Here is a 111,352-nt window from a genome sequence, read left to right on the forward strand (position 1 = left end):
ACTGCAGGGGGGACCCTGTGGGAGAGTAGGACGCCGCCGAACTCCTTTTGGATGGGAAACCCCCGCACCTTATGGTGCGGGGGTTTTCTGCGTTCTGGAGTTCCCGCGCATTAGGGTCGGGATATGCGATACGAACTGGTCATCTTCGACAACGACGGCGTCCTCGTCGACAGTGAGCCTCTTTCCAACACGGTCCTGGCCGCCTACCTGACCGAACTCGGGCACCCCACCTCGTACGAGGAGTCCCTGCGCGACTACATGGGCGGCGCCGTCCACCGCGTACACGATCTGATCCTTGAGCGGAGTGGGCAGCGGCTTCCCGACGACTTCGACGACGTTTTCCACGGGCGGGTCTTCGCTGCTTTCGAGCGGGAGCTGCAGCCTGTGGAGGGTGCCGTGGACGTGCTGGAGAAGCTGGCCGGGGACGGGGTGCCCTACTGCCTGGCCTCGTCCGGGAGCCATGAGCGGATTCGGGTCGGGCACCGGAAGGCCGGGCTCGACAAGTGGTTCGACGAGGGCCGGATCTTCAGCTCCCAGGACGTGGGGCGGGGAAAGCCGGCACCCGATCTCTTTCTTCATGCCGCCGAACGCATGGGCGTGGCGCCCGAGAAGTGTGTCGTCGTGGAGGACAGCCCGCTGGGGGTGCAGGCCGCGGTCGCCGCTGGGATGGATGTCCTCGGGTTCACCGCCATGACGCCGGCCGAGCGGCTTACGGGTGCCACCAAACTCTTCGGGGACATGCGGGAGTTGGTGGACCTCCTCGCGTGATGAGGAGCTGAGATTGGGCTCGTGATCCATCTACCCACTGGTAGACCGGGGGCCTACGCTCTGCAGCCATGACCGAAGTGCTGCGGCGCGGCAGGGCCTCGCTGGCGTTCGCCTTCCTGGTGCAGGGAGTTACGTTCGCCCTGCTCGTGACGCGGATTCCGGCGATCCAGGATCGCTACGGGATATCCGACGGGCTGCTGCCCGTCTTCCTCGCGGCGGTGCCGATCCTGGCCGGAGTCGGCAGCCTCGGCACCGAGCGGCTGGTGAAGAAGGTGCCGCCGAGCGCGGTGCTGAGATGGTCGCAGCCCGCGGTGCTGCTGGCGCTGCTCGGAGTGGGCGCGGGTGACGCGATGTGGCACGTGGCCGTGGCGCTCGGGGCGTTCGGGCTCGCGGTGGGGGCGCTCGACGCGGCCATGAACATGCTCGGAGTGAGTCTGCAACAGGCGTACGGGCGCAGCATCATGCTCGGGTTCCACGCCGCGTACAGCCTGGGCGGGATCGTGGGGGCGTCGCTCGCCTGGGCCGGGGCGCACTGGGACCTCTCGCTCTTCGTCTCCTACCTGCCGGCCGTGGCGGTGCTGCTGCCGGCCGCGCTGATCGGGAGCCGGTGGTACGTCGATGCGGCGCCGGTGAAGGGGGCGTCGGGGGAGAGGGAAGGCGGAGGCGTCGTCTTCAAGTTGCTGCTTCCGCTCTGTCTCGTGATGACGTTCGCGTACATCGGCGACTCGACGGTCTCCAACTGGAGCGCCAAGTATCTGCAGGACGTGCTGGGGAGCTCGGAGGAGGTCTCGACCGTTCCGTACAACGTCTACATGGTCATGACGCTGGTGGGGCGCGGGCTCGGGGATGTGGGGGTGCGGCGGTTCGGGGCCGTGGCGGTGGTGCGGGGCGGATCGGTGGTGGCCGCGCTGGGGTTCGCGGTCGTGGCGGTGGCCCCCGGGGCGTGGACCGGGATCGCCGGGTTCACCGTGCTCGGGCTGGGGTTGTGCGTGATCGTTCCGCAGACGTTCGCCGCGGCGGGGAAATTGTTCCCGGGGGCTTCGGATGCGGCCGTGGCGCGACTGAATGTCTTCAACTATGTGGGGTTTTTGATCGGTTCGCCGCTGGTGGGCGGGCTCGGGGATGTCTGGAACTACCGCGGGGCCATGGTCGTTCCTCTGGTGTTGGTGCTCCTGACCTTGCTGTACGCCCGTTCCTTCGCCCCGGGACCGGACCGGTACGGTGACGGGCATGAGTGGCCGCGCGCAGCTGATGTGGGACGAGGCAGTAACGGGCTATGACTTCGGCCCGGGTCACCCGATGGACCCGGTCAGGCTCGGGCTGACCCGAAGTCTGGTCGACGCCTTCGGGCTCGACCAGGAGCTGGACGTCGTCGCGGCCAAGCGCGCCGGTGACTCGACGCTGCGGCTCGTGCACCGCGGGGACTACGTGGACGCGGTCAAGGCCGCTTCCGCCGACCCCGCGTCCGCCCGCGGGGAGTACGGGCTCGGCACGGAGGACGACCCGGCCTTCGCCGGGATGCACGACGTGTCGGCGCTGATCGCCGGGCAGTCCGTGGGCGCGGCCGAAGCGGTGTGGCGCGGGGACGCGCTGCACGCGGTGAACTTCGCGGGTGGGCTGCACCACGCGATGCCAGGGGCCGCCTCCGGCTTCTGCATCTACAACGACGCGGCGCTGGCCATCGCCCGGCTCCTGGAACTGGGTGCCGAGCGCGTCGCGTACGTGGACGTGGACGTGCATCACGGCGACGGGGTGCAGGCCGCCTTCTGGGAGGACCCGCGGGTTCTGACGATCTCGCTGCACGAGCATCCGCGGACGCTGTTCCCGCAGACCGGGTGGCCCGAGGAGACCGGCGCGGACGGCCCGGCGGAAGGCACCGCGGCCAACGTCGCGCTGCCGGCCGGAACCGGTGACGCCGGGTGGGTGCGGGCCTTCCACGCCGTGGTGCCCGAGCTGCTCGCCGAGTTCCGGCCACAGGTCCTCGTGACGCAGCACGGCGCCGACACGCACTTCGAGGACCCCCTGGCGCACCTCGCGGTGTCGCTGGACGCGCAGCGGGCCGTGCAGGTCGCCTGCCACGAGCTGGCCCACGAGCACGCCGACGGGCGGTGGGTCGCCCTGGGCGGCGGGGGGTACGCCGTGGTGGACGTGGTGCCGCGGTCCTGGACCCATCTCGTGGCCATCGCGGCGGGGCGGCCCGTCGAGCCCACCGCGGAGACCCCGGAGGCATGGCGGCACGAAGTGTTCGCGCGGACCCGGCAGTTGGCGCCCGGGCGGATGACGGACGGCCGGTGGCCGGTGGACTGGAAGGGCTGGGAGTCGGGGTACGACCCCGCCGACCGGCTCGACCAGGCCGTGCTCGCCGCACGGAAGGCCGTGTTCCCGTTGCGGGGACTGCTGGCGTAGAGGGCTCTCGGCGTAGAAGGCTGGCGCGGCGTAGAGAGCGCGCGGCGAGGCCGCCGGATTATGCCCGCGTTAGCCCAACTGTGGGGGCTTTCCGGGGTTTTGAGCCACCGTGGGCACCGGTGCGCCAGCATCGGACCGTGTTGAGCACCGGCGCGCTGCGTGCGCATCTGTTGGCGGCTCGGTTGGCCGGGCCCGTGGCCACCTCGCGGGAGCAGAGCCTGCGGAGTTATCGGCTGTTCGCGGCCAGGGACCCACGGATACTGCTGGGGCTCGACCCCGAATGGAGCTGGGGCGCCGGCGACCTGTTGCGCCTGATGTCCGACAAGTGCGGTGTGTCCGCCGACCCGGGGTGCACCACGGGCACCGACGTCATCGATCCGGAACGGACGCTCACGGCGCTCGACGCCTTCGCGGAACGGCTCGCGGCGGCGGCGCGACGGCGGCTCCCGGTGCTCCTCGGGACCGGTCACCCGCACCGACTGCTCGGGTTCTACGCCGCGTTGGCGGACGCTTTGTCGGCGGCCGGATGCACTGTCCTCACCCCTGCGCAGGGCAGCAGTGTCGACATAACGACCCGGTTCGGCCTACGCACGTACAACCTTGACTACGTACAAGGAGTCGCGCTGGTGCGCGAACCCGGCGCGCGTCCCACCGGGAGTGAGACCGGCGCACACACCCACTCACCCCTCCCGATTCGGGCCGCTCTGGACGGTGCCGCGGAGGCCGGGGGACCGCTTCCCGGGTTGGTCATCGGGGACCACGGATGGGTCTGCGGAGCAGGTCAGCTGGGGTTTGAGGCGATCGGTCTGGCGGATACGGACGATCCCGCGCTGTTCGTCGGAGAGGCCGAGGGGCAGGTGTCCGTCGTCGTTCCGCTTGATGACGCTGTGCGGTCTGATTACTACCGACCGCTTACTCGCTATGTACTCAATCGAGCGTGTCTGTCACAGTAGGCGGCCGATCGCGGCTCCTCTTCCCCACTCGCATCATCCGCCCCTAGTCTGGGGAGTGAGCGCGCAGAGACGAAGAGTCACCGGAAGGGGAAGCCGGTGCCCGTCATGTGCGGAAGGTTCAGGTGGGGTGTCATGGCTGCAGAGCAGAGGCCGCTGAACGAGGTCGCGTTCCTGACCGTGGCGGAAGTCGCCGCGGTGATGCGAGTGTCCAAGATGACCGTGTACCGCTTGGTGCACAGCGGTCATCTGCCCGCCATCCGGGTCGGGAGGTCCTTCCGGGTCCCGGAGCAGGCGGTTCACGAGTACCTCCGCGAGTCTTATGTGGGGGTTGAGGCTGGTTGAGTCACGGGTCCCCGGGCCCGTGGCGCAGGGGTCATGGCTCCTCGATTACGTCCCTCACGCGGGGACAGGTAGGCTAGGCCGACGTAGGTCGTGTGGGCCCAGTCTGCTGCCCCGCACCGAGTGAAGAGAAGTGAGCGAGGGTAGTCGTGGGCTCTGTTATCAAGAAGCGGCGTAAGCGGATGGCCAAGAAGAAGCACCGCAAGCTGCTGAAGCGCACTCGCGTTCAGCGTCGCAACAAGAAGTAAGCGACAGCTGCACAGCGTGTACCGAAGCCCTCCCGTCATCCGACGGGAGGGCTTCGGTGTTTTCGGCCGTCTCTGGGTGCGCGGTCGTCACAGCGCCACGTCCACCCGCTAGCGTGGTCCGCAGCAGCCGACAGTGGTGCGGCGACGGTGGTGGGGCGAGGGTCGGGGAAAGGCAGGCGCTGATCTTGGGCAAGGTCGTGCTCGTGACCGGAGTGGCCCGGCAGCTGGGCGGACGGTTCGTCCGGCGGGTCCAGCGCGATCCCGAAGTCGACCGGGTGATCGCCGTCGACGTCGTCCCGCCCGAGCACCATCTCGGCGGCGCGGACTTCGTCCGGGCCGACATCCGGCAGCCGACGATCGCCAGGGTGCTCGCGGAGCACGGTGTGGACACGGTCGTCCACATGGACGTCAGTGCCACCGCGCTCGGCGGCCGCGACGGCAGGGGCGGCCGCGGCTCGGTCAAGGAAGCCAACGTCATCGGCACGATGCAGCTGCTCGGCGCCTGCCAGAAGTCGCCGACGGTGAAGCGGCTCGTGGTGAAGTCGAGCACCAGCGTGTACGGGGCGGCGCCCAGGGACCCCGCGGTCTTCACGGAGACCACGCCGCCCAAGTCGCTGCCCAGCGGAGGCTTCGCCAAGGACATCGTCGAGGTCGAGGGCTATGTGCGCGGCTTCGCGCGGCGCCGCCCCGACGTCGCCGTGTGCGTGCTGCGCTTCGCGAACATCCTGGGGCCCGCCGCGGACTCCCCGCTCGCCGAGTACTTCTCGCTGCCGGTCCTGCCGACCGTGTTCGGCTACGACCCGCGCCTGCAGTTCGTCCACGAGGACGACGCGGTCGAGGTGCTGCGGCTCGCCTCGCACGAGCCGCAGCGCGGCACGCTCAACAGCGGCACGTTCAACATCGCCGGCGACGGCCAGCTGCTCCTGTCCCAGTGCTCGCGGCGGCTCGGCCGGCCCACCGTGCCCCTTTTCCTGCCGGCCGTCACCTGGGTCGGTTCGGCGCTGCGCACGGTCGGCATGACGGACTTCTCGCCCGAGCAGATCAGACTGCTCACCCACGGCAGGGTCGTGGCCACCCGGCAGATGCGCGAGACACTGGGGTTCGGGCCGAAGTACACGACCGCGGAGACCTTCGCGGACTTCGTGCGCAGCCGGGGCCCCGGGCTGCTGCCACCGGGTGCCCTCGCGGGAGCAGTCGACCGGATCGCCGCCCTGCCCCTCGCGGGTGGCCACCAGAGCGCCAACTGAGGAGAGCGTCAACCATGGCGGACGCCAAGGTCATTCCGTTCGACGACGACCGGTCGCGCGGGAGTGCGCAGCGCACCTCGCGCCGGAGGTCCGTGCCCCGGCGCCAGGGTGATCCCGTGGCCGGGGTCAAGGCGCTGCCCGGGCAGCAGGACGGGGCCCAGCAGGGCGGCGACCCGGGGGTGGCGCCCCCGGAGCCTTCAGGACAGGGGCAGGGGCACCGTCAGGGGCCCCGGAGCGGTGGCGGGTGGGACCGGCGCGTCGCGGGCGGCCTGGCCTTCCTGCGGCGGCGGCTGACCGGGGAGTACGAGGTCGACGACTTCGGTTACGACGAGGAGCTCACCGACCAGGTCCTGATGTCGATGCTCCGCCCGTTCTACGAGAAGTACTTCCGGGTGGAGGTGAAGGGCGTCGAGAACATCCCCGCCGACGGCGGGGCGCTGATCGTCGCCAACCACTCCGGGACGCTGCCGCTGGACGGCCTGATGATGCAGGTCGCGGTGCACGACAACCACCCGCACGGCCGGCATCTGCGGCTCCTCGCCGCCGACCTCGTCTTCATGCTGCCGGTCATCAACGAACTGGCCCGCAAGGCGGGACACACGCTGGCCTGCGCGGAGGACGCCGAGCGGCTGCTTGAGCGGGGCGAGCTGGTCGGCGTGATGCCGGAGGGCTTCAAGGGCATCGGAAAGCCGTTCAGCGAGCGGTACAAGCTGCAGCGGTTCGGCCGCGGCGGCTTCGTGTCGACGGCGCTGCGGACGGGCTCGCCGATCGTGCCGTGCTCGATCGTCGGGGCGGAGGAGATCTACCCCATGATCGGCAACGCGAAGACGTTGGCCCGCGTGCTGGGTGTCCCGTACTTCCCGATCACGCCGACGTTCCCTTGGTTGGGGCCGTTGGGGGCGGTGCCGTTGCCGACGAAGTGGACGATTCAGTTCGGGGAGCCGATCCCGACGGATGGGTATCCGCCGGAGGCGGCGGAGGACCCGATGCTGATGTTCAACCTGACGGACCAGGTCCGGGAGCAGATCCAGCATTCGCTGTACAAGCTGTTGGTGCAGCGGCGGTCGGTGTTCTTTTAGGCCTTGCGGTTCTTTTGGGTCTTACGGTTCTTTTGGGTCTTACGCGTAAGGGGGCGCCCTCCTGGTGGAGGGCGCCCCCTTTTCGCGTGCTGGTGGGGCTACTTCGTGTCCTCGCCCTTGATTCCCAGCTCCGGGAGTTGGAGGCCGGGGAGGAGCGGGGGCAGTGTGACGTCCGGTTTCGGTGGGGTGGTGTGCTGGCCGGGCTTGCTCTTGCCGTCCGAGGGGGCCGGGCTCGACTTCTTCTCGTCCGGCGGGTCGAGGAGGCCGCCGGTGGTGCCGCCGAGGATGCCGTCGTCCTCGCGGTCCGACGTGGAGGGCCTGGGCTTGCTGTCGCTGCCCGCCCCGCCGCCGTGCGAGCTGCCGCGGCCCGAGGGGTGGGTGGTGCGCCCCTCGGAGCTGTCGGAGCCGCTGGGGCTCTGGGACGTCCGGCCCGTCGTGCCGCCCTTCTCCGGAGGGCGGGGCAGCAGGGACCGCAGCGGCTCGACCTCTTCGTCTATGGCGTCGAAGACGGAGTTCACCTGCTCGCCCACGTCGCCCAGCTGGACGGGGAGGCGGCCCTGGAGGTCGGTCCACGCCTCGCGGTGCGACCGGGAGAACGCGGACAGCGCCTGGATGGGGCCGAGGGAGCCGTCGCGCTCGTACGCCTCAAGGAGGAGGCGGTGGCCTTCCGTGGCGTCGTGCCGCATGCCGGAGAGGGCTCGCCTGACCTCGCCGAGCGACTCGTGGTCGAGGGCGCCGGAGCGGCCCCGCTCCATCAGCCTGCGGGCCTCGCTCAGCCGTGTGGAGGCCTGGTCGAGATAGATCCGGCCGCGGTCGCTGTCCCCGTCGGCCAGGCCCCGCTTGAAGTCCTCCATGCCGCGCTTGAGGCCGTACAGCGAGTCGCCCGGGAGGGCGTCGGAGCTGGCGGCGGCGATACCGCCGAACGCGCCCGCGGCGACGCCGACGGTGAGGCCGCCGGCCGCGATGCCCTTGGACAGGCGGGAGCGCGGACGCAGTTTCTGCAGGGCGCCCGCTCGGTGGGCGCCCTTGCGGGACCGCTGCTGTGGCACCGACGGCGCGCCGCCCTCCAGGAGCATGGCTTCCATCGCGGCCACGAGCTGGGCGCGCTGGACGACCTTGACCTCGGGGTCGAGGGCGGGTTTGGGCAGCGCGTCGAGACCGTCCGCCAGAGCCATCAGGTGGCTCTGCTCGGTCGGCTCGGCGCGGGCCGTGGTGGTTTCGGTGGACTCCACGGGTGCGGCCGCGGGCGCGGACGTGAGCGCGGAGTCCTCGGACTGCTCGGCTGCCGGGCCCTGGTCGGAACGCTCCTCCAGGGCCTGGGCGAAGGCGTTCGCCCGCCGGTGGGCCGATACGTTCGCGATCACTGGCGGCACCTCCTCTCGTCATGACGGTCGACTCCCCAGGGGGTCCTGAGGGTTGCATGTCCTGACCATTTCCACACGATCGAGTGAGCGGAGCCAGCCAGGTAGCGACCACAGGGAGCCTGCATCCCGCACAACGAGCGGCGCGGCACTTGGGTTACGGACGGCGGATGATCGGACCGCGAGAATTCCGTGGCGACCATCTGGCCGCCACGGAAGGGGAGTTGGGCATGACGGGCCGCTAGCGGGCGTCGTCGGGCAGCAGACGGGCGAGGGTGCGCACCGCGCGGTACTGAAGGGTTTTGATCGCGCCTTCGTTCTTTCCCATGACCCGCGCGGTCTCGGCGACGGAGAGGCCCTGGAGGAAGCGCAGGGTCACGCATTCCTGCTGCTGGGGGTTGAGGCGGCGGACGGCTTCGAGGAGGGCGGCGTTCGAGAGGGACTCCAGGACGGAGTCCTCGGGGCTGCGCTCGACTTCGTTGGCGTCGAGCATTTCGCCGGTGGTCACTTCGAGGCGGAAACGGCTCGATTTGAAGTGGTCGGCGACGAGGTTGCGGGCGATCGTGACCAGCCAGGCGCCGAAGTCACGGCCCTGCCAGGTGAAGGTGCCGATGCGGCGGAGGGCGCGCAGAAAGGTCTCACTGGTGAGGTCCTCGGCGGTCGCCTTGCCGCCGACGCGGTAGTAGATGTAGCGGTAGACCGTGTCGCTGTACTGGTCGTAGAGGCGGCCGAAGGCGTCGGACTCGCCGGCTTGGGCGCGCTCGACGAGTTCCATCATGCGGGCGCTGTCGCTGTCCGCGGCGGGACGGCGGGGGGCGGGGGCCGAGGTGGCGGCAGCGGCGGAGCGGCCCCGTCTGCTGACTGCCGCACCGCCGTTCGCCAGGGCATAGCACGGCCCGGCGGGTGCGGGGACGGCGAGGGCGGGGACGGCGGGGACGGCGTACGCGGTGGGGACGAAGCCGCGCAAGCGGTCGATGACCGATGCGCGCAGCGTAGCCAGGCCCGAGGTGTCAACCCCGACGTGTGGGTACACGGGACTCCCAGAGGCAGAGCTTCCATCACGTGCAGTGCGGGACCGTTCACCCGTCGTAGCGACGTGTGGGGTCCCTTATGCGTCTGAGGAGAATAACGCTTCGTACAGGCAGCACTACACCCAGTTGCTCAAATCATCGATTACGTCGCTTCTGTAACCGATTGACGCCCGTTCAAGTGCCGCAGAGTGAGCACTTGTTGATCGAATGAGTTCACATTCCGTGTCGGCCTGAGGCGTGTTGTGGCCGAGTGCTACCGCCGTGACTGACGGGAGACGGGGCGGGGTAGGACCGACGGATTGCTCGCCGGCGGCGGCGACGCTCAGTGGCGGCGGCGGTGCAGCGCCACGGCGGCGGCCGCGCCGCCCGCGAGCGCGCCGACACCCGCGGCGGCCGGGATGCCGACCTTCGCGGCCTTGCGGCCGGTGCGGTAGTCCCGCAGTCGCCAGTCCCGGGCGCGGGCGTGCTTGCGCAGTTTGGCGTCGGGGTTGATCGCGTACGGATGTCCGACGAGCGAGAGCATCGGGATGTCGTTGTGCGAGTCGCTGTACGCGGCGCAGCGGCCCAGGTCGAGGCCCTCGGCGGCGGCCAGGGCGCGGACCGCCTCGGCCTTCGCGGGGCCGTGCAGGGGCTCGCCGACGAGCTTGCCGGTGTAGACGCCGCCGATGGACTCGGCGACGGTGCCGAGGGCGCCGGTCAGGCCGAGGCGGCGGGCGATGACCGTGGCGATCTCCACCGGGGCCGCGGTGACCAGCCAGACCTTCTGGCCCGCGTCGAGGTGGGCCTGGGCGAGGGCGCGGGTGCCCGGCCAGATCCGCTCGGCCATGTACTCGTCGTAGATCTCCTCGCCGATGGACATCAGCTCGGCGACGCGGTGGCCCTTGACGATGGAGAGGGCGCTGTCGCGGGCGTCCTGCATGTGCTCGGGGTCCTCGACGCCGGCGAGCCTGAACCACGCCTGCTGCCAGGCGAACCTGACCAGTTCCTGGCGTTCGAAGAACTTCCGCTTGTAGAGGCCGCGGCCGAAGTGGAAGATCGCGGCGCCCTGCATCACGGTGTTGTCGAGGTCGAAGAAGGCGGCGGCCTTGTCGTCGCCGACGACGGGGAACTCCGGCTCCCGCGACGCTTCGTCGGGCGCGGTCCGCGCGGCGAGGGCGTCCAGTTCCTCCAGTTCCTGCGAGGACTTGCGCGCTGCCTCGGCCGAGGCCTCGCCTGCCAACACGCTCCGCGCCGTGGCGGAGCGCCTACGGGGGGTGAGCCATCCGAGAGCGGCCATGTCGTGAGCATAGCCAGTCTGTTCGGTGGTCCCGGAGTCGGGAGGATTCGGGCCTGTGAACTCTCCGCGACCGGGCCGTTAATCGGGCCGCGCCCGGCGTGTCCTCCAGCGGTGTCCGCCGGGCGAGAATGGGGGCCATGAGCCCTATTTTCCGTCGTAGTGGCGGTCGTGCGGAGAAGAGTCGTACGGAGAAGAAGCAGCCGCGGGAGCGGTTGGTCACCCTCATCGGGAAGCCGGGGTGTCATCTGTGCGATGACGCACAGGCGGTGATCGAGAAGGTCTGCGGGGAGCTCGGCGCGCCCTGGGAGAAGAAGGACATCACGCAGGACGAGGAGCTGCACCGGGCCTACTGGGAGCAGATTCCGGTGGTGCTCGTGGACGGAGAGCAGCACACCTTCTGGCGGGTGGACGAGGGCCGGCTGCGGCGCGAGCTCGCGGGGTAGGCCGGAAAGGGCCGTCACCTACTGACCGACCAGTCCAAAGTTCCCGCGAAGTCGATTACGCTTTGGGGCGGTTTTGGTCTCGGGGGCGATGATCGTGAGGAGAGTGTGCGGTTTTGCCCCCATCAAAAGAGCAACGACGCGGTCCGTGCGCCGGTTCCACGATTGCGCGCCGGGGGCGCGTGACCCCCATCACGTTGGCCGGGCAAATCGGACACCATCTTTGTGCACGCGTTCACAAAGACATAGCCTGCATTCGACGGGGCGGTCTGGGGACGAGTGACCGCCTGCAGCCCCGCTCTACCCGCAGGAGCACCGTGGCAACTGGCCGAACTCACCGACCGGCGACCCGCAGCCGAGGGATTCCCGAGGCCACCGTCGCCAGGCTTCCGCTGTACCTCCGAGCCCTCACCGCACTGTCGGAGCGCTCGGTGCCCACGGTCTCCTCCGAGGAGCTCGCGGCCGCCGCGGGGGTCAACTCCGCGAAGCTGCGCAAGGATTTCTCGTACCTCGGTTCCTACGGGACGCGCGGCGTCGGCTACGACGTCGAGTATCTCGTGTACCAGATCTCCCGTGAACTCGGGCTGACCCAGGACTGGCCGGTCGTCATCGTCGGCATCGGTAACCTCGGCGCCGCCCTCGCCAACTACGGCGGGTTCGCCTCCCGCGGTTTCCGCGTGGCGGCACTGATCGACGCCGACCCGGCCATGGCGGGCACGCCCGTCGCCGGCATGCCGGTGCAGCACACCGACGACCTCGAAAAGATCATCGAGGAGAACGGCGTCTCGATCGGCGTCATCTCGACCCCGGCCGGCGCCGCCCAGCAGGTCTGCGAGCGGCTCGTCGCCGCCGGTGTGACCTCCATCCTGAACTTCGCGCCGACCGTCCTCTCGGTGCCGGACGGTGTCGACGTACGCAAGGTCGATCTCTCCATCGAGCTGCAGATCCTCGCCTTCCACGAGCAGCGCAAGGCCGGGGAGGACGCGGCGCCCGAGGGCCCCGTCCCGCCCGTGTCGGCCAAGCAGCAGCGGAAGGGACCCGACGGGGACGTGCCCGCCGTGATGCCGGCATGAGTCTCCTGGTCGTGGGGCTGAGTCACCGCAGCGCCCCGGTGAGCGTCCTGGAGCGTGCCGCGCTGCCCGCGGACGCGCAGGCCAAGCTGTTGCAGGACACCCTCGCAGCCGAGCCCGCCGCCGAGGCGGCCGTGCTCGCCACCTGCAACCGCATCGAGCTCTACGCCGACGTGGACAAGTTCCACGCGGGCGTCGCCGAGCTGTCCACGCTGCTCGCCCAGCACAGCGGCGTCGGCCTGGAGGAGCTCACCCCCTATCTCTACGTGCACTACGAGGACCGCGCCGTCCACCACCTCTTCTCGGTGGCGTGCGGGCTCGACTCGATGGTCGTCGGCGAGGGGCAGATCCTCGGGCAGATCAAGGACGCCCTGGCGCGCTCGCAGGAGCTGCACACCGCGGGCAAGCTCCTCAACGACCTCTTCCAGCAGGCCCTCCGGGTCGGCAAGCGCGCGCACTCCGAGACCGGCATCGACCGGGCCGGGCAGTCCCTCGTGACCTTCGGCCTCGAACAGCTCGCGGTGCGCGAGCCGGTCGACGCCTGGGCGGCGGGCAAGCGGGCCGTGGTCATCGGCGCGGGCTCCATGTCCTCGCTGGCCGCGGCGACGCTCGCGCGCGCCGGTGTGGCGGAGATCGTGGTCGCCAACCGCACGCTGGAGCGCGCCGAGCGGCTCGCGGAGATCCTCGCCGGGACCGGCGAGCACGGGGTGCGTGCCCGCGCCGTCCCCATGGACGCCGTGGCGGACGAACTGACACGTGCCGACGTGGCCGTCTCCTGCACGGGAGCGACCGGCCTGGTGCTGACCGCGGAAGCCGTCACCGCCGCCGTCGAGGGGCGCGTGCCCCGGGCGGACGGCCCGCTCGACGAAGCGTCCGCGCCGACCGGAAACGGTTCGCCGGGCCAGGGCGCACGGACGGCCACGGTCGCCGACGAGGGCTGTCCGGTCGACCTGTCCGCGCCGCGCGGATTCTCCGTCGCCGGCGAGGAGGCCGTCGCCGGGATGGACGCGGCGTCCCTGGAGCAGCACGCGGCCTGGGTGGACAACGCCCCGGCCGAGCGGCGCGAGGAGCAGGCCGCCGACCCGCGGGCCGAGGCCGACGCGATCGCCGCCCTTGTGGCCGCCGCACGCGTCACGGGCCGCCTTCCGGAGCGCCGCCTGCGCACGTCGTCGGCGGGTGCGGCCCGCCCGGCCGTGCTCGCCCTCCTCGACCTCGCCATGCCCCGCGACATCGACGCCGCGGCGCACCGCATCCCCGGTGTGCGGCTCGTCGACATCGAGTCGCTGGCCGAGGCATCCGCCGACGCGCCCATGGCCAACGACGTCGAGCAGGTCCGCGGCATCGTCTCCGACGAGGTCGCCGCCTTCGGCGCCGCCCAGCGGGCCGCGCACATCACGCCGACCGTGGTCGCCCTGCGCACCATGGCCGCCGACGTGGTGGCGGGCGAGATGGCCCGGCTCGAAGGACGCCTGCCGGGTCTGGAGGACAAGCAACGCGCGGAGATCACGCAGACCGTGCGCCGCGTCGTCGACAAGCTGCTGCACGCGCCGACGGTGCGGGTCAAGCAGCTGGCGAGCGAGCCCGGCGGCGCCGGGTACGCGGACGCGCTGCGCACGCTCTTCGACCTCGACCCGCAGACGGTCGCGGCGGTCAGCAGGGCTGACCACTTGAACAACGAGAACGACGACCCGAATAGAGGCCGGGCATGACCGAGAGGGCTCTCAGGCTCGGGACCAGGCGCAGCAGGCTGGCCATGGCCCAGTCCGGCCAAGTGGCCGATGCAGTCAAGGAGTTGACGGGGCGCCCCGTCGAGCTGGTGGAGATCACGACGTACGGCGACACCTCGCGCGAGCACCTGGCGCAGATCGGTGGCACCGGCGTCTTCGTCGCCGCGCTGCGCGAGGCGCTGGCCCGCGACGAGGTCGACTTCGCCGTGCACTCGCTCAAGGACCTGCCCACCGCGCAGCCCGCCGAGCTCACCCTCGCCGCGGTGCCGGTGCGCGAGGACCCGCGCGACGCGCTGGTGGCGCGCGACGGGCTGACCTTCGCGGAGCTGCCCGACGGCGCGCGCGTGGGCACCGGCTCGCCGCGCCGCATGGCGCAGCTGAACGCGTACGCGCGCAGCCACGGCATGACCATCGAGACCGTGCCGATCCGGGGGAACGTCGACACCCGCATCGGATACGTGCACAAGGGGGAGCTCGACGCCGTCGTGCTCGCCGCCGCCGGACTCAACCGCGTCGGCAGGTCCGACGAGGTGACCGACCTCCTGTCGGTCGACACCGTTCTGCCCGCCCCCGGCCAGGGGGCACTGGCGATCGAGTGTGCCGCGCACAACGCGTCACTCGCCGCCGCGCTCGCCGAGCTCGACGACCCGTACACCCGGGCCGCCGTGACCGCCGAGCGGTCCCTGCTCGCCGCCCTGGAAGCCGGTTGCAGCGCGCCCGTGGGCGCGTTGGCCGACCTCTTGGCCGACGGGCAGATTGTCAAGGAAATGCGCCTGCGCGGCGTCGTCGGTACGACCGACGGCTCGACGCTGGTGCAGCTGTCCACCACCGGTCCCGTGCCCGAGACGGAGGCCCGAGCCATGGCGCTGGGCCGTGAGCTCGCGGTCGAGATGCTTGCCAAGGGCGCGGCCGGTCTGATGGGGGAGCGAGCACTTTGAGCCCCACCTCGAACCTTCCAGGCCTTCCCGCACACGGGCACGTCACCTTCCTCGGTGCCGGACCCGGAGATCCGGGACTGCTGACCCTGCGCGCCGTCGAGGCGCTGGCCCGAGCGGATGTGCTGATCGCCGAGCCGGATGTGCTCGACGTCGTCCGCGTGCATGCCAGGGGAGGTGTGGACACACCCCAGCCGACAGCTGACGACACGTCAATGACCGCCGACGCGACGCCGTTCCGAGCTGCCGCCAATCTTGTCATGGAGGCGGCGCGGGGCGGCAGGCGGGTCGTGCGTGCGGTGAGCGGCGACCCGGGCCTCGACACGTACGCGGCGGGCGAGATGCTCGCCTGCGCCGCCGAGGGCATCCCCTTCGAGGTGGTGCCGGGCATCGCGGCCGCCGTCGGTGTGCCCGCGTACGCGGGTGTGCCGCTGCGGGACGCGCAGGGCACGGACGTCCGCTTCGTCGACGCCCGTACCGCGTCCGACCGCTGCTGGAGCGAGGTCGGCGCGTCCGACGGGACGGTCGTCGTCTCGGTGGCGCTCGACTCCGTGGCCGCGGCGGCCGGTGAGCTGGTGGCCGCGGGCCGCAAGCCGGACACCCCGATGACCGTGACCGTGGCCGGTACGACGACGCGCCAGCGCACCTGGACCGCGACGCTCGGCACCGTCGCGCAGGTCCTCAAGCAGGCGAAGGTGCTGCCGTCCCCGGACGGCGGCCGGCCCGTCATAGCCGTGGTCGGCGAGTCCTGCGCCGCCGCCCAGCGCGAACAGCTGTCGTGGTTCGAGTCGAAGCCGCTCTTCGGGTGGCGGGTGCTCGTGCCGCGTACGAAGGAGCAGGCGGCCTCGCTCTCCGACCAGCTGCGGTCCTACGGCGCGGTGCCGCACGAGGTCCCGACCATCGCGGTCGAGCCGCCGCGCACGCCCCAGCAGATGGAGCGCGCGGTCAAGGGCCTGGTCACCGGCCGGTACGAGTGGATCGCCTTCACGTCCGTCAACGCCGTCAAGGCGGTGCGGGAGAAGTTCGAGGAGTACGGGCTCGACGCGCGTGCCTTCGCCGGGATCAAGGTCGCGGCCGTCGGCGAGCAGACCGCCGCCGCGCTGATCGCCTTCGGCGTGAAGCCGGACCTGGTGCCGAGCGGTGAGCAGTCGGCCGCCGGTCTCCTGGAGGACTGGCCGCCGTACGACCCGGTCTTCGACCCGATCGACCGGGTGTTCCTGCCGCGGGCCGACATCGCCACGGAGACGCTGGTCGCCGGGCTCATCGATCTCGGGTGGGAGGTCGACGACGTCACCGCCTACCGGACGGTGCGGGCGTCGCCGCCGCCGGCGGAGACGCGGGAGGCGATCAAGGGCGGTGGCTTCGACGCGGTCCTCTTCACCTCGTCGTCCACGGTGCGCAATCTCGTCGGGATCGCCGGGAAGCCGCACAACGTCACCGTGATCGCTTGCATCGGGCCCGCTACCGCGAAGACCGCGGAGGAGCATGGGCTGCGGGTGGATGTGATGGCTCCGGAGCCGTCGGTGCACAAGCTGGCCGAGGCCTTGGCGGAGTTCGGCAATCGGCGTCGGGCGGCGGCGCTTGAGGCGGGTGACCCCGTCACCCGGCCCAGTGAGCGTCGGCCCGGTTCGCGTCGGCGACGCACGGCGCCGTAGGTTCTATGGGTGGGCGCCTCCCTGAATGTGCTCTGCACCGGGGGTTGTGCCCACCCGTCCCTCCCCCAGTGCCTTAAGGGCCTGGGGGGACCCCCAGCGGAACGCCTGCCCACAGCAGGTAAATGCCCAGCGGTTCGAGGTGAGGGTTGCAGTGACTAAGTACGGGTCTTTTCCCGGGGCGCGGCCTCGGCGGATGCGGACCACTCCCGCCATGCGGCGCATGGTCGCCGAGACGCGGTTGCATCCGGCCGATCTGATCCTGCCCGCGTTCGTGCGCGAGGGGATCAGTGAGCCGGTGGAGATCGGCGCCATGCCCGGCGTCGTGCAGCACACCCGCGACACCCTGAAGAAGGCCGCCGTCGAGGCGCTGGAGGCCGGGGTCTCCGGGATCATGCTCTTCGGTGTGCCGGAGGAGTCGAAGAAGGACGGTCTGGGGACGGCGGGCACCGACCCGGACGGCATCCTTCAGGTGGCGCTCCGCGACGTGCGCGCCGAGGTCGGCGACGACCTCATCGTCATGTCGGACCTGTGCCTCGACGAGACGACCGACCACGGGCACTGCGGTGTCCTCGACGCCGAGGGCCGGGTCGACAACGACGCGACCCTGGAGCGGTACGCGGAGATGGCGCAGGTGCAGGCCGACGCGGGCGCCCACGTGGTGGGCCCGAGCGGCATGATGGACGGTCAGGTCGGCGTCATCCGTGACGCGCTGGACCAGGTCGGCCACGAGGATGTCGCCATCCTCGCGTATGCCGTGAAGTACTCCTCGGCCTTCTTCGGCCCCTTCCGCGAGGCCGTCGGTTCGTCCCTCAAGGGTGACCGCAAGACCTACCAGCAGGACCCGGCCAACATCCGGGAGTCCCTGCGGGAGCTGGCGCTCGACCTCGAAGAGGGCGCCGACATGGTGATGGTGAAGCCCGCGGGCCCCTACCTCGACATCCTGGCAAGGGTCTCCGACGAGTCCGACGTGCCGGTGGCGGCGTACCAGATCAGTGGCGAGTACGCCATGATCGAGGCCGCCGCCGAGCGGGGCTGGATCGACCGGGACAAGGCGATCATGGAGTCCCTGACGGGGATCAAGCGCGCGGGCGCCAACATGATCCTGACGTACTGGGCGACCGAGGTCGCGCGGCAGCTCTGATCCGCCCGACGACGGCCCTTGACCTCAACCTTGGTTGAGGTCGGAGGGTGGTGTGCATCGACGTTCGTTTCCACGTTCCGAGGAGCACACCATGCGCGCTGTCGTCCTGCACGAGTTCGGACCCGCCGAGAACCTGCGCCACGAGACCCTGCCCGACCCCGTCGCGGGGCCCGGGCAGGTGCGGATCGCCGTGAAGGCGGCGGGAGTTCACTTCGTCGAGACCGTCATGCGCCGGGGCGAGGCGTCCGACATGGCGCCGCCGCTGCCCGAGCTGCCCGCCGTCTTCGGCGGTGAGGTCGCGGGGACCGTGGAGTCCGTGGGGCCCGACGTCGACGGTGAATGGCTCGGGCGGTCCGTGGTGGTCCCGCGCTCGGTACCCGGCGGGTACGCCGAGCTGGCGGTCGCGGATGTGGCGAAGCTGCACGTCGTCCCGGACGGGCTCGGCTTCGAGGCGGCGGTGACCATGGTGGTGACCGGGGCCACCACCATGGGGCTCCTGAGTTCTGCCCAACTCCGTGCGGACGACGTGGTGCTGGTGACGTCCGCCGCCGGTGGCGTGGGGCGGCTCGTGGTCCAGTACGCGCACGCGCTCGGGGCGACGGTGGTCGGCGCGGCGGGCGGCCCCGCCAAGGTCGAGGCCGTGCGCGCGCTCGGCGCCGACATCGCCGTCGACTACAACGAGCCCGGCTGGCAGCACGAGGTCGCCGAGCGGCTCGGCGGCGGCCGGCGCGTCACCGCCGTACTCGACGGGGTGAGCGGTGAGAAGGGCGCCGCGGCCTTCGAGTTGATCGCCGACGGAGGACGGTACGTCGTCATCGGCTGGTCGTCGCAGGAGGCCTTCGAGCCGGGGCCCGAGCTGCTCGCGGAGCGGCGGATCACCTTCACCAACGCGCTGCTCCAGCTGCTCGCGAGCCCCGAGGACGGTCCCGCGTACGAGCGGGAGGCTCTGGAGGCCGCCGCCAAGGGGGAGTTGGTGCCCGACGTGCAGACGTTCCCGCTGGAGCGGGCGGCCGAGGCGCACGCCGCCATCGAGCGCCGGGAGACCACCGGGAAGGTGGTGCTCGTCCCGTAGCGGTGCGGGCCGGCGCCCCGTGGGGCTCAGTCCTTGTTGAGCAGCAGCGCCATGCGCGAGAAGCCGTCGGCGCCGTGACCCTGCTCGACGGCGCGGTCCAGGAGGTCCTGGAGCGGCTCGAACAGGTCGGTGTGCAGGCCCTGTTCGGCGAACGCGGTGGTGAAGTTCGGGAACGCCTCGCGGTTCATGGCCAGGTTCGAGACGTCCGTCAGGTGCTGGTCGGTGTCGAGTGCCTCGGCGCCCTCGGGCACCAGGCCCCGCGTCATGGCGATGATCCAGTCGGTCAGCAGCGGCGCGAGCTCACGGGCCGGGATGCCCTCGCTGCGGATCATCGCGAAGGCCTGGGCGACGCCCATCGCCATGCCGTACATGCCGGTGAGCAGCGACAGGTCGTACAGGGCCGCGAGGCCCGGGTCCTTGCCGACCCACTTGGTGTCGGCGAGGGCGGCCAGCGTGGGGCGGTGCGTCTCGAAGGCCGCCTCGTCGGTGCCGCTGTAGAAGATGTACGCCCCGGGGGTGGCGATCATCTGCGGGACGGCCATGATGCCGCCGTCGATGTACGTGATGCCGTGCGCCGCCGCCCACTCCGCCAACTCCCGCGCCTGGCCCGGGGTTCCGTTGGTGAGGTTCACGACGGTGCGGCCTGCGAGCGCGTCGGCCTCCGGCGCCAGGAGAGCGCGTACGTTGTCGTTGGTCGTCAGGCAGACGATGACGAGGTCGGCGGCGGTGATGGCGTCCCGCGCGGTGTCGGCGGGGGTGGCGCCCTGGGCCGCGAGGGGACCGGTCTTGGACTTCGTGCGGTTCCACACGGTCGTCGGGTGCCCGGCCCCGATCAGGGCGGTGGCGAGCGCGGTGCCCATGAGGCCGAGGCCGAGAACGCTGACGGGGGAACTGTCGGTCTTGGGGCTGTTGCTGGGCACGGGGGAGCTCCTTCGAGGGCGTTCCGTCGGGTACGCGTCCGATCCTCGTTCCGCCCCCACCGCCGGACAAGTACCGACTATTTTGTGCGGTACTCACCAAAAGGTGTGTGAGCAGGTCAGGGCTCCCCGTGCCGGTGGCGGTCAGCCGAACTGGCCGGGCTGGTAGTCGCCGGCGGGCTGCTGGATGATGACGTTCAGCCGGTTGAAGCTGTTGATGAGCGCGATCTGCATCACCAGACCGGTGAGCTGCTCCTCGTCGTAGTGCTTCGCGGCGTTGGCCCACACCTCGTCCGAGACACCGCCCGCGGCGTCGGCGAGGCGTGTGCCCTCCTCCGCCAGCTCCAGCGCGGCCCGCTCGGCCTCGGTGAACACCTTGGCCTCGCGCCACGCCGCGACCAGGTGGAGACGCGTCTGCGTCTCACCGGCGGCGACCGCTTCCTTGGTGTGCATGTCGAGGCAGAACCCGCAGCCGTTGATCTGGCTCGCGCGGATCCTCACCAGCTCCAGCGTCGCGGCCGGCAGACCGGTCTCCGAGATGATTTTGTCGACCGCGGTCAGGTGCTTGAAGGCCTTTCCCGCGGACGGGCTGGCGAAGACGTTCAAACGGGGTCCCATGATGTGCTCCTGTGCCGTTGTTGGTGCCGGGTCCTACACCTCTACGACGGAGGAGCACGGGCGAGATGTGACAGAAGCGGGTGTGACCTGGGTCTCTCCCGGTTCGTGGCGGGCCGGGGAACCGTGCTGTGCTGGGTCGTCGTCTGTGCCACGAGGGTCGCCGCACCCTCGTCCCGGATGCCGGTGCCGTCCGAGCAGACCGTCAGGGACAGCATGGAATGGTGGAGGGCGGAGATGGCATCTCTCGCGGAGTTGCTGCGGGAGCTCAAGGAGCGGTCCGGGCTCAGCTATGGAGTGCTGGCGCGACGGCTTCACATGAGTACGTCGACGTTGCACCGGTACTGCAACGGGGATGCCGTGCCGACGGAGTTCGCCCCCTTGGAGCGGTTCGCCCGACTCTGCAAGGCGACCCCGGAAGAGCTCGTCGAGGTCCACCGGCAGTGGATCCTCGCGGACGCGACGCGCGGCAAGAAGGCGCCCGTCGCTCTTAGCGCCCCGGCGCCCGCGCCGCAGCCGCAGCAACAGGAGCCGCCGGAACCGGAGTCGGACCCGGACCGGGTCGTGGTCCTCTCCGAGCGGTCCCCGTCGCGGAAGCGGCGGACCGTCGTGCTCACGGCCGCCGTCGCCGCGGTCGTCGGCCTCGGCTCCGTCGCCCTCGCCATGAACGGCGGGGAGGACGGCGACGGGAACCGGCGGAACGCACAGGCCGCATCCTCACCGGAACCCGGCGACCCCGCGGACACCGCACCCGGCAAGGCCAAGAACGCGAAGGACGACGGCAAGGACGGGAAGGACGAGAAGGACGGCGGCAAGAACAAGAAGGGTGGCTCCTCCGCCTCGCCGTCCGGGAAGGGGAGCCCGTCCCCGGACGCCCCCCACCGCGGCCGCAAGGGACCCACGTCCGGCGGCGCGCGGAGCGACCCCGGCGTACCCCTGACGGTGCGCACCAGGCCGTACGCCTACGACGACCCCTGCCTCCAGAACTTCCTGGTGAACCGCAAGGCCGACGAGGTGCCCGAGCAGCCCGCGGCGCAGGACGCGGCGGCCTGGGTCGGCGACCTCGGCGCCGTCCCGGCCGGCTACCAGTTCATCGAGGTCACCGTCCAGGGCATGAGCGAGGACACCGTCGTCCTCCAGGACCTGAACGTCCGCGTGCAGAGCACCAGCGCGCCGCTGGCCTGGAACAACTTCCAGATGGCGACCGGCTGCGGCGGCACCGTGAACACCAAGTCCTTCGCCGTCGACCTCGATGCCGCGACGCCGGACGCCAAGCCCGTGGCGGGCCAGCGCGACTTCCCGTACAAGGTCAGCGAGAGCGACCCCGAGGTCTTCTACATCATGGCCAACACCGAGCTGCACGACGTGCGGTGGCAGCTGGAGCTGGAGTGGTCGAGCGGCAAGCGGCACGACACGCTGCGCGTCGACGACCAGGGCAAGCCGTTCCGCACCAGCGGCAGGAAGGGACGCCCGACCTACGGCTGGCCGCCCGGCGCCTCCAAGTGGGAGAGGCAGCTGCAGGACGGCTGAGCTCCGGTACCCGCCGCGGCCGGTACGGGTCCGCGTCCGCATCCCGGAACGGCGTGTGTAACCCGCACCTACGTGCTTAGGGTGCGGGCACATCGCTCTGAAGAAGAGCCGCCGGAGTCGAAGGAGCCGCCGCCGTGACCGTCACCGAGCCCGCCCGTACCGCAGCCGCCCCCACGCCGCCGCTCGCCGCGCGCGCCACCGCGGTCGGGGGCTCGCCCGTACGGGACATCCTCGCGGTCACCGCGCGGCCCGAAGTCATCAACTTCGCGGGCGGGTTGCCCGCCCCCGGCCTCTTCGACGGCGACGGCATCGCGGCCGCCTTCCGCGCGGTCCTCGAAGAGACCCCGGGGAAGGCGCTGCAGTACTCGACGACCGAGGGCGAGCCCGCGCTGCGTACCGCCATAGCCGCGCGGGCCGGCGTCCGGGGCCTGCCGACCGACGCCGATGACGTGCTCGTCACCACCGGCTCCCAGCAGGCGCTCTCGCTCCTCGCGACCGCGCTGATCGAGCCCGGCGACACCGTCCTCGTCGAGAACCCCTGCTATCTGGCGGCGCTTCAGGCCTTCGCCTTCGCGGGCGCGCGCGTGCTGCCCGTGCCCTGCGACGAGTCCGGCATCGACCCGGCCGCCCTCGACGAACTCGTCGCCCTGCACCGCCCCAAGCTGCTCTACACCGTCCCCACCTTCCAGAACCCGACCGGCCGCACCCTGCCCGCCGACCGCCGCGCGGCGATCGCCGAGGTCGCCGGGCGGCGCGGGCTCTGGATCGTCGAGGACGACCCGTACGGCGAGCTGCGCTTCGAGGGCGAGCGCGCGCCGTGGATCGCCACCTACCCGGGCGCCGCCGACCGCACCGTCCTGCTCTCCAGCTTCTCCAAGGTGATGGCGCCCGGCCTGCGGCTCGGCTGGCTGCGCGCACCCGCCGCCCTGCTGCGGGCCTGCGCCGTCGCCAAGCAGGCCGCGGACCTGCACACGCCCACCGTCAACCAGCTCGCCGCGGCGCGCTACCTGGCCGACCGGGACCTGGACGCGCACGTCGCCCGCGTCGCGGGCGTCTACCGCGACCGCCGGGACGCGATGCTCGCCGGCCTCGCCGACGCGCTGCCGGAGGGCTCCCGGTGGATCCGGCCGGAGGGCGGCATGTTCGTGTGGGCGAAGCTCCCCGACGGGTACGACACGACGGAGCTGCTGCGGACGGTCATCACGCACGACGTGGCCTACGTGCCGGGCGAGCCGTTCTTCGCCGGGGAACCGGACAGGTCGACCCTGCGCATGTGCTTCGTGACGCAGTCCCCCGACGAGATCGCCGAGGGACTGCGCAGGCTCGGAGCCGCGCTCCGCTAGCGGGCTCAGAGGCGCTCGGGCGTCCTGATGCCGAGCAGCGCCATGCCCTGGTGCAGCGTCCGCGCCGTGATGTCGCACAGGAACAGACGGTTCTCGACCTGCGCCGGGGAGTCCGCCTTCAGGACGGGGCACTTGTCGTAGAACGACGTGTACAGCGACGCCAGCTGGTAGAGGTACGCGGCCAGCTTGTGCGGCGCGTACTCCGCGGCGGCGTCCGCGACCGTGTCGCCGAACGCGTCCAGGTGGAGGCCCAACGCCCGCTCCGCCGGGGCGAGTTCGAGCTCGGGGTGCGCCACGGGGCCCGTCTCCGCGCCCGCCTTGCGCAGGATCGACTGGATGCGCGCGTACGCGTACTGGAGGTAGACGGACGTGTCGCCGTTCAGGGACACCATCTGGTCGAGGTCGAACTTGTAGTCGCGGTTCGCCGACGTCGACAGGTCCGCGTACTTCACGGCGCCGATGCCGACCTGGAACGCCCGCTCCTGGATCTCTTCCTCGGTGAGGTCCCGCGCCTTCTCCCGCACGACCTCGGCGGCGCGCTGCACCGCCTCGTCGAGGAGGTCCTCCAGGCGCACCGTCTCGCCCTCACGCGTCTTGAACGGCTTGCCGTCCGCGCCGAGCACCGTGCCGTAGCCCATGTTGTGCGCGGTGACGTCGTCGTTCAGCCAGCCCATCCGGCGGGCCGCCTCGAAGACCATCTTGAAGTGCAGCGACTGGCGCACGTCCACCACGTACAGCAGCGTCGTGGCGTGCAGGCCGACGACGCGGTCGCGGATCGCCGAGAGGTCGGAGGCCGCGTAGCCGAAGCCGCCGTCCGCCTTCTGCACGATCAGCGGGACCGGCTGGTCGTCCTTGCCCTTGATGTCGTCGAAGAACACGACGAGCGCGCCCTCCGAGCGGACCGCGACACCCGACTCCTCCAGGAGCCGCGCCGTCTCGGCCATCATGTCGTTGTACGCGGACTCGCCGACAATCTCCTCGTCGCGGACCTCCATGTCCAGCTTCTCGAAGACCGAGTAGAAGTAGACCTTCGACTCGTCGACGAACCGCTGCCACAGGCCGAGGGTCTCCTTGTCCCCGGACTGGAGCGCCACGACCCGCTTGCGGGCCCGCTCCTTGAACGCCTCGTCCGCGTCGAAGACCGCGCGCGACGCCTTGTAGATCCGGTTCAGGTTCGACATGGCCTGCTCGCCGTCGACCTCGTCGGCCGGGGCCAGCTCGCCCGGGTTCTCGATCAGGTACTGGATGAGCATGCCGAACTGGGTGCCCCAGTCGCCGATGTGGTGGCGGCCGATCGTCTTCTCGCCCGTGAAGTCCAGCATGTGGCGCAGGGCGTCACCGATGACGGCCGACCGCAGGTGGCCGACGTGCATCTCCTTCGCCACGTTCGGCTGGGCGTAGTCGATCACCGTCGTGCCCGCGTGCGGGTTCAGCGGCACGCCGAGCCGGTCGCCGTCGGCCGCGCGGGCCGCGAGCGTCTCGACGATCGCCTTGTCGGTGACCGTCACGTTCAGGAAGCCGGGGCCCGACACCTCGACGTCGGCCAGCAGGTCGCCGCGGGTGATCTTCTCGACGACCTGGGTGGCCAGCTCGCGCGGGTTCGCCTTGGCCTTCTTCGCGAGCGCCAGGATGCCGTTGGCCTGGAAGTCCGCCCGGTCGCTACGTCGCAGCAGCGGATCCGCGGCGCCGGCCTCCGGCAGGGCAGCCGAGAGGGCGTCCGCGAGGCGCTGGTGGACGGAGGCGGTGAGGGACGTGACCGAGGCCATGAATGGGTGCCGTTCTGCTCGGGTGCCTGGGTGTGCTGAAGCTACGAAAACCGAGTATCCCACGCGGTGAAAAGCGGTTTTCGCGGTTACGGGGCGACCTGGGAGAATGGCTCCGACAAGCGGTACTCACGTAGAAGAAGAAAGGCGTGCCGATCGTGGCTCAGAGCACCGATACCACCGACTGGGTCTCCCGCTACGCGGACGAGGTCATCGCCGAGTCGGAGCGTCGTGCCCCGGGCGCGAAACACGATGGCACCGCCGCGCCGGTGGTCGTCGTCGCCTCCGGACTCTCCCCCTCCGGCCCCATCCACCTGGGCAACCTCCGCGAGGTCATGACCCCGCACCTGGTCGCCGACGAGATCCGCCGCCGCGGGTACCAGGTCCGCCACCTGATCTCCTGGGACGACTACGACCGGTACCGGAAGGTCCCGGCCGGCGTCCCCGGCATCGACGAGTCCTGGGCCGAGCACATCGGCAAGCCGCTGACCTCCGTGCCCGCCCCGGCCGGTTCCGCGTACCCGAACTGGGCCGAGCACTTCAAGGCCGCCATGGCCGAGGCGCTCACCGAGCTCGGCGTCGAGTACGACCCGATCAGCCAGACCGAGCAGTACACGTCGGGTGCCTACCGCGAGCAGATCCTGCACGCGATGAAGCACCGCGCCGACATCGACGCGATCCTCGACCAGTACCGCACGAAGAAGGACCCCGCCAAGGCGGGCAAGGGCAAGCAGCAGCAGAAGCCCGTCGACGAGGCCGAGCTGGAGGCCGCCGAGGGCTCCGGCGCGGCTTCCGAGGACGACGGCAGCGGCGGCAGCGGCGGGTACTACCCGTACAAGCCGTACTGCGGCCAGTGCGAGAAGGACCTGACCACCGTCGTCTCGTACGACGACGAGACCACCGAGCTCGTCTACACCTGCACGGCGTGCGGCTTCGGCGAGACCGTCCTGCTCAGCGAGTTCAACCGCGGCAAGCTGGTCTGGAAGGTCGACTGGCCCATGCGCTGGGCGTACGAGGGCGTGATCTTCGAGCCGTCCGGCGTGGACCACTCCTCGCCCGGCTCGTCCTTCGTCGTAGGCGGCCAGATCGTCCGGCAGATCTTCGACGGCGTCCAGCCCATCGGCCCCATGTACGCCTTCGTCGGCATCTCCGGCATGGCGAAGATGTCGTCCTCCAAGGGCGGCGTGCCGACCCCGGCCGACGCCCTGAAGATCATGGAGGCGCCGCTGCTGCGCTGGCTGTACGCCCGCCGCAAGCCCAACCAGTCCTTCAAGATCGCCTTCGACCAGGAGATCCAGCGGCTCTACGACGAGTGGGACAAGCTGGAGGCGAAGGTCGCCGACGGCTCGGCGCTGCCCGCCGACGCCGCCGCGCACTCCCGCGCGGTCCGCACCGCCGCCGGTGAGCTGCCGCGCACCCCGCGCCCGCTGCCGTACCGCACGCTGGCCTCCGTCGCCGACATCACCGCGGGCGCCGAGGACCAGACCCTGCGGATCCTGCGCGACCTCGACCCGTCCGACCCGATCACGTCCCTCGACGAGACCAGGCCGCGCCTGGACCGCGCCGAGAACTGGATCACCACCCAGGTCCCGGCCGAGGCCCGCACCATCGTCCGCTCCGAGCCGGACACCGAGCTGCTCGGCTCGCTGGACGACGCGGGCCGCGAATCGCTTCGCCTCCTCCTGGAGGGCCTGGACTCGCACTGGTCCCTGGACGGCCTCACCCACCTCGTCTACGGCGTGCCGAAGGTGCAGGCGGGCTTCTCGGCGGACGCGACGGCGAAGGAGCTCCCGCCGGAGATCAAGGTGGCGCAGCGCTCGTTCTTCGCGCTGCTGTACCGCCTCCTCGTCACTCGGGAGACCGGCCCGCGCCTGCCCACGCTGCTCCTCGCGGTCGGCGCGGACCGCGTGCGCAAGCTGCTGGCCGCCTAGCCGACACGTCGGCCGAATCCGCGGTGCGTCTTTCGGTGCATCCTTAGGACTACCGCGGATTCGGCCGGAGGCAGGACGTGCGCCCCGAAACCGTCGCCGATCCTGGACGCATGAGAGAAATCATCGCCATCGTCGGCTGGGTCGTGGGAATTCAGGGCGGCCTGGGCGTCGCCGGACGGATGTTCGGCGACGGCCCCTGGGGCATGCTGCACAAGTGGTGGGACGTGCCCACACCGCTGTACGCCGTGCTCTTCGTGGTCGGCGCGGGCCTCGCCCTCTACGGCGAGACGTCGAAGCAGCGGCACAAGGCTCGCGCCTGACGGCTCAGGCCGTGGTCGTGCGCCGACGGGGCGCGGACAGGGCCGGCAGCAGGACGGTCAGAGCGGCCACTGCCGCCAGGACCCAGAACGCCCGGTCGCCGTCGTGCGACGACGACGTGGCGACCGCCGCGGACAGGGCGGCGATGCCGTTGACCCCCGCCGCCGAGCCGATGTTGCGCAGCATCGTCGCCGCCGAGGTCGCCACCCCGAGCTGCGCGGGCGGCGACTGGTCCTGGATCAGGGCGAGCGTCGCCGCCGTGACCGCGCCCGTGCCGAGGCCCGCCAACAGGCCCGCCAGCCAGGGGAGTTGACCGGTGGCGCTGAGGGCGGCGCTGCCGAGGAGGGCGAGCGCGCCCGCGACCATCGAAGGGCGGTAGCCGCGCTCGGCGATCAGCCCGCCCGTCACGGCGCTCCCGGCCACCCAGCCGAGCGCCGAGAGGCCCACGACGACGGCGACCCCGGCGGTGGACATGCCGCGTTCGGCGAGCCGGACGGGCAGCACGGTCACCGTGGCGTACATGACCACGCACGCGCCGACGGTGGCGAGCGCCGCCCCCGCCGACGGCGTCCGGGCGAACATCTGCCGCGGTACGAGGCTGCCGCCGAAGCGGCGCACCAGCGCCAGGGCCACCAGGCCCACGACCACCGCGGCCGCACCGCCGGCGGTCCCGATGCCGAGCGAGCCGCCCTGCAGACCGCAGAGGAACAGCGCCGAACCGCCCGTGACCAGGGCGTACTCCCCGACCGGGAAGCCCTTGCGGGCAGCCGGGCCCTCCCCGGCCGCGCCCTCCCCGGCCCGCCGCGGCAGCGCGACGGCGATCGCGACGACGACCAGCACACACAGCGGCACGTTGACGAGGAACACCCAGCGCCACCCCCACGCCCCGGTGAGGCTCGCGCCGACGACGGGCCCGAGCACCGCGGCCACCCCCCAGACCATGCTCAGCATGGACTGCGCCTTGGCGCGCCGCTCAGGCCCGAAGACCCGGCCGACGATGACGTAGCTCGACACGACGATCGCCCCGGCGGTCAGACCGTGCAGGACGCGCGCCGCGACCAGCACCCCGAAGGAGTCGGCGAGCCCCGCGACGACGGACGCGGCGAGGAAGACCACGGTCGCGCCGATGGCGAGCACCCGGTCGTCGAGCCGGTCGGAGACCCAGCCCGCGAGCGGCGTGCCCGCGACCTGGGCCAGCATGAACCCGGACACCAGCCAGGCGTAGCCGCCGCCCGAGCCGCCGCCGACGTCCGCGAGGACGCTGGGCAGCACCGTGCCCATCACGGTGGCGTCCATGGCCGCGAGCAGCAGGGCGAGCACGGCCGCCGCCACCGCGACGCGGCCCGTGGCGGCGGAGCGGTCCGCCGCCCGGGTCTGCGGCGCGGCGTCCGTGCCCACCGTCGACGAGGTCACTGGGGAGCCCCGACGAGCGGCGGGACCGGCGCGGTCAGCGGCCCGATGCCCGCCGCGTGGACGCGCGCGGTGCCGGAGAACGCGGTGATCATGTCGCAGAGTTCGTCGTCGAGGATCTCGTCGACGGTGTGCAGCGTCCCGTCGGACGCGAAGACCTTGCCGCCGAACGCCTTGGTCATCTCCAGCTGCACGGCGGCGGCCGGGTTGCCCGTCACGAAGTCGACGCCGAGGATCCGCTCGGTGGCCTCCTGGAAGGAGTCGGCGAGCTTCCGGTTCAACCCCTCGATCTGGTCGAGGAGTTCGCGTACTCGGGCCTGCTGCGGTCCGGTCAGCGCGGGGTAGATCAGCTTCATGGCGACGTGGTCGATCTTCACGTGCCGGGCCTCGTCCAGGCCGTGGGTGTGCAGGAGCCGGGTGAAGAACCTTTCGCGTCCGGGGTCCAGGGCGTCGGCGCGGTGCTCGAAGACGGTGATGACGGACTCGCCGACGTACGCCGAGCAGCACAGGGCGACCAGCTTCACGTACGGGTGGTCGTCGGTGCGGAAGACGTCGAGGCGCTCGTCGAACAGGGCCTTGTCGACGCGCGGTTCACTGCCGGAGAGCGCCCGCACGTACCGGTAGAAGGTGTTCGCGTGCTGGATCTCCTCGGCCGCGAAGCACGACAGGGCGTGGTGCAGCTCGTGGCCGACGTTGACCGCGTCCCGCAGGTCGTGCAGCTCGCCCATGACCATGGCCATGACGGTGCTCACGTGCCGTTCGATCTCGGCGAGCTGGGCGAGTTCCTTGGTGAGGTAGGCGACGGCCTGCTCCTCGTGGCCCGGCTCGCCGTACGCGACGGTGGAGACGTACGCCAGCTCCTCGGGGGTGCGCGCCTCCGCCCAGTCGAAGGCGCCCGGGTGGAACGTGTTGATGTGGGCGAGCCGGGTCACCGAGGCCAGCTCGGCACGGACGGCGTCCGCGATGGCGTCGAACTGGTCAGGCGTTGTCATTCTCGTACTCCTTGTAGCCGTCCTGGATGCCGATGGAGATGTCGCGCAGGCGCACCCAGCCGTGGGCGATGAAGTCGCTGTCGCGGAGCTTCTCGATGAAGTAGTAGTAGGACGTGAGGTCGTCGGTCTCCACGAACAGGAAGTCCGAGTAGTCGGTGGAGAACGCCTCGGCGTCGAAGTGCCGCACGGACAGCTTGTCGGCGAAGGGTCCGACGATCTCCTTCTGGAAGACCTCTTCCTTCGCGTTGCGCTCGTCCCTGCCGAGCCGCAGCCACGACGCGTCGAATTCGTAGCGGATGACGATGCCGTACTTCATGGTCAGCTCCTGGCGTAGCTTTGGGCGTTGAGGATGGTGCGGTCGGGGTCCGTGATGGCCCTGCGGCCGTGCATGACACGGGAGTTGTCAATGAGGACGATGTCGCCGTCCTGCCAGGCGATCTCCTCGGTGACGGCCTCGGTGACCTCGGAGTACTCGGCGATCACGGCGTCGGGGATCGGGGAGCCGTCGGCGAAGCGGATCTCGGGGGCCTCGTAGTTGAAGGAGGGGCCGAGCAGGCTGTTGGCCCACGCGGTGCGGGTCGACCAGCGGGTGGGGTGGGCGACGTACACCGTGTACGTGTAGGTCAGGCTGCCGTCCGCCTCCTCGGTGAAGGTCGCGTCCGCGCCGTCGTTCGCCAGCGCGTAGAGGCTGGAGACCTCCATCTGGGCGGGGTGCAGTCCGCCGCCCGCGAGGTGCGCGGCGAGCCGCTGCCACATCTCCTTGGGCACGTTGCGCGTGTACTTCACCGGCTGGGCGGTGAACAGCTCGCGCGACCGCTCGGAGAGGGCGTCCCAGACCCGGAACCCGTCACAGACGGTCGTCTCCGAGCCGGACCTGGCCGCCTTGACGCAGTGGAACCAGAGCAGGTCGGGGGCGAACGGCGTCGCCCCGTTCTCCAGGTGCAGGCCGATCGGGTCGTGCCCGGAGTCGACCTTCTGCGCGGCGTCGCCGTGGAAGGTGCGTGCGGGGTCGAGCGTCGTACGGGAGCTGTAGCGCCGCACGAGTTCGTTGAACTCCTCGACACCCGGGTCGAAGCCGCGGATGAGGAGGTGGCCCGCGTCGGCGAGGAGCTGGTCGAGGCCGGCCTCGTACAGCTCGGCGAAACCGGCCGTGCGGTCGGCCGGATTGATCATCATGCCGTCGCCGTCACCGATGGAGGTCAGGCGAAGGGTGTTGCGGGTGAGTGTTGCCATGGAAAGTGATCCCCCTGTTGATCAGTTGCTGTGCGCTCGGTCGCGCTGTGTTCGGCTGAGATGTGCTCAGCCGCGGAGGGCGGGAGCGGTGCCCGCCACGAAGTCGTCGAAGATGAGCTGCCGCCGCGGGCGGCCGGTGACGGTGAAGTACGTGTCGCGGAAGGCGCGGTCGTCCGGCACGACGACGAACGTCTCGGGCCGGTCGGTCTCGGCGAGGTGCGCCTCCGCGTATGCCCGGGCCTGCTCCCGCGCCGTCTCCGCCGCCACGTCGTCGGGCGTGACGAGGACCGCGGCCAGATGCTCCATGCCCTCGCCGAACACGACGGCGTCGACGACGGCGGAGCAGCTGCGCAGGTTCCCCTCGACCCACTCCGGAGAAACGTTTCTGCCGTGGCTGGTGATGATGACGTTCTTCAGCCGGCCGAGGATCCGGATGTAGCCGTCCTCGTCGATCTCGGCCCGGTCGCCCGTGTGCAGCCAGCCCTCCGCGTCCACGGGACGGCTGGTCGGGTCCTCCACGGTGTACCCCGCGAACAGCGACGTCGACGTGACCAGAAGCTCCCCCTCCGCCGAGAGCTTCACCCGGCAGTGCGGCAGCGGCCGGCCCACCGTGCCCGGCCGCCAGTGCTCGGGCGTGTTCCAGGACACCACCGAGCTGTTCTCCGAGAGGCCGTACCCCTCGTGCACCCGCAACCCCGCCGCGTCCAGGCGCAGTTGCGCCTCCACGTCGACGGGCGCGCCCCCCGCCATGAGGAACGGCCGCTGTCCCGCCCCGAGCAGCGCGTCGGCGTCCGCGCCCTGTCCGCGCACGGCCTTGTCGAGGGCGCTCACCGCGGCCGGCGGCAGCACCGCGGCGGTCGGGCGTGCCGCCCGCATCCACGTCACGACGTCGTCGGCGCGGGACCCGGCGGTGCCGAGGAGCGCGGCCGAGTCCGGCAGCAGGATCATCCGGCCGCCGCTGAGAAGCGGCAGGTACACCGCGGTGACCTGTTCGATCAGCAGGCTGAACGGCACGAGCGACAGATAGCGCGCGTACACGCCGGGCGGGGACACGGAGTGCAGCGACTCCAGCAGGGCGCCGAGGGCCCCGGCCCGGATCTTGACGCCCTTGGGCGTCCCGGTGGTCCCCGACGTATGAATGATCTTGATGATGCGCTCGTCGGAGGGCGCGGGCAGGAGCCGGGGGTCGGTGTCGGCCCGCCCCTGGTGCTCGCCGATCGGGATGATCGTGAGCCCTTCGGCGAGGCCCCACTCGTGGAGCTTGCGCGCCCCGGCCTCGTCGGCCAGGCACAGGCGGACCTCGCGCAGCAGCGACGCGGCCTGCCCGGCGGAGAACGCCAGCGGCACCGGCACCTCCACCAGGCCGCCCAGCAGGAGCGCCAGGTCGGCGGCGACCCACTCCGGCCCGTTGCCCGCGACGAGACCGATCCGGGTGCCGGCCGGGGTGGCGTACGGGCCGCCCGGCTCGGCCGGGGAGCGGTCATCGGCGAGGCGGTGCTGCTCGGTGAGGCAGGGGTGCTCGGCGAGGCAGCGGTGGAGTGCCGCCGCCCAGTGGGCGAGTCGGTCGTAGGTGTACGTCTCGGCGGTCGAACCGTCCGCGGCGAGCCGCTCGACCAGGACGCGGTCGCGGTGCCCGGCGGCCAGCAGACTGTCCCGCACGGCCTTCATCGGGCGTCCACCCCCTGCCCGGCCCCGGCCAGCGCGCTCTCCTGCCCCCAGGTGACGGCGAGGTGGTAGCCCGCGCCCGCCTGCCGGCCGAGGCCCGCGTCGAAGGCACGCAGGTCCACATAGCCGGCGACCGGAGCGGTGTCGTAGTACGTCCCCCAGTTCCCCCGCTGCTCCGGCGGGAGGGAGTCCTCGCGGGCCTCGGCCACACCGGTGAACCGGATGCCGATACGAGCCAGCATCCGCGCGAGCGGCGCGGTGACGGTGCACAGCAGGTACGAGGCGCCGTTGCACCAGACCAGTGCCGGCACCATCCGGATCAGCTCACGGCCGGCCCCCGCCTCGCGCGAGGCGAGCGGGCCCACCTCTATCAGGTCGGCGGGCCGGCACTTCTCGCCCGAACGCTCGGCGAGCAGGTCCGTCACCGGACCGCCGAGGTAACTCTCGATCAGCAGGTCCTTGGTGCCCCCGTAGGTCAGGCCCGCACACGCCAGCGGGACCGGGCCCTTGTCACTCTCCGGGTCCCCGGCGCTCTCCGGGTCCGCACACAGAGCGATGTAGCAGTCCGGCGACGGCTCGATCCGCGCCTGGTAGTCGCGCGCGTAACGATCCTTCGCGAGATCGGTGCACGCCTGCCACAGCTCACTGCCGCGGCGGGCGATGTTGATGCGCATAGCCCCTCCATTCGCATCTGCTCAGCCCGGCGGCTGAGCACGACTCAATTATTGACTACTGGTCGTTTTTTGACGCCCAGTTCATTTAATGAGTCGGCAAAGAGATGGTCAGCGCTTGGTGGTTACCGGTCGGTCTCGTAGTCGCGGGTGATGTCGCCGACGATGTCGACGACGACCTTGTGGATCTCCGTCAGCTCCGCCTTGTCCAGCTTCGGCCAGCCGAGGCCGCCCATCATCGACGCCATGACGGCGAGCCGGCCGTCCAGGTGCTCCTCCTCGGCCCACAGGAAGCGGCGGGAGAGCAGATGCATCGCCGCGTAGCCGAGGATGTAGGCGCGCAGGGCGTCCACCGCCACGCCGGTCGGCACGTCGGGATTGCTGTACGCCCCGTCCGTCACCGTGCGCTGCACGGCGAAGCCGACCACCTGCGCCATCTGCGATTCGACCAGGTCACGCCGGGTCATCCGGTCCTCGGAAGCCGTCCGGCAGACCGCGTCCGTGCGCGCGGTGATGCTGCACTCGAACAGCACGGGGGCCACCACCGCGTGGTGCAGATACGCGAACGCCATGCCGTAGAGCGCCCGGACGCCGCTCCACGGCAGATCCGCGATGGCCTGGAAATAGCGCAGCTGGCGGCGTGCGCTCTCGGCGGACAGCTCGATGAGCAGGTCCTCGCGGCACGCGAAGTGGTTGTAGACCGTGCCCTTCGAGTAACCCGCCTCCTGGGCGAGCTTCCCCAGGGTCAGGTTGTGGAAGCCGTCCCTGCTGATCATGTCCAGCGCCAGGCGCACGAGCGCCTGGTCACGCTCTGCTACTTCTCGTGTCTTCCTCTGGGATGTCCGCATGGGGAAATTATGGGTGACCGTTGGTCGAGAATCGACCCTTCGTCAAAACTTCACGGCACCCGTACACGCCATGCGGGTTCTACGCGATGTGGTCTTCCACGAACTCGTTCTCCAGGCGGGCCGAGAAGCGGTCCATGTAGTTGTTCAGCTCGCGCGACTGGAGACGCAGACCGAAGGCCGCCTCCGCGTTCGCCGCGAACGCGCCCGGAGTCGGCATGCCCTCACCCTCTATCGAGTGACGGAACACCTGGTACAGCTCCTCGTCGGAGGGGGCGGGAGCGGGGGCAGGGCCCGGTGCGGGGCCGGCCTCCTGCTGCGGGATGCCGTCGCCGAGCGGACGCGTGCCGCCCGCGCCGTTCGGCACGGGGAACTCCGGGCCGTGCTCCCCGCCTTCATCGGCCACCTGCTGCCCCTGCTGCTCGTGCTGCCGCTCCTGCTCGGCGTACCACTCGTCGTACGGAGCCACGGGCGCGTACGACGCGTTGTGCGCCGCGAACCAGGGGCTCGCATGGTTGGCCACCGGGAGCGTCTCCTGCGGGTACTGGGGCTCGGGGTCCTGGCCGGCCTCGGGCTCGACGGCCTCGGCAGCCTCCGCCGCCTCCTCGGCCCCTGCGGGCGCGGCGGCCAGCTGAGGCTGATGCGGCTGCTGCGACTCGCCGACGGACTTCACCGTCGAGACCGCGGAGGACCCCGCCGTCGCGGGGGCGGGCGGCAGCAGCACCGGCTCGATGCCCGCCGCCGCGAGCCCCGCCGGAGCGGTCTCCGCGAGAGGAACGCCGTAGCGCGCGAGACGCAGCGGCATCAGCGACTCGACCGGCGCCTTGCGGCGCCAGGAACGGCCGAACCGCGCCTGCAGCCGCGCCTGGTAGACGAGACGCTCCTGTTCCAGCTTGATGACCTGCTCGTACGAGCGCAGCTCCCACAGCTTCATCCGGCGCCACAGCTTGAAGGTGGGCACCGGGGAGAGCAGCCAGCGGGTCAGGCGCACGCCCTCCATGTGCTTGTCGGCGGTGATGTCCGCGATCCGGCCCACCGCGTGCCGCGCCGCCTCGACGGCGACCACGAACAGCACAGGGATCACCGCGTGCATGGCGACACCGAGCGGATCGCCCCAGCTGGAGGCGGCGTTGAAGAGGATCGTGCCCGCCGTGAGCAGCCACGCCGTCTGCCGCAGCAGCGGGAAGGGGATGCGCAGCCAGGTCAGCAGGAGGTCGAGGGCGAGCAGAACACAGATGCCCGCGTCGATGCCGATGGGGAAGACCGCCGAGAAGTCGCCGAAGCCCTTCTTCTCGGCGAGCTCGCGCACCGCCGCGTACGACCCGGCGAAGCCGATCCCGGCGATGACGACCGCTCCGGCGACGACCACCCCGATGAGTATCCGGTGCGTGCGTGTCAGCTGCATCGCGGCCACCCGCGAACCCCTCCCTGTTCAAGTCCCTGTTTCAAGGCCTGTGTCGGCTTGTTTGCGAGCGACAGCCTGGCACACGTGTGCGGAAGGCCGTGTGCCGGTACGCCAGAAGCCCGGCCCCACGGGGCCGGGCTCCTTCCATGTGCCTGCTCGTCAGGCCTTGCCGCTGCTCTTCTTCTTGGCCGTGGTCTCGCTGTCGTCGGCCTTGCCGTCACCGGACTTGCCGTCGTCGGACTTCGGCTCGTCGGACTTCGGCTTCTCGCTCGGGTCGGACGACGCCTTGCCGCCGCCCTTGCCGCCGTCGCCCTCGTTGGCGGCCACGACCGCCTCCGCGGCCTCCTTGGCCGCCTTCTGCGCGTCCTTCCCCAGCTTGCCGGCGTCCGGGGACTTGTCGCCCGCGAGGCCCGCGCCGTTGAAGTCGACGGTGATGACCGCGTTCTCCACGCGGGTCACGAACGTCTGCTGCTTGAAGGTGTCCTTGTCCTTCTTCAGGTCGTACCGCACGAGCGTCGCCTGCTGGCCGACGCCCTGCACCGGCTCCGCCTTGACGCCCTTCGCGTCCTTCGTCGCCCGGGCGTCCGCGACCTGCTTGGCGTAGCTCTCCTGAGCGCGCTTCGCACCGCTGCCCAGCGAAGGGTCCGACTCGAAACGCATCAGCGAGACGCGCAGCCAGCGGAACTGCGAGCCGTCCACGCCGTTGTTGTCGAGGCTGTCCCAGGAGCAGCTGCCGCGCAGCGCCGTGTCGCTGGACGTGCCCGCCTTGCCGGACTTGTCCTTCGCCTTCGGCACCAGCTCATCGAGCGTCTTCTTCGACAGGACCTCGCAGGGCTCGGGAAGCTTGGCATACGCGGCCTTCTCCACGGTCGGAGCCTTGTCGCCGGCCTTGGCCGAGGCCGAGGCCTTGGCGCCCGAGTCCTTCTTGGCCCCGTCGGATCCGGAGTCGGAGCCGGAGTCGGAGGAGCAACCGGCGACGAGGATCGCCGGTACGGCGGCCGCGCAGACGAGGAGGCGGCTGCGGAGCTGTCGCTTTCGCTGTGCAGGTCGGTGCATGGTTCCTTCACTCTGTTCGTCTCGTGACGTCCAGTTCGTCTCGTGACGTCGTCGGGTCCGAGGGGCCACGGTACGCGCATGGGGCGACGGACGACTCCGCTTCACGGCAGCCGGGCCCCCGTCCGCACCCGCCCCGCCCCTTCGCTACTCGTCGAACTCCCCGGCCAGCGTGTCGGCCAGTTCCTGCGCCTTGTCCTGCATTTCCTTGCTGTCGGGGACATCCGTGCGACGGCCGGGCTGCTCGTCGTACTCGATGGTGACGACGACGTTCGACGTGCGGAACACCACAGTCACGGTGCGGTGACGGGAGGCCGAGGCGGAGGTGGTGAGGGCGTCGTCGAGGAACGCCTCGTCGCCGAGGTCGGTGAGGGTGCGGGGCTCAAGGCCGGGAGGCGGGGTGGAGGACTCGTCCCCGGCGCCGGTCGCGCCCCCGGCATCAGGACTCTCCGTCCTTCCGCCCTTGTTGTCCTTCCCGCCCTTCTCACCCTTGTCGTCGTCGCGCCGGGCGTTCTTACCGCCCTGGGGCTTGTCGCCCGCGTCGGAATCGTCGGCGGTGGGGGCCGTGTCGTCCGAGGACGAGCCGGGCGGCCGGGTGAGGCCCGCCTCGCGCAGCTTCGTCGCGTAGACCTCGGCGGCACGGGCGTCGTCGCTGACCGTGCCGTCGTACGAGACGACGCGCTCGAAGTCGATCAGGAGGTGGTGGGAGGCGCCGGACGACTCGACCTTCCAGCGGCAGCCCACGCGCCGGTCGGTGTCGTACGTCCCCGTCGGCGTGCCCTCGTACGCCTTCTCGCGCTGCTCGGCGTCCTCCATCTCCGCGATGCCGGGCAGCATCGCGTCGAGGGTGTCGGTGTCCACCTCGCCGCAGGGCTCGGGGAGCGTGCGGTACTTGCCGGGCTGGGCGGCGGCGGTCGAGCTGCCGCCGTCACCCGGCTTGGAGTCGTCGCTCCCGGCACCGCCGGACCCGCCGGTGCAGCCGGTCAGCAGCACCGCGACGAGTGCGGCGACGCCGGATACACAGGCCTTGCCCTTCCGCTGCACCGTGATGGCTCCTCTCACCTGGCTGCGCCTGGTTATTGGGTTGCCGCTGGTGGGCGGCCGGTGGACACAATGTGTATCGCACGCGCTGCCGTGGACGCCGGTCCGTCATCCCTTTCGTTGACCTTGGCGCCGGTATTTGCGCTTCAAGGCTTGTACTTAATTAAGGTTGATTGGGAACGGTTACGGGGGAATGAGGGCGATATGTCGTACATAGAGGTGCCGGGGGCGAAGGTACCGATCCGGATGTGGACGGACCCGGCCACGGTCGAGGACTCGGCAATGCGCCAGCTCCAGAATGTGGCGACGCTGCCGTGGATCAAGGGCCTGGCCGTCATGCCGGACGTCCACTTCGGCAAGGGCGCGACGGTCGGCTCGGTGATCGCCATGCAGGGCGCGGTCTGCCCGGCGGCGGTCGGCGTCGACATCGGCTGCGGGATGAGCGCCGTCAGGACGTCGCTCACCGCCAATGACCTGCCGGGCGACCTGTCCCGCCTGCGCTCGAAGATCGAGGAGGCGATTCCGGTGGGGCGCGCCATGCACGACGACCCCGTCGGGCCGGGGGGCTTCCATGGCATGGCCACGGCTGGGTGGGAGGAGTTCTGGGGGCGGTTCGACGGAGTCGCCGAAACGGTCAAATTCCGCCATGAGCGTGCCTCGAAACAGATGGGAACGCTCGGCGGAGGCAACCACTTCATCGAGTTCTGTCTCGATGAGTCAGGTTCGGTCTGGCTGATGTTGCACTCCGGCTCCCGGAACATCGGCAAGGAGCTCGCCGACCACCACATAGGCGTGGCCCAGCAGCTCCCGCACAACCAGGGCCTGGTCGACCGCGACCTCGCGGTCTTCATCGCGGACACCCCGCAGATGTCGGCGTACCGCAACGACCTGTTCTGGGCGCAGGAGTACGCGAAGAAGAACCGCGCGATCATGATGGCGCTCTTCAAGGACGTGATCCGCAAGGAGTTCAAGAAGGCCAAGCCGACGTTCGAGCAGGAGATCTCCTGCCACCACAACTACGTCAGCGAGGAGCGCTACGACGGCATGGACCTGCTGGTCACCAGGAAGGGCGCGATCCGCGCCGGCAGCGGTGACTACGGGATCATCCCGGGCTCGATGGGCACCGGCTCGTACATCGTGAAGGGCCTCGGCAACGAGGCGTCCTTCAACTCGGCGTCGCACGGCGCCGGCCGGCGCATGAGCCGGGGCGCGGCGAAGCGCCGCTTCTCGACGAAGGACCTGGAGGAGCAGACGCGGGGCGTCGAGTGCCGCAAGGACTCGGGCGTCGTGGACGAGATCCCGGGCGCGTACAAGCCGATCGAGCAGGTCATCGACCAGCAGCGGGACCTCGTCCAGGTGGTGGCGAAGCTGAAGCAGGTCGTCTGCGTGAAGGGCTGAGCCCGGGCGGGCCCGCCCGTCACCTCACTTCGCGTGGGTCACCGCGTAGATCATGACGAACGCGACGATGTGGATGCCGAAGAGGAAGTACGCCAGGTACCACCAGACCAGGCGTTCGTTCTTCTTCTCCTCGGCGAGGTGGCGGGCCTCGTGTTCGTGGGTGAGGCGTTCTAGCGGATCGGGGGAGTCCGCGGAGTAGGCGGGCCTGCCGGGGTCGTCGCCGGGGAGCGTCATCGTCATGACTCCCTGTGGACCTTCGTGTTCGAGGCCTGGGCGCGCGGGCGGACCACCAGGAGGTCGATGTTGACGTGCGGCGGGCGGGTCACCGCCCAGGTGATCGTGTCCGCCACGTCGTCGGCGGTGAGCGGTTCGGCGACGCCCGCGTAGACCTTCGCGGCCTTCTCGGCGTCACCGCCGAAGCGGGTCAGCGCGAACTCGTCCGTCTTGACCATGCCGGGGGCGACCTCGACGACCCGTACCGGGGTGCCGACGATCTCCAGGCGCAGGGTCTCGGCGAGGACGTGCTCGGCGTGCTTCGCGGCCACGTAACCGCCGCCTCCCTCGTACGTGCCGTGCCCGGCGGTCGAGGAGAGGACCACCACCGTGCCGTCGCCGCTCGCGGTGAGGGCGGGGAGGAGGGCCTGGGTGACGTTGAGCGTGCCGATGACGTTCGTCTCGTACATCTGGCGCCAGTCGGCCGGGTCGCTGCTCGCGACGGGGTCCGCGCCCAGCGCGCCGCCCGCGTTGTTCACCAGGACCGCGATCCTGCGGAAGGCGGTGGCGAACTCGTCCACGGCCGCGCGGTCGGTGACGTCGAGCGCGTACGCCATCGCGTCGTGCCCGGCGTCGTTCAGCTCGGCGGCGAGCGCCTCGATGCGGTCCTTGCGGCGCGCGGTGAGGACGACGCGGTAGCCGGCGGCGGCGAGGCCGCGGGCGGTGGCGGCACCGATACCGCTGCTCGCGCCGGTGATGATCGCGATGCGGTGGGCTGCGGCGGTCATGGGCGCTCCTCGGGCAGGGGTATGGCGTACGGCGTATGGCGTACGGCGGGGCTGGTCCTCGTCAGGATATGCGTGCGGTTCCGCGGGGTGTGGGGGGCGTCAGCGTGCGCGCGGTGCGTACATGATCACGGCCATGCCCGCGAGGCAGATGAGCGCTCCGGTCACGTCCCACCGGTCGGGGCGATAGCCGTCGGCGACCATGCCCCAGGCGATCGAGCCCGCGACGAAGACACCGCCGTACGCGGCGAGGATGCGGCCGAACTCGGCGTCGGGCTGGAGCGTGGCCACGAAGCCGTAGACGCCGAGGGCGATGACGCCCGCGCCGATCCAGGCCCAGCCCCTGTGTTCGCGCACGCCCTGCCAGACGAGCCACGCGCCGCCGATCTCGAACAGCGCGGCGAGGACGAAGAGGGCGGCGGAGCGGGCGATGAGCATGGTCAACAGGGTGGCATGCGGTGTTCTCGGGGGAGCGGAGTGGCATGTATCGGGACGGAGTGTGAAGTTTCGGCCGTCGGGGGGGGGAGTGGGGGAGTGGAAGTGGAGGTTGCTGTGCGGGTTCCTCGTGCGGGTGTGTGGGTCGGCGGTGTCGCGTTCGTGGTGGCTGCCGTGGGCGTGCTTCTCGGTGGGGGCGCGGGGGTGGGTACGGCTGCAGCCCTGCCCGTCGACCGTGAGGCCGATCTCGCCGTCCACGGTGACGTGTCCGTGCGGGAAGGCGTCGTGCGGGTGCGGTTCGTGCCGCAGAACCATGGGCCTGCGGACCTTGCCGACGCCACCGTGCACGTGCGCTGGTCGGTGCCGGTCGCGGAGGTGCGGGCGCTGCCCGGGGCGTGTCAGCAGGCGGGGACCGGTGCGGTGCTGTGCCGTACGGGCGCGCTGGGCGCGGGGGCCAAGGGGGAGCCGGTGGAGATGGTGGTCCGGGCGGTGGGGGAGCCGGACGCCGTGAGCGTGCGGATCGGTACGGAGTGGGACGGCGGGGTCGCGGACCTGAACCCGCGCAACAACGAGCACGCGGTGCTGGCCCTCGACACCGGGGACACCTACTACTTCTGACGGCGCCCCGACCCCTTCGGACCGGGGCGTTCAGCCTCCGCTCAGGGCGAGCCGCCAGTCATTGCACGCGTGCCAGTTGCCCTTGGGGTACTCGATCGTCGCCTCGCCGCGCAGCGTGAAGCCCGCCTTGCGGCACACCGCGTTCGACGCGCCGTGGCCCGTCGCCGGGAACGCGTGCAGGTGGGTGTGGCGACCCGCCGCCCTCGCCTCCTCGGCCACCAGGCGCGCCGCGGCCGCGGCGACGCCCATGCCCTGGAACTCGGGCAGGACGCCCCAACCGGTCTCCCAGACCGGCTCGCCCTGCCAGGTCGTCTCCCAGAAGCCGATCGAGCCTGCCGTCCGCCCGTCCACCGTGATGCGGAACATCCGGCCCTTGTTGTCGAGATTGTCGAGATCGGCGGGATCGGAGGGGCCGGCGGGATCGTTGAGCCGGAGATAGCGGCAGTGGCGGTCCTTCACCTTCTCGTGGGTCTCGGGGCCGCCCAGGTGCTCCGTCATCTCCGGAGCGTTGAGCCGCAGGAGCAGCGCGAGGCCGCCCTCGTCGGACCAGGGTTCGAGGTGGAGCGCCGGTGGCCGGTTCGGTGTCGCTGCCGTCGCTGCCGTCGCTGCCATCGCTGCCTGTGATCGGGATCGGGATCGGTCCATTGCCTCACCGTAGGTGTGGGGTCTGACAACGCCCCGAGACATGCGCCCCGACCGGCGCCCTCGCCCGGCGCCCCCGCCCGGGAATACCCGGTCGCGAACCCCCGTTCTGTGGGTATAGTTGAACCGTAAACAAAACGCGGACCCGCGGAGAGTGAGCAAGCCATGCAGTTCGGGATCTTCAGCGTCGGCGACGTGACCACCGACCCGACCACCGGCCGCACGCCGACCGAGGCCGAGCGGATCAAGGCCATGGTCGCCATCGCCCTCAAGGCCGAGGAGGTCGGCCTCGACGTCTTCGCGACCGGCGAGCACCACAACCCGCCCTTCGTGCCGTCGTCCCCGACCACGATGCTCGGCTACATCGCCGCCCGCACCGAGCGGCTCGTCCTCTCCACCTCCACCACCCTCATCACCACCAACGACCCGGTGAAGATCGCCGAGGACTTCGCGATGCTCCAGCACCTCGCGGACGGCCGGGTGGACGTGATGATGGGGCGCGGCAACACCGGGCCCGTCTATCCGTGGTTCGGCAAGGACATCCGCCAGGGCATCAACCTCGCCATCGAGAACTACGCGCTCCTGCGCCGGCTCTGGGACGAGGACGTGGTCACCTGGGAGGGCAAGTTCCGTACGCCGCTGCAGTCGTTCACCGCGACGCCCCGGCCCCTCGACGGTGTCGCGCCCTTCGTCTGGCACGGCTCGATCAGGTCCCCGGAGATCGCCGAGCAGGCCGCCTACTACGGCGACGGCTTCTTCCACAACAACATCTTCTGGCCCGCCGAACACACCGCGAAGATGGTCGAGCTGTACCGGTCGCGGTACGCGCACTACGGGCACGGCACGCCGGAGCAGGCGATCGTCGGGCTGGGCGGGCAGGTGTTCATGCGCAAGAACTCGCAGGACGCGGTCCGCGAGTTCCGGCCCTACTTCGACAACGCGCCGGTCTACGGCCACGGGCCCTCCCTGGAGGAGTTCACCGAGCAGACTCCGCTCACCGTGGGCTCCCCGCAGCAGGTGATCGAGCGGACGCTGTCCTTCCGCGACACCGTGGGCGACTACCAGCGGCAGCTGTTCCTGATGGACCACGCCGGACTGCCGCTGAAGACCGTCCTGGAGCAGCTCGACATCCTCGGCGAGGAGGTCGTGCCCGTGCTGCGCGAGGAGTTCGCGAAGAACCGCGCGGCCGGCGTCCCGGACGCCCCCACTCACGCCGCCCGCAAGAGCGAGAAGGACCACAAGGACCAGAAGGACCAGCACGGCCAGCAGGAGGTCAGCGCATGAAGCTCGTCGTCGTCTCCGCAGGGCTGAGCCAGCCGTCCTCCACGCGGCTGCTCGCCGACCGGCTCACGGCCGCCACGACACGCCACGCCGGCACCGGCGTCGACGTCGAGGTCGAAGTCGTCGAGCTGCGGGACCTGGCCACGGAGATCGCCCAGCACCTCGTCACCGGGTTCCCGCCCGCCCGGCTGGCCGCCGCGCTCGACGCGGTGGCCGGCGCGCACGGGCTGATCGCCGTCACGCCGGTGTTCTCGGGCTCGTACAGCGGGCTGTTCAAGTCGTTCTTCGACGTGCTCGACAAGGACGCGCTGACCGGGAAGCCGGTGCTGATCGGCGCGACCGGCGGCACCGCGCGGCACTCGCTGGTCACCGAGCACGCCCTGCGCCCGCTGTTCAGCTATCTGCGGGCGCTGGTCCTGCCGACCGCCGTGTACGCGGCGTCGGAGGACTGGGGCGAGGAGGGCCTCGCGGCGCGGATCACCCGTGCGGGCGCGGAGCTTGCGCGGTTCATGGCGCCCGAGGGTGAGGCCGCACCGGCAAAGGGCACGGCATCGGCAAAGGGCACGGCACCGGCGGAGGGCACGGCACCCGACACCGACACCGCCGCGGCGATCGCGCCCCGCTCGCTGACCGGTGCGATCACGTCGGTGGACCCGGCGGGCGGCTTCGAGGTCGTCCCCTTCGAGCAGCAACTCGCCGCCCTCAAGGTGGGCTGAGGGGGCGTCAGGGCCACACCAGGCAGTACGCCTGGTGGCCCGCGTCGTGCAGGCGGTGGCTGAAGTCCTGCCACTCGTGGAGGAGTTGGTACACGTTGAAGGCGTCGCGCGGGCCGCCGCGGTCCGGGACGGTGGACCAGATGAACGCCGCGGCGCCCACCGACTCCTCGCCGACGCCGCGCAGCGGGTCGACGACGGTCATGGGGAGCTTCACCACGGCGTAGTCGGGGTGGAGGACGACCAGTTCGAGCGGGGGGACCTTGTGCAGGGGTATGCCCTCGATGCCGGTCAGGACCATCGCGGCCATCGTCTCCGGCTTGATCTTCGTGAACATGCCGCCCATGCCGAGCTCGTCGCCGCCGAGCTCCTCGGGCCGCATCGAGATCGGCACGCGGGCGGCGGTGGCGCCGTCCGGGGCTCCGAAGTACTTGTACGTCACCCCCACCCCGCCACTCCTGCTGGTCACCCGGTCCCGCCTGGACTCGCCGGAAGCGCCGGGCGTCCGCTCGGACGCCTGCGCCGGTTCCGCTTCCGCCTCGCGACGGTGCTTGCCCCGCCGGGCACGCCGGGGGCCCAGGCCGTCGGTCCCCTCGCCCAGTCCGCCACCGCGATGCATATCTCCACCCGACTGCTTTTCCAGGGCGGCACGGCCCTGTCTTTTCTAGGCCTCGCGGCCCCCGCCACGCAACCCGATCATCGTGTCAGTGACCTCCCCCACGGTCACCCGCTAAAACGTGGAGTGAAACACCTGTCCGCAGGATGTCCGGACGCTCTGACACCATGGCTCGTGTGAGCTTCCCGTATAGCGCCCCAGTTTCGCAGACTCTTTTCGACCGTGCGGCGGCCGTGACGCCCGGCGGTGTGAACTCTCCCGTGCGCGCGTTCCGCGCTGTGGGTGGTACGCCCCGTTTCATGGTGTCCGGTACCGGTCCGTACCTGACTGACGCCGACGGCCGCGAGTACGTCGACCTCGTGTGTTCGTGGGGTCCGATGATCCTCGGGCACTCCCACCCCGAGGTGATCGCCGCCGTGCAGGAGGCCGTCTCGCACGGCACCTCCTTCGGCACGCCCGGCGAGGGCGAGGTCGCGCTCGCCGAGGAGATCGTGGCCCGCATCGAGCCCGTCGAGCAGGTCCGCCTCGTCTCCAGCGGCACCGAGGCGACCATGTCCGCCATCCGGCTCGCCCGCGGCTTCACCGGCCGCGCCAAGGTCATCAAGTTCGCCGGGTGCTACCACGGACATGTCGACGCGCTGCTCGCCTCCGCGGGTTCGGGCGTGGCCACCCTCGGCCTCCCCGACACGCCCGGCGTCACCGGCGCCCAGGCGGGCGACACCATCGTCGTGCCGTACAACGACCTCGAAGCGGTGCAGGAGGCGTTCCACAAGCACCCCGGTGAGATCGCGTGCGTCATCACCGAGGCGTCGCCCGGCAACATGGGCGTGGTGCCGCCGCGCCCGGGCTTCAACGAGGGCCTCAAGGCCGCCTGCGCCAAGAACGGCGCGCTGTACATCTCGGACGAGGTGATGACCGGCTTCCGTACGTCGAAGGCGGGCTGGTTCGGCGTGGACGGGGTGAAGCCCGACCTGATGACCTTCGGCAAGGTCATGGGCGGCGGCTTCCCGGCCGCGGCCTTCGGCGGCCGCGCGGACGTCATGGCGCACCTCGCCCCGGCCGGTCCCGTCTACCAGGCGGGCACGCTGTCCGGTAACCCGGTCGCGACGGCCGCGGGCCTCGCGCAGCTGCGGCTCCTCGACGACGCGGCGTACGACAAGGTCAATGCCGTCTCCGAGCAGCTGCGCGGTCTGGTGACCGAGGCGCTCGCCAAGGAGGGTGTCGCGCACCGGCTGCAGAACGCGTCGAACATGTTCTCCGTGTTCTTCACCGACCGCGAGGTGCGGAACTACGAGGACGCGAAGGCGCAGGAGTCCTTCCGCTTCACCGCGTTCTTCCACTCGATGCTGTCGCAGGGCGTGTATCTGCCGCCGTCGGCCTTCGAGTCGTGGTTCGTGTCGACCGCCCACGACGAGCGGGCGGTCGAGCGGATCGCCGCCGCCCTGCCGGGTGCCGCGCGCGCGGCCGCGGAAGCGACGGAGGCCACGGCATGAGCGGCACCCCGGCGGGCGACGAGCTGACCGTCGTCCACGTGATGCGCCACGGCGAGGTGCACAACCCGGACGGGATCCTGTACGGGCGGCTGCCCGACTACCACCTGTCCGAGCTCGGCCGGCAGATGGCCGACCGCGTCGCCGAGCACCTCTCCCACCGTGACGTGACGCATGTCGTCGCGTCGCCGCTGGACCGCGCCCAGGAGACGGCGACGCCGATCGCCAAGGCGCACGGCCTGGACCTGGCCACCGACGCCCGGCTCATCGAGGCGGCCAACGTCTTCGAGGGCAAGACGTTCGGGGTGGGCGACGGCGCGCTGAAGAACCCGGAGAACTGGAAGCACCTCGTCAACCCCTTCAAGCCGTCCTGGGGCGAGCCGTACGTCGAGCAGGTCGTGCGGATGATGGGCGCCCTGGACGCGGCGAAGGACGCGGCCCGCGGGCACGAGGCGGTGTGCGTCAGCCACCAGCTGCCGATCTGGATCGTGCGCAGCTTCGTGGAGAAGCGGCGGCTGTGGCACGACCCGCGCAAGCGGCAGTGCACGCTCGCGTCGCTGACGACGTTCACGTACCGCGGCGACAGGATCGTTTCGGTGGGTTACAGCGAACCGGCCCGGGATCTCGTGCCCACGCATCTCCTCGCGGGCGCGAAGCCGGTGAAGGGCAAGAGCAAGGCATTCGGAGCCTGACGGCTTCGAGTTCCCGGGCTGTTTTCCCCGTAAATATCGACGTCGCGTGATCGCGCGGCAACTGTAGGTCCATCTCCGGCAAAACGTCGTAAATTAACTGCGTCTTGCCGGAACCCCGGTGTTCGTCGCGCCCTCTAACGGGTCGTCCCGACCAAGGGCGCGACGAATGGGGATGGAATGCGCGACATCAGCCGCAGGGGAATGCTCGGACTGGGAGCGGGTACGGCCGCCGCTTTCGGGCTCGCGGCGTGCGGCTCCGGCGGCGGCGACGATTCGTCGAAGTCCGCGGGAAAGGCCGGGGACGGCTCCGGTGCAGAGAAGCACCCGGCCAAGCCGATCGGTGACGGGTCGACCGCCTACACCGGCAAGCAGCCCCGTCAGCCGGGCAAGCCCGTTCCGCTGGAGCCGGGCGAGACGCCCCCGCAGTTCGTGATCTTCTCCTGGGACGGTGCGGGCGAAGTGGGGAACGGTCTGTTCCCGCGCTTTCTGAAGCTCGCCGAGGAGCACGACGCGCACATGACGTTCTTCCTCTCCGGGCTTTATCTGCTGCCGGAATCGAAGAAGCGCATGTACCGGCCGCCGAACAACGCGGTCGGCGCGTCCGACATCGGTTATCTCACCGACGGTCACATCAAGGACACCCTGAAGTACGTGCGGCAGGCCTGGCTGGAGGGCCATGAAATCGGCACGCACTTCAATGGGCACTTCTGCACGGGCACGGGTTCCGTCGCCAACTGGACGTCCGCGCAATGGCAGGACGAGATAGACCAGGCCAAGTCCTTTGTGAAGAAGTGGCGTACGAACACCGGCTGGACCGATCTGCCGTCGCTGCCCTTCGACTACGACAAGGAACTCGTCGGCGGCCGCACGCCCTGTCTGCTCGGTCAGGACAACCTGCTGCCGACGGCGAAGAAGCTCGGCTGGCGCTATGACGCGTCCTCGCCGGGCGGCCGCCAGAAGTGGCCGCAGAAGAAGCTGGGCGTCTGGGATCTGCCGCTGCAGGCCGTGCCCTTCCCCGGGCACTCCTTCGAGGTCCTTTCGATGGACTACAACATCCTCGCCAACCAGTCGCAGAACTCGACGAAGGCGCCCGCGTACAACTACCCGGGCTGGCGCAAGCAGGCCACCGAGGCCTACATAGCCGGCTTCAAGCGGGCCTACGAGTCCAACCGCGCGCCGTTCTTCATCGGCAACCACTTCGAGGAGTGGAACGGCGGCATCTACATGGATGCCGTGGAGGAGGCGCTGAAGCACATCGCGGGCAAGAAGGACGTGCGGCTCGTCTCGTTCCGCCAGTTCGTGGACTGGCTCGACGTGCAGGACCCGAAGGTGCTCGCCAAGCTCCAGGGCCTGGAGGTCGGACAGCGGCCCGCCGGGGGCTGGAAGGGCCTCCGCTAGACGCCGGAGAGGGGTCCGGCGGGCGCCTGAAGTGGGCGATTCGTTCGGCGGAGGGGGTGCGGAAGATCCCCGAAATGGACATGCGAAACTTTTCACATGAGTGTTGCCTGCCGTGCCCCACACCGCGTCGATAGCAGCAGTCACCGTCGCAGCCGTGCCGCCCTGCTCACCGCAGGCGCCGCGGTCGCGGCGCTGGCGCTGACCGCTTGCAGCTCCGGCGGCGTGTCGGGCGGTTCCGGAAACACCAACTTCGTCGCCGGGTCCGACGGCATCGCCACCGTCAAGAAGGGCGACCGCAAGCCGAACCCGTCGCTCGACGGGGAGACCCTCGACGGCAAGAAGCTGGACATCACCGAGGCCTACAAGGGCAAGGTGGTCGTCATAAACGTCTGGGGCTCCTGGTGCGCCCCGTGCCGGGCCGAGGCGCCGAACTTCGTGAAGCTCGCCAAGGAGACCAAGTCCAAGGGCGTCGAGTTCGTCGGGATCAACACGCGTGACCCCGAGCGCAGCCCCGCGCTCTCGTTCGAGAAGCAGCACAAGGTTCCCTACCCGAGCCTGTACGACCCGATGGGGAAGCTGATGCTGCGCTTCCCCCAGGGTTCGCTCAACCCGAACGCCATCCCCTCCACGCTCGTCGTCGACCGGGACGGGAAGATCGCGGCCCGCGCGCAGCAGCCGCTGAGCGAGGAGAAGCTGCGGAAGATGATCGACCCCGTGCTCGCGGAGAAGTGATGTCGACGCTCGCGGCCGTCACCGGTACGAACCAGACCGTGATGAGCGGGGCCCTGCTCCTCGCGATCCCGGTCGCCCTGCTCGGCGGGCTCATCTCCTTCTTCTCGCCGTGCGTCCTGCCGCTGGTGCCCGGCTATCTGTCGTACGTCACCGGGGTCGGCGGCCAGGACCTCGGCGAGGCGCGGCGCGGCCGGATGGCCGCCGGGGCCGGTCTCTTCGTGGCCGGGTTCACCGTCGTCTTCGTCTCCGCGACCGTCTCCTTCGGTGCGTTCGGCCGCACGCTCAAGGAGCACCAGAGCACCATCAACACGACGCTCGGCGTGGTGATGATCGTGCTCGGACTCTTCTTCATGGGGCTCATGCCCTGGCTCACGCAGCGCGAGTTCCGCTTCCACAAGCGGCCCGCCGTCGGGCTGGCGGGCGCGCCCATCGTGGGCGCCCTCTTCGCCGTCGGCTGGACGCCGTGCATCGGGCCGACCCTCGCGTCGGTCATGGCCCTCTCCATCGACGGCGCCGACCCGCAGCGTGGTGCGATCCTCGGTGTCGCGTACTCCCTGGGGCTCGGCATTCCGTTCATCCTCGCGGCCGTCGCGTTCCGCAAGGCGCTCGGCGCGTTCGGCTGGGTGAAGCGGCACTACGCCTGGGTGATGCGCGTCGGCGGCATCATGATGATCGCGACGGGCCTGCTCCTCGTCACCGGTGTGTGGGACAGCATCGTGCAGGACATGCAGGTCTGGACCAGCAGCTACTCGGTGGGGATCTGATCGATGAGCAAGACCGAAGCTCCCGAAGGCAGGACCGGAACCCCCGACGAGCCGGGTGAGTTCGGTGCCGCCGGCGCGAGCATGTCCACCGCCCCGCGGGACCGGGACCGCGAGGACGCGGCGCCCAACCTGCCGAGGCTCGGCGTCATCGGCTGGCTGCGCTGGTTCTGGCGGCAGCTGACCTCGATGCGGGTCGCGCTGATCCTGCTCCTGCTGCTCTCCCTCGGCGCGATCCCGGGTTCGCTGATCCCGCAGAACAACGTCGACGAGCTCAAGGTCCAGGACTTCGCGGACCGGCACACCACGCTCGCCCCGATCTACGACAAGCTGCAGCTCTTCGACGTCTACAGCTCGGTGTGGTTCTCCGCGATCTACATCCTGCTGTTCGTCTCCCTCATCGGCTGCATCGTGCCCCGCAGCTGGCAGTTCGTCGGCCAGCTCCGCGGCCGCCCGCCGGGCGCGCCCAAGAAGCTGACGCGGCTGCCCGCCTACACGACGTGGCGCACCGAGGCCGAGCCCGAGCAGGTGCACGAGGCCGCACTCACCATGCTCAGGCAGCGCCGCTTCCGCGTGCACACCGCGGGCTCCGGCGCGGGCGCCTCGGTCGCCGCGGAGAAGGGCTATCTGCGCGAGGCCGGCAACCTCATGTTCCACATCGCGCTGATCGTGATGCTGATCGCGTTCGCCGCCGGACAGCTCTTCAAGTCCGAGGGCGGCAAGCTGATCATGGAGGGCGACGGCTTCGCCAACACCCTCAGCCAGTACGACGACTTCAAGTCCGGCAGCCTCTTCGACTCCTCGAACCTGGAGCCGTTCAGCTTCAAGCTCGACAAGTTCGTCGGTACGTACGAGAAGTCGGGCCCCAACCGCGGCACGGCCCGCACCTACCGGGCGGACGTCACCTACAGCGAGGGCGCCGACGGCCCCGAGAAGAAGAAGTCCATCGAGGTCAACAAGCCGTTGGAGATCGACGGCTCGAAGGTCTACCTCATCGGCCACGGCTTCGCCCCCGCGGTCACCGTCCGCGACGGCAAGGGCAAGGTCGTCTACAAGGCGTCGGTGCCGGTGCTGCCCATCGACCAGAACGGCACCGCGACCGGCGCCATCAAGGTCATGGACAACTACCGCGACAAGAACGGCAAGCCGGACCAGCTCGGGTTCAACGCCTTCTTCGTGCCGACCTTCGCGGGCGTCGGCAAGGGCCAGATGTTCTCGCAGTTCCCCGCCGCCGAATACCCGGTGCTCGCGCTGTCCGCCTACCACGGCAGCCTGGGCGTCGACGCCGGTGTCCCGCAGAACGTGTACCAGCTGGACACCCGCAAGATGAAGAAGTTCAAGGACGCCGACGGGCAGCTGTTCAAGCAGCGGCTGCGCCCCGGCGAGACCATGAAGCTCCCCGACGGCGCCGGCTCGATCACCTTCGAGAAGAACCTCAAGGAGTGGGCGACCTTCCAGATCTCGCAGCAGCCCGGCACCGGCTGGGCGCTGGGCGGCGCCATCGCCGCCGTCGCCGGTCTCGCGGGTTCGCTGTTCATCCAGCGCCGCCGCGTGTGGGTGCGGGCGGTCCGGGGCGCCGACGGCGTCACCGTCGTGGAGATGGCGGGCCTCGGCCGCAGCGAGTCCGCGAAGGTCCCCGAGGAGCTCTCCCAGCTCGCCGCGCACCTGCACGACCAGGCGCCGACCGCACCCGAGTCCGACCCGCAGCCGGAAGCCTCTTCCGACTCCGACCCCGATGTCGTACCTGCCGAAGGGGCTGAGAAGTGAATCTCGCCGCCACCCTGGCCGCCGAGCCCAACGAAAACCTCGCACACATCAGCAATGTGCTGATCTACTCCGCGATGGCTGTCTACCTCCTGGCCTTCTTCGCGCACATGGCGGAGTGGCTCTTCGGCAGCCGCAGCAAGGTCGCCCGCACCGCCGCGGCGCTCACCCCGAGCAAGACCGCCGCGGCCGCGGCGCCCGCGGTCACCGCCCAGGCGAAGGGCGGCACCGCCACCCTGGAGCGGCCGAAGGTCGTCACCCGGTCCGTGGCCGGCACCCGTGACGTGCCCGACGGACCCGGCGCCTCCGCGGGAGACGAGAAGGGCGACCTCTACGGCCGCATCGCCGTCTCCCTCACCGTGCTCGCCTTCCTCCTGGAGTTCGGCGGCGTCCTCACCCGCGCCCTGTCGGTGCAGCGCGCGCCGTGGGGCAACATGTACGAGTTCAGCATCACCTTCTCCACCGTCGCCGTCGCCGTGTACCTGGTGCTGCTCGCGCTGAAGAAGAACATCGCCTGGCTCGGCCTCCCGCTGGTCACGACGGTCCTGCTCGACCTCGGCCTCGCCGTCACCGTCCTGTACACCGACAGCGACCAGCTGGTCCCCGCCCTGCACTCGTACTGGCTGTGGATCCACGTCTCCACGGCGATCTTCTGCGGCGCGGTCTTCTACGTCGGCGGCGTCGGCACCCTGCTCTACCTCTTCCGGGACAGCTACGAGTCGAAGCTCGCGAGCGGCGGGCAGCCCGGCAAGTTCGCCACGTCCGTCCTTGAGCGGCTGCCGTCGGCGGCCTCGCTCGACAAGTTCTCGTACCGCCTGAACGCCGCGATCTTCCCGCTGTGGACGTTCACGATCATCGCGGGCGCGATCTGGGCGGGCGACGCCTGGGGCCGCTACTGGGGCTGGGACCCGAAGGAAGTCTGGTCCTTCATCACCTGGGTCGCCTACGCCTGCTACCTCCACGCACGCGCCACCGCGGGCTGGAAGGGCCGCAAGGCCGCCTACCTGGCCCTGATCGCCTTCGGCTGCTGGCTGTTCAACTACTACGGAGTGAACATCTTCGTCACCGGCAAGCACTCGTACGCCGGGGTCTGACCCGGCCGGCTACTCCACCGCGATCGCGTCCAGCTGACTCCGCAGATATACGTGGGAGTCCGTGCCCTTCACGTCCGTGCCCGGGTCGCACTCGTAGAAGTACACGAGTGACATCAGCTCCTCGGCGGGCCGGTCGGCGGGCGGGGGCAGGACGCGGTGGCGGCCGGACTGCCAGCGGCCGCCGGTCCAGCGGGCCATCAGGTCGCCGATGTTGACGGTGAACGCCGTCGGGTCGAAGGGGGCGTCCTCCCAGCCGCCCTCGTCCGTGAAGACCTGGAGGCCGCCCCGGCCCGCCTCCCGGTCGAGGACCGTGACCGTGCCGAAGTCCGTGTGCGGGCCGATGCGGAACTGGCCCGGCTCGGGCTCGCCGACGCGCTCCCGCCCCGGATACCAGTTGATGTTGAAGCCCCAGGTGGGGTGGCCGGTGTGGCGCGTGAAGAAGTCCTCGTCCCCGCCGAGCGCCACGCCGAGCAGTTCGAGGAGGCGGTCGGAGAGCGACCGCATCTCCCGCAGATAGGTCCGCACGAGCGCTCGCAGCTCGGGGGTCTCGTCCGGCCAGGTGTTGGGTGCGAACCACTCGGCGTCCACGGCCGGGTCGCCCGTCGGCTCGTCCGCCGCGAACGACAGTGACTCCTTCAGATCCGGGGGAGCGGGCGTGCCCTCCGCGTAGCTGTTCGCCTCGGCCCCGGGGCCGAGCCAGCCGCGGCCGCCGACCCGCACCGCGTACGGCTGCTTCGCCTCGGCGGGCAGGTGGAAGAAGCCGCGGGCCGACGACCTGATCGCCGCGCGCAGCGCCGGGTCGACGCCGTGCCCGGTGACGAGGAGAAATCCGGCGGTCCGCAGGGCCTCGTCGACGGTGCGGGCCGTCCGCGCGCGGGCTTCGGGGTCACCGGAAAGCCACGGCCGCAGGTCGACCGTCGGAATGCGGGATGCGCTGCTCATGCCTCCCATCGTGCCCCTCCGGGCCCCCGGTCAGGCCTCATCGACAGCGCCGATGGAGCCATCGGGAGGACGCCCCACTGGCGCGTGGACCAGCGCGCACGCCCGCTCGTAGCTTCGACGGCATGAACACCACCAAGTCTTCGGAGCGCACCGGCACGCTCCAGCTCACCGCCGCCATGGTGCTCTCCGGCACCCTCGGGATCTTCGTCGTCGAGTCCGGCGCGTCCGCCTTCAATGTCGTCTTCTTCCGTGTCCTGTTCGGCGCCCTCGCCCTCGGCGCGTACGCGTTCGCCCGCGGCTACTTCCGCGACCACGGGCTCACCCTCAAGAAGCTCGGACTCGCCGCGCTCGGCGGCGTGTTCATCGTCTTCAACTGGGTGTTCCTCTTCAAGGCGTACGAGGCCACCTCGATCTCGCTGGCCACCGTCGTCTACCACACACAGCCGTTCTTCCTGGTGCTGCTCAGCGCCGTCGTCCTGCGCGAGCGGCTGTCCCGGGCCCAACTGGGCTGGCTGGTCGCCGCGTTCGCGGGCCTCGTGCTGGTGTCCGGGGTGCGCCCGGGCGACGCGGGATCGCTCGCCGGCATCGGGCTCGCGCTCCTCGCCGCCGTCCTCTACGCCCTGTCGACCCTCGTCACCAAGCACGTCACCGGCGTACGGCCGCACCTGATCGCCCTGGTCCAAGTCGTCGTCGGCATCCCGCTGTTGCTGCCCTTCGCCGACTTCGGCGCGATGAGCGGCACGGGCGCCGGGTGGGCCTGGCTCGCGGGCCTCGGCGTGATCCACACCGGTCTGATGTACGTCCTGATGTACGCCGCGTACGCCAAGCTGCCCACCGCCAAGATCGCCGTGCTCGCCTTCACCTACCCGGCGGTCGCGATGGGCGCCGACTGGGCGGTCTACGGCCACCACATCGGGCTCGTCCAGGCCCTCGGCGTCCCGCTGATCGTCCTCGCCAGCCTCAGGGTCACGCTGGGCCGGGGGACGGGCCCTGCTCCCGCACGAGCCGCACGGCCTGCTCCACGAACAGCCGCACCTGCGGCGGCAGACGCTTCCCCGACCGCCACGCGAGCTGCGTCCACAGCGTGAACGGCGGCTCCCACGGCAGCCGTACGAGCGTGCCGTCCGCCAGCTCCCGCGCCACCGCCACGGCGGGCAGCAGCGCCACCCCGAGGCCGCCCGCCACGCCCTGCTTGGTCGCCTCGATGGTGCCGAACTCCATGAACGGGGGCGGCGTGCCGGTCCGTTCGCGCAGCTCCGCCTCGAAGAGGTCCCGGTACGGGCAGCCCGGCTCGGTGCCGACGAGCCGGGCGGACGCCAGGTCGTCCGTGCCGAGTCCGGCCGCCCCGCGCGCGGCCAGCGGATGGGCCGGGGCGCAGACCAGGACCAGCGGCTCCTCGGCGAGTACCTCGGTCTCCAGGCCCTGGTGCTCGGTCTCCGGTTCCATCAGGAAGCCCACGTCGTACGTGCCCCGGCGCAGCGCCTGCCGGGTCTCGTCGCCGAGGGTGGGGCGCAGCGACAGCCGCACCTTCGGGTAGCGGTGGTGGAAGAGTTCGAGGAGCGGCGGCAGGCGGTAGGACGTCAGCGACTCCATCGTGCCGACCGCGATGGTGCCGGACGGCTCCTCGGCGTCGACGACGGCGGCCCGTGCCTCGTCGGCGAGGTCGATGAGCTGCCGGGCGTAGGGCAGCAGCCGTGTCCCCGCCTCGGTCAGGCGGATGCGGCTGCCGAGCCGGTCGAAGAGCTGGGTGCCGAGGGAGGTCTCCAGGGCGCGGATCTGGCTGGTGACGCTGGACTGCGCGTACTTCAGCTCGGTGGCGGCGCGGGTGAAGCTGAGGACGGTGGCGACCTTCTCGAAGGTCACGAGGAGCCGCAGTTCCACGGAGTCTCAGCCCTCGTTGCCCTTGTCGCGCTTCTTCTCGTCCGGGTCCTCCTCCTTGAGGGACTTCAGGAACTCCGGGTTGTCGTCGGGCGCGACCCAGCGGGTCCTGCCGCCTCCGGCCCTGCCGGGCGCGTGCCGCTTCTTGCCGGTGACGAACCAGGCGACCGGGCCGAGCAGCACCTCTCCGAAGAGGAGCACGATGATGACCCACACCACCTTGGGCAGATGCCTGACCTCCTTCTCCGGAGTGTTCAGGACATCGATGAAGGCGTAGATCCACACCGCCAGGACCAGCAGGAACGGCAGATACCTGAGCATGGTGGCGGGGTCCCCCAAGCAGTGACGGCGGGAGGCGTGCGGGCCCCCGGTGACGGGGCCAGGGTAACCGGTGCCGGATACTGGAACGCATGGCTTACGACGATCTTCGCTCCCTGCTCCGGGCACTGGACCGCGAGGGCGATCTCAAGCGCATCAAGGCCGAGGTCGACCCTTATCTGGAGGTCGGCGAGATCGTCGACCGCGTCCAGAAGGCCGGCGGGCCCGCCCTCCTCTTCGAGAACGTCAAGGGCTCCTCGATGCCCCTGGCGATGAACGTGTACGGGACGGACCGCCGCCTCCTGAAGGCGCTGGGCCTGAAGTCGTACGGCGAGATCAGCGAGAAGATCGGCGGCCTGCTCAAGCCGGAGCTGCCGCAGGGCTTCGTCGGGGTGCGCGAGGCGTTCGGGAAGCTCGGCGCGATGACGCACGTACCGCCGAAGAAGGTGAAGTCGGACAGCGCGCCCGTCCAGGAGGTCGTACTCACCGGTGACGACGTCGACCTGGAGCAGCTGCCCGCGCTCTTCACCTGGCCAGAGGACGGCGGCTCCTTCTTCAACCTGGGCCTGACCCACACCAAGGACCCGGACACCGGGGTGCGCAACCTCGGTCTGTACCGCCTCCAGCGCCACGACAAGCGCACCATCGGCATGCACTGGCAGATCCACAAGGACAGCCGCAACCACTACCAGGTGGCCGCCCGCCGGGGCGAGAAGCTGCCGGTCGCGATCGCGTTCGGCTGCCCGCCCGCCGTGACGTACGCGTCGACGGCGCCGCTGCCCGGCGACATGGACGAGTACATGCTGGCCGGGTTCATCCAGGGCAAGCGTGTGGAGATGGTCGACTGCAAGACGGTCCCGCTCCAGGTGCCCGCGCACGCCGAGGTCGTCATCGAGGGCTGGCTGGAGCCGGGCGAGATGCTGCCGGAGGGCCCCTTCGGCGACCACACCGGCTTCTACACGCCGCAGGAGCCGTTCCCCGCGCTGAAGATCGACTGCGTGACCATGCGGAAGCGGCCGCTGCTCCAGTCCATCGTCGTGGGCCGCCCGCCGACGGAGGACGGCCCGCTGGGCCGCGCGACGGAGAGGTTCTTCCTCCCCCTTCTCAAGGTGATCGTCCCGGACATCGTCGACTACCACCTGCCGGAGTCGGGCGGCTTCCACAACTGCGCGATCGTCTCGATCGACAAGAAGTACCCGAAGCACGCGCAGAAGGTCATGCACGCCATCTGGGGCGCGCACATGATGTCCCTGACGAAGCTGATCATCATCGTCGACAAGGACTGCGACGTGCACAACCTGCACGAGGTGTCCTGGCGGGCGCTCGGCAACACCGACTACGCCCGCGACCTCACCGTCGTCGAGGGCCCGGTCGACCACCTCGACCACGCCTCCTACCAGCAGTTCTGGGGCGGCAAGGCGGGCATCGACGCGACGAAGAAGCTGCCCGAGGAGGGCTACACCCGGGACGGCGGCTGGCCGAACATGGTCGAGTCCGACCCGGAGACGGCGGCGAAGGTCGACCGTCGCTGGAAGGAGTACGGACTCTCGTGAGTTCAGCATCAGCCGCGATCCCGCAGCCGGGGCGCACCAAAGCATTCCTGCGGCTCGTCATGATCGAGCACTCCGTCTTCGCGCTGCCGTTCGCGTACATCGCCGCGCTGACCGCGATGTTCCAGCTCGACGAGAACATCCACTGGGGGCGGCTGCTCCTGGTGACCGTCTGCATGGTGGGCCTGCGCACGTTCGCGATGGCGGCGAACCGGATCATCGACCGCGAGATCGACGCCCGCAATCCGCGCACCGCCCACCGCGAGCTCGTCACGGGCGCGGTGTCGGTGAAGTCCGCGTGGACGGGCGCGCTCATCGCGCTCGCCGTGTTCCTCGCGTCGGCCGCGCTGCTCAACCCGCTCTGCCTGGCGCTCGCGCCGGTCGCCGTGGTCCCGATGGTCGTCTATCCGTACGGCAAGCGGTTCACGAACTTCCCGCAGGCCATCCTCGGCCTGGCCCAGGCGATGGGCCCGGTCGGCGCGTGGATCGCGGTCACCGGCGAGTGGTCGGGCCAGGCGGTGATCCTCGGGCTCGCGGTCGGCGTCTGGATCGGCGGCTTCGACCTGATCTACGCCTGCCAGGACGTGGAGACGGACCGCGAGGTCGGCGTGAAGTCGGTGCCCGCGCGCTTCGGCATCCCCGCCGCCATCTGGGGCGCGCGCGGCTGCCACCTCGTGACCACGGCGCTCTTCGTCTGGTACGCGGCGTCCACCGGCGCGGGCGTGTTCTTCTGGCTCGGCCTCGCGGTCGTCGCCGGTGCCTTCGTCTACGAGCACTCGATCGTGAAGCCGCACGACCTGTCCCGCCTCAACCGCGCCTTCTTCCAGGTGAACGGCTTCATCGGGATCGCCCTGTTCGCGTGCGCGCTGCTGGATCTGCTCGTACGCGGGCTCACCGTCTGACACGCCGACGGATAGGCTGCACAGCGTGAACCCAGGAGATACGCAGCGTAGGCCTTGGATCGTGGGGGTGTCGGGGGCCTCCGGGACGCCGTACGCCGCCGCGGTGCTGCGCGCGCTGCTCGCGGCGGGGGAGAGCGTGGACCTCGTCGTCTCGCGGGCCTCGCGGCTGACGCTGCTCGACGAGACGGGCATCGCGTTCCGGGACGCGCACTGGCGGGAGGACCTGCGGCAGTGGCTGGCGCGCGGCGCGGACGGCAAGCCGGGGGTGTTCGACCCCGACGTGTCCGACGTGCGGTACTGGGCCGCCGGTGACCTGGCGGCGGGCCCTTCCTCGGGGTCGTACGCGACGAAGGGCATGCTGATCGTGCCGGCGTCCACGGCGTGCGTGGCCGGGGTGGCGCTCGGGCTCTCGAAGGACCTGCTCCAGCGGTCGGCGAGCGTGACGCTGAAGGAAGGCCGACGGCTCGTGGTCTGCGTACGCGAGACGCCGCTGAACGGGCAGACGCTGAAGCACCTGGTGAGCCTGGACGACGCGGGCGCGATCGTGCTGCCCGCCTCTCCGGCGTTCTACGCGGGGGCGACGCACATCCAGGACCTGGTGGACTTCGTCGCCGGGCGGGTGCTGGACGCGGCACGGGTGCCGCACGGTCTGTACCGCCGGTGGGAAGGGGAGCTCGGTTCGGGCTCCCGGGGGGAGTAGCGCCTCCGGCTTCCTGGTGGTGCTTCCTCGCTGCGCGCTCCGAGATTTGCAGGGTTTAACCCCTGTTGCGCCTTAGATTCTGCACATAGACTCGCGGTATCGCTGAATAATGAAAGGCATCGCACCTATGGACGCCGTGGACAGGCAGCTCATCCAGGCCCTGCGGGAGAACGGCCGGGCCTCGTACGCCGAACTCGGACGGCTCGTGGGCCTCTCCGGGCCCAGCGTCACGGACCGGATCAACCGCCTTGAGGCGGCCGGTGTCATCACGGGCTACCGCGCGACCGTCGACTCCGCATCCCTCGGCCTCGGCGTCATCGCCCTCATCGGCATCTCGCTCTCCGACGCCGCCGACCACGAGGACGTGGCGCGGCGCCTGAAGGACCTGCACGAGATCGAGGACTGCTGGTTCATCGCGGGCGACGACTCGTACATGCTGAAGGTCAGGGCGAGCGACGTGGACGGCCTGGAGAAGACGATCCGCCGGCTCAGCGGCACGCGCGGGGTGTCCCGTACGCGTACGACCATCGTGCTCTCCACCAAGTGGGAGAACAGGGTCGGAGAGCTGCCCGAAGAGGAGTGAGCCGCGGGGCGTACGGTTGGCGGGAGTTTGTCGTAGGGCATGGGCCGTAGGCCGTAGGTTGCTGGAGAGGTAAGGGCGAGGGCATGGACGCAGGTCTCAAGCGCGAGCTGGAGCAGAAGGTCCGGGACGGCGAGCGGCTGTCCCGCGAGGACGGCATCGCGCTCTACGAGTCGGACGACCTGGCCTGGCTCGGCGGCCTCGCCCACGAGGTGCGCACCCGCAAGAACGGCGACGTCGTGCACTTCAACGTCAACCGCCACCTCAACATGACGAACGTGTGCACCGCGTCCTGCGCGTACTGCTCGTTCCAGCGGAAGCCGGGCGAGAAGGACGCGTACACGATGCGCATCGAGGAGGCCGTCCGCCTCGCCAAGGCGATGGAGGGCGAGAACCTCACCGAGCTGCACATCGTCAACGGCCTGCACCCGAACCTGCCGTGGCGCTACTACCCGCGTTCGCTGAGCGAGCTCAAGAAGGCCCTGCCGAACGTCTCCCTGAAGGCCTTCACCGCCACCGAGATCCACCACTTCGAGACGATCTCCGGCATGTCGGCCTCCGACATCCTGGACGAGCTGATCGAGGCGGGCCTGGAGTCGCTGACCGGCGGCGGCGCGGAGATCTTCGACTGGGAGGTGCGGCAGCACATCGTCGACCACCGCACCCACTGGGAGGACTGGTCGCGCATCCACCGCCTCGCGCACGAGAAGGGTCTGAAGACCCCGTGCACGATGCTGTACGGCCACATCGAGGAGCCGCGCCACCGCGTCGACCACGTGCTGCGCCTGCGTGAACTCCAGGACGAGACCGGCGGCTTCCAGGTCTTCATCCCGCTGCGCTACCAGCACGACTTCGTCGACATGAAGGACGGCAAGGTCAGGAACCGCCTCCAGGCGCGCACGACCATGGCGTCCGGCGCGGAGGCCCTGAAGACCTTCGCGGTCTCGCGGCTCCTCTTCGACAACGTCCCGCACGTCAAGGTCTTCTGGGTCATGCACGGCCTGCAGACCACGCAGCTCGCGCTGCAGCACGGCGCGGACGACATGGACGGCTCGGTCGTCGAGTACAAGATCACGCACGACGCGGACAACTTCGGTACGCCGAACAAGCTGACCCGCGAGGACCTCCTCGACCTGATCCGCGAGGCCGGCTTCCGCCCGGTCGAGCGGAACACGCGCTACGAGGCGATCCGTGAGTACGAGGGCCCCGACCCGCTGCTGCGCGAGACGCCGCAGGCGATGCGGGTCTGACGGGCTCACCCCCTTGCCGGTCGCGACCCCTCCCATGCTTCACTGGAGGGGCTCGTCCTGCTCGGGCCCATTTCGGAACGGAAGAGTGGATTGACATGCTCCGCTACACGCTGATGCGCCTCGGAATCTTCGTGGGTTGCTTCTTGGTCGTCTGGGGCCTCGTCTACTCCGAGATCCTGCCGCGAGGACTCGGCGACTCGAACCTGCTGTGGGTGCTGCTGCTCTCGCTGGTCGTCTCCGCGCCCATCAGCTTCGTCGCCCTCCGCAAGGAGCGCGACCGCGCCTCGATGGACGTCGTCGCGCGCGTGGACCGCGCCAAGGCCAACCTGGAGGCGAACCGCACCCAGGAGGACGAGGCGGACGACGTGGCGCGCGCCCAGCGTTCGTAACGTTCATCACTCTCACCGGAACCCCGGCGCTGCGGCGCCGGGGTTTCGTGCGTTCCGTGCGGTTCCGGGGCACTCGCGGACGACCGCTACCTCAAACAAGACCTTTGATGTTCTCAAAGCACAAGTGTTAACGTGTTTGTCATGAAGACAGCAGCAGCGCACCGTCACGCCATGAGCGTCCCGCTCGTGGCGCGCCTGCATGTCGATCTCTGCCGCTGCATGTCCGCGGCCTGTCACATCTGAACGTGACCCCCGCTGCAGCGGCGCTGCTGACCCTTCGCGGTCGCCGCTCCCGTACGTCCCCCTCACCCTGACTTTCCTCACCGGAGTGTGTCCGTGTCCGCGAATTCCGCGACGCCCGCCGACAAGGCAGGCAAGCCCGAGAAGCCCGAGAAGCCGGCGAACAGGGAGCCCAGCTTCCGGATATCCAAGTACCTCAAGATGCCGTTCTGGGCGCAGATCCTCGGCGGTCTGCTCCTCGGTGTCCTGCTCGGCTGGATCGCCCGCGACCAGGACGTCGACTGGCTCGTCACCACCCTCTCCAAGGTCGGCGACACCTTCATCGGCCTGCTGAAGCTGGCCGTCGCCCCGCTCGTCTTCTTCGCGATCCTGGTGTCGATCACCAACCTGCGGAAGGTCAACAACGCCGCACGGCTGGCCACCCGCACCCTGCTGTGGTTCATGATCACCTCGCTGATCGCGGTCGCCATCGGCCTCACCATCGGCCTGCTCACCAACCCCGGCTCCGGCACCGGCCTCACCCCCAAGGACGGCAAGGCTCCCGACCACGCCGGCTCCTGGATCGACTTCCTGACCGGGATCATCCCGACGGACGTCATCACGCCCTTCACCGAGCTGAACGTCCTGCAGATCGTCTTCATGGCCGCCGTCGCCGGCATCGCCGTACTGAAGATCGGCGACAAGGCCCAGCCGATCCTGGAGCTGAGCGAGTCCGTCCTCGCCCTCCTCCAGAAGGCCCTGTGGTGGGTCATCAAGCTCTCCCCGATCGGCACCGTCGGCCTCATCGGCTTCGCCATCGCGGACTACGGCTGGAACCTCATCAGCAAGTACGCGACGTTCACCGCCGACATCTACATCGGCTGCGCCCTGGTGATGTTCGGCGTCTACCCGCTGCTGCTCGCGTTCGTCGCCAAGGTCAATCCGCTCCAGTTCTTCAAGGGCGCCTGGCCCGCGATCCAGCTGGCGTTCGTCTCCCGCTCCTCGGTCGGCACCATGCCGGTCACCCAGAAGGTCACCGAGCGCCTCGGCGTCCCGAAGGAGTACACGTCCTTCGCCGTGCCCTTCGGCGCGACCACGAAGATGGACGGCTGCGCCGCGATCTACCCGTCGATCGCCGCGATCTTCGTCGCGCAGATCTTCGACGTGAACCTGGGCATCAAGGAGTACCTGCTCATCGCGTTCGTGTCGGTCGTCGGCTCGGCCGCGACGGCGGGCCTGACCGGCGCCACGGTCATGCTGACCCTGACGCTCTCCACGCTCGGCCTGCCGATGGAGGGCGTGGGCCTGCTCCTCGCCATCGACCCGGTCCTGGACATGATGCGCACCGCGACGAACGTCGCCGGCCAGGCACTGGTCCCCGTGATCGTCGCCGCCCGCGAGAAGATCCTCGACCGCGAGGCGTACGAGAGCGCGTCGGCGTCCCCGCTCGACGACTTCGACGAGTCGCCGTCGTCCCACGCGGTGCCCGCCACCGCCTGAGCCCCGGCCCAGTTCTCGGCCGGGTTCTCGGCCCAAGCCCCGTCCCGGGATTCCGGGGCGGGGCTTTCCGGTGATCGTGGACCGGTGTCCGTTGACCGTACGCTGACCTGTGGACGGACAGCGTGGGAAGGCGGGGGCCGGGGTGGGCGTGGGTGTGGGTGAGAAGCGGCGGCAGAAGAGGATGCCGCGGGCCGTGCGGGAGCAGCAGATGCTGGACGCGGCGGTGCGGACCTTCGGGCAGCGGGGGTACCGGGCCGCTTCCATGGACGAGATCGCGGAGCTCGCCGGGGTGTCCAAGCCGCTCGTGTATCTGTATCTGAACTCCAAGGAAGAGCTCTTCGGCGCGTGCATCCGGCGGGAGGCCGCCGCGCTCGTCGCCGCGGTGCGGAAGGGGGCCGGCGGGGCCGTGGGGGAGCCCGCCGACCGGCAGCTGTGGGACGGGCTGCGGGCGTTCTTCGCGCACACCGCCGAGCGGCCCGACGGCTGGTCGGTGCTGCACACCCAGGCGCGTACGCAGGGGGAGCCGTTCGCGGCCGAGGTCGCCGCGATGCGGGAGGAGATCGTCACCTTCGTGACGTCGCTGATCGCGGAGGCGGCCCGGTCGGCGCACGGTGACCCTTCGCTGCCCGAGCGGGAGGTGGCGGGGCTCGCCCAGGCGCTGGTGGGGGCGGCGGAGTCACTGGCGGGGTGGGCCAACACGGACGGGTCCGTCTCGGCGAGGGAGGCCGCGGGCACGCTCATGAACTTTGCCTGGGCGGGGCTCGGGGGGTTGATGGAGGGGCGACGGTGGTCATCCCCGGCGTGCCCGTAGCGCCCGCAGTGTCCGCAGTGTTCGGCGTGAGGTCACTTGTCGGTTGTGAGCTGTTCGAGGTAATGCGCGGTGTACGTCCTGAACGGGCGAGGCGCGCTTCCCGCGCTTAGGGTGATCGAGGGGCACACCCTGGGAGGTTGCCGTGCGCAAGGCTTGTGCAGTCGCCGGCGTCACCGTTCTGGTCGTCGCGGGAGCGGGCGTAACGGGGATACCGGGCGTGCCGGGTGCCGCCGTCGCCGCCGGTGGCGGTGGGCGGCCCGACCTGACGCGCTTCTATACGCAGAAGATCAAGTGGGCCGGCTGTGAGGGCGACACCGAGGCCGTGGCGGAGGCCACGGGCGGCGCCGACGACATCCGGTGCGGGCACGTGACGGTCCCCATCGACTACGCGAAGCCCGGCGCCGGAACCGTCGACCTCGCGATGATCCGCATGAAGTCCAGCACCGGCGGGAAGCCGCGCGGCTCCCTGCTGCTGAACTTCGGCGGTCCCGGCGGGCCCGGCGTCTCCGCGCTCGCGGGGGCGCAGAAGGAGTTCGGCTTCCTGAGCAAGGACTACGACATCGTCTCCTTCGACCCGCGCGGGGTCGGCCAGAGCGCCCCGGTCAGCTGCGGGGACGCCGACGAGAGCACCGATCCCACGGCCGGCGGGGCGGAGGACCCGGCCGCCGTGCTCAAGGAGATGCGCAAGGTCTCCAAGGAGTGCGCGGACAGGTCGGGGCCCGTCCTTCCGCACATGGGGACCGTCAACGTCTCCCGCGACATGGACGTCATGCGGCAGGCCCTCGGCGACAAGAAGCTGAACTACCTGGGGTTCTCGTACGGGACGCGGCTCGGCGCCGTCTATGCCGCCCAGTTCCCGAAGAAGGTCGGGCGGATGGCGCTCGACGGTGTCGACACGCTGACCGAGCCCGTCGCCGCACAGTCCCTCGCCACCGTCGAGGGACGGCAGACCGCCCTCGACAACTTCCTGGCCTGGTGCACGGGGAACGCGGGCTGCGTCTTCGGTACGGACGCGCGCAACGCGCGGCAGAGCATGGTCACGCTCATCCAGGAGATGGACGAGATGCCGCTGCAGTCCATGGACGGCGCCGAGTTCACCGGGCAGGACGTCGTCAGCGTGCTCGGGCAGGCGCTGTACAGCAGGCAGGCCTGGCCCGCGCTCTCGCAGGCCCTGGGGGCGCTGCTCGCGGACGGCGATCCGAGGGCGCTGATCCGGATGAGCGGCGGCCTCGCCCACGCGATGGGGGAGGAAGTGCCCGGGGACAACATGGCCGCCGCCCTCATGGCCGTGAACTGCGCCGACGATCCGGACCGGCCCGACGCCGCGCGCATAGAGAAGGAAGTCGGCAGGCTCCAGAAGGAGTTCGACGCCGCGTCGCCCGTCTTCGGCAAGTCGATGCTGATGCCCGTGCTGCTCTGCTTCGGGCGGCCTCCCGGGACGACGTACATCCGTGAGGACGTACGCGACGTGAAGACGCCCAAGCTGCTGCTCGTCGGCACGCGCGGCGACCCGGCCACGCCGTACCGGTGGACGGAGGAGACCGCGCGGCGGCTCGGGCCGCAGGCCGTCGTCCTCGACAACAAGGGTGACGGGCACACGGGTTACCTGGGGTCCGAGTGCGTGCAGGACAAGGTGAACGGATTCCTGCTGTACGGCGAGACGCCCAAGACGGGGAGTTCGTGCGCGGCGGAGTGAGCGCCGGGCGGGGCAGGGGCGGCCGGTGTCAGTCCGTCCTGGTCAGTCGGAGCATCGCCGTCTCGTCCGGCGTGCCCCGCGGGGCCTGGTAGACCACCATCCGCTGGCCGCCCGACCTCGCCAGCGCCATCACCTCGTACGTGAGCGTCATCGGGCCCACCTTCGGGTGCTCGAACGACTTGGTGCCGCCGCCGCGCTCGCTCACGTCGTACCGCTCCCAGATGCGGGCGAAGTCCGGTGACTTCAGGAGGAGTTCGCCGACCAGGTTCGTCAGCTGGGGCGAGTCGGTGTCGGTGCCGCCGATGGCGCGCAGGTGGGACACGGACTGGGCGACCGTCTCCTCCCACGGCCGGTACAGCCCGCGGCCGACGGGGTGCAGGAAGACGTAGCGGATCACGTTGCGCTGCTCGGCGGGCCACTCCCACAGGCCCGGGAACAGCGCCTTGCCGGGGGCGTTCGCGGCCAGCATGTAGCTGTGCCTGCTCACCACGTACGCGGGCAGCGGGGCCAGCGCCTCCAGGGTGCGCAGCGTGGAGTCGCGGACCGTGTGGTCGGCCGTCGGGTGCGGTTCCGTGAGGCGGCCCGAGGCGAGTTCGGCCAGGTCGCGGAGGCGGTCGTGGGCGTCGCCCGTGAGGCGCAGGGCGCGGGCGAGCGCGTCGATGACGGCGGGGGAGGGGTTCGTCTCGCGGCCGCGCTCCATCCGCGTGTAGTAGTCGACGCTCACCCCGGCGAGGGTGGCGAGCTCCTCGCGGCGCAGGCCCGGCGTACGGCGTATCCCCGCACCTGCGGGCAGGCCCGCCTCGGCCGGGGTCACCCGGGCGCGGCGGGCGCGCAGATACCGGCCCAGCTCCGTTCCGGTACGGGCGGCGGTTCCCGTGGCCGCGGGAGCGCTCGATGTGCTGTCCGTCATCGGCCCATTGTCCCTGGTGGGAGACGAGGGAGGGGAGTGACGTGGGGGGCTGTGTCAGGGCCAGGAACGCGGGACCCCGGTGAAGCGCGGCCTGCCACTGCGTGGGGCTTGGGCGGAGAGTGGTGACTGCTGCGGGGGGCTGGGCCACCTCGGCCCAGGGGGTGCATGGCGCCGGGCCGCGGTCTGGGTGGCCTGGCCTTCCGCGGCGCCGTTGCCCGTGCCCGGGACCGGGGCTGTGTCCGGGGCCGGGACTGTGTCCGTGCCCGGGAGCGGGGCCGTGTCCGTGTCCGTCGTGCCGTACGGCTTCGCGCCGGACCGTGCCCGGGACCGGGGCCAGGACCGTGACCGGGACCGTCGTGCCGTACGGCTTCGCGACGGTCTTTCCCATTTGCTGCCCCCGCGAGGGGGCGGTCTCACCGTAGGAGTGTCATGCCCACCGCAGTGCTAGCGTCCGGCACCACCGGGGCCGGTGCCCGTCCCGCCGAGACCGGCGCCCGCCCCACCCGCTCCCCTCACCTCGCGCTCGTCGCGGGCCTGCTCGGGTTCGCCGTCATCACCATCGACGTCACCGCCGTGAACATCGCGCTGCCCGACATCCGGGACACCCTGCACGGCGGCATGGCGGGCTTGCAGTGGGTCGTGGACGCGTACACGCTGATGTTCGCGGCGCTGATGCTGTCCGCCGGGGCGCTGGCCGACCGGGCGGGAGCGCGGCGGGCCTACGTGTGGGGTGTGGGGCTGTTCACCGTCGCGTCGCTGGCCTGCGCGCTCGCGCCCGGAATCGGCGCGCTGATCGCGGCCCGGGCCGTCCAGGGCGCGGGCGCGGCCGTCGTGATGCCCGCCTCGCTCGCGCTGATCCGGCAGGCGTACGACGATCCGCGCCGCCGCGCCCGCGCCATCGCGCTGTGGACGGTGGGCGGTTCCGCGTCCGTCGCGGTGGGGCCCGTGCTCGGCGGGGTGCTGACGGAGACCGCCGGGTGGCGGTCCGTGTTCCTCCTCAACCTGCCCGTGGGCGCGGTGATCCTCGCCCTCCTGGCCCGTGTCGCACGCTCCCCGCGCCGCCCGGCGCCGCTCGACCTCGCGGGGCAGGTGACGGCCGTACTCGCCCTGGCCGGGCTGGCGTTCGCGGTCATCGAGGGCGGGCACCTGGGCTGGGGGAGCGCGCCCGTGCTCACCGCGTTCGCCGTGGCCGTCGCCGCCGGGTTCGCCTTCCACCGCGCCGAGAAGCGCCACCCCGCCCCCATGGTCCCGCTCGGTCTGCTGCGGCAGCGGCCGGTCGCGGTCGCCCTCGCGGTCGGCTTCGCGGTGAACGCCGGGTTCTACGGCGTGACCTTCCTCCTCGGCCTCTACTACCAGCAGCTGCGCGGCATGTCGGGCGTCGGGGCGGGCCTGATGTTCGTGCCGCTCGCCGCGTTCATCACCGGGACGAACCTCGTCTCGCCGCGTGCCGCCGAACGGCTCGGGCGGCGGACGGTCATCGTCCTCGGGCAGGCGATCCTGGCCCTCGCCATGTTCGCGCTCGTCCCGCTGTCCGCCGATACGCCTCTGTGGCTCGTCCTCGTCCTGCTCGTCCCCACGGGTCTCGGCGGCGCCTTCGCGGTCCCCGCGCTGACCGCCCAACTCCTCGACAGCGTCCCCGCCGAACGCGCCGGCACCGCCTCGGGCCTCCTCAACTCCCTCCGCCAGACGGGCGGCGCGATGTCCGTCGCCCTCTTCGGAGCACTCCTCGCGGGCGGCGGAGGCGGTGTCGGTGCCTCGGGATTCTCGCTCTCCGGGATGCACACGGGGCTCGTCATCACGGGCGCCACACTGTGCGCGACGACGGCCCTCGCGGCGTGGCTGCTCCCGCGCGACTGACCCGCTTCCCCGCCGGGTCGCTGGTTCGCCGGTCTGCCGGGTTACCGGGTTACCGGGCGACCAGTCTCTGAAGCGTCGCCCGGCCCGCGCGGCCCCATGTCACCTTGCCGCCCGGCAGGCCGCGTTCGCCGTTCCGGCCGATGATGATGAGGACCAGGGCCTGCAGGAGCGCCCGCCCCCGGGCGCGCCGGATCGTCGCGTCGTCGGCCCGTCCGTACGCCTCGAAGAAGCGTGACGCCGCCCCGTTGGGCAGGAGCAGCCACGCCGCCGCGAGGTCCAGCGCCGGGTCGCCCGCGCAGAGTTCGCCGAAGTCGATGACGCCGGAGAGGGTGCCGTCGGTGACGACGGCGTTCGCGGGGTGCAGGTCGCCGTGCAACCAGACGGGGGTGCCTTGCCAGGGAGGTGCCGTGACGGCGTCCTGCCAGACGACGCGGAGAGCGGCTGTCTGGGTGCCTATGTCCTGTGCCAAGTCGCGGAGTTGCTCTTCGAAGACGTGGGTGAGGGTGGGGAGAGGCGCGCCTCGGTCCTGCGTGTGGGGTGCGTCCGCCGGTGCCTCCTTGTGCAGCGCCCGCAGGAACTCCGCCAGCGTCTCGGCCCCGTGGTCGGCCTGGCTGATCGGAGTGACGTCGGCCGGAGCCCCCGGCACCCAGGCAGTGATGGTCCACGGCTGCGGGAAGCGGGGCGTCGGCTCCACCAGGTGTACGGGGGTCGGTACGGGGAGGGGGAGCGTGGGCGCGAGCACCGGTAGCCAGCGGTGTTCCTTGCGGAGCAGGTCCGGGGCGCGTTCCGTGCGGGGGAGGCGGGCGGCCAGGTTCTGGCCGAGCCGCCAGAGTTCGTTGTCCCACCCCCTCACCGGGGAGTGGATCTCCAGCTCCGCGAGGTCGGGGTGCTGCTCCTGGAGGAGCGTGCGGAGCAGGGTGTGGGTGGTCCCCTCCACGTCAGGCCTTGGCGTAGGGGAGGAACTCGGACCAGGTGGTGGGGGTTATGGAGAGGGTGGGGCCGGTGGGATTCTTGGAGTCACGGATGTGGATGGCACGGGGGCAGGACGACAGCTCTACGCATTCGCCGCCCTCGCCGCCGCTGTGGCTGGACTTCCGCCAGTTGTAAGCGACTTCGAGGCATTCGCCACCCTCGCCTGTGCTGTAGCTGCTCTTGAACCAGCCGAGTTCCGTGTTGTTCATGGTTCTCCCAGCATCTTCTCGATCAGTGCCAGCGACTCGTGGGGCGTAAGAGCCTGAGCCCGGATGATCCCATAGCGTTCGCTGAAGATGCGGACTTCTTCTGGATCGGTGATCAGCCGGGGGTGGCTATAGCTCTCCGTGTACGCCACCTGATTTCGCCCCTTTGGGGTCATCAGAGTGAACGTGCCGTCCAGTGCCGGGTGTTCCGGCCGGTCGGTCGGCATCACTTGGATTTCTACGTTCCGCATGCGGCCCGCGCTGAGTAGACGGCGCAACTGCTCTTGTTGGACCGCCCGTCCGCCAGTGGGGCGTTGCAACACGGTCTCTTCCAGCACGTAGCTGAAGGTTGCCGCAGGCCAACGGTCGAAGACCTGCTGGCGCGCCAGACGATCCGCGAGTCGCTTCTCGATCGTGTCCTCGTCCAACAACGGACGCCGTTGCGTGAAGGTAGCCCGAGCGTAAGCTTCGGTCTGCAGTAGTCCATGCACTGCCTGGGCACCGTAGTTGTGCAGTGCGACCGCTTCCGCTTCAGCGCATGCATAGTCCCGGAACCAATCCGGGTGCCGCGTCCGCGACTTGGCCTGCGCCTCCCGTACGTCATCAGCCGCAGCCGCCAGCACACCCCGCGCGTCAACCAACACATCGACGCGGATCAGGAAGTCCGGCTGCGGAGTCCGTACGCCGCGCTCCATCGAGGAGATCAGCGCCTCCCCGCAGTGCGCCGCCTTGGCCAGCTCCCGCTGGCTCATGCCCGCGTGTTCGCGCAGGACCTTGATCTGTTTGCCGAGGGCCCTGAAGAGATGGGCCGTGCCGTCGGCCTGGGACGGCCGCTCCGGTCGTTCCTCATGGTCTGTGTCCGCCATGCCCGTACCGTCCTCGCGTGGTCACGGTTGACGCCTCGTACAGCCGGGCCCCCGTACTCGTACATCTACCCGGCGTCATGGCGTCGTACCTGGTCAGCGTAGAACCGACCCACCACGCTAAGTGACATGAAGACGCAAATGCCCACCCAACGAGTCGAGTTCGAAGGCCCCGCCTTCCGCCAGCTGCTCAGCTCCACCCGGCGAGGCGCCCGCCTGGCCCGGCGCCTCGCCACCCACCAGCTGGACCTCTGGGGCATCCCGCACGGGAGCGAGCTGTCCGACGCCGTCGCGCACATCGTCGCCGAGCTCGCGGCGAACGCCGTCACGCACGGCCACGCGGCCGGCCGCGACTTCGAGCTGCGACTCGTCAGGACGAGGCCCGACACGCTCCGTATCGAAGTCGCCGACAGCCGGGGCGACCGGCGGCCCGAGGAGCAACGGGGCGCCCCCGACGCCGAGTCGGGGCGCGGGCTGCTGCTCGTCGAGGCGCTGGCCAGTGCCTGGGGCGTGACCGAGCGGGCCGTCGGCAAGACCGTCTGGGCGGAGCTGCGCCACGAGGGGCAGACCGGCGCTAACCCACCGTGAAGCGGACCTCGTGGACGGAGTTCCGGGCGCCCGGCGGCGGCTGGACGCGGCCCGTCGCGTCCGTCGCGCGGGAGCGGACCGTGTGCGGGCCGGGCCGGAGCGTGCGGCGGAGGGAGAAGCCCTGCCAGGTCGGCTCGGCGCCGAGGACGTCGAGGGTGGCGGGCTCCCACGGGCCGCCGTCGACGGACAGGTCGAGGCGGACGACCTCCGTCGTGCTCCAGGTGCGGCCCCGGAACACCACCTCACCCGGAAGGACCTGCGAACCGTTCGAGGGCGCGACGATCTTGCTGTTGACGTCCAGCGCGCGCACCGGCTGCGCGGTGCCGGAACCCGGCAGGACCCGCGTGTAGAACGTCGTCGTGAACATGTGCTGAGGGCGTTCCTCCGTGAGGACGATGCGGGTCAGCCACTTCACGGAGTTCGTGCCGAACATGCGGGGGACCACGGCCCGGAGTGGCCAACCGTGGCGGGCCCGCAGGGGCTCGCCGTTCATGCCGTGGGCGAGGAACACGTCACGGCGGGCGGTCTCCAGGGGGAGGTCCTTCACGTACGAGAGTCCGTCCTCACCCTGGAAGGAGCCCGTGTCGGCGCCCTCGAAGCGCACGTGCCGCGCGGCGGGCAGCGGGCGCGCGCGGTCCAGGAGCGCGGCGAGCGGCAGGCCCGTCCACTCGATGTTCGTCACCGCGCGCGTGGGCGTGTCGGGGCGGAAGGGGCTGCCGAAGCACTCGTGGACGGCGGTGAGCTGCTCGCGCGGGAGGGCGAGGACCGCCGGCAGACCGAGGCGCAGGGGGCGGGCCACCAGGCCCTCGACCGTCAGCGTCCAGGTCGCGGGGTCGATCTCGGGGAGGCCCAGATGGGTGCGTACGAAGACGTTGTCCACGGGGGTGACGAAGTCGGGGCCCGGCGCGGGGTCCGCCCGCGAGGGGTCGTCCGGCGGCGGCGTGAGCGGTGCCACGGGAGCGGACGTCACGGGAGCGGATGCCACGAGTGGCGTGGCCGGTGCGGTCATCGGGCGGCTTCCTTTCCGGGGCCCTCCGGATCGGCGCCCGGCTCCGTCGTGGGGCGGTGCGGCATCGTGTCGGACGCCTTCATCGCCAGGACGAAAAGGGCCAGCATGGCCAGGGACAGGGCCGTGGGTGCCAAGAGCATGACGAGAAATCCCCCCGGTTCTCGAAGTCGTGCAAACCTCAAGATCCTAGGGGGACTCCGCCGCGCTGCCCACTGGTTTTCACTGACGGCCCGCGGGGCCCGCGGGCCGCCTCAAGTGCCGTACTCCGCTCAGCAGTTGTCCCGCGCCTGCTTCCCCGCGAACCGGTCCGCCAGCCACGCGGCCGCGAGCGGCGACTGCGTGATCACACCGGTGACGTGCTCGCCGACCGGCACCTTGTGCCACTCCACGTTCGCGCCGCGCGCGCACCACTCCTCGCGGACCTCCTTGCCGACGCTGTACGGGATGAGCTCGTCGCCGACCGCGTGGTACTGGTACACGGGCGCGTCCGGCCTCACCGTGCCGACCCGCGACTCGTTCAGGCGCTGCCGCCAGTCGGGCTGGTCGAGGGGGTTCTTCGTGGTCACCGACGAGATCGGCTTGAACGAGCCGAGCACCGCGGCGTCCGCGACGCAGGCGTTCCGCAGGGCCGCGAAGAGCTTTTCGCCCTTCGGGTTGAGGTAGGAGGCGAGGTTCAGCTCGGGGAACGCCGCGTTCTGGCCGATCGCCGCCAGGAAGATCAGGCCCGAGCCGTACAAGCCGTCGTTGAATTTCGCCACCTTCAGCAGGTCGCCGGGAATGCCGCCGGTCACCGTGCCCTTGACGTCGAGGTCGGGGGCGTACGAGCCGCGCAGTTCGGCCGCCCACGACGAGGCCTGGCCACCCTGCGAGTAGCCCATGATGCCGACGGGCGTGTCCTTGCCGAGGCCCGCGCCGGGGAGCCGGATCGCGGCGCGGGCGGCGTCCAGCACGGCGTGGCCCTCGGCCCGGCCCACCGTGTACGTGTGGTCGCCCGGGGTGCCGAGGCCCTCGTAGTCGGTGACGACCACCGCCCAGCCGCGCAGAGTGAGCTGCTGGATGAGGTTGGCCTCCAGGGTCGTGCCCTTGGGGAAGCCCGCGCTGGGCGCGCAGTGGTCGCCGACACCGACGGTCCCGACGGCGTACGTGATCAGGGGGCGGGGCCCCTCGCGGCCGTCCTGGGGCACGATGACCGTGCCGGAGACGATGTTCGGCCCGCCCTTGGCCGTGGTCGAGCGGTAGTGGATCTTCCAGGCCCTGGTCTTGGTGGGCTGGCCCGGCAGCGGGTGGAAGCTGCTCGGCTCGGAGCGCACGATGTCACCGGGGGAGCCGGGCGCGCCGGACGCGCCGAGCAGTCCGAGGGGGCCGGAGGGGCCGAGGGGTCCGGCGGGGCCCAGCGGGCCGGAGGAGCTGAGAGGGGCGGCGGAGCTGAGAGGGCCGGCGGAGCCGAGGGGGCCCGTCGATCCCGGGTGTCCGGACTCCTCTGCGTGCGCGGCGGTGAGCGGGGTGACGGCCGACAGACCGAGCGCGGCCACGACGGCCCACGCTCTGACGCTGGTACGTGTGTGCATGCGGCTCTCCCAACTGTCCTCAGGGGCGGAGGGGTGTTCTGGCAACGACCGTAATGACCGGCGAGTAATCCATGGATGACCCGGACGCTCACCTTCGTTGACTTCGGCTCACAGGCATCCGGTCGGCCGCTTCGACGCTACGGTCGCCCCTCGGGGCTGGGGCTGGGGCTGGGGCCGAGGCCGAGGCGGGGGCCGGGGCCGGGGCTGAGGCTAGGGCCGGAGCCGAGGCCGGAACCGGGGCCCGGGGCGCAGGTCCGTACCGTCTCCGTCCGGTACGCCCCGGGAGTCGTCCCCGTCCACCGGCGGAACGCCCGGTGGAAGGCCGTGTCCTCGGAGAAGCCGAGCCGCGCCGCGAGCTCCGCGATCGGCTCCCGCCCCTCCACCAGACCGGCGATCGCCGCGTCCCGCCGCACCGCGTCCTTCAGCTGCTGGTACGACGTGGACTCCTCGGCCAGGCGGCGGCGCAGCGTCGCCGGGCTCACCGCGAGCCGCGCCGCGATCTCGCCGAGCGACGGCAGCCGCGGCGACGTGCGCAGGGCGCGGGCGAGGACGCGGCGCACCTGCTCGGCGACCGTCGTGCCGTACTCGCGCCGGGAGAGCAGCTCGAAGGGCGCCCGGCGCAGCATCTCGTCCAGCGCCGCCTCGTCCCTGATCAGCGGCGCGTCCAGCCAGTGCGGGTCGAAGCCGGCACCGGTGCGCGCGGCGCCGAACCGCACGGCACAGCCGAAGAGCAGCCCGTACTCGTCCTTGTGCGGGGGCGGCGGGTGCCCGAACTCGGCCCAGCGCAGCGGGATGCGGCGGCCGATCAGCCAGCTGCACAGGCGGTGCCAGATGATGACGAGGCACTCGGCGAGGAAGTAGTCCTGTTCGAGGTCGTCGCGGACGCCGAACACCGCCTCGTCGGCGCGGCGTTCGAGGACGAGGTCGGGGCCGCCGGGGAACAGGCCGTAGAAGGCGACGCCGCGCCGCACGGCGGAGCCGAGGTCGCCGCAGCCCAGCGACGCCCGGCACATCATCGCGAACGTGCCGGGCCTGCTGACGGCGGAGCCGAGGCCGAGGAACTCGTCCTGCGTAACGCGGTACAGCTCCCGGAAGAGCCGGACGAACTGGGGCGCGGTGACCCGGGCCCGGTCGTCACCGAGGAGGAGCGGCGGGATCTGCGCCCCCCGCAGCAGCGGCACGGTGTCCACGCCGCGCCGCTCGGCGCCGCGCAGCACGGCCCGTACATGGTGCACGGTGATCGTCCGCCTGGCCATGTCACGACGTTAGTGACGGCTGAGCGCACCGGCCAGTGCTGCTGACGTTTCGCGTCATCCCGGGAGCCGGGCGCGGTCCCTAGCGTCGTACGCATGCAGCAGACGCGGAAGGACAAGGGCCAGGACGAGGACAGAGGCCAGGACCAGGGCCAGGGCCCACTGAAGTCGTCCGAACTGCCCGCCACCCTGGCGCTCCTGGCGGAGTGGGCGGCGGAGCGGCACGGGGAGCCGGCGGGGGAGTCGCCGCGGGTGTCGCCGGGGGTGTCGCCGGGGGAACTGCCCGCCCTGCGCTTCCGGCGCGACGGGGCGTGGACCGAGATGTCGTACGGGGAACTGCGGGACGCCGCCCGGCGGGTGGGCCGGGGCCTGCTCGCGCTCGGCGTCCGCCCGGACGACCGCGTGGCGGTCCTCGCCGAGACCCGCCCCGAGTGGACCTGCACCCACTTCGGCGTGCTCGCGGCGGGCGCCGTCGTGGTCCCGGTCTATCCGACGGCGGGGGACGACGAGGTCGCCTGGGTCGTGGGGGACTCGGGCGCGACGGTGGTGATCTGCGAGGACGAGGCGCAGGCGGCGAAGATCGAGCGGCTGCGGGAGCGGGGGAGGCTGCCGGGTGTGCGGCACGTGCCCCTCATGACGGACGACCCCGCCGAACTGGCCCCGCTGGACGCCCTCTTGCTGCGCGCGGAGGGCCGCCGGGGCGACGACCTGGCCACCATCATCTACACCTCCGGCACGACAGGACCGCCCAAGGGCTGTCTGCTCACGCACGGCAACCTGCTCGCCGTGCAGACCGCCGCCGTGCCGCTCGTCGACGGCGGCCCCGGCGACACGACGTACCTCTACCTTCCGCTCGCCCATCTCCTCGCCCAGCTCATCGAGTTCACGACCCTCATCGGGGGCGGCACGCTCACCTTCTTCGGCGGACGCATCGAGGACGTGGTCTCCGAGCTGGCCGAGGCACGCCCCACCCATCTGCCGTCCGTGCCCCGGCTGTTCGAGAAGGTGCGGTCCGTGGTGCTGTCGCTCGCCGAGGCGCAGGAGGGCGGGCGCGAACGGTTCGAGGAGGCCGTCCGCATCGGGGTCCTCGCCGCCGACGGCGAACTGCCCGCCGAGCTACGGGAGGCGTACGAAGCGGCCGACAAGTCCCTCTACAGCCTGGTCCGGCAGGCGCTCGGCGGCCGCGTCCGGTGGGCGCTGACCGGCGGCGCGCCCATCGCGCCCGACACCGTCGACTTCCTGCGGGCCTGCGGCATCGCGGTCTACGAGGGGTACGGGATGACGGAGTCGGCGGGCGTCCTCACCCTCAACCACCCGGGCGCGGTGCGGTACGGCACGGTCGGCCGCGCCGTGGACGGCGTCGAGCTGCGCATCGCGGACGACGGGGAGGTGCTCGCGCGGGGCGCCATGGTCTTCCTCGGCTACCACAACAACCCGCAGGCCACGCGGGAAGTCATCGACGAGGAGGGGTGGCTGCACACCGGGGACCTGGGCGCCCTCGACGAGGACGGGTTCCTCACGATCACGGGCCGCAAGAAGGACCTCATCATCACCTCGGGCGGCAAGAACCTCACCCCGTCACTGACCGAACTGGCCCTCCAGACCACCCGCTTCGTCTCCCGGGCCGTCATGGTCGGCGACCACCGCCCCTACCCGGTCGCGCTCATCACGCTGGACGAGGAGGAGATCACGGCGTGGGCCGACCGCGAGGGCGTGCGTCTGACGGTCCCCCCGTCCCGCGACCCACGCGTCCGCGAGCTGATCCAGAAAGCGGTGGACGCCACCAACGCCACGGCTTCCCGCCCCGCCCGCATCCGGGCGTTCGCCCTCCTCGACGAGGACTTCACCGTGGAGACCGGCCTCCTCACCCCAAGCCTGAAGGTCCGCAGAAAGGCGGTGACGGAGCGGTACGCGGGGGTGGTGGAGGGGTTGTACGAGCAGGGGGGCGGCGTCGCGGAGCGGGGTGCTGTCCCGGAGCCGGGGGCGCCGTAGCCGGGCGCCGGCCCGGGGCCGGGGCCGGGGGCGCCGTAGTCGCGGCGTTCCTGCCCGAGGGGGTGGCCCGCCGTGCCGACGCCGCGTGCTGTGCGCGGGTGTGCGGGTCCGGAGGCCCGGCCCTGGTGAACCCCCACCGCTGTCGCCGCCGTACGGGCCACGCCCACCCGGGGCGGGCGGGTTACTGGACCCCCGCCAGGCGCAGCAGTGCCGTCGTCGCCGCCGCGGCTACCACGACCACGGCGAACGGTGCCCTGCGCCAGGCCAGGACGCCGCCCAGCAGGACGCCCGCGGGTCTCGCCCACCCCGCGAAGTCATGGCCCTCGGTGAGGGCGCCGGTGGCGAGCAGGGCGACCAGGAGGACCGTGGCGGCGACCGCCAGCAACTCCTGCGCGCGAGCCGGGAGTTCCACACGGCCGTGCAGGACGGGACCGGCCAGGCGGAAGACGTACGTGCCCGCGGCGAGGGCGAGGACACAGGCGAGTGTGGCGTTCATGAGGTGCTCCTCGAAGAGGCGGGGCGGGGGCGGCGCGCCGCGAGCAGGCCGAGCAGGGCGAGCAGCACCGGAACCCCCGCGGGCAGTAGCGGCGCCGCGACGACCGCGATGACGGCACCCGCCGCCGCGGCCCGCCGCGCCCGGCGGTCACTCCGCAGCGCGGGCAGCACCAGCGCGAGCAGCACCGCGGGAAACGCGGCGTCGAGGCCGAACCGGTCCGTGTCGCCGAGCGCGGACCCGGCGAGGGCGCCCGCCAGCACGCTGAGGTTCCAGGCGACGAACAGGCCGACACCGGATATCCAGAAGGCGGCCCTGCGCTGCTCGCGCCCCCGCTGGGCCAGCACGAACGCCGCGGTCTCGTCCGTGACGAGGTGCGCGCCGATCAGCCGCGCCGCCCAGGACCGGCCGAGGTCGTCGGCGAGCGCCAGACTGAACGCCGCCGTACGGGAGTTGAGCAGCAGCCCGGTCGCCGCCGCGGCCACCGGGCCGCCGCCCGCCGTGAGGATGCCGACCGCGCTGAACTGGGCGGAGCCCGCGTACACGAGCAGCGACATGAGCACCGGCACCCACACGGGAAGCCCGCCGCCGACGGCGATGGCGCCGAAGGAGACGCCGACGACGGCGTCGGCGAGCCAGACGAGCGCGATGTCGCGCAGGACGCCGGGCGGGAGGTCGGACACCCGGACGAGGCCCTGGGGTGGTTCCGCGGATTCCGCGGATATCGATATGTCGCCCGTTCGGTCCGACGGGTCATCTGTTCGGTGTGGCGAACGCATACGTCGTAGGATGGTGGGAGTGAGCCGCGTTCGTCAAGGCGAACGAATGGTCCGCTGCACCGAACGGCCGGGGTGGGTCGGGGCGGTCGGGGCGGTCGGGCCAGGAAGGCGCCGGAGGAGTGCCGCGAGAGCGCCGCGAGGGCGCCGGAAGAGCGCCCGTAGAGTACCGGGGGAGCGCCAGGAGAGGACCAGGAGAGGACCAGGAGCAACTGTGATGACCGACGGGCCCCGCATGCCGCGCGAGTGGGTCGCCGCCGCCCTGCGCCGGGAGCGCACGAGGGCCGGCCTCTCCCTCTCCGAGCTGGCCAAACGCGCCGGCATCGCGAAGTCCACGCTCTCCCAGCTGGAGGCGGCCACGGGCAACCCCGGCATCGAGACGCTCTGGTCGCTGGCCGTCGCGCTGGGCGTGCCGTTCAGCGTGCTCGTGGAGTCGCCCGCGCCCGCCGTGACGGTGATCCGCGCGGGCGAGGGCCCGACCATGCACGCCGAGAACTCGTCCTACGCGGGCACACTGCTCTCCGCCGGGCCGACCGGCGTGCGGCGCGACATCTACCACGGCGCCCTGGAGCCGGGCGCCGCCCGTGAGTCCGACCCGCACATCCCGGGGTCGGTGGAGCACCTCGTCATCAGCACGGGGCGGCTGCTCGCGGGCCCGTGCGGCGAGGCGGTGGAGCTGGCTCCGGGCGACTACATGTCGTACCGCGGGGACGTCGCGCACTCCTACGAGGCGCTGGAACCCGGCACCACCTTCGTGATGATCATGCAGCACACCTAGACGCCCCGTGCGGGGGCCGGGACGAAGAAGCCGCCAGGAAAGGCACCGGGAAGGCGCCGGGAAGGTGGCCGGGAAGGCGCCGGAAAAGGCAGGAGCCCCGCTTCCCCCGCTCGCGCGGAGGAGCAGGGCTCCTTGGGTACTGCATCCATGTCCGGATCAAGTCACCGGAGGAATCACACACCTCACTCGCGTGAGGCGTCCGATTACTGGGGGGTGACGTTCTCCGCCTGCGGACCCTTCGGGCCCTGCGTCACGTCGAAGGAAACGGCCTGGTTCTCCTCAAGGGAGCGGAAGCCGTTCGCGTTGATCGCGGAGTAGTGGACGAAGACGTCCGGGCCGCCGCCTTCCTGGGCGATGAAGCCAAAGCCCTTTTCAGCGTTGAACCACTTCACGGTTCCGGTAGCCATAAGCCCTCCTTGGGCCAAAGGGTTGCCCTGCTCCAGAACCAGCGATTGTTTAAACAACTGCATAAGTCTGAAAACGACGAGAGCCTGCGGGTTACATGCTCCGCAGGCTCTGTACTGCAAGGGAAACCAAACTGCAACTTGCGGCGAGCTTAGCACGCAGACCCGGGAATGCAATAGGGGGCAAGATCACGTCACCCGGATGTTTGAAGGGGCTCCCGACGGGGTTGACGGAAGGGTTGCGAGGGGCGCGTCGGGCCCCGGCGCCCGAACCCTCCCGCACGAGGGCTAGCCTCGCCGATGTGGACAATTCTCCCCTGAACGCCTTCGCGGGGGCAGGCGCCGAACAGACGCACGACTCCCGTCGCATTCCCCGGCCCCGCGTCGGGCACATCCAGTTCCTGAACTGCCTGCCCCTGTACTGGGGGCTCGCCCGGACCGGAACGCTCCTCGACTTCGAGCTCACCAAGGACACCCCGGAGAAGCTCAGCGAGCAGCTGGTCAGGGGCGAGCTCGACATCGCGCCCGTGACGCTCGTCGAGTTCCTGAAGAACGCCGACGACCTGATCGCCTTCCCCGACCTCGCGGTCGGCTGCGACGGTCCTGTCATGTCGTGCGTGATCGTCTCGCAGGTGCCGCTGGACCGGCTGGACGGCGCCCGGGTGGCGCTCGGCTCCACCTCTCGCACCTCTGTGCGACTCGCGCAGCTGCTGCTCGCCGAGCGGTACGGGGTGCGGCCCGACTACTACACGTGCCCGCCCGACCTGGGGCTGATGATGCGGGAGGCGGACGCCGCCGTCCTCATCGGCGACGCGGCGCTGCGCGCGAACCTCATCGACGGGCCGCGGCTCGGCCTGGACGTGTACGACCTCGGGCAGCTGTGGAAGGAGTGGACGGGCCTCCCCTTCGTCTTCGCCGTCTGGGCCGCCCGACGCGACTACGCGGCGCGCGAACCGGACGTCGTACGCGCCGTCCACAAGGCCTTCCTCGCCTCCCGCGACCTCTCCCTTGAGGAGGTCGGAAAGGTCGCCGAGCAGGCCGCGCGCTGGGAGTCCTTCGACGCGGAGATCCTGGAGCGGTACTTCACGACGCTCGACTTCCGCTTCGGCACCGAGCAACTGAAGGGCGTCACCGAGTTCGCCCACCGGGTCGGCCCGACGACGGGCTTCCCCGCGGACGTGCATGTGGAGCTCTTGAAGCCGTAGCGACGGGGGTCGGTGCCGCCCGCCCGGAGCCGGGGCTCGCCGGGGCGGCCGCATGCCCGGGTCGGCCGCATGCCCGGGGCTGGCGCTTGGCCGGGACCGGCGCATGTCCAGGGCCGGCGCTTGCCCGGGACGGCCGCCCGTACGGGGGCGGCGCTTGCCCGGGACAGCCGCGCGTCCGGGACCGCCGCTCGCCGGCGCCCGCCGCTCGTCCGGGTCGGCGCACGTCTGGAACGGCCGCACATCCGGGCCCGCCGGTCGTCGGGACCGGTGCTCGCCCGGGGCGGCCGCTCGCGCAGGGGTGCCGGACGTTCGGGCCGGCTTGCCTGGGGTTGGCGTTTGCCCGGGACGGCCGCCCGTCCGGCCCCGCCGCCCGTCCGGGCCGGGCGCCTGCCCAGGACCGCCGCCCGCGTGTGCCCGGCCGAGCCGGAGGTGGCCGGCCGAGACCGGTGTTTACCCGGGACGGCTGCTCGCCCGGGGCAGCCGCTGGCCCGGGGGCGCCGCACGTCCGGGACCGCTTGCCTGGGGTTGGCGCGTGCCCGGGTCGGCGCACGTCCGGGCCCGCCGATCGTCGGGACCGGTGCTCGCCCAGGACCGCTGCTTGTCCGGGCCCGCCGGCCGTCCGGGCCGGGCGCATGCCCCGGACCGCCGCCCGCGCGTGCCCGGCCGAGCCGGAGGTGGCCGGCCGAGACCGGTGCTTGCCCGGGACGGCCGCACGTCCGGGCCCGCCATCCGTCGGGGCCGGTGCTTGCCCGGGCCGGCTGGCCGTCCGGGCCGGGCGTACGCCCGGGACCGGCCCGCTCGTGCCCGGCTGAGGCGGAGGTGGCCGGCCGAGACCGGTGCTTGCCCGGGACGGCCGCACGTCCGGGCCCGCCATCCGTCGGGGTCCCCGGCCGTCCGGGGCCGCCGTCCGCTCAGGACCGCCGCCCGCGCCTGCGCGGCCGAGCCGGAGGCGGCCGGCTCAGGGGTGGTCCGGCGGCGGGTCGGGTTCTCTGCGGGAATTCGCTTCGGCGATATCAGGACGTCGCCCGGCATCTGCCCGACATCCATGTGCCCTTTCCGTGCCGCCACGGAATATCGCCGCCGCCGTATAACCCCTCAACCGGTAACCCCTCATCCGGCAATTGCCGGGATAGCCGTTGCCGACGGGCGGCGCGGGGAGGGGTGGGGCTTGGATGGGCATACCCGTACCTTGCCGGTGAATCCGGACTTCTGGTGCGGAGAGGGGAATGCGGGCGGTGCGTTCCCGCGCCCGCTTCCGCACTACGCTGATCCGAAGTGCTGAAGTGCGACGTGTCCGGACAGCACGCCTGGGGGAGGCCACGGTCATGCATCCGCTCGAAGCCGGCGAACCCGCCACGATCGGGCCCTACCGGCTGCTCGGCCGGCTCGGCTCGGGCGGTATGGGCCGCGTCTATCTGGGGCGCAGCGCGGGCGGCCGCACCGTCGCGGTCAAGGTCGTACACCCGCACTTCGCGCTCGACGAGGAGTTCCGCGCCCGCTTCCGCCGCGAGGTCGACGCGGCCCGCCGGGTCGGCGGCGACTGGACGGCGCCCGTCCTGGACGCGGACCCGGACGCGTCGGTGCCGTGGGTCGCGACGGGGTACGCGGCGGGTCCGTCGCTGACGGAGGCGGTGCGGGAGGGCGGGCCGCTCCCCGAGCACTCCGTACGGGTCCTGGGGGCCGGCCTCGCCGAGGCCTTGGCGCACGTGCACGCCCTGGGGCTCGTCCACCGCGACGTGAAGCCGTCGAACGTCCTGCTGACGCTCGACGGGCCGCGCCTGATCGACTTCGGCATCGCGCGCGCCACCGACGGTACGGCGTCGCTCACCTCCACCGGCGTCTCCATCGGCTCGCCCGGCTACATGTCGCCCGAGCAGATCCTCGGCAAGGGCGTCACGGGTGCGGCGGACGTCTTCTCGCTCGGCGCGGTCCTGGTGTACGGGGCGACGGGGGAGTCACCCTTCCCGGGTGACTCGTCGGCCGCGCTGCTGTACAAGGTCGTCCACGAGGAGCCCGAACTGGGCGCGCTCACCGGCGACTTGCGGGAGCTCGCCGCCGCCTGCCTGGCCAAGGAGGCGGCCGCCCGGCCCGCCCCGGAGGAGCTCGCCCGCCGCCTCGCCCCCGCGGGCGCGGCGGCGCTGGTGGCGGCTGGCTGGCTGCCCGGCCCTGTCGTGGAGCGTGTGAGCAGGAGCGCGGTGCGGCTGCTGGACCTGGACACGGGGGCAGGCGCGGAGGCGGGAGCGGGGGCGGGGGCGGGTGTCGCCGCGGGTGCGGCGTCGGTGGACGCTTCCTCCGGCCCCGTCCCGTTCAACACCCCTTCCGTGGAGGGCACCTTCGGCCCGCCCGACCCGTCGTACGCCTCGTCCGCAGCCCCCGCAGGCCCTGCGGCCCCCGTAAGCCCCGCGACCCCCACGCATCCCCCACACGCCGACCGCGCGCCGGAACCCCGCCCCGAGCCCCCGCCCGGCAAGTTCTCCGTCTCCGTGGCCGCGACCTCCGTACCGGAGGGGCCGAACGGACGCGGCCGCAAGGTGAGTTGTACGGTCGCGCTCGCCGTGGCCGGAGCGCTGGCCGCCGTCACGGTCGGCTCGGTGTTCGTCTTCGAGATGCTGCCGAAGGGCGAGGACGAGTCGGGAGGCGGGGGACCGCAGCCTCCGGCGGCGACCGCCCCACCCGGCACGCCCAGCGACTCCGCGGGCTCCGGGAAGGTCCCCGAGGCCTACCTCGGCAAGTGGCGCGGCCGGGCCGACGCGAGCGGCGGCACGATCCCTCTCGGCACGTTCACGGTCACCCTGCGCCAGGCGAAGCCGGGCGAACGCCTCGGCACGGTCCTCCAACGCGACCCGATCGGCAACACCTGCACGGACGTCCTGACCCTCAAGTCGGTCACGCCCGAGCGGCTCGTGGCGACGGGCAAGGGCGCGGAGGGCAACGGCGGCCAGTGCTCGCAGACGTCCCACACGGTCCAGCTGCGCCCCGACGGCAAGAAGCTCGTGTACACGTCGGACGACCCGGGCGCGGGTGATCCGAAGGCGCGGCTGTCCCGGGTGAAGTGAGCCGGGCCCTGCGGCGTAGCGGTAGGGAGCCGGTAGCCGAGTCCGGTGCTCAGCAGAGTGGCGGCGATCCCGGGCGCCCGAAGAAGCTCATGTACACGTCGGACGACCCGGGCGCGGGGGATCCGAAGGCGCGGCTGTCCCGGGTGAAGTGAGCCGGGCCCTGCGGCGTGCGGCGTAGCGGTACGCGAGCCAGCAGCCGAGACCGGCGCTCAGCAGGGCGGCGGCGATCCCGGGTGCCCACAGGTAGGGGTACTGCTCGTGGATCCAGCAGGGTTGGCCGTGGTCGTAGCACTCCGGGCCGCGGCGGCGGCGCTTGGGCCGGCTCGCGCCGAAGCAGAGCAGCAGGAGCAGGCACGACAGCGCCACGCCGGGCAGCGCGGCGAGTGCCAGGGCGAGCGAACGGGCCTTCTCCTTGCGCCAGTTCGCTCGCATCAGCGGGGCGATGATCCCGGCCGCGGCGGGCGGGGCGAGCAAACCGATGGTGATCGCGAAGCCGTAGCCTCCGCCGGGCCAGGCGGGTGCCACCTCCCCCCACAGCGTCGCGCCCCAGGCCATGTCGGCCAGGGCGAACAGCACGATGACGACGGTCACCGTGAGGAACAGCAGCGAGCCGAAGAGCCAGTCGCCCCGCTCACGCCCCTCGGACCGCTGCCCCGCCCGGGGCGACCTCCGCGCCCCCGCCACGTGCTCGTACCGCAGCGCGGGCCCCGACGCCCGCCGCCGGGCCTTCTTCGCCGAACCACCCACGAGTGCCCCCGGGCTACAACGGCGTGGTCAGCGTGGCGAGTTCGCCGTTGCCGAGGTGCAGCATGCCCTTGCCGGGCGCCACCGGGCCGCCGACCACGCTGCGCGAGATCCTGAGCCCGATCAGGTCGCCGCTCGAACTGTCCTGCGGCGACAGCAGGATGCCGCGGCGGCCCTTCTTCGCGTCGACCTGCCAGCCCGAGAAGCCGCTGCACACGTCCTCCTCGTCACCGGCGAGGACCAGGGCGAGGCCCAGGTCGGCGCCGCGCTGGATGATCCGCTTGAACTGGCTCGCGGCGTCCGCGTCCTCCAGGATCTCGGCGTCGTCGATCAGTACGACGACCGGCTCGTCCGGTGACGCGTCCGCCTCGTCGATGAGCTCCTCGAACTCGTCCTCGTCGATGTCGTCGCCGGTGAACACCTTCAACACGCCCTCGGAGCCTTCCAGTTCACGCAGCGGTGACTGGCGCGGGGCGGCGACGACGAGACGTACACCCTGCGCGCGGAAGGAACGCGCCATGTTCATCAGGACCGTCGAGCGCCCCGACTTGGCCGGGCCCGCGATGACGAACGCCGGCACGCCCTGCGCCAGGTCGGGCCCGTACCCCATGACCTCGTCGCCGCCGATGCCCACCAGCGCCCACAGCTTCGAGCGCGAGGCGTCCGGGTCGCGGAGCTCCCACGCCTCCTCGAAGGTGATGCGGCTCGGCAGGGTGTCGACGCGGAACGGGCGGCGGTGGCGCGGCACGTCGGCGTCGCGGGCCGCGGCCCGCTCGCCGATGGCGGCGATCGCCGCCGCCTGCCCCTGACCCGTGGAGTCCTCGGAGAGCAGCGCGAACTGCGTCTCCGTACCGCTCTCGTTCCGGAAGGCGCGGCCCGGCGCGATCTCCTCGGGGACCTTGCGGGCCGGGATGCCGAGCATCGAGAAGTCGGAGCGGTCCGCGAGGCGCAGACCGTACTTGTCCTCGGTGAGGGAGGAGATGCGGCCCACCAGGATCTGCCGGTCGCCCGTCATCACCATGTGGATGCCGACGCTCGCGCCCTCCCGCATGATCGTCGTGATCTCGTCGGTGAGCGAGCCGTGGTCGATCTCGCCGAGCGTGGGCAGCCAGCCCTCCCACCGGTCGAGCAGTACGACGAGGTGCGGCAGGCGCTCGTCCTCGGCGGCGTCGGCCCGCTGCTCGCCGATGTCCGCGTACCCCTTGTCGGCCAACAGGTCCTGGCGCCGGGTGAGTTCGCCCTTGAGCCGGTTGATGAGGCGGACCACGCGCTCGGTCTGGTTGCGGCCGACGACGGCGCCGCAGTGCGGCAGCCGCGTCAGCGCGTTGAGCGCGCCGTTGCCGCAGTCGATGCCGTACAGGTGGACGTCGGCGCAGGAGTGCGTGCGCGCGAGGGAGCCCGCGATCGTACGGAGCACCTGCGAGCGGCCGGAGCGCGGGGCGCCGCCGATCATCAGGTGGCCGAAGCTCGCGAAGTCCACGACGACCGGGCGGCGCGCCTGGTCGGCGGGCAGGTCCTCGACGCCGTACGGGGCGGGCGTGAGCGCCCCGGGTGCCGTGCGCGGCGCGGGCGCGGGGATCTCGTCGAGCAGCACGGTCTCGCCGAGCGCGGGCAGCCACGGGCTGTGCTGGGCGGGGATGCCCATGACCCGGTTGGCCTCGATGATCTCGTCGACAAGGACCTTCAGGTCGGTGATCTCCTCCTCCTCGCGGGCCTGCGCCTTCGGCTTCACCAGCGAGGCGCGGCCGAGCGCCGACCAGTCCAGGGCGTCGACCCAGGGCGCGAGCAGCGTCGGGTCGGCGGCGCCGGGCCTGCGGCCACCGACGCGCCCCGACTGGAAGGGCACGAGTGAGGCGTGCCCGAGGCGGACGTAGGCGCGGCCGGGTGTGTTCTTGCTGATGTGCCCGGCCTCGGGGGAGTCGATGACGTCGGTGGACTCGCCGCCGTCCGTCACGCGCAGCGCGATGCGTAGGTTGGTGTTGGCGCGGATCTCGGGGGACACGACACCGGAGGGCCGCTGGGTGGCGAGGAGCAGGTGAATGCCGAGCGAACGACCGCGCTGGGCGATGTTCACGAGCCCCGTCACGAAGTCCGGCAGGTCGCGCACCATCGACGCGAACTCGTCGATGACGATGAGGAGCCGGGGCACGGGCGCGTGCGACGGGTCGCGCCGCACGAGGTCCTGGTAGTCCTCGATGTCCTTGGCGTCGGCGTCGGCGAGGATGTGCTCGCGCCGCTTCAGCTCGGCGCCGAGGGACTCCAGGGCCCTCTCCACGAGATGTGCGTCGAGGTCGGTGACCATGCCGACGGTGTGCGGCAGCTTCACACAGTCCTTGAACGCGGACCCGCCCTTGTAGTCGACGAGGACGAAGGTCATGTTCTCGGGCGTATTGGCCACGGCGAGTGCGGCCACGATGGTCTGCAGCAGCTCCGACTTACCGGAACCGGTCGTACCGGCGATGAGACCGTGCGGCCCGTCCTTGCGCATGTCGATGCCGAACGGACCGTCGTACGACTCACCGATGACGGCCATCGTCGACTGCCCGCCCGCCTGCCACCTGGCGGTGATCGCACCGGACGTCGGCGGCTCCAGCTGCAGCACGTCGAGCAGCCGGCTGGACCCGGGAAGCGCCGAGTCCTCGGTCTCGCCGCTGATGTCGCGCAGCGGCGAGATGGACCGCGCCAGACGCAGACACCAGGCGGGCGTCACGAAGTCGGGCCGTACGTCCTTGAGCCGCTCGGCGCCGGACATCTCGACGCGCAGCCGCAGCTCACGCGGGGCGTTGGCCTGCTGCGGGTCGGGCGCTGCGGTGTGCCAGGCCTGGAAGGAGGGGAAACCGCCGGGGGCGTGCGGGGGCGGGGCGGGCGCGTTCACGGGACGCTGATGGGCCTGGCCGTAGGCGCTCGGGTCCGGCTCCGGGTCCGGCTTCGGCTCGGCGACCACGAAGGCCTGGCACTCGCCGGGCAGGAACCGTTCCTCGGTGTCGAGGCAGAGCGCGTACATGTGCGCGGCGGGGCCCTCGCGCAGCAGCCGCACGACACCCGGCAGCGACCGCAGCCGCCGCGACCCGTCCCACACCACGACGATGTCCGGATCGGCGAAGTTCGCGCCCTGACCCTTGTTCTCCTCCATGGCCTTCACGCGCGCGTCGAGGATCTGGGTCAGCTCACCTATGCGGGCGCCGACGGTCTCGGCGTCCGTCCCGATGAGTACGTTGATGTCCTGACCGCCCGAAGGACGGGCGTGCGGCAGCCACCGCACCCAGTCCCAGCTCTCCTTCGACGTGGCCTCGGTCAGCACGTAGAACTGCACGTCCATCGGGCTGTGCAGCGTCGCGGTCTGCGCGACCGCCCAGCGGCCGAGAGCGGTCGCGGAGTCGTCGGGCCCCGCGATGCCGATCACGCCGAGCCCCTTCAGCGGCAGGGCGACGGGCGCGTCCTCGATGTGCCAGGTCACCTGCCGCCGGTGCTCGTCCTTCTCCGGGTCGTCGAGGACGACCTCGGAGGGCAGCCGCCCGGTCCCGAAGCGCATGAGGAGGTGATCGGCGTCGGTGCGCCGCCGCTCCCACAGCCGGGTACGGGGGCCGGTGCTCAGCGCGAGGACGGCGGCCGGGTCGGGAACGGCGTTGCGCCGGTCGAGCCGCTCGGCGACGAGGGCGTCCTGGGCGTCCTTCTCGATCCGCGCCTTGGTCTCCTTGTACTCCTTGACCTGCTTCGCATGGGACTTGCGCCCGTGCTTCTTGTCCATGAAGTAGTTGCCGAAGAGCATGATGGGGCTCAGCCCCGCCATGATCAGGTAGTACCAGCGATTGAAGATCATCGCCGCGACGACGGCACCGACCAGCGGAAACAGCGCCATCAACCAGGGCAGCGGCCGCGCCTCGAACTCCCGGGGCGGGCTGGGCAGCCGGAAGGTGGTCTGCCGCTCGGGCGGACGCAGCCGCGGGGGCCGGTTGTAGTCGAGCCCGGCACCGTCCTCGGACCACTTGAGGGCGGCGTTCGGAGGCGTGTACCGGACGAGTTCGAGGAGTGTATTGCCCACGGCGATCTGCGCGCCCAGAGGCCAGGCGACGGTATCGAGCCGCCCTTTCGCCCGCGCCTTCGCCCGCGCCTCCCGGCGCTCCTTCCACTCCTTGCGCGCCTGCTTCTCGCGCTTCTCCCGCGCCTTCCTGTCCTTCCTGGACTCCCCCTCGGGCGGGGTGGCCCCGGCCGGCTCGGGCTCCTCCTTCTCCACGCCGAAGGGCTCCCCGTCGAGAGTGACGCCCTCCTTGTCCTTCTCCTCCCCGTGCAGGGTGACGTGGCAGGTCCCGTCGGTTGCAACTGACAACGTGAGAGCGCGCGCGGGCATCTCCGGGTCGTCCACCCGGACATACGAGGCAGGCCCGCTCCCGATGTCGTACCGCCCGATCCCGAGCCGGTGCACGGCGCCGGCGGCGGCCCCGCTCGCGACGCGCAGCTCGACGAGCCCGGACGGCTCACCCGGCAGACACCCGGCGGGATCGTCGAGGCTCACGATGGCGCCCTCGCGCAGCGGCGAGGTGACGACGGTGGCGGTGGGATCGACGGCGTACCCGTCGACGTAGATCATCGGAGCGCCGCCGCCGGGGGCCTGCTGCCCCTGCCCGAACGGAATGATCTGCGCACCGCTGTGGCCGACCTGCCGGGCCAGTTCCACCGCGATGTCCCGCACGGTGGACTCGGGATCGGCGTCGAGAACCACGTCGGCGGAGCCCCCGCCGAACGGATCGACGACGGTCAGAGTCAGGCGCACGATCGTCCTCCCCGGAGCTGAACAATGCGCCTGACGATATCCGCTCCCCCCTTCCCACAGGCAACGGCCTGCATGCAGCCACACCCCGGCCCCATACCGGAACCGCGCCCACCACTTCGCACTCGCTCATAGCAGAGCTGTGACTCAACCGGGCTGCGTTCCCAGCAACCTCACCCGTAAGCTGCTGCCGCACAAGCGGAAGATCGCACCATCCGCACAGAGGAGCCACGGGGGTTGGCCCTGCGGCCAGTTGATAGGAGAGAGCCTCATGGCCAAGGACCTTGATGTCACATATCAGGACATGCGTGACGCGGCGAAGCACGTCGTCAAGGAGAAGGACAAGCTCAACGAGAAGCTGGACGGCCTGAAGAAGTACATCAAGAACCTCGTCGAGACGGGCTTCGTCACGAAGAGCGCCTCGAAGGCGTTCGACGAGAACTTCGACGAGTTCGTCGAGGGCGCGAAGAAGACCCTTGAGGGCCTGGACGGCATGGGCGACTACCTGACGAACGCCGCCGACAAGTACGAGCAGATCGATGATGAGCTGGGGCGGGCTGCGCGGAAGTAGCGGCGCGCTTCACGGCTACGGGGAGCGGGGTGTCGGAGCTTGGCTCCGACGCCCCCTGCCCGTGTGCCGAGCGTGCCCAGCTTGTCAGTTGTCGGTCCTGAGCTGCCGGATCGCGTGCATGTGCAGTTCGCTGCGAAACTCCTCCGTCGTGAGCCGGATCCAGGACCCGTCACGGAACTTCAGCAGCAGCAACTGGGATCGGAACTCGCCGTGGAACGGGTCGACGAGTTGGGCGGTGCTGTCGGTCCCGGAGGTGCTGTCGGTCCCTGCGGGCAGACGGGCGACGATCTCCATGTGCTTCTCCCGGCCCACCGAAACGCGCCGGGGCGGGGCCGCCAGGACGATCTCGTTCTCCGTTGCGACGACGAAACGCTGATGGTGAGAGGAATGGCTGTACCAGCGCAGCAGGAACTGCCCTGCCTCGCCGCTCCAGTTGCCGTCGAAGACGCGGTCGAGTCCCTGCTTGTCGACGAGTATCTTGAGCCGCGCCTCGTCCTCGCGCGCTCGCCGATTCTCGTCTCCGTTGTTCTCGAACAACACCTCGCGGAGACGGTCCAGCAGGGACAGCAGCGTGACGAACGGCAGGAGGGGCACGGCCAGCGCGGTGCCGAGCATGCCCAACGGAGGCATGGCCGCCGGGCGCAGCGGCGGCTCACCGGCTGCCCGGAGCACCTCGGCCGGCGGATCGGGGATCTTGCCGATCGTGCACCATCCCGCTGCCTCGGCCCGGATGCCGAGGCGGTCGGTGATCATGCGCTGGTTGCCCCTGGATGTCACGTCAAGACTCTCCTCGTCGGCACGGAACAGACTTGCTGCAATCGAGAGGGTATCGGGTGGCGGATGGCACCCGGGAGGAAGAAATCGGCTGGCGCGACCGCCGTTGTCAGGCGCTCGGCCCGCCTCAGTCGGAAGGGGGGTGGTCCTCATGGGGGACCACACAAAAGCGGATCTCGCCGCTATAAAGAAGTGTTCGCGGGACCTGGGAAAGATTCACAGCGAGTTCGAGCGGAACGGTAATCCCGCTGACGAGTATGGGCATGCGGTAGGTCATGGCGGCCTGAAAGATGCCTTCTCGGAATTCGGGGACACCTGGAAGAAGACGCGGAAGAAACTCATGAAGGAACTTGAGCAGTTGGCCGAGTTCACTTCTACGGCCGCCAAGACGTACGACGAGATCGATCACGCGTTGGCCGAGGCGATACGGGGTGCCAAGGCGCAGAGCAAGGGGAAGAAATGAGCAGGACGGACAGTGACTGGCCGCCGCTGTGGCATGACGACCCGACTCCGGGCGATCCGGAGGAAGTGGCCGAACTCGGCCGCAGGCTCCGCAAGATGGCCGACATGATCGATGAACAGTCCCGGGTCATCAAGGCCCTCTCCTCGGTGGAGGGCTGGGACAGTGAAGCCGGCAGGGGCTTCCACGAGATGGCGGGCGGTACCGCGGACAAGCTCAAGAAGGCGTACGAGCGGTACGACGAGGCTGCCAAGGCCATCGGGGAGGAAGTCCGCGAGGGAAGCTCGGACGAGTTCGCCAGCGAGATGCGCAGGGCGCAGAAGAAGGCGGACAAGGCGCTGAGAGACTACCGCGAGGCCAAGGCGGACCACGACATCGCCGAACGCGAGGTCAAGAAGTTCACCGACAAGTACCCCATGAACAACATTCCCGAGAAGGACAGAGACGAGTACAACCGCTGGGTCGAGAAGGAAGCCGATTCCCTCTCCCGCATCGGTGGCGCCCGGAAGCTGGTGAGCGAAGCCCGCGAGATCTACGACGACGCGGGAGACAAGGCCGCCAAGCACATCAAGAACGTGGTGCACCATGATGCAGTGCGTGACCCCGGCGGGTTCATGAATCTTCTCGCGGACTGGGCGGACGCACTGTCGAACATATCGGCCGTTCTATCTGTTCTGGCCGTCATCTGTGCGTTCGTGCCGCCGCTGCAGTTCCTGGTTCCTCTCTTCACGGCCCTCGCCGTACTGGCCAGCGCCGGCGCGCTTGCGGGCCATGCGTACGACATGACGGCACGCGGAGGGAAGCTCGACTGGATGAAGTTGGGTACCGACGTACTGGGAGTGATGCCTGGACTGGGTGCGCTGCAGGGATTCAAAGCACTCAAAGGCCTGAAGGGCCTGTCAAAAATCAAGGGCTTGGGATCCTTCAGCGGAGGCGCCGCCGCCAGTGGTGTAGCGCACAAGTTCATGAACGGCCTCGGCGTCACCATCGTCAACGGTACCCGCGCGCGCTTCGGGAAAGACGCCATCGAAGGCTTGAAGATCACATCGGTTATCAAGGGGGCTGGCCTCGCGAGCGCCCTGAATCGGATGATGAATGGGGAGAACGGCGGGACGACCGGATACCAGGAGCCAAAGCCGCCCCGGTCCACACCCACACCCACACCCACTCCTGCGCCCTCTCCTCAACCTTCACCCACACCCAGTGCTTCGCCGAAGCCGTTCAACGCGGCCCTGGCGGCTTAGGTCATGTTCGGCAGCATGCCGACCGAGAGTAGGTTCCGCAGTTGACTACCGACACCATCGAAGACAGCCGACGCAGCCTCACAGGAAGCGACGGCATAGAAGTTCGCTGGGTCATGCCCGAAGGGTTCCTTGAGCTGCCCTTTGAGGCGGACGATCTGGACGAACTCATCCACAAGCTACTGGAGTTGGCGCGGCGCGCGCTGCCGGGTGGTAGCGAGGAAGTTCAGCAGGAGTGGGCTGCCATGTGTGGGGCGCACTATGACGAGTTCGTTGAGGCGGGAATTCAGTACGCCGGCTTCGTCGTGACGGAGGTCGATGGTGTCCGCTGTACTGCCACGGTGAACGTCAGCCTCCTGGATCTGGATGAACAAGCCGGGGCCAAGCCGGCGGGTTTCATCGCGACCACGCTGCGGCACTTGGAGATCGGGCAGGTAGATGAGGTGCAGTTGCCTTGTGGCCCGGCAGTGACCTGCATCGGCACCCGGCAGGCCGACGTGGACGGCAGCCTCACGGAGTCGGGGAAGGACGAAGCCATCTGGACGTCGTTCATCCAGGTCCAGATTCCGCTGAGCAACCAGACCGTGCTGGTGCTTGAGATGGGAACACCGACCGCCGAAGGATGGGACACCTTCTCTGCCATGTTCGCCGGTGTCGTGAAGAGTGTCCGATTCTTCGACGAGCAGGGATCGCCCCTGGTGATGCCGGGGTGAACGGATCTCCGAATGCGGCAGCCTCGCCGCGCGCCGCGGCGCCCAAGGACTACCGATTGCTGGTCCCCCGCGAGTGGTTTCGCATCGATCTCACGCAGGATCGCTGGCGCGGCCAGCTCAAGACTTTCGTGGACTGTCAGGCTCAGGGGCGAAGCGTCTCCCCGGACCTCGCACGGAACGTATGGACGACCCTGCGCAATACCGCTGAGGCCGGCCTGGCGCGTGGAGCCATGGAGTTCTTCCTCCTGACGACTTCACAGAGCGGCGGCCTGCCCGCCTCACTGTTGGTGTCCCTGGTGCCGTTGGGAGAGACGTCCGCCGACCCACGGAAGTACGCGACGTGGCTCGAAGCGAGAGAGCCCGAAGGAAGCGAGGGGCGGCAGGTGTCCGTGGTGGAACTCGCTGCGGGCACCGCTGTGCGCACGCTGGGCGCCACAAGTATGGACATCCATGTCTACATGCCGGGCGGCGTCGGTTACTTGGTGCTCTCGTTCTCGGCTCCCCTCACAGGGATGTCCGGCCCCATGGAGCAGCTGTGCGACGCCATGGCCGGCTCGCTGCGCTGGGTGATGTGACAGGGCCCTTCCTGCACGGAGCAGCTGTCAGTAGTCCTCAGAACCTGTTCTTCTCCGGAAGGTCGAGCTCGGCGGCATCGGAATGGAAATTCGCGGCGAAGGGGTACGGGCCGTAGTGCGGGTAGAAGGTCGGTACGTCGCCGCCGTTCTCGGCTGCGATGTGCGCGATCTTCCGGTACGCGGCTGCCCTGGCCCGGACTTTCTGGCGGGGGCGATTACTCCATTGCCGGATCGCCTTGATGACGAAGAACGCGAGGGTGCACGCGACGACGACTCCGGCCCCGATATAGAAGAGGGACTGGTTTCTGGAGGACTCCCAGTACTGGACGTAGGCGCCCCAGTAGACGAAGAGTCCGAAGAGGATCAATGCTGTGGGGACTCCTGCTTTCACTCCGGAGCTGCGCAGTTGTACGTCGTCAATATGGCGAAGGCGAAGCATCTTCAGGACCGCGTCGTCGTCGAAGAAGTCAAACTGCAGCCTGCGCCCCTCGGCTTCGGCTGCCTCTCGGGCCGCTGGTACAGCAGCGATGACATCACCGGGAATCATCTTCCTGATGGTGCCCGCGTGTGCCCTGTATTCCCAGGGGCCGAGTTCACGATCTTCGCCGTTCGACATGTGAGAGGTGGTCCTTTCTAGGGGAGGCGCCGATACCTCCGCAGGCCGTCGGTGGACGCTGCGGTTGCGCCCGGCGCGGTAGCAACCGGCAACCGACGTTATCGGGGCGGCCGCCGGTTTCACCAGAGCGGGCTTCTCCCGCAGGAGGCTGCGAGGAGTGGCGCGTTCAGAGCCCGTCTCGGGGGGTCATGGTGCGCGACTCACCTTCTCCACCCCGAGGGAAGGTGGTGCTGGCGCCAAAGGTGGTGGAACTCTTCGACGCGGTGGCCGACCGGGGGTGGGCGATTACCCAGGCCAGTCCGTCACCGGTTGATGGACTGCACTTCCTCCACGGTGATGTTCTGGGTGGTGCCGAAGCTGCCGTCAGGGAGCCTGCCGCCGGGCACTCCTGTTCCCTTCCAGGTGACTTCCCACGTGATGGTCGCCTTGAGGTCGTACGACCCGTTGCCGGAGGAGCGCAGGTACTTGATGCCGCAAGGCGGAGTCTGGTCACTCTTGCCGCGAGCCCACGGTTCGCCGATCGATCCGTCCTCGTTGATCCCGCATTCGCCGGAGGACGGGAAGGTTTCGGCGTCCGCTGTCCCCGGCTCCAGTTTCAGAGCGACGGGCCTGGCCGTGGTCGTGGCTTCTATGTTGATGCCCTGGGCATTCAACGCGGCGGTCACTGAGACTTTCTTGAACTTCGCTTTGTCGAGCCAGGCCCAGGTGGGGAGATTGACCTTGGTCTTGTCCTCGGGGGCCAGGGTGACATGGGTGTCGGGCAGTTTGATCTTGTTGTATGCGAGTCCGGCGAGGATCTCCGGGTCGACAGCGTTCGGGTCATTGACCGGCTCGCCGTTCTTGACCCAGAAAGGTTCCTTGTCGCACTTCTGGGCGGCGTCTTCCATCCAGCGATCAGGGTCCCGCTGGGCGACCCACCAACTGCCTTCGCCCGCCTTGTCCTTGTTGTAGTTCTTGTACTTTCCATCCTTGTAGGTGTTTCGGAATTCGTACACCGACTTTCTGGCGTACGGCGGCTGCTTGGGGTCATCGGCGACCATGTGATAGCCGCGCTCGGTGTCTTTCGCGAACTGGTCTGCGGAATAGGGCTCGTACCAGCAGGCGGGTGGCGTCCAATCGCCCACAGGCGCCATGCTTCCTGGCGCGTCGGAAGAGCCGGCCATGGCGCCTTTGAAGGTGATGCGAGAGGAGAGAGACTGATTCTCCTGCTTGCTTTCCTGCTGTACCTCGCCATTTGATCCGCCTGGCTTTCCCCACTCCGCCATCGCTACGCTTGGCGTGAGTACGCAAACCCCTGTCAGCGCCCCGACCATGAGCCAGTTTCTGCATGCGGTTACGGCGTGCACGTTGCGTCTCCCCGCTTCGATTCCAGCCTCGTCGTCTGCCAGACACCCTGCTCATTCTTGTCCAAGCGGGTGCTGTAGGTCACATAGGACTGGTCAGACGCAGGGGTTTTGGTGACCTTCTTCGTCTTGCGATTCTTGTTGAACGCTTTGCTTTCGTCGGAGCAGTAGACAACAGCGGCCGAGCCCTTGTCGAGCATCGAAACCTTGGGCGCGAAATAGCGCACATTGCCGGAGAAGGTCGATCCCGAGTCGACGATCGACTTGACCCACCGAGCGCTGCCGACGAGGGCCTGACCGTCTTGGTAGAAGCCCAGCGCGGGCTCGTTGGCATCGCCCTGGGTAACTGCGTATGTGACGGCGGTCTGGGCTCGGCCGGCGTCGGCCAGCACTGCGTCCTTCAGTGAGTCGCCCGTCTTCCATCCGACGAACGTCTCCGTCACGTCCTGTGGGAGCTTCATGTCGGGCCGAGTGGCCTCAGTGCCTGTACTCGGCGCGGGCGACGCTGACTTGTCCTTCTTCGATCCCTGGTCGGCCCCTGCGATTCTGTCTTCGGCCTTGGGCTTGTCGTCGTCCCCGCTGCCGCAGGCCGTCAGAAGCAAGGCTGCGGTCGCGGCGAGCGCGGCGGTGACGGGCATGGTGCGGCGTTTCACGGTCGGCTCCTGATGGGGCGAGGATGTCTCCAACGGGCTGACGCTATCCGTGGGGTTGGAGGTTTCACCAGAGTAGATAGCAGGGCAAGCCGGCCCATTTTGGCGGACTGTCATCGTGCTGTGACGCGAAGCCGGGGGGGCAGACGGCAGGTCGGCACAGGGGCAGAGTCATTGGCACTTCTTCGCCTTCGTCTCGACGAACACCTTGGACGCCTGCCAGTGACCCCTGCCCGTGGGGTACTTCACCATGGCGATCTTGTAGAAGCCGAAATCCTTGGCGCTGGCTTTGGTTTTCAGGATCTTCCCCGTCTTGATTTCCTTGCCATAGAACTTCCCGGTGTCCGCACAGAAAGCGACCTCCACGGAGTTGCCGTTGGGGCCGGTCCGTGTGGTGGCCTGGTAGTGGCGTCGTGTCCCGGTCGCGGTCCAGCCACCCTTGATCCACTCATTGATCTGCACCTCGGCGTAGTGCAGTCCTTCGCCGGTTCCGTAGGCGGTCACGGCGTCGTCCTTGGCCGACCGCTTGTCGACGCCCCGGTAAATAGCGCGCATGAAGTTTGCGGCGTCACTCATCGCCGCCGCCTCGTTCTCGTCCTTCGGCTTGTCCCAGTCGAAGACCAGGTTCATGCTCTCCGGCAGTGAGACGTCCACCCCGTCCGACTGGTCGGCGGCCGGAGCACCTGATGGGTCCGCGGACTTCTTCGGTTTAGCCGAGCCCTCGTCGGCTCCGGCGGTCTTGTCCTTGTCCTTCGAGCCACCGTCACCGTCGCCCCCGCTGCCGCATGCTGTCAGGAGCAGGGCAGCGGTCGCGGCGAGCGCGGTGGTGACGGGCATGGTGCGGCGTTTCACGGTCGGCTCCCGGTGGGGCGAGGGGCATTCCCAACGGGGTGAAGTTACCCAGGAGACCTCCGGTTTTCCAGGGGCGTTATCCAGGCAAGTCGCTCTATTTCATGGGAACGTCATTGTGTTGCGACGCAAAGACGAGGCGCTTTGGCAGACTCAAAGGGGCGGGTGCTGCTGGGAACCTTGAGACGCCGCCGGGATTCGCTGCTGCTATCAGGGTGGGGGTGCCGAGCCCTCCCTTCGCCACGGTTCTTGACCGGGTCGGACCCGTAGATGTCTCCCCGTTCTCGCTGTCCTGCCACGCTTCTTAAAGTGATGGCATGTACATCTCACCCCGCGCCCTAGGCGGCAGTCGCCGGCACCGTCTCGCCGTCGGCACGATGCTCTTCCTGTTGACGCTGATGCTCGGGACGGGGCTGACCTTCGGCGCGTTCGGCGACGGCGTCGGGTGGGTGATGCGGGTGGGACTCGGGGCCGGGGCGGTGTCTGTCTGGACGGTGGCCTGGTGGTGTGTGCGGTACTGGTACGCGGCGTACTGCGAGGGCCGCCGCGAGGAGCCGGTCCCCGAGCCCGGCTTCTGGCCGTGGTTGCTGCCCTGGGCCGTGATGGTGACGTCGTTCGCCGTCACCGGCATCCGCGATCTGTACGCCGGCGACAGCCAGGGCTGGTTCTCGATCGGCGTCGCCGGGCTCTTCGGAATGCCCGCGGTCGGCGGGCTGATCGGCCTGCTGTACGGCCTGGTGAGCGATGCGCGGTCCGGGCGGCGGCGTACGGCTGCTCCCGCGAGGGGGACCGCGGAGGAGGTCGAGCGGCCGCGGAGGGACTGGGGGTCGATTGGTTGAGTGGGGGGAGCGGGAGGGGAGGCTGGCGAGAAGCGGAGTGCGCGTCCCTACCTCAGCTTCGCGCTCTGCGCGTCCACGACTGCCTTGCCGATTTTCGCGTTGCCGGGCCGTGCCTGGGTGAAGGCCATGCCGTCGACCGCGTAGTAGACCGCGAGGATGTCGCCGTGGCGGGCCGCCTGGGCGCGCATGGTGTGGGTGACGCCCTCGTGCTTCGTCGTGACCCTGAAGGCGACCGACTCGTCGGCACCGCTCGGTGTGGCGGCGGGTTCGGGGGTGACGGAGGAGTACGAGCCCGTGTTGCCGTCCGCCTTGGCCGTGAGGCCCGCACCGCAGGAGCGGATCGCCTTGGAGAGGCCGGCCAGGGTGGTCTTCGCCTCGCCGTTCGAGTAGGCGGCGAGCGTGATGTACGTGTAGTCGCCGGGGCCCTTCGCTCCCGTGGCGAGGCGGACCAGGTCGGCCTTCGGGGGGCCGAGGGGAAGTTGGTTCGTCGCGTAGGCGATCGGGGCGCAGACGGCCTTGTCGACCTTGACCTGGCCCTGGGACGTGGCGAACGCGTACTCGGCGTCGGGCTTCTTGACCGTGAAACCCTTGGCGTCGCTCTTGGCGAGGGCGGCGCGGTTGAGCTCGGCGGTGGGGTCCGCGGGCTTCTCCGAGGCACCCTTCGCCTTGTCGGCGGAACCGTTCGAGGCATCAGAGGAATCCGAGGCGGAAGAACCGGAGCCAGAGTCTCCGCACCCGCTGAGGGCCGTGACGGACAAGAGGGCGAGAGCGGTTGCGGCGAGGGCAGTTCGGGTCCGCTTCATGGGGGGCTTAGGCTCCTGTCAGTGGCGGGCGTTCGCGGGTGACCACGGGCTTCGGCGGGCGTCCGCGGCACTTTACTGGGCCGCGCCGTAAGGAGGTCACCATGGACGTCACCTCCGCACTCTCCGAGCGTCCCGGGGTCGCCCCACTCCCCGGTATGGAAGCCGCTTGGCGGTGGTCTCCCCACCCATCGTTCAGCTTCGCCGCCGCGCTCAGCGCGGACCGTGGATACCTGCTTCAGGTCACTGTCCGGGGAGCGAACGACGAGGGTCTCGTCCGGGAGATTCTCCAATTCGGACGCGAGCGCAGTTCTGAATTCGTCGGCGCCGCGTCCCACTTGGCCTCCCTCGAAGGTTTCCAGCACGAAGGGAGCTCATTCGACGCCGTGGGCGTTGCGGCGCCCACCGTGCACGGCTACCACGCGAATGACAATCCCGAACTGAGTACGTTGACTTATGCGCTCTTCCCCGCCTACCGGGTCGAGTTCTCCGGCAGGGAAACAGAGGAAGAGGCCTGGGCAAGATTCCGCAAGATGCTCCGGCCGACCCAGCTCGACCGGGACGCCGTGCCTTTCGTGAAGATGCGGTACGACAACACAAGGACGCGGAGCCGCAGCATCGGCAGTGAGCTCCGGTTCGCCCACTACGCGACACTGGAGCGGGAGTTGGGGCTGCTGGACAGTGCGGAGGGCAGTTTCGTCGAGTGGGAGAACCGGCACGGTCAGGTGCGGCGTGCGGAGTGGGCCGGCGATGGCTGCACGGTGATCCTCCGCGGTGGAGAGCGGCGTGAGGGTATGACGATCGCCGGGCTTCAGGAGTTGGGCCGGGCCGACGTGCACAGGTGAACGCCCGTCCCCCAAGACAGCGCCGCCCTGATCCGGCGATGATGACCTGATGCCCGACAAGATCCCCGCTCACACCGCAGCCCCTGCCACCGCCCCCACCCCCCGCACCGAACCCCCGCACGCCCCCGCCGACGAACGCGCCTCCCTCACCGCCTTCCTTCAGTACCAGCGCGAGACCCTCGCGATGAAGTGCGCGGGGCTGACCGGCGAGCAGCTCAAGGAGCGGGCCGTGCCGCCGTCCGACATGTCGCTGCTCGGGCTGGTGCGGCACCTCGCCGAGGTCGAGCGGAGTTGGTTCCGCAACGTCCTGAACGGCGAGGCGCTCCGTGCCAACTGGCAGGGCCGGCTCCCCGGCGAGCACGCCGACTTCGACGTGGCGGACGCCGACCCCGACGAGGCGTTCGAGGTCTGGCACGCGGAGTGCGCCCGCTCCCGCGCCATCGTGGACGCCCTGGCCGACGAGGGCTCCCTCGACGTCACCGTCGACTTCCGCGGCGACACGTATTCGTTGCGCTACATCCTCACCCACATGATCGAGGAGTACGCCCGCCACAACGGCCACGCCGACCTGCTCAGGGAGCGGATCGACGGGGCCACCGGGGAGTAGCCACCGGAGAGCAGCTCCGGGCGGCGCCCCCGTAGGCTGGCGGCCGGAAACAGTCGGAGCCGGGGGACGGGGAGAGTGCCAGCCATGGCCCGCTACACAGCACCGCAGACCATCGCGCGCGGCGGATTCAGCATCAAGGTGCCGGAGACGTGGTGGGAGTTCGACGTGCGGCCCGAGTCGCGTGACGCCGCCATCCGGCAGATGATCAACGACCGCGTCCGGGCCCGCCCGGAGCTGGCCCCGCACCGGGAGACCTTCGAGGCGTTCCTGCGCAAGGCGTCGAAGGACGCCTGGCAGTCCGGCGCGCTGTACTGCGGCTGCATGGCGGAGAGCTTCGGCGGCGATACGCCGGTCACGGGCTCGGTCACCGTCTCCCTGGTCGGCGCCCGCACCCCGAACGGCGACGTGCTCCCCACCGACCCCGACCGCATCGTCGCCCAGCTCGGCGTGCGCGAGGCCAAGCGGGAGGGCGACGCGTGGCGGAAGGTCACGACGGTCGACATCCCGGGCGTCGGCCTCGCGGCCCGGACGTACGGCATCGAGGACATCTCCGTGGACGGCGACGACCGTACGATCCGCGTCGTCCTGATGCAGACCTTCATCCCGGTCCCCGGCCAGGAGGGCAAGGTCGCCCTGGTCTCGGGCAGCAGCCAGGTGCTCGGCCTCGCGGACTCGTTCTTCGACATCTTCGACGCGGTGACCTCTACGTTCCGCTTTGCGGAGTAGCGGAGTAGCGGAATAGTGGAGTCCGACCGTGTACTGCGGGCGGCCGGCCGGCACCCCGGGCGGGCCGTGCCCACAGCCGAGTGGGAGAGAGTCCTGCACGAACACGGCGGCTTCGAGATCCACGAGGCGGCTCGGGTCTTCCTCGCGGAATTCGGCGGCCTGGCGTCCGAGGAGCGGGGGCCGGGCAGGACGATGGCCCGCATGGGCTTCCGGCTCGACCCTCTCGCGGCCGAATGGGAGGACGAGATCTTCGACGTGCTCAGCGAGGAGGCGGGCGCGTATCTGTATCCCGTCGGCGAGGCCGACCGCCGCAACAGCTATCTGGGCATCGCGCCGGACGGCAAGGTCTATATCGGCATGGACAGTGTCACGCTGCTCGCCGACACCGGCGACGAGGCACTGGAGAAACTCATCGAGGGCATTCGCTGAACCGGGGCTTTCGGGAAGGGCGGCCCGGGATGCGATTGTCGGTCCCGGGACCGCTGTCCGACCCCGAGGACGGGCCCGGCCTCGCGTAGTACACCCGGACCATTCCCCGGCTATTACGGCAACAACTGGGACGCCCTGGTGGACTGCCTGGACTGCCTGGACGACTTGTGCGGGGCGGTCACGCGGGGCGTGCGCTCGACCCCGCCGAATGGCGCTGAGTTCGCCGGCACGCCGGTGGATGCCGAGCGGCCCGGGGCCGTGGAAATTCATGCCCCGGGCCGCCCATCCGCGTCAGCCGAGTGTCAGCGGCGGTTCAACGCCCGCTTGATCTTCTTGCCCGAGCGCGACTCGTCCAGCGTCTTCCACAGCTTCGACGAGCTCAGCGACGTGTAGACGCCGGGTGCGCCCTGCGCGCCGCAGCCGTCGCCGTAGGAGACGACGCCGATCAGGATCGGGGCCTCGCGGCCGGGGACCTTGCGGAAGATGGGGCCGCCGCTGTCGCCCTGGCAGGAGTCCTTCGTCTCCACGCCGGCGCAGAAGTTGACCTTCGCGTCGTACTCCTTGTAGCTCGTCCCGCACTCCGCGTGGGAGAGGATCGGGACCCTCACCTGGCGCAGGCGGTCAGGCGTGTGGGTCAGCTCCGTGTCCGTGTTGCCCCAGCCCGCGACCGTCGCCTTCTGGCCCGGGCGGATCAGCGCGTCGGTGCCCTGCGTGGGGAGCGCCACGGCGGAGATGCCGCGGACCGGCTTCGCCAGCTGGAGGAAGGCGACGTCGTACGCCTCCTTGCCCTTGAGGTAGCGCGGGTGCACGGCCACGCCGTCCTTGGCGATGTTGCGTATCTGGCCCTGCCGGGAGGACAGGACGGTACGGCCCACCGCCACCTGGAGGGACTTCGCCTCGACCGGCTCGCCCGCGTCGTCGACCAGGCAGTGCGCCGCCGTCACGACCAGGTCCGGCGAGACCAGACTGGCCCCGCAGAACTGACGGTCGCGCGCGCTGCCCGGGCCCTTCTCCAGGACCGCCGTCATGAACGGGTAGGCGTCGTTCGGGACTTCGGTGCCGCCGATGATCGCGTGCGCGGCGGGAGCGGAGGTGGCGACCATCGCGAGGGCGGCGGTGGTCGCGGCGAGACCCGCGGCGACGGAGGCCTTACGGGTGCGGAAGGGGGTGCGGAAGTGGGTGCGGGTCCTCGGGGTGCTTCTCGTGGGGGTGTTCACGGGGGCGCTCACGGGGGTGATCGTGGGGGTGTTCATGGGGGGTTGCTTCTCTTTCTTGCGTCCGTGCGGCAGGAACTGCCGAATTCGTTCTGTCCGACTCGGCGCGCGAAAGGTCCGTACCAGAAAGCGTCAACCGCCGTGGTCAGTACGGCATTTACTCAGCCGTTCAACCATCTCGCACGGTTCCCCTCGCGCCGCATGGTGAGAGGGGGAATGGGCGGTGCTGGTTCACCCCCGGCCGGAGTTGCGCGGGTCGTCCGGAGTTGCGTGGGTCGTGGGGAGGAGTGCGGGGCGTTCGGTGGAGGCGCCCTGGGGGTGCGGCAAGTGGATCGGCAAGTGAATCGGCAACTAGCGCGGCGCCTGGTGCGGCGGCTGGTGCGGGCCGGGAACCGGAGGCGCCCCTTGGCGCGTCACCCCTGAGGTCGACGGATCATGGCGCGGCGCGCGGCGCGCGGCGCGTGGTGCGGTGCCGCCGCGCGCGGTGCCACCCTGCGCGGCGCCGTACTTCGCGTACGCACACATATCCACCTGCCAAAAGAGAGGGAAACTCCGCGCGGTCCAAGTAGGAACCAGGCAGCGCGGATTGCGCGTGCGTAACGATGAGAGCTGTGAGGTTCGCGATCTTTAACGCGCCTTGAGGGGCTTATGTGCTGCTGATACGGTGCGATGACTTGACACTGGGCCTGGGGCTGAATGGGCTGGACAGCCCGTCCGAGGCGGCGGCGACAAAGCCGCGAGTGTCACAAATGACGGAAATTGACCGAATCTTCTTGGGTGTGCGGGGAGCAGTTGCGTGAAGATCCAGGAGCGTACGGGGGCGGGCAGCGGCCGTTCTGCCGCACCGGTTCAGCCGGGAGTCGGTGAGCGCATTCCCGCGCCGCCTCGCGAGCGCAAACCGGCACTCGCCGCGCTGGCCGTCCTCCTCATCCTCGTCGGCGCGCTCGGCGCCACCGTGCTGGTGCTGCGCGCCGGTGACCGCATCGAGGTCGTGAAGGTCACGGCGGACATCCCCGCCGGCGAGGCCATCCGCGACGGCAATTACACGACCGTGATGGTCAACGACGACAGCTCCGCCCACTTCGTCGAGAAGTCCCAGATCGCCGGGCTCAAGAAGCTGAAGGCCAAGAGCACCATCCACAAGGGCACGGTCGTCGTCGGCGAGATGTTCGGAGCCAAGGCCGCCCTCCCCGCAGGCAAGGCGTCGGTGGGCCTCTCCCTCAAGGAGGGCCAGTACCCCTCCGACGTGAAGTCCGGTGACACCGTCGCCGCCTACCCCGTCCTCTCCAGCACCTCCACCGGCAAGGGCTCGACCGGAAGCGGCAACTCCGCCAGCGGTACGCCCCTGGTCGCCAACGCCAAGGTGAACACCGTCAACGACAAGAGCGACGCCACCGTGAGCACCGGCAACCTCAACCTCACGCTCCTCGTCCCGCAGGAGGAGGTCGCTGCCCTGGCCAGCGCCGCCTCCGAGGGCAAGGTCGTCATCGTCCGCGTCCCGTCCAACGGCAACTAAAGGCGAGTAACAGAGACATGGCGCTCATCGCTCTCGCCGCCGACAAGGGATCGCCCGGCGTCACCACCGCCGCGGTCGCGCTCGCCGCCGTCTGGCCGCGCCGCGTCCTCGTGGCGGAGACCGACCCCGCCGGCGGCGACCTGGTCTACCGCAGCGCCGCCGCGCACGGCGGACCGCTCAACCCCAACACCGGCATGCTGTCCATCGCGGCCACCGCCCGCCGCGGCCTCGTGCCCGACCAACTCTGGGACCACGTGCAGCCGTTGAGCGGTGGGCTCGAAGTCCTCGTCGGGCTCGGCGTGGCCGAGCAGGCCGCCGGGCTCGCCGGGCTCTGGCCCACGCTCGGGCGCGCCTTCTCGCAGCTCGCCGACTCGCCGCACGCGCCCGCCGACGTCATAGCCGACTGCGGGCGGATCAGCGGTGACGGCCCGGCCGTCGAGCTGTTCCCGCACGCGGCGCTCGTGCTGCTCGTCTCGCGCACCGAGCCCGAGGCGATCGCCCGCGTCCGCGACCGCGCCGCGGCCCTCGCCGCCAAGCTGCACGGCGGCCCGCGCGGCGCCGCGTCCCTGGCGCAGCCCCTCATCGGCGTACTCCTGATCGCGGACCCGTCGACGTCGGCCAAGCTCGTCCACCAGGTCAACGACATGCTGATGGCCGCGCAGACCGGCGCCCGCGTCGTGGGCACGCTCGCCGACGACCCCGCGGGCTCCGACCAGTTGGCCGGGCGCCGCCGCGGACGGCTCGACAAGTCGCTGCTCATCCGCTCCGCCCGCAAGGTGACCGTCGACCTGTACCAGCAGTACGGCGCCGCCTGGGCCAACCCCGTCGCGCAGCAGCCGGGGACGGGCCGATGAGCGCAGCCGTCGATCACCAGCTCGTCAAGCGGTTCCGGCAGGACGCCGGTGACCGCATCGCCGAGCAGCGCCGTCTCGACCAGGTATCCGGTGTCACCCCGATGTCGGGCGAGGACGAGCGGCACTACGCCCGCGCCGTCATCGCGCAGATCCTGGAGGAGTACGCGCGCGCGGAGATCAACGCCGGACGCACCCCCCTCGACGCGGAGACCGAGGAGCAGTACGCGGCCGCCGTGCACGCCGCGCTCTTCGGCGTCGGCCGGCTCCAGCCGCTGCTCGACGACCCCGAGGTCGAGAACATCGACATCAACGGCTGCGACCAGGTCTTCGTCGGATACGCCGACGGCCGCGAGACCAAGGCCGACCCGGTCGCCGAGACCGACGAGGAGCTCGTCGAGCTGATCCAGGTGCTCGGCGCGTACTCCGGTCTGTCGTCGCGTCCCTTCGACTCCGCCAACCCGCAGCTCGACCTGCGCCTCCCCGACGGTTCGCGTCTGTCGGCCGTCATGGACGTCACGCGCCGCCCCGCGCTCTCCATCCGCCGCGCCCGCATGGGCAAGGTCTTCATGTCGGACCTGGTGGGGAACGGCACGCTGACGCCCGAGATCGGCCACTTCCTGGCCTGCGCCGTCCGCGCCCGCAAGAACATCATGATCGCGGGCGCGACCAACGCCGGAAAGACGACGCTGCTGCGCGCCCTCGCCAACGAGATCCCGCCGCACGAGCGCCTCGTGACCGTCGAGCGGGCCCTGGAGCTCGGCCTCGACCAGTTCGCCGACCTGCACCCGAACGTCGTCGCGTTCGAGGAGAGGCTGCCCAACTCCGAGGGCCAGGGCGAGATCACCATGGCCGAGCTGGTCCGCCGGTCCCTCCGCATGAACCCCTCCCGCGTCATCGTCGGCGAGGTGCTCGGCGACGAGATCGTGACGATGCTCAACGCGATGTCGCAGGGCAACGACGGCTCGCTCTCCACGATCCACGCCAACAGCTCCAGCGAGGTCTTCAACCGCATCTCGACGTACGCGCTGCAGGCCTCCGAGCGGCTCCCCATCGAGGCGAGCCAGATGCTCGTCGCGGGAGCCGTCAACTTCGTCGTCTTCATCCAGCGGCGCAACAACTACCAGTCCGGCGGCAAGCTCCAGCGCATGGTGACCTCGGTCCGCGAGGTCAACGGCGTCGACGGCCGCGTCCTGTCCAGCGAGGTCTTCGCGGAGGCCCCCGACGGACGGGTCGTCGCGCACGCGCCGATCTCCTGCATGGACGACCTGGCCGCGTTCGGCTACCGCCCCGCCGGGCAGTGGGGGTGAGCACGACATGAACACACTCGCCGCTCAGGGCGGCCTCGGCTCCATGGGCGGGCTGTTCTCGCTGCCCGTCCTGTACGCGCTCGGCTGCGGCGTCGCCGCCGGCGGCGGCATCGCGCTGCTCGTCGTCGCGATCCGCGGCCTGCCGCCCAAGCCCGCCCACGAGAAGCACCGCGCCAGCGAACGCGCGAGCGAACTGGTCCGCTTCGTGGGCCGGCGCGGCTCGGCGGCCATCGGCGTGGGCCTGGTCGTCCTCCTCCTCACCCGCTGGGCCGTGGCCGGCATCGCCTCCGGCATCCTCGTCTTCTTCTGGGACAAGCTGTTCGGCGGCGCCGCCGAGGAGCGCGCCCAGATGAAGCGCGTCGAGGCCCTCGCCGCCTGGACGGAGTCGCTGCGCGACACGATCGCGGGAGCGGTCGGTCTGGAGCAGGCCATCCCCGCGTCCGCGCGGGCCGCCGCCCCGGTGCTCCGCCCCCACCTGGACGCCCTGGTGGACCGCCTCCGCGCCCGCACCCCGCTCCCGGAGGCGCTGCAGATACTGGCCGACGAGATCGACGACGCGTCCGCGGACATCATCGTCGCGGCCCTCATCCTCAACGCCAAGCTGCGCGGCCCCGGCCTGCGCCAGGTCCTCGGCGCCCTCGCCAAGTCGGCGCGCGAAGAGGTCGACATGCGCCAGCGCGTCATGGCGCAGCGCGCCTCGACCCGCCGTTCCGTCCAGATCGTGGTGGCCGTCTCGATCGCGTTCGTCCTCGGCCTGTCCATCTTCAACCGCGAGTTCGTCGAGCCGTACGGCACGCCCGTCGGCCAGCTCGTGCTCGCCATGGTCTGCGCCCTGTTCGCGCTGGGCTTCTGGTGGCTGCGGAAGCTGTCGACGGTGGAGACGCCGGACCGCTTCCTGGTCAAGGACGAGCCGGGCGTGCAGTTCGTACGTCCCCGGGGCCCCGGCGGCACGCCCGTGCCAGGCGGCCCCGAGCAGGCCCCGCAGTTCGGCCGCCCGGGCTCGGCCCCGCAGGTCGTGCCCGGCTACACCAACCCGTCCGAGGGGGTACGCCGATGAGTCTGACGATGCCTGTGGTGATCGGCGCGGTCTTCGGCCTCGGCGTCTTCGCCCTCGTACGCGCCCTGATGCCGTCGAAGCGGAGCGCCGTCGCGACGGTCGCCCGCATCGACGCGATGCGGGCGCGCGGCGCGGCGTACGAGTCGCATCGGGCGACGTCGGACGTGGAGAGCCCCGGCCGCTTCGGCACGATGCGGGGCCGCGTGGGCCAGCGGGTCGCCGACTTCTACCTCCAGCAGGGCTGGGAGCAGCGGTCGTTGCGGGCCGACCTCGCGGTCCTCGACCGCAGCTGGGAGAAGTTCCTCGCGACGAAGGTGCTGCTCGCCGCGGCCGGTGTGTTCTTCGGCCCGTTCCTCTTCGCCGTGGTCTACACGCTCGGCATCGGACGCAGCCCGATCATCCCGGTCTGGCTCGCGCTGATGTTCGGCGCGCTCTTCTTCTTCCTGCCGGACCTCGAAGTACGCAGGGACGCGGCAGAAAAGCGGCGCGACCTGCGCCGCGTCATCGGCGCCTATCTCGACCTGGTGTCGATGAGCCTCGCGGGCGGCCGCGGCCTCCCCGAGGCGCTCATGGCGGCGGCGGAAGTCTCCGACGGATGGGCGACGCAACGCATCCGAAGCGCGCTGGCCGACGCCCGCATCACCGGCGTCAGCCAGTGGCAGGCCCTCGGCTCGCTCGGCGAGGAACTGGGCGTGGAAGAGCTGAAGGACCTGTCGGCGTCCCTGGCGCTGGTGGCGGACGACGGCGCGAAGGTGCGCGAGTCGCTCGCCTCCCGCGCGGAGACGATGCGGCACCGCGAACTGGCCGAGATCGAGGGCAGTGCGGGCGAGAAATCCCAGTCGATGCTGGTCGCGCAGCTGCTCCTGTGCGCGGGATTCCTGGTCTTCCTCATCTTCCCGGCGGCGATGCGCGTGTTCCAGGTCTAGACGGCGTCGGCGACAACGGGGGCCGGCGCTTCTTCCCCCCACCACATCTGAGAGGACAACTCACCATGGACAGCCAGAACGGACGTAACTTCAGCACCGGTGTCCCGGGGCTCGACTTCATGATCACCTTCCTCCAGGGGCGCGTCCAGCGCGCCCGCTCCGGGGAGCTGGACCGGGGCGCGTCCGCGGTCGAGTGGGTCATCATCTCGGCGGTCGTCGTGGCGATCGTCGGCGTGGTGGCCGCCGTCATCAACGCCGCGCTGAAGGGCGGCGCCGACAAGGTGAGCGACTGCATCGAGGGCGCGGACGCCGGCAGCACCTGCTGACGGGCTGCTCTCGGGGCGCGAGGGGATCGCGGGGGATCGCGGGGATCGCATGGTGAAAGGCGACGGGGTGCGGGGAGTGCGCGGACTGCGGGGATTCGTACGCCGCAGGGTGGAGGCCGCCTCCACCCGCGGCGAGTCCGGCATGACCGCGATCGAGTTCGTGCTGCTCACCCCGGTGCTGTTCTTCATGATCTTCGCGACGGTGCAGTTCGCGCTGTACTTCTTCGCGGACCACGTCGCCCAGGCGGCGGCCCAGGCGGGCGCCCGCAAGGCGCGTGCCACCGCCGACGAGAACGCGGGCGGCTGGCGGGGCGAGGCGCGCGACACGGCCGACGCGTACATCCGCCAGCTCGGCCCGAAGCTGGTGCTCGGCCCCGACGTGAAGACGATCCAGCCGGAGCAGAACACGGTCGGCGTGGAGATCACGGCCCGGGTCCCCACGGTCTTCCCGGGGCTCGACCTGAACGTGCACGCGCGGTCGGCGGGGCCCGTGGAGCGGTTCGTGGAGGAGAACGGCTGATGGGGAAGTTCCGTGCCGACCGGGGCTTGCGCGACGATCCGGGCTTGCGCGACGACCGGGGCCTGCGCGACGACCGGGGCCTGTCGACCGTCGAAGTCGTGATCCTCGCCCCGGTGATGATCCTCTTCATCCTGGTCCTGGTCGCCTTCGGGCAGCTCGTCGACGGCCGGGGCGCCATCGACGGCGCGGCCCGCGACGCGGCGCGCGCGGGATCGATCCAGAAGGAACACGGCACCGCGCTCGCCGAGGCGCGCAAGGCGGCGCGGGCGAACCTCGCCGACGTCTGCTCGGGCCCGGTCTCGGTCGTCCAGAAGAGCACCGGCTTCGACGAGAAGGTCGACCCGTTCTTCACGGTGGAAGTCAGCTGTGAGGTCAGGGGCCTCGCCATGCTCGGCCTGGACATCCCGACGACGCTGGAGGCCACCTTCAGCTCACCGCTGGACCCGTACCGGAGGTCGGCGTGAGAGGCCACGCCGCGGCGAGCACCGCCGTCCGCCGCGCCCTGTGCGACTGGGCCGCGTCCCGGCGCGCGCGCCTCGACGACCGGGGCTCGGGCGCCGGAGCCGTCATCATCTTCGGCCTCGTCTTCCTCGCGCTCGCGGCGTTCGTCATCGACGGCGGCCTCTCCATCTCCAAGCGCGAGCGCGCCGCGGACATCGCGGAACAGGCCGCGCGCTACGCCGCGCAGGACCTCCGGCTGGAGGACATCTACGAGGGCGCGAAGGGCGCGCCGATCAACTTCGAGAACTGCGGCGCCCGCGTCAAGGCCTTCGTCGAGGAGGCGGGCCTGGAGGGCGCGGACGTGGCCAACACCCACTGCGTCACCGCGAACCCGCAACAGGTCGAGGTCGAGGTCCAGATGACGTACAGCCCCGTGTTCACCGGCATGTTCTACGGCGGGGACGTCACGGTGAAGGGGCGCGCGGTGGCGGAGAACGAGGTCGGCTGACGCCGACGGCATCGGTATCCGACGGCAGAACGACTCAGGGGGACAGCGGAAATGGGCGGCAAGGGCAAGAGCGACCTCTCGATCCCACTCACCGACCTGGAGGACTACGGCAGCCGGCTGCGCTCCATCAAGACCCGCATGAACCGTACGAAGAAGACCTTCGAGTCCTACAAGGACGACATCGGCGACGGCGGCGTCTACGACGCCCTGGAGGACTTCGAGTCCAACTGGGAGGACGGCCGCGAAGACATCGGCCAACAGCTGGACCAGCTCGCCGACCTGTCCGACGCGGTCGTCCGCGAGTTCAAGAAGCTGGACGACGACCTGACCAAGAAGGTGAACGACGCGGTGAAGGAAGGAAAGTCCGGCAAGGGCGGCGCCAAGGGTGGTCCCAAGGGCGACGGAAAAGGCAAGGCCTCCGGCACTGACTGACCTCCGGCCCCTTCCGTACCATCACCTCATAGTTTTCCCCGATCCTCCTCTCCCCGATCCTTCTTACCTCGATCCTTCTTTCCCCGGTCCCTCCTTTTCCCGATCCCACTGCCCATCCACTCCTCCCCACAGGACACCAGGACACCTGCCATGGCGCGCACCACTTCACGCTCGACGAGCCCGCCGGACCCGCAGTCTCCGCGGAACCGGACGCCGCAGCCGTTGCCGCGGCGTCGGCGCAGCTTCGGGGACTTCGTCAAGGCCTTCCTCGCGTTCGTAGCGCTGCTCGTGCTGCTCGTCGGTGTGCCCGGGGCCCTCGTCGTCTTCGTGGGGTGGCCGCTGCCGGGCGGTGCGCCGTCGGTGAGCTGGCTGCAGCAGGAGATCACGGTCAGTACGTTCATCAACGTACTGACGGTCGTCGTCTGGTTCGCCTGGGCGCAGTTCACCGCTTGCGTGCTCGTCGAGATGAAGGCCGCGCTCTCCGGAGTCGGCATTCCGGGCCGGGTGCCGGGCGCCGGCGGCAGTCAGATGCTCGCGCGGCAGCTGGTCGCCACCGTGCTGCTCGTGGGCGCCACCGCCGCCAGCTTCGCCCCGGGACTCTCGCAGTTCGGGCAGTCGCTGGAAGGGAACCAGAAGCCCGCCTCCGCCGCGAGCGCCCAGCAGACCCCCGGGCTCTTCGGGCAGGAGCGGCAGGCCGCGGCGCTCGCCGCCGACGCGCTCGCCGCGCAGGCCGACCGGGCCGCCGCGCACGCCGACGGCGGCGGCACCGCCAAGGACGGCGACACGAAGTACTACCGGATCCAGCCGCCCGAGGGGCGCCACCACGACTCCCTCTGGGAGATCGCCGAGCGGCACCTGGGCGACGGCCGCCGGTACAAGGAGATCTACCAGCTCAACAAGGACCGTGAGCAGCCCGACGGTTCGAAGCTCTCCGAGGCCAGCCTCATCCGGCCCGGCTGGATCATGGAGATGCCCGCGGACGCGCACGGCGGCGAGCTCGTCGAGATGCCCGACGAGGCGCCCAAGGTCTCCGAGGACGTCAAGGAGCAGATCTCCGACTACTCCAAGACCGGTGAAAGCGGCGGGGCCGGCGGGGCCGGTGAGGCCGGTGGCGCCGGTGGCCAGGAGCAGGGCGGCGGCTCCTCCGTCGACCGCGACACCGCGCACATCGCCGTCCCCGAACAGCGGCCCGCGACACCCGCCACCCCCGCCATGCCGGAGGCTCCGGCCACTCCCGGCACCCCCGAGGCGCCCGCCGCCACCGACGGCGGCGCCGACTCCGAAGGCCTCGGCGACGTCGACTTCGGGCTGCCCGAGGCGCTCCTCGGCGCGCCCCTCCTCGCCGCAGGACTGCTCGGCGCGCTCGGCCGCCGTCGCCGGCACGCCCTGTGGCAGTCGGCCATGGGCGCGGTCGGCGGGCGCGGCGGCATGCAGCCGCCGACGCCGACCGGTGCCGCCGCCGACGTGCAGGACGCGCTGCTCGTGGGCGCCGACCCCGAGGGCGTACGGCTGCTCGATCTGTCGCTGCGCGGGCTCGCCGCGTCGCTCGCCGAGGAGAACCGCGCCCTGCCCACCGTGTACGCGGCCTGGCTGACCAACGGCGACCTGCACCTCCAGCTCGCCCAGCCCGCAGGGCGGCCGCCCGCGCCCTGGCAGTTGGGGCAGGACCAGACGTTCTGGGTGCTGTCGCGCGCCGACGCCGAGCGGTACGAGCCCGTGGACACCGCGGCGCCCTACCCCGGCCTCGTCTGCCTGGGTACCCTGGACGACTCGCGGCTGCTCCTCAACCTGGAGGCCGTGCCCGGCATCGTCTCGCTGAGCGGCAGCCGGGCCGACCGCGCCGCCGTCTTCGCCTCCGTCGCCGCCGAACTCGCCACCAACGGCTGGTCGGACCGCATGACCATCACCGTCGTCGGCTTCGGCC

At 70.6% G+C, this 111,352-nt stretch carries 110 protein-coding genes and 2 pseudogenes (1 of these 112 cut by a window edge); 68 read left to right on the plus strand and 44 right to left on the minus strand.

The window, feature by feature from the left end; all coding sequences use genetic code 11:
- Positions 1-123 precede the first annotated feature (123 nt).
- From AB0H82_RS25370 to AB0H82_RS25405, 8 genes are all read left to right on the plus strand, one after another.
- A complete protein-coding gene (locus AB0H82_RS25370) occupies positions 124-768 on the plus strand; it encodes an HAD family hydrolase (protein ID WP_362996444.1) in 645 nt (214 codons plus the stop codon).
- A 68-nt stretch (positions 769-836) separates the two neighbouring features.
- Positions 837-2,048 (plus strand): MFS transporter, encoded by a 1,212-nt coding sequence (locus tag AB0H82_RS25375; protein ID WP_362996446.1) that lies wholly within the window; start codon positions 837-839, stop codon positions 2,046-2,048.
- Positions 1,999-3,174 (plus strand): acetoin utilization protein AcuC, encoded by a 1,176-nt coding sequence (locus AB0H82_RS25380; RefSeq protein WP_362996448.1) that lies wholly within the window; start codon positions 1,999-2,001, stop codon positions 3,172-3,174. The genes AB0H82_RS25375 and AB0H82_RS25380 overlap by 50 nt, the downstream gene beginning before the upstream one ends.
- A 137-nt stretch (positions 3,175-3,311) precedes the next feature.
- Positions 3,312-4,127: a phosphatase gene (locus tag AB0H82_RS25385; RefSeq protein ID WP_362996450.1), complete on the plus strand. Its 816-nt coding sequence runs from the start codon at positions 3,312-3,314 to the stop codon at positions 4,125-4,127.
- A gap of 132 nt (positions 4,128-4,259) precedes the next feature.
- Positions 4,260-4,469 carry a helix-turn-helix domain-containing protein gene (locus tag AB0H82_RS25390; RefSeq protein ID WP_362996452.1) on the plus strand — a complete coding sequence of 70 codons (210 nt, stop codon included), beginning with the start codon at positions 4,260-4,262 and terminating at the stop codon, positions 4,467-4,469.
- A gap of 146 nt (positions 4,470-4,615) precedes the next feature.
- The gene (locus AB0H82_RS25395) at positions 4,616-4,714 is read left to right on the plus strand and encodes an AURKAIP1/COX24 domain-containing protein (protein WP_003948845.1); all 99 of its coding nucleotides are present in this window, start codon (positions 4,616-4,618) and stop codon (positions 4,712-4,714) included.
- Between the two features lie 185 nt (positions 4,715-4,899).
- The gene (locus AB0H82_RS25400; RefSeq protein WP_362996454.1) at positions 4,900-5,961 is read left to right on the plus strand and encodes an NAD-dependent epimerase/dehydratase family protein; all 1,062 of its coding nucleotides are present in this window, start codon (positions 4,900-4,902) and stop codon (positions 5,959-5,961) included.
- Between the two features lie 14 nt (positions 5,962-5,975).
- Positions 5,976-7,040 (plus strand): lysophospholipid acyltransferase family protein, encoded by a 1,065-nt coding sequence (locus AB0H82_RS25405; protein ID WP_362996456.1) that lies wholly within the window; start codon positions 5,976-5,978, stop codon positions 7,038-7,040.
- A 98-nt stretch (positions 7,041-7,138) separates the two neighbouring features.
- Here the strand turns inward: AB0H82_RS25405 and AB0H82_RS25410 are convergent, their stop codons facing one another.
- The 3 genes from AB0H82_RS25410 to AB0H82_RS25420 all read right to left on the minus strand — a co-directional run bounded on the left by AB0H82_RS25410 (position 7,139) and on the right by AB0H82_RS25420 (position 10,708).
- Positions 7,139-8,404: a DUF5667 domain-containing protein gene (locus AB0H82_RS25410; RefSeq protein ID WP_362996458.1), complete on the minus strand. Its 1,266-nt coding sequence runs from the start codon at positions 8,402-8,404 to the stop codon at positions 7,139-7,141.
- A 238-nt stretch (positions 8,405-8,642) separates the two neighbouring features.
- Positions 8,643-9,434 carry an ECF subfamily RNA polymerase sigma factor, BldN family gene (locus AB0H82_RS25415; protein WP_362996460.1) on the minus strand — a complete coding sequence of 264 codons (792 nt, stop codon included), beginning with the start codon at positions 9,432-9,434 and terminating at the stop codon, positions 8,643-8,645.
- Between the two features lie 320 nt (positions 9,435-9,754).
- Positions 9,755-10,708, minus strand: coding sequence for an HAD-IB family hydrolase (locus AB0H82_RS25420; RefSeq protein WP_362996462.1), 954 nt, complete (start codon positions 10,706-10,708; stop codon positions 9,755-9,757).
- Positions 10,709-10,836: 128 nt separating this feature from the next.
- Here AB0H82_RS25420 and AB0H82_RS25425 point away from each other — a divergent pair, with 128 nt between their 5' ends.
- From AB0H82_RS25425 to AB0H82_RS25455, 7 genes are all read left to right on the plus strand, one after another.
- Positions 10,837-11,151, plus strand: coding sequence for a glutaredoxin family protein (locus AB0H82_RS25425; RefSeq protein WP_362996464.1), 315 nt, complete (start codon positions 10,837-10,839; stop codon positions 11,149-11,151).
- Between the two features lie 314 nt (positions 11,152-11,465).
- Positions 11,466-12,221 carry a redox-sensing transcriptional repressor Rex gene (locus tag AB0H82_RS25430; RefSeq protein ID WP_362996466.1) on the plus strand — a complete coding sequence of 252 codons (756 nt, stop codon included), beginning with the start codon at positions 11,466-11,468 and terminating at the stop codon, positions 12,219-12,221.
- Positions 12,218-13,927 (plus strand): glutamyl-tRNA reductase, encoded by a 1,710-nt coding sequence (locus AB0H82_RS25435; RefSeq protein WP_362996468.1) that lies wholly within the window; start codon positions 12,218-12,220, stop codon positions 13,925-13,927. Before AB0H82_RS25430 ends, AB0H82_RS25435 begins: the two co-directional genes overlap by 4 nt.
- Positions 13,924-14,883, plus strand: coding sequence for a hydroxymethylbilane synthase (gene hemC / locus AB0H82_RS25440; RefSeq protein ID WP_362996470.1), 960 nt, complete (start codon positions 13,924-13,926; stop codon positions 14,881-14,883). The genes AB0H82_RS25435 and hemC overlap by 4 nt, the downstream gene beginning before the upstream one ends.
- Positions 14,880-16,535, plus strand: a complete 1,656-nt coding sequence (locus AB0H82_RS25445; protein WP_362996472.1) for a uroporphyrinogen-III synthase — start codon at positions 14,880-14,882, stop codon at positions 16,533-16,535. The genes hemC and AB0H82_RS25445 overlap by 4 nt, the downstream gene beginning before the upstream one ends.
- Positions 16,536-16,686: 151 nt before the next feature.
- Entirely contained in the window at positions 16,687-17,676 is a 990-nt protein-coding gene (hemB, locus tag AB0H82_RS25450) for a porphobilinogen synthase (RefSeq protein ID WP_362996474.1), read from the plus strand.
- Between the two features lie 91 nt (positions 17,677-17,767).
- Complete coding sequence (locus AB0H82_RS25455) at positions 17,768-18,748, plus strand: zinc-binding dehydrogenase (protein ID WP_362996476.1); 981 nt, start codon at positions 17,768-17,770, stop codon at positions 18,746-18,748.
- A gap of 26 nt (positions 18,749-18,774) precedes the next feature.
- Here AB0H82_RS25455 and AB0H82_RS25460 read toward each other — a convergent pair whose 3' ends face one another.
- Both AB0H82_RS25460 and AB0H82_RS25465 read right to left on the minus strand, forming a co-directional pair.
- A complete protein-coding gene (locus AB0H82_RS25460) occupies positions 18,775-19,668 on the minus strand; it encodes an NAD(P)-binding domain-containing protein (protein WP_362996478.1) in 894 nt (297 codons plus the stop codon).
- Positions 19,669-19,809: 141 nt separating this feature from the next.
- Positions 19,810-20,283 (minus strand): carboxymuconolactone decarboxylase family protein, encoded by a 474-nt coding sequence (locus tag AB0H82_RS25465; RefSeq protein WP_362996480.1) that lies wholly within the window; start codon positions 20,281-20,283, stop codon positions 19,810-19,812.
- 234 nt (positions 20,284-20,517) lie between these two features.
- On the opposite strand from AB0H82_RS25465, the gene AB0H82_RS25470 reads away from it, so the two are divergent.
- Positions 20,518-21,810, plus strand: a complete 1,293-nt coding sequence (locus tag AB0H82_RS25470) for a helix-turn-helix transcriptional regulator (protein ID WP_362996482.1) — start codon at positions 20,518-20,520, stop codon at positions 21,808-21,810.
- 134 nt (positions 21,811-21,944) lie between these two features.
- Positions 21,945-23,153: a PLP-dependent aminotransferase family protein gene (locus tag AB0H82_RS25475; protein WP_362996484.1), complete on the plus strand. Its 1,209-nt coding sequence runs from the start codon at positions 21,945-21,947 to the stop codon at positions 23,151-23,153.
- A gap of 5 nt (positions 23,154-23,158) precedes the next feature.
- Here AB0H82_RS25475 and argS read toward each other — a convergent pair whose 3' ends face one another.
- Complete coding sequence (gene argS, locus AB0H82_RS25480) at positions 23,159-24,919, minus strand: arginine--tRNA ligase (RefSeq protein ID WP_362996486.1); 1,761 nt, start codon at positions 24,917-24,919, stop codon at positions 23,159-23,161.
- A gap of 146 nt (positions 24,920-25,065) precedes the next feature.
- Between argS and lysS the strand changes: the two genes are divergently transcribed.
- On the plus strand, positions 25,066-26,847 hold the full coding sequence (lysS, locus tag AB0H82_RS25485) for a lysine--tRNA ligase (RefSeq protein WP_362996488.1): 1,782 nt from the start codon (positions 25,066-25,068) through the stop codon (positions 26,845-26,847).
- A 110-nt stretch (positions 26,848-26,957) separates the two neighbouring features.
- Entirely contained in the window at positions 26,958-27,167 is a 210-nt protein-coding gene (locus AB0H82_RS25490; protein WP_362996490.1) for a hypothetical protein, read from the plus strand.
- A gap of 4 nt (positions 27,168-27,171) precedes the next feature.
- On the opposite strand, the gene AB0H82_RS25495 is transcribed toward AB0H82_RS25490, so the two are convergent.
- The 10 genes from AB0H82_RS25495 to AB0H82_RS25540 form a co-directional block, all read right to left on the minus strand.
- Positions 27,172-28,578, minus strand: coding sequence for an MFS transporter (locus tag AB0H82_RS25495; RefSeq protein WP_362996492.1), 1,407 nt, complete (start codon positions 28,576-28,578; stop codon positions 27,172-27,174).
- Positions 28,575-29,567 carry a hypothetical protein gene (locus AB0H82_RS25500; protein WP_362996494.1) on the minus strand — a complete coding sequence of 331 codons (993 nt, stop codon included), beginning with the start codon at positions 29,565-29,567 and terminating at the stop codon, positions 28,575-28,577. The genes AB0H82_RS25495 and AB0H82_RS25500 overlap by 4 nt, the downstream gene beginning before the upstream one ends.
- Positions 29,554-29,883 carry a darcynin family protein gene (locus AB0H82_RS25505; protein ID WP_362996496.1) on the minus strand — a complete coding sequence of 110 codons (330 nt, stop codon included), beginning with the start codon at positions 29,881-29,883 and terminating at the stop codon, positions 29,554-29,556. Before AB0H82_RS25505 ends, AB0H82_RS25500 begins: the two co-directional genes overlap by 14 nt.
- Before the next feature lie 2 nt (positions 29,884-29,885).
- Positions 29,886-30,800 (minus strand): TauD/TfdA family dioxygenase, encoded by a 915-nt coding sequence (locus AB0H82_RS25510; RefSeq protein ID WP_362996498.1) that lies wholly within the window; start codon positions 30,798-30,800, stop codon positions 29,886-29,888.
- 66 nt (positions 30,801-30,866) lie between these two features.
- Complete coding sequence (locus tag AB0H82_RS25515) at positions 30,867-32,468, minus strand: AMP-binding protein (RefSeq protein ID WP_362996499.1); 1,602 nt, start codon at positions 32,466-32,468, stop codon at positions 30,867-30,869.
- On the minus strand, positions 32,465-33,139 hold the full coding sequence (locus AB0H82_RS25520; protein WP_362996501.1) for a thermostable hemolysin: 675 nt from the start codon (positions 33,137-33,139) through the stop codon (positions 32,465-32,467). Before AB0H82_RS25520 ends, AB0H82_RS25515 begins: the two co-directional genes overlap by 4 nt.
- Before the next feature lie 122 nt (positions 33,140-33,261).
- Positions 33,262-33,984, minus strand: a complete 723-nt coding sequence (locus AB0H82_RS25525) for a TetR/AcrR family transcriptional regulator (protein WP_362996503.1) — start codon at positions 33,982-33,984, stop codon at positions 33,262-33,264.
- Between the two features lie 79 nt (positions 33,985-34,063).
- Entirely contained in the window at positions 34,064-35,386 is a 1,323-nt protein-coding gene (locus tag AB0H82_RS25530; protein WP_362996505.1) for a DUF2637 domain-containing protein, read from the minus strand.
- A gap of 159 nt (positions 35,387-35,545) precedes the next feature.
- A complete protein-coding gene (locus AB0H82_RS25535; protein WP_362996506.1) occupies positions 35,546-36,442 on the minus strand; it encodes a DUF3558 family protein in 897 nt (298 codons plus the stop codon).
- Between the two features lie 144 nt (positions 36,443-36,586).
- On the minus strand, positions 36,587-37,483 hold the full coding sequence (locus AB0H82_RS25540; RefSeq protein ID WP_362996508.1) for a DUF3558 domain-containing protein: 897 nt from the start codon (positions 37,481-37,483) through the stop codon (positions 36,587-36,589).
- 201 nt (positions 37,484-37,684) lie between these two features.
- Between AB0H82_RS25540 and AB0H82_RS25545 the strand changes: the two genes are divergently transcribed.
- Positions 37,685-38,878, plus strand: a complete 1,194-nt coding sequence (locus AB0H82_RS25545; protein ID WP_362996510.1) for an RtcB family protein — start codon at positions 37,685-37,687, stop codon at positions 38,876-38,878.
- A 24-nt stretch (positions 38,879-38,902) separates the two neighbouring features.
- Here AB0H82_RS25545 and AB0H82_RS25550 read toward each other — a convergent pair whose 3' ends face one another.
- From AB0H82_RS25550 to AB0H82_RS25560, 3 genes are all read right to left on the minus strand, one after another.
- Positions 38,903-39,118: a hypothetical protein gene (locus AB0H82_RS25550; protein ID WP_362996512.1), complete on the minus strand. Its 216-nt coding sequence runs from the start codon at positions 39,116-39,118 to the stop codon at positions 38,903-38,905.
- On the minus strand, positions 39,115-39,879 hold the full coding sequence (locus tag AB0H82_RS25555; RefSeq protein WP_362996514.1) for an SDR family NAD(P)-dependent oxidoreductase: 765 nt from the start codon (positions 39,877-39,879) through the stop codon (positions 39,115-39,117). Before AB0H82_RS25555 ends, AB0H82_RS25550 begins: the two co-directional genes overlap by 4 nt.
- A 99-nt stretch (positions 39,880-39,978) precedes the next feature.
- A complete protein-coding gene (locus tag AB0H82_RS25560) occupies positions 39,979-40,314 on the minus strand; it encodes a YnfA family protein (protein ID WP_362996516.1) in 336 nt (111 codons plus the stop codon).
- Positions 40,315-40,428: 114 nt separating this feature from the next.
- Here AB0H82_RS25560 and AB0H82_RS25565 point away from each other — a divergent pair, with 114 nt between their 5' ends.
- Positions 40,429-40,929 (plus strand): hypothetical protein, encoded by a 501-nt coding sequence (locus AB0H82_RS25565; RefSeq protein WP_362996518.1) that lies wholly within the window; start codon positions 40,429-40,431, stop codon positions 40,927-40,929.
- Between the two features lie 30 nt (positions 40,930-40,959).
- On the opposite strand, the gene AB0H82_RS25570 is transcribed toward AB0H82_RS25565, so the two are convergent.
- Entirely contained in the window at positions 40,960-41,541 is a 582-nt protein-coding gene (locus tag AB0H82_RS25570; RefSeq protein ID WP_362996520.1) for a GNAT family N-acetyltransferase, read from the minus strand.
- Between the two features lie 195 nt (positions 41,542-41,736).
- Here AB0H82_RS25570 and AB0H82_RS25575 point away from each other — a divergent pair, with 195 nt between their 5' ends.
- Positions 41,737-42,855: an LLM class flavin-dependent oxidoreductase gene (locus tag AB0H82_RS25575; protein WP_362996522.1), complete on the plus strand. Its 1,119-nt coding sequence runs from the start codon at positions 41,737-41,739 to the stop codon at positions 42,853-42,855.
- Positions 42,852-43,568: a CE1759 family FMN reductase gene (locus AB0H82_RS25580; RefSeq protein ID WP_362996524.1), complete on the plus strand. Its 717-nt coding sequence runs from the start codon at positions 42,852-42,854 to the stop codon at positions 43,566-43,568. Before AB0H82_RS25575 ends, AB0H82_RS25580 begins: the two co-directional genes overlap by 4 nt.
- Positions 43,569-43,575: 7 nt before the next feature.
- Here AB0H82_RS25580 and AB0H82_RS25585 read toward each other — a convergent pair whose 3' ends face one another.
- The gene (locus tag AB0H82_RS25585) at positions 43,576-44,013 is read right to left on the minus strand and encodes a hypothetical protein (protein ID WP_030565229.1); all 438 of its coding nucleotides are present in this window, start codon (positions 44,011-44,013) and stop codon (positions 43,576-43,578) included.
- 335 nt (positions 44,014-44,348) lie between these two features.
- Here AB0H82_RS25585 and hemL point away from each other — a divergent pair, with 335 nt between their 5' ends.
- The 7 genes from hemL to ccsB all read left to right on the plus strand — a co-directional run bounded on the left by hemL (position 44,349) and on the right by ccsB (position 52,112).
- On the plus strand, positions 44,349-45,674 hold the full coding sequence (gene hemL / locus AB0H82_RS25590) for a glutamate-1-semialdehyde 2,1-aminomutase (protein WP_362996526.1): 1,326 nt from the start codon (positions 44,349-44,351) through the stop codon (positions 45,672-45,674).
- Entirely contained in the window at positions 45,671-46,363 is a 693-nt protein-coding gene (locus tag AB0H82_RS25595; protein WP_362996528.1) for a histidine phosphatase family protein, read from the plus strand. The genes hemL and AB0H82_RS25595 overlap by 4 nt, the downstream gene beginning before the upstream one ends.
- Positions 46,364-46,540: 177 nt before the next feature.
- Positions 46,541-47,761: a hypothetical protein gene (locus AB0H82_RS25600; protein ID WP_362996530.1), complete on the plus strand. Its 1,221-nt coding sequence runs from the start codon at positions 46,541-46,543 to the stop codon at positions 47,759-47,761.
- 96 nt (positions 47,762-47,857) lie between these two features.
- Positions 47,858-48,493, plus strand: coding sequence for a TlpA disulfide reductase family protein (locus AB0H82_RS25605; RefSeq protein WP_362996532.1), 636 nt, complete (start codon positions 47,858-47,860; stop codon positions 48,491-48,493).
- The gene (locus AB0H82_RS25610) at positions 48,493-49,257 is read left to right on the plus strand and encodes a cytochrome c biogenesis protein CcdA (protein WP_362996534.1); all 765 of its coding nucleotides are present in this window, start codon (positions 48,493-48,495) and stop codon (positions 49,255-49,257) included. The genes AB0H82_RS25605 and AB0H82_RS25610 overlap by 1 nt, the downstream gene beginning before the upstream one ends.
- A 3-nt stretch (positions 49,258-49,260) precedes the next feature.
- Positions 49,261-51,021 (plus strand): cytochrome c biogenesis protein ResB, encoded by a 1,761-nt coding sequence (locus tag AB0H82_RS25615; RefSeq protein ID WP_362996536.1) that lies wholly within the window; start codon positions 49,261-49,263, stop codon positions 51,019-51,021.
- Positions 51,018-52,112, plus strand: coding sequence for a c-type cytochrome biogenesis protein CcsB (gene ccsB, locus AB0H82_RS25620; protein WP_362996538.1), 1,095 nt, complete (start codon positions 51,018-51,020; stop codon positions 52,110-52,112). The genes AB0H82_RS25615 and ccsB overlap by 4 nt, the downstream gene beginning before the upstream one ends.
- Positions 52,113-52,121: 9 nt before the next feature.
- Here ccsB and AB0H82_RS25625 read toward each other — a convergent pair whose 3' ends face one another.
- Positions 52,122-53,054 (minus strand): 2-oxoglutarate and iron-dependent oxygenase domain-containing protein, encoded by a 933-nt coding sequence (locus tag AB0H82_RS25625; protein ID WP_362996540.1) that lies wholly within the window; start codon positions 53,052-53,054, stop codon positions 52,122-52,124.
- A 122-nt stretch (positions 53,055-53,176) separates the two neighbouring features.
- Between AB0H82_RS25625 and AB0H82_RS25630 the strand changes: the two genes are divergently transcribed.
- The gene (locus AB0H82_RS25630; RefSeq protein WP_362996542.1) at positions 53,177-54,142 is read left to right on the plus strand and encodes a DMT family transporter; all 966 of its coding nucleotides are present in this window, start codon (positions 53,177-53,179) and stop codon (positions 54,140-54,142) included.
- On the opposite strand, the pseudogene AB0H82_RS25635 reads toward AB0H82_RS25630, so the two are convergent.
- A pseudogene (locus tag AB0H82_RS25635) lies at positions 54,045-54,935 on the minus strand (LysR family transcriptional regulator); the annotation flags it as partial. The gene AB0H82_RS25630 and the pseudogene AB0H82_RS25635 overlap by 98 nt on opposite strands.
- 6 nt (positions 54,936-54,941) lie before the next feature.
- Positions 54,942-55,253 carry a PLD nuclease N-terminal domain-containing protein gene (locus AB0H82_RS25640; protein ID WP_362996544.1) on the minus strand — a complete coding sequence of 104 codons (312 nt, stop codon included), beginning with the start codon at positions 55,251-55,253 and terminating at the stop codon, positions 54,942-54,944.
- Between the two features lie 89 nt (positions 55,254-55,342).
- Here AB0H82_RS25640 and AB0H82_RS25645 point away from each other — a divergent pair, with 89 nt between their 5' ends.
- From AB0H82_RS25645 to AB0H82_RS25685, 9 genes are all read left to right on the plus strand, one after another.
- Positions 55,343-56,803: a menaquinone biosynthesis decarboxylase gene (locus AB0H82_RS25645; protein ID WP_362996546.1), complete on the plus strand. Its 1,461-nt coding sequence runs from the start codon at positions 55,343-55,345 to the stop codon at positions 56,801-56,803.
- Positions 56,800-57,702, plus strand: a complete 903-nt coding sequence (gene mqnP, locus AB0H82_RS25650; protein ID WP_362996548.1) for a menaquinone biosynthesis prenyltransferase MqnP — start codon at positions 56,800-56,802, stop codon at positions 57,700-57,702. The genes AB0H82_RS25645 and mqnP overlap by 4 nt, the downstream gene beginning before the upstream one ends.
- A 25-nt stretch (positions 57,703-57,727) precedes the next feature.
- Entirely contained in the window at positions 57,728-58,402 is a 675-nt protein-coding gene (locus AB0H82_RS25655) for a UbiX family flavin prenyltransferase (protein WP_362996550.1), read from the plus strand.
- A 127-nt stretch (positions 58,403-58,529) separates the two neighbouring features.
- Positions 58,530-58,985 (plus strand): Lrp/AsnC family transcriptional regulator, encoded by a 456-nt coding sequence (locus tag AB0H82_RS25660; protein ID WP_030791839.1) that lies wholly within the window; start codon positions 58,530-58,532, stop codon positions 58,983-58,985.
- A gap of 83 nt (positions 58,986-59,068) precedes the next feature.
- Complete coding sequence (mqnE, locus tag AB0H82_RS25665; RefSeq protein WP_361082719.1) at positions 59,069-60,232, plus strand: aminofutalosine synthase MqnE; 1,164 nt, start codon at positions 59,069-59,071, stop codon at positions 60,230-60,232.
- Positions 60,233-60,327: 95 nt separating this feature from the next.
- On the plus strand, positions 60,328-60,621 hold the full coding sequence (locus tag AB0H82_RS25670) for a DUF4229 domain-containing protein (protein ID WP_362996552.1): 294 nt from the start codon (positions 60,328-60,330) through the stop codon (positions 60,619-60,621).
- A 336-nt stretch (positions 60,622-60,957) separates the two neighbouring features.
- Entirely contained in the window at positions 60,958-62,340 is a 1,383-nt protein-coding gene (locus AB0H82_RS25675; RefSeq protein WP_362996554.1) for a dicarboxylate/amino acid:cation symporter, read from the plus strand.
- Between the two features lie 181 nt (positions 62,341-62,521).
- The gene (locus AB0H82_RS25680; RefSeq protein WP_362996650.1) at positions 62,522-63,151 is read left to right on the plus strand and encodes a TetR/AcrR family transcriptional regulator; all 630 of its coding nucleotides are present in this window, start codon (positions 62,522-62,524) and stop codon (positions 63,149-63,151) included.
- A gap of 142 nt (positions 63,152-63,293) precedes the next feature.
- Complete coding sequence (locus tag AB0H82_RS25685; protein WP_362996556.1) at positions 63,294-64,847, plus strand: alpha/beta hydrolase; 1,554 nt, start codon at positions 63,294-63,296, stop codon at positions 64,845-64,847.
- Positions 64,848-64,875: 28 nt separating this feature from the next.
- Here the strand turns inward: AB0H82_RS25685 and AB0H82_RS25690 are convergent, their stop codons facing one another.
- Positions 64,876-65,757 (minus strand): helix-turn-helix transcriptional regulator, encoded by an 882-nt coding sequence (locus AB0H82_RS25690; RefSeq protein ID WP_362996558.1) that lies wholly within the window; start codon positions 65,755-65,757, stop codon positions 64,876-64,878.
- A gap of 429 nt (positions 65,758-66,186) precedes the next feature.
- On the opposite strand from AB0H82_RS25690, the gene AB0H82_RS25695 reads away from it, so the two are divergent.
- Entirely contained in the window at positions 66,187-67,614 is a 1,428-nt protein-coding gene (locus tag AB0H82_RS25695; RefSeq protein ID WP_362996560.1) for an MFS transporter, read from the plus strand.
- A 49-nt stretch (positions 67,615-67,663) separates the two neighbouring features.
- On the opposite strand, the gene AB0H82_RS25700 is transcribed toward AB0H82_RS25695, so the two are convergent.
- Genes AB0H82_RS25700 through AB0H82_RS25710 form a run of 3 tightly spaced genes read right to left on the minus strand, consistent with a single transcriptional unit; the run spans position 67,664 to position 69,658 of the window.
- Entirely contained in the window at positions 67,664-68,551 is an 888-nt protein-coding gene (locus AB0H82_RS25700; protein ID WP_362996562.1) for a phosphotransferase, read from the minus strand.
- Position 68,552: 1 nt separating this feature from the next.
- Positions 68,553-68,795, minus strand: a complete 243-nt coding sequence (locus AB0H82_RS25705) for a DUF397 domain-containing protein (RefSeq protein WP_362996564.1) — start codon at positions 68,793-68,795, stop codon at positions 68,553-68,555.
- Positions 68,792-69,658, minus strand: coding sequence for a helix-turn-helix transcriptional regulator (locus tag AB0H82_RS25710; RefSeq protein ID WP_362996566.1), 867 nt, complete (start codon positions 69,656-69,658; stop codon positions 68,792-68,794). The genes AB0H82_RS25705 and AB0H82_RS25710 overlap by 4 nt, the downstream gene beginning before the upstream one ends.
- A 138-nt stretch (positions 69,659-69,796) precedes the next feature.
- Between AB0H82_RS25710 and AB0H82_RS25715 the strand changes: the two genes are divergently transcribed.
- Positions 69,797-70,243: an ATP-binding protein gene (locus AB0H82_RS25715; protein ID WP_362996568.1), complete on the plus strand. Its 447-nt coding sequence runs from the start codon at positions 69,797-69,799 to the stop codon at positions 70,241-70,243.
- Here AB0H82_RS25715 and AB0H82_RS25720 read toward each other — a convergent pair.
- The 4 genes from AB0H82_RS25720 to AB0H82_RS25735 form a co-directional block, all read right to left on the minus strand.
- Positions 70,230-71,252: a molybdopterin-dependent oxidoreductase gene (locus AB0H82_RS25720; protein WP_362996570.1), complete on the minus strand. Its 1,023-nt coding sequence runs from the start codon at positions 71,250-71,252 to the stop codon at positions 70,230-70,232. The two genes, AB0H82_RS25715 and AB0H82_RS25720, sit on opposite strands and share 14 nt — an antisense overlap.
- Positions 71,249-71,392 carry a hypothetical protein gene (locus tag AB0H82_RS25725; protein WP_362996572.1) on the minus strand — a complete coding sequence of 48 codons (144 nt, stop codon included), beginning with the start codon at positions 71,390-71,392 and terminating at the stop codon, positions 71,249-71,251. Before AB0H82_RS25725 ends, AB0H82_RS25720 begins: the two co-directional genes overlap by 4 nt.
- A 129-nt stretch (positions 71,393-71,521) precedes the next feature.
- A complete protein-coding gene (locus tag AB0H82_RS25730; RefSeq protein ID WP_362996574.1) occupies positions 71,522-72,820 on the minus strand; it encodes a lipase family protein in 1,299 nt (432 codons plus the stop codon).
- Between the two features lie 137 nt (positions 72,821-72,957).
- Positions 72,958-74,076 (minus strand): AraC family transcriptional regulator, encoded by a 1,119-nt coding sequence (locus tag AB0H82_RS25735; RefSeq protein ID WP_362996576.1) that lies wholly within the window; start codon positions 74,074-74,076, stop codon positions 72,958-72,960.
- A gap of 93 nt (positions 74,077-74,169) precedes the next feature.
- Here AB0H82_RS25735 and AB0H82_RS25740 point away from each other — a divergent pair, with 93 nt between their 5' ends.
- Positions 74,170-76,065 carry an AMP-dependent synthetase/ligase gene (locus AB0H82_RS25740; RefSeq protein WP_362996578.1) on the plus strand — a complete coding sequence of 632 codons (1,896 nt, stop codon included), beginning with the start codon at positions 74,170-74,172 and terminating at the stop codon, positions 76,063-76,065.
- Positions 76,066-76,246: 181 nt separating this feature from the next.
- Here AB0H82_RS25740 and AB0H82_RS25745 read toward each other — a convergent pair whose 3' ends face one another.
- On the minus strand, positions 76,247-76,561 hold the full coding sequence (locus tag AB0H82_RS25745) for an AzlD domain-containing protein (RefSeq protein ID WP_362996580.1): 315 nt from the start codon (positions 76,559-76,561) through the stop codon (positions 76,247-76,249).
- On the minus strand, positions 76,558-77,337 hold the full coding sequence (locus AB0H82_RS25750) for an AzlC family ABC transporter permease (RefSeq protein WP_362996582.1): 780 nt from the start codon (positions 77,335-77,337) through the stop codon (positions 76,558-76,560). The genes AB0H82_RS25745 and AB0H82_RS25750 overlap by 4 nt, the downstream gene beginning before the upstream one ends.
- Before the next feature lie 214 nt (positions 77,338-77,551).
- Between AB0H82_RS25750 and AB0H82_RS25755 the strand changes: the two genes are divergently transcribed.
- Positions 77,552-78,112: an XRE family transcriptional regulator gene (locus tag AB0H82_RS25755; protein ID WP_362996584.1), complete on the plus strand. Its 561-nt coding sequence runs from the start codon at positions 77,552-77,554 to the stop codon at positions 78,110-78,112.
- 203 nt (positions 78,113-78,315) lie between these two features.
- Here the strand turns inward: AB0H82_RS25755 and AB0H82_RS25760 are convergent, their stop codons facing one another.
- Positions 78,316-78,519 (minus strand): cold-shock protein, encoded by a 204-nt coding sequence (locus AB0H82_RS25760; protein WP_018528239.1) that lies wholly within the window; start codon positions 78,517-78,519, stop codon positions 78,316-78,318.
- A gap of 365 nt (positions 78,520-78,884) precedes the next feature.
- Between AB0H82_RS25760 and AB0H82_RS25765 the strand changes: the two genes are divergently transcribed.
- On the plus strand, positions 78,885-79,721 hold the full coding sequence (locus AB0H82_RS25765; RefSeq protein ID WP_362996652.1) for a menaquinone biosynthesis protein: 837 nt from the start codon (positions 78,885-78,887) through the stop codon (positions 79,719-79,721).
- A 1,325-nt stretch (positions 79,722-81,046) separates the two neighbouring features.
- On the plus strand, positions 81,047-82,777 hold the full coding sequence (locus AB0H82_RS25770; protein WP_362996586.1) for a serine/threonine-protein kinase: 1,731 nt from the start codon (positions 81,047-81,049) through the stop codon (positions 82,775-82,777).
- Positions 82,778-82,864: 87 nt separating this feature from the next.
- Here AB0H82_RS25770 and AB0H82_RS25775 read toward each other — a convergent pair whose 3' ends face one another.
- Both AB0H82_RS25775 and AB0H82_RS25780 read right to left on the minus strand, forming a co-directional pair.
- Positions 82,865-83,524, minus strand: a complete 660-nt coding sequence (locus tag AB0H82_RS25775; protein WP_362996588.1) for a hypothetical protein — start codon at positions 83,522-83,524, stop codon at positions 82,865-82,867.
- 13 nt (positions 83,525-83,537) lie between these two features.
- Positions 83,538-88,292, minus strand: coding sequence for an FtsK/SpoIIIE domain-containing protein (locus tag AB0H82_RS25780; RefSeq protein WP_362996590.1), 4,755 nt, complete (start codon positions 88,290-88,292; stop codon positions 83,538-83,540).
- Between the two features lie 268 nt (positions 88,293-88,560).
- Here AB0H82_RS25780 and AB0H82_RS25785 point away from each other — a divergent pair, with 268 nt between their 5' ends.
- Positions 88,561-88,860, plus strand: coding sequence for a WXG100 family type VII secretion target (locus AB0H82_RS25785; protein WP_362996592.1), 300 nt, complete (start codon positions 88,561-88,563; stop codon positions 88,858-88,860).
- An 84-nt stretch (positions 88,861-88,944) separates the two neighbouring features.
- On the opposite strand, the gene AB0H82_RS25790 is transcribed toward AB0H82_RS25785, so the two are convergent.
- Complete coding sequence (locus AB0H82_RS25790) at positions 88,945-89,637, minus strand: hypothetical protein (RefSeq protein WP_362996594.1); 693 nt, start codon at positions 89,635-89,637, stop codon at positions 88,945-88,947.
- Positions 89,638-89,785: 148 nt separating this feature from the next.
- Here AB0H82_RS25790 and AB0H82_RS25795 point away from each other — a divergent pair, with 148 nt between their 5' ends.
- The 4 genes from AB0H82_RS25795 to AB0H82_RS25810 are packed head-to-tail and all read left to right on the plus strand — an operon-like array spanning position 89,786 to position 92,623.
- Entirely contained in the window at positions 89,786-90,097 is a 312-nt protein-coding gene (locus tag AB0H82_RS25795; protein WP_362996596.1) for a type VII secretion target, read from the plus strand.
- Positions 90,094-91,338 (plus strand): putative T7SS-secreted protein, encoded by a 1,245-nt coding sequence (locus tag AB0H82_RS25800; protein ID WP_362996598.1) that lies wholly within the window; start codon positions 90,094-90,096, stop codon positions 91,336-91,338. The genes AB0H82_RS25795 and AB0H82_RS25800 overlap by 4 nt, the downstream gene beginning before the upstream one ends.
- A 41-nt stretch (positions 91,339-91,379) precedes the next feature.
- Complete coding sequence (locus AB0H82_RS25805; RefSeq protein ID WP_362996600.1) at positions 91,380-92,048, plus strand: hypothetical protein; 669 nt, start codon at positions 91,380-91,382, stop codon at positions 92,046-92,048.
- Positions 92,045-92,623: a hypothetical protein gene (locus AB0H82_RS25810; RefSeq protein ID WP_362996602.1), complete on the plus strand. Its 579-nt coding sequence runs from the start codon at positions 92,045-92,047 to the stop codon at positions 92,621-92,623. The genes AB0H82_RS25805 and AB0H82_RS25810 overlap by 4 nt, the downstream gene beginning before the upstream one ends.
- Before the next feature lie 37 nt (positions 92,624-92,660).
- Here AB0H82_RS25810 and AB0H82_RS25815 read toward each other — a convergent pair whose 3' ends face one another.
- The 4 genes from AB0H82_RS25815 to AB0H82_RS25830 form a co-directional block, all read right to left on the minus strand.
- Complete coding sequence (locus tag AB0H82_RS25815) at positions 92,661-93,239, minus strand: hypothetical protein (protein ID WP_362996604.1); 579 nt, start codon at positions 93,237-93,239, stop codon at positions 92,661-92,663.
- Between the two features lie 302 nt (positions 93,240-93,541).
- Positions 93,542-94,585 (minus strand): hypothetical protein, encoded by a 1,044-nt coding sequence (locus tag AB0H82_RS25820; protein ID WP_362996606.1) that lies wholly within the window; start codon positions 94,583-94,585, stop codon positions 93,542-93,544.
- The gene (locus AB0H82_RS25825) at positions 94,573-95,235 is read right to left on the minus strand and encodes a hypothetical protein (RefSeq protein ID WP_362996608.1); all 663 of its coding nucleotides are present in this window, start codon (positions 95,233-95,235) and stop codon (positions 94,573-94,575) included. Before AB0H82_RS25825 ends, AB0H82_RS25820 begins: the two co-directional genes overlap by 13 nt.
- A 168-nt stretch (positions 95,236-95,403) precedes the next feature.
- The gene (locus AB0H82_RS25830) at positions 95,404-96,084 is read right to left on the minus strand and encodes a hypothetical protein (RefSeq protein ID WP_362996610.1); all 681 of its coding nucleotides are present in this window, start codon (positions 96,082-96,084) and stop codon (positions 95,404-95,406) included.
- Between the two features lie 314 nt (positions 96,085-96,398).
- On the opposite strand from AB0H82_RS25830, the gene AB0H82_RS25835 reads away from it, so the two are divergent.
- Positions 96,399-96,920 carry a hypothetical protein gene (locus AB0H82_RS25835; protein WP_362996612.1) on the plus strand — a complete coding sequence of 174 codons (522 nt, stop codon included), beginning with the start codon at positions 96,399-96,401 and terminating at the stop codon, positions 96,918-96,920.
- A gap of 47 nt (positions 96,921-96,967) precedes the next feature.
- Here AB0H82_RS25835 and AB0H82_RS25840 read toward each other — a convergent pair whose 3' ends face one another.
- Positions 96,968-97,723 (minus strand): hypothetical protein, encoded by a 756-nt coding sequence (locus tag AB0H82_RS25840; protein ID WP_362996614.1) that lies wholly within the window; start codon positions 97,721-97,723, stop codon positions 96,968-96,970.
- A gap of 101 nt (positions 97,724-97,824) precedes the next feature.
- Between AB0H82_RS25840 and AB0H82_RS25845 the strand changes: the two genes are divergently transcribed.
- The 5 genes and pseudogenes from AB0H82_RS25845 to AB0H82_RS25865 all read left to right on the plus strand — a co-directional run.
- Positions 97,825-98,565: a hypothetical protein gene (locus AB0H82_RS25845; RefSeq protein WP_362996616.1), complete on the plus strand. Its 741-nt coding sequence runs from the start codon at positions 97,825-97,827 to the stop codon at positions 98,563-98,565.
- A gap of 49 nt (positions 98,566-98,614) precedes the next feature.
- Positions 98,615-99,172, plus strand: coding sequence for a DinB family protein (locus AB0H82_RS25850; RefSeq protein ID WP_362996618.1), 558 nt, complete (start codon positions 98,615-98,617; stop codon positions 99,170-99,172).
- A gap of 84 nt (positions 99,173-99,256) precedes the next feature.
- Positions 99,257-99,898 (plus strand): hypothetical protein, encoded by a 642-nt coding sequence (locus AB0H82_RS25855; protein WP_362996620.1) that lies wholly within the window; start codon positions 99,257-99,259, stop codon positions 99,896-99,898.
- Between the two features lie 15 nt (positions 99,899-99,913).
- Positions 99,914-100,327 (plus strand): SUKH-3 domain-containing protein, encoded by a 414-nt coding sequence (locus tag AB0H82_RS25860; protein WP_362996622.1) that lies wholly within the window; start codon positions 99,914-99,916, stop codon positions 100,325-100,327.
- 102 nt (positions 100,328-100,429) lie between these two features.
- Positions 100,430-100,720, plus strand: a pseudogene (locus AB0H82_RS25865) (barstar family protein); the annotation flags it as partial.
- Here the strand turns inward: AB0H82_RS25865 and AB0H82_RS25870 are convergent.
- On the minus strand, positions 100,630-101,580 hold the full coding sequence (locus tag AB0H82_RS25870; RefSeq protein WP_362996624.1) for a serine protease: 951 nt from the start codon (positions 101,578-101,580) through the stop codon (positions 100,630-100,632). The pseudogene AB0H82_RS25865 and the gene AB0H82_RS25870 overlap by 91 nt on opposite strands.
- A 757-nt stretch (positions 101,581-102,337) precedes the next feature.
- Between AB0H82_RS25870 and AB0H82_RS25875 the strand changes: the two genes are divergently transcribed.
- The 11 genes from AB0H82_RS25875 to AB0H82_RS25925 all read left to right on the plus strand — a co-directional run.
- Positions 102,338-103,057 carry a hypothetical protein gene (locus tag AB0H82_RS25875; protein WP_362996625.1) on the plus strand — a complete coding sequence of 240 codons (720 nt, stop codon included), beginning with the start codon at positions 102,338-102,340 and terminating at the stop codon, positions 103,055-103,057.
- Between the two features lie 17 nt (positions 103,058-103,074).
- The gene (locus AB0H82_RS25880; protein ID WP_362996627.1) at positions 103,075-103,911 is read left to right on the plus strand and encodes a hypothetical protein; all 837 of its coding nucleotides are present in this window, start codon (positions 103,075-103,077) and stop codon (positions 103,909-103,911) included.
- A complete protein-coding gene (locus AB0H82_RS25885) occupies positions 103,908-105,218 on the plus strand; it encodes an ATPase, T2SS/T4P/T4SS family (RefSeq protein ID WP_362996629.1) in 1,311 nt (436 codons plus the stop codon). The genes AB0H82_RS25880 and AB0H82_RS25885 overlap by 4 nt, the downstream gene beginning before the upstream one ends.
- A 7-nt stretch (positions 105,219-105,225) precedes the next feature.
- Positions 105,226-106,275 carry a type II secretion system F family protein gene (locus tag AB0H82_RS25890; RefSeq protein WP_362996631.1) on the plus strand — a complete coding sequence of 350 codons (1,050 nt, stop codon included), beginning with the start codon at positions 105,226-105,228 and terminating at the stop codon, positions 106,273-106,275.
- On the plus strand, positions 106,272-107,201 hold the full coding sequence (locus AB0H82_RS25895; protein WP_362996633.1) for a type II secretion system F family protein: 930 nt from the start codon (positions 106,272-106,274) through the stop codon (positions 107,199-107,201). The genes AB0H82_RS25890 and AB0H82_RS25895 overlap by 4 nt, the downstream gene beginning before the upstream one ends.
- A 65-nt stretch (positions 107,202-107,266) precedes the next feature.
- Positions 107,267-107,527, plus strand: a complete 261-nt coding sequence (locus AB0H82_RS25900) for a hypothetical protein (protein WP_362996635.1) — start codon at positions 107,267-107,269, stop codon at positions 107,525-107,527.
- Positions 107,528-107,576: 49 nt separating this feature from the next.
- Positions 107,577-108,047 carry a TadE family protein gene (locus tag AB0H82_RS25905; protein ID WP_362996637.1) on the plus strand — a complete coding sequence of 157 codons (471 nt, stop codon included), beginning with the start codon at positions 107,577-107,579 and terminating at the stop codon, positions 108,045-108,047.
- Complete coding sequence (locus AB0H82_RS25910) at positions 108,047-108,511, plus strand: TadE/TadG family type IV pilus assembly protein (protein WP_362996639.1); 465 nt, start codon at positions 108,047-108,049, stop codon at positions 108,509-108,511. Before AB0H82_RS25905 ends, AB0H82_RS25910 begins: the two co-directional genes overlap by 1 nt.
- Positions 108,512-108,549: 38 nt before the next feature.
- Positions 108,550-108,996, plus strand: a complete 447-nt coding sequence (locus tag AB0H82_RS25915) for a pilus assembly protein TadG-related protein (protein WP_362996654.1) — start codon at positions 108,550-108,552, stop codon at positions 108,994-108,996.
- A 51-nt stretch (positions 108,997-109,047) separates the two neighbouring features.
- On the plus strand, positions 109,048-109,428 hold the full coding sequence (locus AB0H82_RS25920) for a hypothetical protein (RefSeq protein WP_362996640.1): 381 nt from the start codon (positions 109,048-109,050) through the stop codon (positions 109,426-109,428).
- A 150-nt stretch (positions 109,429-109,578) separates the two neighbouring features.
- Positions 109,579-111,352, plus strand: the 5' portion of a protein-coding gene (locus AB0H82_RS25925) for a BTAD domain-containing putative transcriptional regulator (RefSeq protein WP_362996642.1). It continues 1,283 nt past the right edge of the window; the window shows 1,774 of its 3,057 coding nt (coding positions 1-1,774); its start codon is at positions 109,579-109,581; its stop codon lies beyond the right edge, outside the window.

Source organism: Streptomyces sp. NPDC050732, from assembly GCF_040654255.1.
Taxonomy (GTDB): domain Bacteria; phylum Actinomycetota; class Actinomycetes; order Streptomycetales; family Streptomycetaceae; genus Streptomyces.

Excerpts from the sequence above, each read along its gene's own strand:
- AB0H82_RS25640 (WP_362996544.1), bottom strand. The coding sequence starts at position 55,253 with ATGCTCAGGTATCTGCCGTTCCTGCTGGTCCTGGCGGTGTGGATCTAC.
- AB0H82_RS25710 (WP_362996566.1), bottom strand. The coding sequence starts at position 69,658 with ATGGCGGACACAGACCATGAGGAACGACCGGAGCGGCCGTCCCAGGCC.
- AB0H82_RS25525 (WP_362996503.1), bottom strand. The coding sequence starts at position 33,984 with ATGCGGACATCCCAGAGGAAGACACGAGAAGTAGCAGAGCGTGACCAG.
- AB0H82_RS25420 (WP_362996462.1), bottom strand. The coding sequence starts at position 10,708 with ATGGCCGCTCTCGGATGGCTCACCCCCCGTAGGCGCTCCGCCACGGCG.
- AB0H82_RS25560 (WP_362996516.1), bottom strand. The coding sequence starts at position 40,314 with ATGCTCATCGCCCGCTCCGCCGCCCTCTTCGTCCTCGCCGCGCTGTTC.
- AB0H82_RS25840 (WP_362996614.1), bottom strand. The coding sequence starts at position 97,723 with ATGAAGCGGACCCGAACTGCCCTCGCCGCAACCGCTCTCGCCCTCTTG.
- AB0H82_RS25815 (WP_362996604.1), bottom strand. The coding sequence starts at position 93,239 with ATGTCGAACGGCGAAGATCGTGAACTCGGCCCCTGGGAATACAGGGCA.
- AB0H82_RS25625 (WP_362996540.1), bottom strand. The coding sequence starts at position 53,054 with ATGAGCAGCGCATCCCGCATTCCGACGGTCGACCTGCGGCCGTGGCTT.
- AB0H82_RS25740 (WP_362996578.1), top strand. The coding sequence starts at position 74,170 with ATGCAGCAGACGCGGAAGGACAAGGGCCAGGACGAGGACAGAGGCCAG.
- AB0H82_RS25835 (WP_362996612.1), top strand. The coding sequence starts at position 96,399 with ATGTACATCTCACCCCGCGCCCTAGGCGGCAGTCGCCGGCACCGTCTC.
- AB0H82_RS25610 (WP_362996534.1), top strand. The coding sequence starts at position 48,493 with ATGTCGACGCTCGCGGCCGTCACCGGTACGAACCAGACCGTGATGAGC.
- AB0H82_RS25645 (WP_362996546.1), top strand. The coding sequence starts at position 55,343 with ATGGCTTACGACGATCTTCGCTCCCTGCTCCGGGCACTGGACCGCGAG.
- argS (WP_362996486.1), bottom strand. The coding sequence starts at position 24,919 with ATGGCCTCGGTCACGTCCCTCACCGCCTCCGTCCACCAGCGCCTCGCG.
- AB0H82_RS25375 (WP_362996446.1), top strand. The coding sequence starts at position 837 with ATGACCGAAGTGCTGCGGCGCGGCAGGGCCTCGCTGGCGTTCGCCTTC.
- AB0H82_RS25605 (WP_362996532.1), top strand. The coding sequence starts at position 47,858 with ATGAGTGTTGCCTGCCGTGCCCCACACCGCGTCGATAGCAGCAGTCAC.
- AB0H82_RS25370 (WP_362996444.1), top strand. The coding sequence starts at position 124 with ATGCGATACGAACTGGTCATCTTCGACAACGACGGCGTCCTCGTCGAC.
- AB0H82_RS25795 (WP_362996596.1), top strand. The coding sequence starts at position 89,786 with ATGGGGGACCACACAAAAGCGGATCTCGCCGCTATAAAGAAGTGTTCG.
- AB0H82_RS25690 (WP_362996558.1), bottom strand. The coding sequence starts at position 65,757 with ATGACGGACAGCACATCGAGCGCTCCCGCGGCCACGGGAACCGCCGCC.
- mqnE (WP_361082719.1), top strand. The coding sequence starts at position 59,069 with ATGGACGCAGGTCTCAAGCGCGAGCTGGAGCAGAAGGTCCGGGACGGC.
- AB0H82_RS25750 (WP_362996582.1), bottom strand. The coding sequence starts at position 77,337 with ATGCGTTCGCCACACCGAACAGATGACCCGTCGGACCGAACGGGCGAC.
- AB0H82_RS25575 (WP_362996522.1), top strand. The coding sequence starts at position 41,737 with ATGCAGTTCGGGATCTTCAGCGTCGGCGACGTGACCACCGACCCGACC.
- AB0H82_RS25880 (WP_362996627.1), top strand. The coding sequence starts at position 103,075 with ATGGCGCTCATCGCTCTCGCCGCCGACAAGGGATCGCCCGGCGTCACC.
- AB0H82_RS25660 (WP_030791839.1), top strand. The coding sequence starts at position 58,530 with ATGGACGCCGTGGACAGGCAGCTCATCCAGGCCCTGCGGGAGAACGGC.
- AB0H82_RS25890 (WP_362996631.1), top strand. The coding sequence starts at position 105,226 with ATGAACACACTCGCCGCTCAGGGCGGCCTCGGCTCCATGGGCGGGCTG.
- AB0H82_RS25800 (WP_362996598.1), top strand. The coding sequence starts at position 90,094 with ATGAGCAGGACGGACAGTGACTGGCCGCCGCTGTGGCATGACGACCCG.
- AB0H82_RS25520 (WP_362996501.1), bottom strand. The coding sequence starts at position 33,139 with ATGCGCATCAACATCGCCCGCCGCGGCAGTGAGCTGTGGCAGGCGTGC.
- AB0H82_RS25920 (WP_362996640.1), top strand. The coding sequence starts at position 109,048 with ATGGGCGGCAAGGGCAAGAGCGACCTCTCGATCCCACTCACCGACCTG.
- AB0H82_RS25760 (WP_018528239.1), bottom strand. The coding sequence starts at position 78,519 with ATGGCTACCGGAACCGTGAAGTGGTTCAACGCTGAAAAGGGCTTTGGC.
- AB0H82_RS25745 (WP_362996580.1), bottom strand. The coding sequence starts at position 76,561 with ATGAACGCCACACTCGCCTGTGTCCTCGCCCTCGCCGCGGGCACGTAC.
- AB0H82_RS25670 (WP_362996552.1), top strand. The coding sequence starts at position 60,328 with ATGCTCCGCTACACGCTGATGCGCCTCGGAATCTTCGTGGGTTGCTTC.
- AB0H82_RS25630 (WP_362996542.1), top strand. The coding sequence starts at position 53,177 with ATGAACACCACCAAGTCTTCGGAGCGCACCGGCACGCTCCAGCTCACC.
- AB0H82_RS25425 (WP_362996464.1), top strand. The coding sequence starts at position 10,837 with ATGGGGGCCATGAGCCCTATTTTCCGTCGTAGTGGCGGTCGTGCGGAG.
- AB0H82_RS25755 (WP_362996584.1), top strand. The coding sequence starts at position 77,552 with ATGACCGACGGGCCCCGCATGCCGCGCGAGTGGGTCGCCGCCGCCCTG.
- AB0H82_RS25855 (WP_362996620.1), top strand. The coding sequence starts at position 99,257 with ATGGCCCGCTACACAGCACCGCAGACCATCGCGCGCGGCGGATTCAGC.
- AB0H82_RS25595 (WP_362996528.1), top strand. The coding sequence starts at position 45,671 with ATGAGCGGCACCCCGGCGGGCGACGAGCTGACCGTCGTCCACGTGATG.
- AB0H82_RS25505 (WP_362996496.1), bottom strand. The coding sequence starts at position 29,883 with ATGAAGTACGGCATCGTCATCCGCTACGAATTCGACGCGTCGTGGCTG.
- AB0H82_RS25900 (WP_362996635.1), top strand. The coding sequence starts at position 107,267 with ATGGACAGCCAGAACGGACGTAACTTCAGCACCGGTGTCCCGGGGCTC.
- AB0H82_RS25705 (WP_362996564.1), bottom strand. The coding sequence starts at position 68,795 with ATGAACAACACGGAACTCGGCTGGTTCAAGAGCAGCTACAGCACAGGC.
- AB0H82_RS25905 (WP_362996637.1), top strand. The coding sequence starts at position 107,577 with ATGGTGAAAGGCGACGGGGTGCGGGGAGTGCGCGGACTGCGGGGATTC.
- AB0H82_RS25720 (WP_362996570.1), bottom strand. The coding sequence starts at position 71,252 with ATGACCGCACCGGCCACGCCACTCGTGGCATCCGCTCCCGTGACGTCC.
- AB0H82_RS25405 (WP_362996456.1), top strand. The coding sequence starts at position 5,976 with ATGGCGGACGCCAAGGTCATTCCGTTCGACGACGACCGGTCGCGCGGG.
- AB0H82_RS25600 (WP_362996530.1), top strand. The coding sequence starts at position 46,541 with ATGCGCGACATCAGCCGCAGGGGAATGCTCGGACTGGGAGCGGGTACG.
- AB0H82_RS25680 (WP_362996650.1), top strand. The coding sequence starts at position 62,522 with ATGCCGCGGGCCGTGCGGGAGCAGCAGATGCTGGACGCGGCGGTGCGG.
- AB0H82_RS25530 (WP_362996505.1), bottom strand. The coding sequence starts at position 35,386 with ATGCAGCTGACACGCACGCACCGGATACTCATCGGGGTGGTCGTCGCC.
- AB0H82_RS25570 (WP_362996520.1), bottom strand. The coding sequence starts at position 41,541 with ATGGCAGCGACGGCAGCGACGGCAGCGACACCGAACCGGCCACCGGCG.
- hemC (WP_362996470.1), top strand. The coding sequence starts at position 13,924 with ATGACCGAGAGGGCTCTCAGGCTCGGGACCAGGCGCAGCAGGCTGGCC.
- AB0H82_RS25725 (WP_362996572.1), bottom strand. The coding sequence starts at position 71,392 with ATGCTCTTGGCACCCACGGCCCTGTCCCTGGCCATGCTGGCCCTTTTC.
- AB0H82_RS25695 (WP_362996560.1), top strand. The coding sequence starts at position 66,187 with ATGCCCACCGCAGTGCTAGCGTCCGGCACCACCGGGGCCGGTGCCCGT.
- AB0H82_RS25615 (WP_362996536.1), top strand. The coding sequence starts at position 49,261 with ATGAGCAAGACCGAAGCTCCCGAAGGCAGGACCGGAACCCCCGACGAG.
- AB0H82_RS25555 (WP_362996514.1), bottom strand. The coding sequence starts at position 39,879 with ATGACCGCCGCAGCCCACCGCATCGCGATCATCACCGGCGCGAGCAGC.
- AB0H82_RS25910 (WP_362996639.1), top strand. The coding sequence starts at position 108,047 with ATGGGGAAGTTCCGTGCCGACCGGGGCTTGCGCGACGATCCGGGCTTG.
- AB0H82_RS25500 (WP_362996494.1), bottom strand. The coding sequence starts at position 29,567 with ATGACAACGCCTGACCAGTTCGACGCCATCGCGGACGCCGTCCGTGCC.
- AB0H82_RS25730 (WP_362996574.1), bottom strand. The coding sequence starts at position 72,820 with ATGCACACACGTACCAGCGTCAGAGCGTGGGCCGTCGTGGCCGCGCTC.
- AB0H82_RS25470 (WP_362996482.1), top strand. The coding sequence starts at position 20,518 with ATGGCATCTCTCGCGGAGTTGCTGCGGGAGCTCAAGGAGCGGTCCGGG.
- AB0H82_RS25490 (WP_362996490.1), top strand. The coding sequence starts at position 26,958 with ATGAGAGAAATCATCGCCATCGTCGGCTGGGTCGTGGGAATTCAGGGC.
- AB0H82_RS25535 (WP_362996506.1), bottom strand. The coding sequence starts at position 36,442 with ATGCACCGACCTGCACAGCGAAAGCGACAGCTCCGCAGCCGCCTCCTC.
- AB0H82_RS25850 (WP_362996618.1), top strand. The coding sequence starts at position 98,615 with ATGCCCGACAAGATCCCCGCTCACACCGCAGCCCCTGCCACCGCCCCC.
- AB0H82_RS25465 (WP_362996480.1), bottom strand. The coding sequence starts at position 20,283 with ATGGGACCCCGTTTGAACGTCTTCGCCAGCCCGTCCGCGGGAAAGGCC.
- AB0H82_RS25845 (WP_362996616.1), top strand. The coding sequence starts at position 97,825 with ATGGACGTCACCTCCGCACTCTCCGAGCGTCCCGGGGTCGCCCCACTC.
- AB0H82_RS25580 (WP_362996524.1), top strand. The coding sequence starts at position 42,852 with ATGAAGCTCGTCGTCGTCTCCGCAGGGCTGAGCCAGCCGTCCTCCACG.
- AB0H82_RS25885 (WP_362996629.1), top strand. The coding sequence starts at position 103,908 with ATGAGCGCAGCCGTCGATCACCAGCTCGTCAAGCGGTTCCGGCAGGAC.
- AB0H82_RS25735 (WP_362996576.1), bottom strand. The coding sequence starts at position 74,076 with ATGGCCAGGCGGACGATCACCGTGCACCATGTACGGGCCGTGCTGCGC.
- AB0H82_RS25785 (WP_362996592.1), top strand. The coding sequence starts at position 88,561 with ATGGCCAAGGACCTTGATGTCACATATCAGGACATGCGTGACGCGGCG.
- AB0H82_RS25435 (WP_362996468.1), top strand. The coding sequence starts at position 12,218 with ATGAGTCTCCTGGTCGTGGGGCTGAGTCACCGCAGCGCCCCGGTGAGC.
- AB0H82_RS25550 (WP_362996512.1), bottom strand. The coding sequence starts at position 39,118 with ATGACGATGACGCTCCCCGGCGACGACCCCGGCAGGCCCGCCTACTCC.
- AB0H82_RS25545 (WP_362996510.1), top strand. The coding sequence starts at position 37,685 with ATGTCGTACATAGAGGTGCCGGGGGCGAAGGTACCGATCCGGATGTGG.
- hemL (WP_362996526.1), top strand. The coding sequence starts at position 44,349 with ATGGCTCGTGTGAGCTTCCCGTATAGCGCCCCAGTTTCGCAGACTCTT.
- AB0H82_RS25895 (WP_362996633.1), top strand. The coding sequence starts at position 106,272 with ATGAGTCTGACGATGCCTGTGGTGATCGGCGCGGTCTTCGGCCTCGGC.
- AB0H82_RS25870 (WP_362996624.1), bottom strand. The coding sequence starts at position 101,580 with ATGAACACCCCCACGATCACCCCCGTGAGCGCCCCCGTGAACACCCCC.
- AB0H82_RS25380 (WP_362996448.1), top strand. The coding sequence starts at position 1,999 with ATGAGTGGCCGCGCGCAGCTGATGTGGGACGAGGCAGTAACGGGCTAT.
- AB0H82_RS25510 (WP_362996498.1), bottom strand. The coding sequence starts at position 30,800 with ATGGCAACACTCACCCGCAACACCCTTCGCCTGACCTCCATCGGTGAC.
- AB0H82_RS25455 (WP_362996476.1), top strand. The coding sequence starts at position 17,768 with ATGCGCGCTGTCGTCCTGCACGAGTTCGGACCCGCCGAGAACCTGCGC.
- AB0H82_RS25715 (WP_362996568.1), top strand. The coding sequence starts at position 69,797 with ATGCCCACCCAACGAGTCGAGTTCGAAGGCCCCGCCTTCCGCCAGCTG.
- AB0H82_RS25390 (WP_362996452.1), top strand. The coding sequence starts at position 4,260 with ATGGCTGCAGAGCAGAGGCCGCTGAACGAGGTCGCGTTCCTGACCGTG.
- AB0H82_RS25515 (WP_362996499.1), bottom strand. The coding sequence starts at position 32,468 with ATGAAGGCCGTGCGGGACAGTCTGCTGGCCGCCGGGCACCGCGACCGC.
- AB0H82_RS25770 (WP_362996586.1), top strand. The coding sequence starts at position 81,047 with ATGCATCCGCTCGAAGCCGGCGAACCCGCCACGATCGGGCCCTACCGG.